Source organism: Plantactinospora sp. WMMC1484 (assembly GCF_049315195.1).
In the GTDB taxonomy this organism is placed as follows: Bacteria; Actinomycetota; Actinomycetes; order Mycobacteriales; family Micromonosporaceae; genus Plantactinospora.
Genome location: NZ_CP186055.1, coordinates 3,727,543 through 3,842,003 on the forward strand (window position 1 = coordinate 3,727,543; position 114,461 = coordinate 3,842,003).

At 73.4% G+C, this 114,461-nt stretch carries 95 protein-coding genes and 2 pseudogenes (2 of these 97 only partly in view); 56 read left to right on the plus strand and 41 right to left on the minus strand.

The genetic code is table 11. From position 1 onward, the window contains the following. Positions 1–535, minus strand: partial view of an N-acetylglucosamine kinase gene (locus ACN28C_RS16385; RefSeq protein ID WP_422774701.1) — the 5' portion only. 458 nt of this gene lie to the left of the window's left edge; 535 of the gene's 993 nt are visible here — the first part of the coding sequence; the start codon lies at positions 533–535; its stop codon lies off the left edge, out of view. Between the two features lie 204 nt (positions 536–739). Between ACN28C_RS16385 and ACN28C_RS16390 the strand changes: the two genes are divergently transcribed. The 4 genes from ACN28C_RS16390 (at position 740) to ACN28C_RS16405 (ending at position 5,221) form a co-directional block, all read left to right on the plus strand. Beyond that, a complete protein-coding gene (locus ACN28C_RS16390; RefSeq protein WP_422774300.1) occupies positions 740–1,702 on the plus strand; it encodes a MurR/RpiR family transcriptional regulator in 963 nt (320 codons plus the stop codon). A 156-nt stretch (positions 1,703–1,858) separates the two neighbouring features. Next, complete coding sequence (gene ngcE, locus ACN28C_RS16395; RefSeq protein WP_422774301.1) at positions 1,859–3,358, plus strand: N-acetylglucosamine/diacetylchitobiose ABC transporter substrate-binding protein; 1,500 nt, start codon at positions 1,859–1,861, stop codon at positions 3,356–3,358. 18 nt (positions 3,359–3,376) lie between these two features. After that, positions 3,377–4,285, plus strand: coding sequence for a carbohydrate ABC transporter permease (locus ACN28C_RS16400; RefSeq protein ID WP_422774302.1), 909 nt, complete (start codon positions 3,377–3,379; stop codon positions 4,283–4,285). A gap of 15 nt (positions 4,286–4,300) precedes the next feature. Further along, positions 4,301–5,221, plus strand: coding sequence for a carbohydrate ABC transporter permease (locus tag ACN28C_RS16405; protein ID WP_422774303.1), 921 nt, complete (start codon positions 4,301–4,303; stop codon positions 5,219–5,221). Between the two features lie 129 nt (positions 5,222–5,350). Here ACN28C_RS16405 and ACN28C_RS16410 read toward each other — a convergent pair. Then, positions 5,351–6,593 (minus strand): annotated as a pseudogene (locus ACN28C_RS16410) (RCC1 domain-containing protein). A gap of 164 nt (positions 6,594–6,757) precedes the next feature. Between ACN28C_RS16410 and ACN28C_RS16415 the strand changes: the two are divergent. The 6 genes from ACN28C_RS16415 (at position 6,758) to fxsT (ending at position 16,099) form a co-directional block, all read left to right on the plus strand. Next, entirely contained in the window at positions 6,758–7,363 is a 606-nt protein-coding gene (locus ACN28C_RS16415) for a GNAT family N-acetyltransferase (protein ID WP_422774304.1), read from the plus strand. 97 nt (positions 7,364–7,460) lie between these two features. Next, positions 7,461–7,646 (plus strand): hypothetical protein, encoded by a 186-nt coding sequence (locus ACN28C_RS16420; protein ID WP_422774305.1) that lies wholly within the window; start codon positions 7,461–7,463, stop codon positions 7,644–7,646. A 4-nt stretch (positions 7,647–7,650) separates the two neighbouring features. Next, entirely contained in the window at positions 7,651–10,077 is a 2,427-nt protein-coding gene (locus ACN28C_RS16425) for an FxsB family cyclophane-forming radical SAM/SPASM peptide maturase (protein ID WP_422774306.1), read from the plus strand. Between the two features lie 183 nt (positions 10,078–10,260). Next, complete coding sequence (locus tag ACN28C_RS16430) at positions 10,261–10,917, plus strand: TIR-like protein FxsC (RefSeq protein WP_422774307.1); 657 nt, start codon at positions 10,261–10,263, stop codon at positions 10,915–10,917. Continuing rightward, positions 10,914–12,212 (plus strand): TIR-like protein FxsC, encoded by a 1,299-nt coding sequence (locus tag ACN28C_RS16435; protein WP_422774308.1) that lies wholly within the window; start codon positions 10,914–10,916, stop codon positions 12,210–12,212. Before ACN28C_RS16430 ends, ACN28C_RS16435 begins: the two co-directional genes overlap by 4 nt. Then, positions 12,209–16,099, plus strand: a complete 3,891-nt coding sequence (gene fxsT / locus ACN28C_RS16440) for an FxSxx-COOH system tetratricopeptide repeat protein (protein WP_422774309.1) — start codon at positions 12,209–12,211, stop codon at positions 16,097–16,099. Before ACN28C_RS16435 ends, fxsT begins: the two co-directional genes overlap by 4 nt. Before the next feature lie 94 nt (positions 16,100–16,193). Here the strand turns inward: fxsT and ACN28C_RS16445 are convergent, their stop codons facing one another. Beyond that, positions 16,194–17,120 (minus strand): alpha/beta fold hydrolase, encoded by a 927-nt coding sequence (locus ACN28C_RS16445; RefSeq protein WP_422774310.1) that lies wholly within the window; start codon positions 17,118–17,120, stop codon positions 16,194–16,196. 193 nt (positions 17,121–17,313) lie between these two features. Between ACN28C_RS16445 and ACN28C_RS16450 the strand changes: the two genes are divergently transcribed. Continuing rightward, positions 17,314–19,077, plus strand: a complete 1,764-nt coding sequence (locus tag ACN28C_RS16450) for a bifunctional 3'-5' exonuclease/DNA polymerase (RefSeq protein WP_422774702.1) — start codon at positions 17,314–17,316, stop codon at positions 19,075–19,077. A gap of 120 nt (positions 19,078–19,197) precedes the next feature. After that, entirely contained in the window at positions 19,198–19,794 is a 597-nt protein-coding gene (locus ACN28C_RS16455) for a nucleotidyltransferase family protein (protein ID WP_421494019.1), read from the plus strand. Positions 19,795–19,876: 82 nt separating this feature from the next. Here the strand turns inward: ACN28C_RS16455 and ACN28C_RS16460 are convergent, their stop codons facing one another. From ACN28C_RS16460 to ACN28C_RS16470, 3 genes are all read right to left on the minus strand, one after another. Beyond that, on the minus strand, positions 19,877–20,686 hold the full coding sequence (locus tag ACN28C_RS16460; protein ID WP_422774311.1) for a metal-dependent hydrolase: 810 nt from the start codon (positions 20,684–20,686) through the stop codon (positions 19,877–19,879). A 234-nt stretch (positions 20,687–20,920) separates the two neighbouring features. Continuing rightward, entirely contained in the window at positions 20,921–22,237 is a 1,317-nt protein-coding gene (locus ACN28C_RS16465; RefSeq protein WP_422774312.1) for a glycosyltransferase family 4 protein, read from the minus strand. A gap of 147 nt (positions 22,238–22,384) precedes the next feature. Beyond that, positions 22,385–24,319, minus strand: coding sequence for an amylo-alpha-1,6-glucosidase (locus tag ACN28C_RS16470; RefSeq protein ID WP_422774313.1), 1,935 nt, complete (start codon positions 24,317–24,319; stop codon positions 22,385–22,387). A 228-nt stretch (positions 24,320–24,547) separates the two neighbouring features. On the opposite strand from ACN28C_RS16470, the gene ACN28C_RS16475 reads away from it, so the two are divergent. After that, a complete protein-coding gene (locus ACN28C_RS16475) occupies positions 24,548–27,463 on the plus strand; it encodes an MGH1-like glycoside hydrolase domain-containing protein (RefSeq protein WP_422774314.1) in 2,916 nt (971 codons plus the stop codon). Positions 27,464–27,683: 220 nt separating this feature from the next. After that, positions 27,684–29,969: a proprotein convertase P-domain-containing protein gene (locus ACN28C_RS16480; RefSeq protein ID WP_422774315.1), complete on the plus strand. Its 2,286-nt coding sequence runs from the start codon at positions 27,684–27,686 to the stop codon at positions 29,967–29,969. Positions 29,970–30,059: 90 nt separating this feature from the next. On the opposite strand, the gene ACN28C_RS16485 is transcribed toward ACN28C_RS16480, so the two are convergent. From ACN28C_RS16485 to trmB, 5 genes are all read right to left on the minus strand, one after another. After that, positions 30,060–30,863, minus strand: a complete 804-nt coding sequence (locus ACN28C_RS16485; RefSeq protein ID WP_422774316.1) for an alpha/beta fold hydrolase — start codon at positions 30,861–30,863, stop codon at positions 30,060–30,062. A 1,083-nt stretch (positions 30,864–31,946) separates the two neighbouring features. Next, a complete protein-coding gene (locus ACN28C_RS16490; RefSeq protein ID WP_422774317.1) occupies positions 31,947–32,603 on the minus strand; it encodes a hypothetical protein in 657 nt (218 codons plus the stop codon). A gap of 253 nt (positions 32,604–32,856) precedes the next feature. Continuing rightward, complete coding sequence (locus ACN28C_RS16495) at positions 32,857–34,272, minus strand: xylulokinase (protein WP_422774318.1); 1,416 nt, start codon at positions 34,270–34,272, stop codon at positions 32,857–32,859. 390 nt (positions 34,273–34,662) lie between these two features. Continuing rightward, a complete protein-coding gene (locus ACN28C_RS16500) occupies positions 34,663–37,173 on the minus strand; it encodes a DEAD/DEAH box helicase (RefSeq protein ID WP_422774319.1) in 2,511 nt (836 codons plus the stop codon). A 115-nt stretch (positions 37,174–37,288) separates the two neighbouring features. Continuing rightward, complete coding sequence (gene trmB, locus ACN28C_RS16505; RefSeq protein ID WP_422774703.1) at positions 37,289–37,957, minus strand: tRNA (guanosine(46)-N7)-methyltransferase TrmB; 669 nt, start codon at positions 37,955–37,957, stop codon at positions 37,289–37,291. A 280-nt stretch (positions 37,958–38,237) separates the two neighbouring features. On the opposite strand from trmB, the gene ACN28C_RS16510 reads away from it, so the two are divergent. Continuing rightward, complete coding sequence (locus ACN28C_RS16510) at positions 38,238–38,747, plus strand: hypothetical protein (RefSeq protein ID WP_422774320.1); 510 nt, start codon at positions 38,238–38,240, stop codon at positions 38,745–38,747. A 123-nt stretch (positions 38,748–38,870) separates the two neighbouring features. Next, a complete protein-coding gene (locus ACN28C_RS16515) occupies positions 38,871–39,473 on the plus strand; it encodes a class F sortase (protein WP_422774704.1) in 603 nt (200 codons plus the stop codon). Positions 39,474–39,647: 174 nt separating this feature from the next. Here the strand turns inward: ACN28C_RS16515 and ACN28C_RS16520 are convergent, their stop codons facing one another. The 5 genes from ACN28C_RS16520 to add all read right to left on the minus strand — a co-directional run bounded on the left by ACN28C_RS16520 (position 39,648) and on the right by add (position 44,316). Then, positions 39,648–39,986: an antibiotic biosynthesis monooxygenase family protein gene (locus ACN28C_RS16520; protein WP_422774321.1), complete on the minus strand. Its 339-nt coding sequence runs from the start codon at positions 39,984–39,986 to the stop codon at positions 39,648–39,650. 102 nt (positions 39,987–40,088) lie between these two features. After that, on the minus strand, positions 40,089–41,480 hold the full coding sequence (locus ACN28C_RS16525) for a PQQ-binding-like beta-propeller repeat protein (RefSeq protein WP_422774322.1): 1,392 nt from the start codon (positions 41,478–41,480) through the stop codon (positions 40,089–40,091). A 9-nt stretch (positions 41,481–41,489) separates the two neighbouring features. After that, positions 41,490–42,281 carry an exodeoxyribonuclease III gene (locus tag ACN28C_RS16530; protein ID WP_422774323.1) on the minus strand — a complete coding sequence of 264 codons (792 nt, stop codon included), beginning with the start codon at positions 42,279–42,281 and terminating at the stop codon, positions 41,490–41,492. A 17-nt stretch (positions 42,282–42,298) separates the two neighbouring features. Further along, entirely contained in the window at positions 42,299–43,219 is a 921-nt protein-coding gene (locus ACN28C_RS16535) for a proteasome assembly chaperone family protein (protein ID WP_422774324.1), read from the minus strand. Between the two features lie 14 nt (positions 43,220–43,233). After that, complete coding sequence (add, locus tag ACN28C_RS16540; protein WP_422774325.1) at positions 43,234–44,316, minus strand: adenosine deaminase; 1,083 nt, start codon at positions 44,314–44,316, stop codon at positions 43,234–43,236. Between the two features lie 278 nt (positions 44,317–44,594). Here add and ACN28C_RS16545 point away from each other — a divergent pair, with 278 nt between their 5' ends. The 3 genes from ACN28C_RS16545 (at position 44,595) to ACN28C_RS16555 (ending at position 47,065) form a co-directional block, all read left to right on the plus strand. Next, positions 44,595–45,842, plus strand: coding sequence for a hypothetical protein (locus tag ACN28C_RS16545; protein WP_422774326.1), 1,248 nt, complete (start codon positions 44,595–44,597; stop codon positions 45,840–45,842). A gap of 121 nt (positions 45,843–45,963) precedes the next feature. Next, the gene (locus tag ACN28C_RS16550) at positions 45,964–46,110 is read left to right on the plus strand and encodes a hypothetical protein (RefSeq protein ID WP_422774327.1); all 147 of its coding nucleotides are present in this window, start codon (positions 45,964–45,966) and stop codon (positions 46,108–46,110) included. A 256-nt stretch (positions 46,111–46,366) separates the two neighbouring features. Continuing rightward, positions 46,367–47,065, plus strand: a complete 699-nt coding sequence (locus tag ACN28C_RS16555) for an EcsC family protein (RefSeq protein ID WP_422774705.1) — start codon at positions 46,367–46,369, stop codon at positions 47,063–47,065. A 107-nt stretch (positions 47,066–47,172) separates the two neighbouring features. Here ACN28C_RS16555 and ACN28C_RS16560 read toward each other — a convergent pair whose 3' ends face one another. Together ACN28C_RS16560 and ACN28C_RS16565 are read right to left on the minus strand one after the other, a co-directional pair. Beyond that, entirely contained in the window at positions 47,173–48,045 is an 873-nt protein-coding gene (locus ACN28C_RS16560) for a GDSL-type esterase/lipase family protein (protein WP_422774328.1), read from the minus strand. Positions 48,046–48,188: 143 nt separating this feature from the next. Next, entirely contained in the window at positions 48,189–48,611 is a 423-nt protein-coding gene (locus ACN28C_RS16565; protein WP_422774329.1) for a PPOX class F420-dependent oxidoreductase, read from the minus strand. Between the two features lie 153 nt (positions 48,612–48,764). Here ACN28C_RS16565 and ACN28C_RS16570 point away from each other — a divergent pair, with 153 nt between their 5' ends. The 3 genes from ACN28C_RS16570 to ACN28C_RS16580 all read left to right on the plus strand — a co-directional run bounded on the left by ACN28C_RS16570 (position 48,765) and on the right by ACN28C_RS16580 (position 51,619). Further along, complete coding sequence (locus tag ACN28C_RS16570; protein ID WP_422774330.1) at positions 48,765–49,034, plus strand: DUF6343 family protein; 270 nt, start codon at positions 48,765–48,767, stop codon at positions 49,032–49,034. A 117-nt stretch (positions 49,035–49,151) separates the two neighbouring features. After that, positions 49,152–50,567: an NADP-dependent succinic semialdehyde dehydrogenase gene (locus ACN28C_RS16575; protein WP_422774331.1), complete on the plus strand. Its 1,416-nt coding sequence runs from the start codon at positions 49,152–49,154 to the stop codon at positions 50,565–50,567. Positions 50,568–50,641: 74 nt separating this feature from the next. After that, a complete protein-coding gene (locus tag ACN28C_RS16580) occupies positions 50,642–51,619 on the plus strand; it encodes a TIGR03885 family FMN-dependent LLM class oxidoreductase (RefSeq protein WP_422774332.1) in 978 nt (325 codons plus the stop codon). An 11-nt stretch (positions 51,620–51,630) separates the two neighbouring features. Here the strand turns inward: ACN28C_RS16580 and ACN28C_RS16585 are convergent, their stop codons facing one another. Then, complete coding sequence (locus ACN28C_RS16585) at positions 51,631–52,179, minus strand: GNAT family N-acetyltransferase (RefSeq protein ID WP_422774333.1); 549 nt, start codon at positions 52,177–52,179, stop codon at positions 51,631–51,633. Between the two features lie 161 nt (positions 52,180–52,340). Between ACN28C_RS16585 and ACN28C_RS16590 the strand changes: the two genes are divergently transcribed. Further along, positions 52,341–53,765, plus strand: coding sequence for an Nramp family divalent metal transporter (locus ACN28C_RS16590; RefSeq protein WP_422774334.1), 1,425 nt, complete (start codon positions 52,341–52,343; stop codon positions 53,763–53,765). A gap of 36 nt (positions 53,766–53,801) precedes the next feature. On the opposite strand, the gene ACN28C_RS16595 is transcribed toward ACN28C_RS16590, so the two are convergent. From ACN28C_RS16595 to ACN28C_RS16605, 3 genes are all read right to left on the minus strand, one after another. Further along, entirely contained in the window at positions 53,802–54,152 is a 351-nt protein-coding gene (locus tag ACN28C_RS16595) for a hypothetical protein (RefSeq protein WP_422774335.1), read from the minus strand. Continuing rightward, the gene (locus tag ACN28C_RS16600) at positions 54,149–56,143 is read right to left on the minus strand and encodes a hypothetical protein (protein ID WP_422774336.1); all 1,995 of its coding nucleotides are present in this window, start codon (positions 56,141–56,143) and stop codon (positions 54,149–54,151) included. The genes ACN28C_RS16595 and ACN28C_RS16600 overlap by 4 nt, the downstream gene beginning before the upstream one ends. A 322-nt stretch (positions 56,144–56,465) precedes the next feature. Then, entirely contained in the window at positions 56,466–59,519 is a 3,054-nt protein-coding gene (locus ACN28C_RS16605; RefSeq protein ID WP_422774706.1) for a glycoside hydrolase family 9 protein, read from the minus strand. Between the two features lie 332 nt (positions 59,520–59,851). On the opposite strand from ACN28C_RS16605, the gene ACN28C_RS16610 reads away from it, so the two are divergent. Next, positions 59,852–60,580: a PP2C family protein-serine/threonine phosphatase gene (locus ACN28C_RS16610; RefSeq protein WP_422774337.1), complete on the plus strand. Its 729-nt coding sequence runs from the start codon at positions 59,852–59,854 to the stop codon at positions 60,578–60,580. Positions 60,581–60,695: 115 nt separating this feature from the next. Here ACN28C_RS16610 and hrpB read toward each other — a convergent pair whose 3' ends face one another. Then, positions 60,696–63,281, minus strand: a complete 2,586-nt coding sequence (hrpB, locus tag ACN28C_RS16615; RefSeq protein WP_422774338.1) for an ATP-dependent helicase HrpB — start codon at positions 63,279–63,281, stop codon at positions 60,696–60,698. Positions 63,282–63,488: 207 nt separating this feature from the next. Continuing rightward, positions 63,489–64,286: a SigB/SigF/SigG family RNA polymerase sigma factor gene (locus ACN28C_RS16620; RefSeq protein ID WP_422774339.1), complete on the minus strand. Its 798-nt coding sequence runs from the start codon at positions 64,284–64,286 to the stop codon at positions 63,489–63,491. A 235-nt stretch (positions 64,287–64,521) separates the two neighbouring features. Here ACN28C_RS16620 and ACN28C_RS16625 point away from each other — a divergent pair, with 235 nt between their 5' ends. After that, the gene (locus tag ACN28C_RS16625) at positions 64,522–65,088 is read left to right on the plus strand and encodes a nucleotidyltransferase family protein (protein WP_422774340.1); all 567 of its coding nucleotides are present in this window, start codon (positions 64,522–64,524) and stop codon (positions 65,086–65,088) included. Positions 65,089–65,144: 56 nt separating this feature from the next. On the opposite strand, the gene ACN28C_RS16630 is transcribed toward ACN28C_RS16625, so the two are convergent. Then, entirely contained in the window at positions 65,145–66,710 is a 1,566-nt protein-coding gene (locus ACN28C_RS16630; RefSeq protein ID WP_422774341.1) for a PucR family transcriptional regulator, read from the minus strand. A gap of 144 nt (positions 66,711–66,854) precedes the next feature. On the opposite strand from ACN28C_RS16630, the gene uraD reads away from it, so the two are divergent. The 14 genes from uraD (at position 66,855) to ACN28C_RS16700 (ending at position 79,725) form a co-directional block, all read left to right on the plus strand. Continuing rightward, positions 66,855–67,364 carry a 2-oxo-4-hydroxy-4-carboxy-5-ureidoimidazoline decarboxylase gene (uraD, locus tag ACN28C_RS16635; protein WP_422774342.1) on the plus strand — a complete coding sequence of 170 codons (510 nt, stop codon included), beginning with the start codon at positions 66,855–66,857 and terminating at the stop codon, positions 67,362–67,364. Next, entirely contained in the window at positions 67,361–67,744 is a 384-nt protein-coding gene (uraH, locus tag ACN28C_RS16640) for a hydroxyisourate hydrolase (RefSeq protein ID WP_422774343.1), read from the plus strand. Before uraD ends, uraH begins: the two co-directional genes overlap by 4 nt. 17 nt (positions 67,745–67,761) lie before the next feature. Beyond that, a complete protein-coding gene (pucL, locus tag ACN28C_RS16645) occupies positions 67,762–68,613 on the plus strand; it encodes a factor-independent urate hydroxylase (protein WP_422774344.1) in 852 nt (283 codons plus the stop codon). Beyond that, positions 68,613–69,479, plus strand: a complete 867-nt coding sequence (locus ACN28C_RS16650; RefSeq protein WP_422774345.1) for an FAD binding domain-containing protein — start codon at positions 68,613–68,615, stop codon at positions 69,477–69,479. Before pucL ends, ACN28C_RS16650 begins: the two co-directional genes overlap by 1 nt. Then, positions 69,476–69,949 carry a (2Fe-2S)-binding protein gene (locus ACN28C_RS16655; protein WP_422774346.1) on the plus strand — a complete coding sequence of 158 codons (474 nt, stop codon included), beginning with the start codon at positions 69,476–69,478 and terminating at the stop codon, positions 69,947–69,949. Before ACN28C_RS16650 ends, ACN28C_RS16655 begins: the two co-directional genes overlap by 4 nt. Continuing rightward, on the plus strand, positions 69,946–71,301 hold the full coding sequence (locus ACN28C_RS16660) for an 8-oxoguanine deaminase (RefSeq protein WP_422774347.1): 1,356 nt from the start codon (positions 69,946–69,948) through the stop codon (positions 71,299–71,301). Before ACN28C_RS16655 ends, ACN28C_RS16660 begins: the two co-directional genes overlap by 4 nt. Beyond that, on the plus strand, positions 71,298–73,715 hold the full coding sequence (gene pucD, locus ACN28C_RS16665) for a xanthine dehydrogenase subunit D (protein ID WP_422774348.1): 2,418 nt from the start codon (positions 71,298–71,300) through the stop codon (positions 73,713–73,715). Before ACN28C_RS16660 ends, pucD begins: the two co-directional genes overlap by 4 nt. Further along, on the plus strand, positions 73,715–74,902 hold the full coding sequence (locus tag ACN28C_RS16670; protein WP_422774349.1) for a DUF6986 family protein: 1,188 nt from the start codon (positions 73,715–73,717) through the stop codon (positions 74,900–74,902). Before pucD ends, ACN28C_RS16670 begins: the two co-directional genes overlap by 1 nt. Before the next feature lie 69 nt (positions 74,903–74,971). After that, positions 74,972–76,312, plus strand: coding sequence for an allantoinase AllB (gene allB, locus ACN28C_RS16675; RefSeq protein WP_422774350.1), 1,341 nt, complete (start codon positions 74,972–74,974; stop codon positions 76,310–76,312). Next, positions 76,309–77,385 carry an allantoicase gene (alc, locus tag ACN28C_RS16680; RefSeq protein WP_422774351.1) on the plus strand — a complete coding sequence of 359 codons (1,077 nt, stop codon included), beginning with the start codon at positions 76,309–76,311 and terminating at the stop codon, positions 77,383–77,385. Before allB ends, alc begins: the two co-directional genes overlap by 4 nt. Before the next feature lie 128 nt (positions 77,386–77,513). Then, positions 77,514–78,176, plus strand: coding sequence for a hypothetical protein (locus ACN28C_RS16685; RefSeq protein WP_422774352.1), 663 nt, complete (start codon positions 77,514–77,516; stop codon positions 78,174–78,176). 61 nt (positions 78,177–78,237) lie between these two features. Continuing rightward, complete coding sequence (locus ACN28C_RS16690) at positions 78,238–78,444, plus strand: hypothetical protein (RefSeq protein WP_422774353.1); 207 nt, start codon at positions 78,238–78,240, stop codon at positions 78,442–78,444. A 370-nt stretch (positions 78,445–78,814) separates the two neighbouring features. After that, a complete protein-coding gene (locus ACN28C_RS16695) occupies positions 78,815–78,949 on the plus strand; it encodes a hypothetical protein (RefSeq protein WP_422774954.1) in 135 nt (44 codons plus the stop codon). A 191-nt stretch (positions 78,950–79,140) separates the two neighbouring features. Beyond that, positions 79,141–79,725: a DUF1684 domain-containing protein gene (locus ACN28C_RS16700; protein WP_422774354.1), complete on the plus strand. Its 585-nt coding sequence runs from the start codon at positions 79,141–79,143 to the stop codon at positions 79,723–79,725. Positions 79,726–79,782: 57 nt separating this feature from the next. Here the strand turns inward: ACN28C_RS16700 and ACN28C_RS16705 are convergent, their stop codons facing one another. The 3 genes from ACN28C_RS16705 to ACN28C_RS16715 all read right to left on the minus strand — a co-directional run bounded on the left by ACN28C_RS16705 (position 79,783) and on the right by ACN28C_RS16715 (position 82,984). Further along, on the minus strand, positions 79,783–80,352 hold the full coding sequence (locus ACN28C_RS16705; protein ID WP_422774355.1) for a general stress protein: 570 nt from the start codon (positions 80,350–80,352) through the stop codon (positions 79,783–79,785). A gap of 243 nt (positions 80,353–80,595) precedes the next feature. Continuing rightward, positions 80,596–81,429: a helix-turn-helix domain-containing protein gene (locus ACN28C_RS16710; protein ID WP_422774356.1), complete on the minus strand. Its 834-nt coding sequence runs from the start codon at positions 81,427–81,429 to the stop codon at positions 80,596–80,598. 139 nt (positions 81,430–81,568) lie between these two features. Beyond that, positions 81,569–82,984, minus strand: coding sequence for a glycoside hydrolase family 6 protein (locus ACN28C_RS16715; protein ID WP_422774357.1), 1,416 nt, complete (start codon positions 82,982–82,984; stop codon positions 81,569–81,571). A gap of 336 nt (positions 82,985–83,320) precedes the next feature. Between ACN28C_RS16715 and ACN28C_RS16720 the strand changes: the two genes are divergently transcribed. Continuing rightward, positions 83,321–84,310: an anti-sigma factor RsbA family regulatory protein gene (locus ACN28C_RS16720; RefSeq protein ID WP_422774358.1), complete on the plus strand. Its 990-nt coding sequence runs from the start codon at positions 83,321–83,323 to the stop codon at positions 84,308–84,310. A 16-nt stretch (positions 84,311–84,326) separates the two neighbouring features. Here the strand turns inward: ACN28C_RS16720 and ACN28C_RS16725 are convergent, their stop codons facing one another. The 3 genes from ACN28C_RS16725 to ACN28C_RS16735 form a co-directional block, all read right to left on the minus strand. Then, positions 84,327–85,700 (minus strand): cation:proton antiporter, encoded by a 1,374-nt coding sequence (locus ACN28C_RS16725; protein WP_422774359.1) that lies wholly within the window; start codon positions 85,698–85,700, stop codon positions 84,327–84,329. Positions 85,701–85,750: 50 nt separating this feature from the next. Continuing rightward, a complete protein-coding gene (locus tag ACN28C_RS16730) occupies positions 85,751–87,907 on the minus strand; it encodes a SpoIIE family protein phosphatase (protein ID WP_422774360.1) in 2,157 nt (718 codons plus the stop codon). A 184-nt stretch (positions 87,908–88,091) separates the two neighbouring features. Then, positions 88,092–88,304, minus strand: a complete 213-nt coding sequence (locus ACN28C_RS16735) for a hypothetical protein (protein WP_422774361.1) — start codon at positions 88,302–88,304, stop codon at positions 88,092–88,094. Between the two features lie 133 nt (positions 88,305–88,437). On the opposite strand from ACN28C_RS16735, the gene ACN28C_RS16740 reads away from it, so the two are divergent. After that, entirely contained in the window at positions 88,438–89,655 is a 1,218-nt protein-coding gene (locus ACN28C_RS16740) for an MFS transporter (RefSeq protein ID WP_422774362.1), read from the plus strand. Between the two features lie 138 nt (positions 89,656–89,793). Here ACN28C_RS16740 and ACN28C_RS16745 read toward each other — a convergent pair whose 3' ends face one another. From ACN28C_RS16745 to ACN28C_RS16760, 4 genes are all read right to left on the minus strand, one after another. Continuing rightward, on the minus strand, positions 89,794–90,057 hold the full coding sequence (locus tag ACN28C_RS16745; protein WP_422774363.1) for a hypothetical protein: 264 nt from the start codon (positions 90,055–90,057) through the stop codon (positions 89,794–89,796). A 155-nt stretch (positions 90,058–90,212) separates the two neighbouring features. Then, on the minus strand, positions 90,213–90,674 hold the full coding sequence (locus tag ACN28C_RS16750; RefSeq protein ID WP_422774364.1) for an SRPBCC family protein: 462 nt from the start codon (positions 90,672–90,674) through the stop codon (positions 90,213–90,215). A gap of 63 nt (positions 90,675–90,737) precedes the next feature. Continuing rightward, a complete protein-coding gene (locus tag ACN28C_RS16755; RefSeq protein WP_422774365.1) occupies positions 90,738–91,148 on the minus strand; it encodes a DUF2795 domain-containing protein in 411 nt (136 codons plus the stop codon). Positions 91,149–91,192: 44 nt separating this feature from the next. Further along, positions 91,193–92,176: a YihY/virulence factor BrkB family protein gene (locus tag ACN28C_RS16760; protein WP_422774366.1), complete on the minus strand. Its 984-nt coding sequence runs from the start codon at positions 92,174–92,176 to the stop codon at positions 91,193–91,195. Between the two features lie 173 nt (positions 92,177–92,349). Between ACN28C_RS16760 and ACN28C_RS16765 the strand changes: the two genes are divergently transcribed. After that, positions 92,350–92,799: a ChaB family protein gene (locus ACN28C_RS16765; protein WP_422774367.1), complete on the plus strand. Its 450-nt coding sequence runs from the start codon at positions 92,350–92,352 to the stop codon at positions 92,797–92,799. 111 nt (positions 92,800–92,910) lie between these two features. Here the strand turns inward: ACN28C_RS16765 and ACN28C_RS16770 are convergent, their stop codons facing one another. Further along, positions 92,911–94,350: an aldehyde dehydrogenase family protein gene (locus tag ACN28C_RS16770; RefSeq protein ID WP_422774368.1), complete on the minus strand. Its 1,440-nt coding sequence runs from the start codon at positions 94,348–94,350 to the stop codon at positions 92,911–92,913. Positions 94,351–94,477: 127 nt separating this feature from the next. Here ACN28C_RS16770 and ACN28C_RS16775 point away from each other — a divergent pair, with 127 nt between their 5' ends. After that, on the plus strand, positions 94,478–96,070 hold the full coding sequence (locus ACN28C_RS16775) for a phytoene desaturase family protein (RefSeq protein WP_422774369.1): 1,593 nt from the start codon (positions 94,478–94,480) through the stop codon (positions 96,068–96,070). A gap of 123 nt (positions 96,071–96,193) precedes the next feature. Here the strand turns inward: ACN28C_RS16775 and ACN28C_RS16780 are convergent. Next, positions 96,194–96,958, minus strand: a pseudogene (locus ACN28C_RS16780) (polyprenol monophosphomannose synthase); the annotation flags it as partial. Between the two features lie 250 nt (positions 96,959–97,208). On the opposite strand from ACN28C_RS16780, the gene ACN28C_RS16785 reads away from it, so the two are divergent. From ACN28C_RS16785 to ACN28C_RS16820, 8 genes are all read left to right on the plus strand, one after another. Continuing rightward, the gene (locus ACN28C_RS16785; protein WP_422774370.1) at positions 97,209–99,029 is read left to right on the plus strand and encodes an HAD-IIIA family hydrolase; all 1,821 of its coding nucleotides are present in this window, start codon (positions 97,209–97,211) and stop codon (positions 99,027–99,029) included. Beyond that, the gene (locus ACN28C_RS16790) at positions 99,026–100,003 is read left to right on the plus strand and encodes a glycosyltransferase (protein ID WP_422774371.1); all 978 of its coding nucleotides are present in this window, start codon (positions 99,026–99,028) and stop codon (positions 100,001–100,003) included. The genes ACN28C_RS16785 and ACN28C_RS16790 overlap by 4 nt, the downstream gene beginning before the upstream one ends. Beyond that, positions 99,988–101,208 carry a glycosyltransferase gene (locus ACN28C_RS16795; RefSeq protein ID WP_422774372.1) on the plus strand — a complete coding sequence of 407 codons (1,221 nt, stop codon included), beginning with the start codon at positions 99,988–99,990 and terminating at the stop codon, positions 101,206–101,208. Before ACN28C_RS16790 ends, ACN28C_RS16795 begins: the two co-directional genes overlap by 16 nt. After that, a complete protein-coding gene (locus ACN28C_RS16800) occupies positions 101,205–102,029 on the plus strand; it encodes a D-sedoheptulose-7-phosphate isomerase (RefSeq protein ID WP_422774373.1) in 825 nt (274 codons plus the stop codon). Before ACN28C_RS16795 ends, ACN28C_RS16800 begins: the two co-directional genes overlap by 4 nt. Beyond that, positions 102,026–103,540, plus strand: a complete 1,515-nt coding sequence (locus ACN28C_RS16805; protein WP_422774374.1) for a PfkB family carbohydrate kinase — start codon at positions 102,026–102,028, stop codon at positions 103,538–103,540. The genes ACN28C_RS16800 and ACN28C_RS16805 overlap by 4 nt, the downstream gene beginning before the upstream one ends. 95 nt (positions 103,541–103,635) lie before the next feature. Further along, a complete protein-coding gene (locus ACN28C_RS16810; RefSeq protein ID WP_422774707.1) occupies positions 103,636–104,304 on the plus strand; it encodes an SDR family oxidoreductase in 669 nt (222 codons plus the stop codon). Next, the gene (locus ACN28C_RS16815; RefSeq protein WP_422774375.1) at positions 104,301–105,413 is read left to right on the plus strand and encodes a glycosyltransferase family 9 protein; all 1,113 of its coding nucleotides are present in this window, start codon (positions 104,301–104,303) and stop codon (positions 105,411–105,413) included. The genes ACN28C_RS16810 and ACN28C_RS16815 overlap by 4 nt, the downstream gene beginning before the upstream one ends. After that, positions 105,397–106,377 (plus strand): DNA topoisomerase IB, encoded by a 981-nt coding sequence (locus ACN28C_RS16820; protein WP_422774376.1) that lies wholly within the window; start codon positions 105,397–105,399, stop codon positions 106,375–106,377. Before ACN28C_RS16815 ends, ACN28C_RS16820 begins: the two co-directional genes overlap by 17 nt. A gap of 16 nt (positions 106,378–106,393) precedes the next feature. Here ACN28C_RS16820 and ACN28C_RS16825 read toward each other — a convergent pair whose 3' ends face one another. Continuing rightward, complete coding sequence (locus tag ACN28C_RS16825) at positions 106,394–106,900, minus strand: hypothetical protein (protein ID WP_422774377.1); 507 nt, start codon at positions 106,898–106,900, stop codon at positions 106,394–106,396. 121 nt (positions 106,901–107,021) lie between these two features. After that, complete coding sequence (locus ACN28C_RS16830) at positions 107,022–108,704, minus strand: RecQ family ATP-dependent DNA helicase (RefSeq protein WP_422774378.1); 1,683 nt, start codon at positions 108,702–108,704, stop codon at positions 107,022–107,024. A 271-nt stretch (positions 108,705–108,975) separates the two neighbouring features. On the opposite strand from ACN28C_RS16830, the gene ACN28C_RS16835 reads away from it, so the two are divergent. The 3 genes from ACN28C_RS16835 to ACN28C_RS16845 all read left to right on the plus strand — a co-directional run bounded on the left by ACN28C_RS16835 (position 108,976) and on the right by ACN28C_RS16845 (position 111,027). Continuing rightward, positions 108,976–109,389, plus strand: coding sequence for a DUF6069 family protein (locus tag ACN28C_RS16835; RefSeq protein WP_422774379.1), 414 nt, complete (start codon positions 108,976–108,978; stop codon positions 109,387–109,389). A gap of 70 nt (positions 109,390–109,459) precedes the next feature. Beyond that, on the plus strand, positions 109,460–109,813 hold the full coding sequence (locus tag ACN28C_RS16840; RefSeq protein ID WP_422774380.1) for a YciI family protein: 354 nt from the start codon (positions 109,460–109,462) through the stop codon (positions 109,811–109,813). Positions 109,814–109,833: 20 nt separating this feature from the next. Continuing rightward, entirely contained in the window at positions 109,834–111,027 is a 1,194-nt protein-coding gene (locus ACN28C_RS16845; RefSeq protein ID WP_422774381.1) for an RNA polymerase sigma factor, read from the plus strand. A gap of 272 nt (positions 111,028–111,299) precedes the next feature. Here the strand turns inward: ACN28C_RS16845 and ACN28C_RS16850 are convergent, their stop codons facing one another. Next, positions 111,300–111,473, minus strand: coding sequence for a hypothetical protein (locus ACN28C_RS16850; protein WP_422774382.1), 174 nt, complete (start codon positions 111,471–111,473; stop codon positions 111,300–111,302). Positions 111,474–111,678: 205 nt separating this feature from the next. On the opposite strand from ACN28C_RS16850, the gene ACN28C_RS16855 reads away from it, so the two are divergent. Beyond that, on the plus strand, positions 111,679–113,193 hold the full coding sequence (locus tag ACN28C_RS16855; RefSeq protein WP_422774383.1) for a glycoside hydrolase family 3 protein: 1,515 nt from the start codon (positions 111,679–111,681) through the stop codon (positions 113,191–113,193). 89 nt (positions 113,194–113,282) lie between these two features. Continuing rightward, on the plus strand, positions 113,283–114,062 hold the full coding sequence (locus ACN28C_RS16860) for a DUF6042 family protein (RefSeq protein WP_422774384.1): 780 nt from the start codon (positions 113,283–113,285) through the stop codon (positions 114,060–114,062). 106 nt (positions 114,063–114,168) lie between these two features. Here ACN28C_RS16860 and ACN28C_RS16865 read toward each other — a convergent pair whose 3' ends face one another. After that, positions 114,169–114,461: the final stretch of a PQQ-dependent sugar dehydrogenase gene (locus ACN28C_RS16865; RefSeq protein ID WP_422774708.1), read on the minus strand. It continues 751 nt past the right edge of the window; the window shows 293 of its 1,044 coding nt (coding positions 752–1,044); its start codon lies beyond the right edge, outside the window; the stop codon is at positions 114,169–114,171.

The window sequence follows — 114,461 nt, forward strand, 5'->3', positions numbered from 1 at the left end:
CGGGTGGCTGGTGCCGGTCGAGGTCGGCCAGTGCCTGCCGGACGGCCTCCCGGCCGAGCCAGAAGCCGCTGCCGGCGTCGCCGAGCAGCCAGCCGTGGCCGTCGGCGACCCGGTCCAGCGCCATGTCGCGTACCTCGGCGGCGATCGCGCCGGTGCCGGCGATCAGGATCGTGCCGTCCGGTTCGGCGGCGCCGGAGGCGTACGCGACGAGGGCGTCGCCGAAGACCTCGTACGGGCAGCGCAGTCCGACGTCCTGCCAGGTCCGGTCGAAGGCGGCCCGGCCGGCGGGATCGGCGAGCAGTCGACCCGCTCCGGCCAGCCCGATGGTGCCGGCCCGGACGAGTTCCGGGTCGAGCCCGGCGAGGGCGTCGGTCAGCGCCACCCGGAGCTGTTCGGCGGCCTGCTCGGCGCCGTGGCTGGTCGGGTTGCCGCCGCCGGCCCGCCCGGTGCCGAGCCGTTCCCCGGACAGTGCGACCACCGTGGCCCGGGTCGAGGTGCCGCCGACGTCGAGTCCCACCACCATGCCGTCCGACATCACCGGCAGCCACCTCTCGTACCCGAGTCGATCGACATACATGCTGGTCGTTCCGGCTGTCCGGGGCAAGCGTCGCCGGTCCGCCACCAGTCCCGTCCAGGTAACAGTTTGAAAACTTCACCCATCGTCTTGACAAGGAGGGGGGGTTAGTAAGAACTTTTACCACTAACAGTTAACTTCCTTTTCCGAAAGGTGGGACGGCCCATGGTCGAGCCGGAGGCGGAGACCATCGCGGGCACCGCGGTGGTCGATGCCGAGCCCGACCGCCGGGCCGCCGCCGGGCTCTCACCGGCGGACAGCGTGCTGGTCCGGGTCCGGTCCCGGCTCCCGGAGTTCACCGGCGCGCTGCAACGGGTGGCCGAGCACGTGCTCAGCGACCCGGCCGCCGCCGCCCGGGCCACCATCGTCGAGCTGGCGGAACGCAGCGGTACGTCCCCGGCCACGGTCACCCGGTTCTGCCGGGCGCTCGGGTTCGAGGGCTACGCCGACCTCCGGCTCGGCATCGCCGCCGAGACCGGCCGGGCACACAGCGCCGGCTGGACGGTCGACATCGGCCGGGAGATCCAGCCGACCGATCCGCTGGAACGGGTCCTCGGCCAGATCATCGCGGCGGACACCCGGGCGATGCACGACACCGCCGACCTGCTCGACCTGACCGAGGTCGGGCGGGCTGCCGAGGCGATCGCCGGAGCGGCCCGGGTGAACATCTTCGGCGCCAGCGGCAGCGCGCTGGTCGGCGAGGAGATGCAGTTCAGCCTGCACCGCATCGGGGTGGCGGCGTGGGCCTGGAACGACGTACACGAGGGATTGGCCAGCGCCGCGCTGCTCCGCCCCGGCGACGTGGCGCTGGGCATCTCGCACGGTGGCCAGACCCGCGAGACGATCGAGACCCTGGCCGAGGCGGGCAGCCACGGCGCGACCACGGTGGCGCTGACCGGCTTTCCCCGGTCGCCGCTGGCCGAGCTGGCCGACATCGTGCTACTCACCGCCAGCCAGGCGACCAGCTTCCGGCCGGACGCGCTCTCCGCCCGGCACCCGCAGCTCGTCGTGCTCGACCTGCTCTACATCGCCGTCGCCCAGCGGACCCACGACCGGGCCCACGCCGCGTTCCAGCGGACGGCCCGGGCGGTGGGCGGGCACAAGGCGAACAGGGAGGCGCGGCCGTGACACGCATTCCGACACCGACACCTCGGGGTGGAGGCATTCCCTTCCGCCTCCGACCCGACCGTCCCCCACCGGGGACGGTAACCGCACCGCTGGCAGGTCTCGGTCATCCGGCGCCGTCCGGCTGGCCCGACCCGATTCTCAACTGAGGAGATGAAGATGTCCGCAACCCCCGACCACACGTCGGACCGCGTTGATCCGTCGGCCACCACCGGGCCGGACCTGCCGGCCGCGGTGGGCGCCAGCCGCCGTACGGTGCTGCGCCGGGCCGCCGCCGCCGGTCTGCTCGTCACCCCGGCCGTCGGGCTGCTCAACGCCTGTGCCACCGGCGGTGGCGACGACGAGACCGAGCAGGAGACCGGCGAGAAGAGTGCCACCAACCCGCTCGGCGTCAAGGAGGACGCCGCGCTGGAGGTGATCATCTTCAACGGTGGCTACGGCGAGAAGTACGCCACCGACGTGCACGAGAAGCTCTACAAGACGGCGTTCCCGAACGCGGAGATCAAGCACCAGGCCACCCAGGCGGTCTCCACGGTGCTCCAGCCGCGCTTCACCGCCGGCGACCCGCCGGAGTTCGTCAACAACTCCGGCGAGAAGTTCCTCGACTTCGGCGCCCTGGTCAACGACAACCAGCTTCAGGACCTGACCGAACTCTGGGACGCGCCGTCGGTCGACGACCCGAACACCAAGGTCCGGGACACCGTCATCCCCGGCGTGATCGAGCAGGGCATGTTCAACACCCCCGACGGCGGGCGCAAGCCCTTCGTCCTCTACTACGTCTCGACCGTCTACGGCATCTGGTACTCGGGCAAGCTCTTCAAGGACAACGGCTGGACCGTCCCCACCACGTGGGAGCAGTTCACCGCGCTCTGCGACCAGATCAAGGCCAAGGGCATCACCCCGTTCGGCTACGCCGGGGCGAACGCGGCCTACTACATGTGGAACGTGATCCTGACCCAGGCGGCCAAGGTCGGTGGGCCGGACGTGCTGAAGAACATCGACAACCTGGAGCCGGACGCCTGGAAGGCCGAGCCGGTGATCGCCTCCGCCCGCGCCTGGGCCGAGATCGGCGCCAAGTACGGCGACAAGAGCTTCGAGGGGCTCAAGCACACCGACGTGCAGCTGCGGCAGAACCAGTACAAGCTCGCCTTCTACCCCAGCGGCGACTGGCTGGAGAACGAGCAGAAGAAGGACACGCCGGCCGGCTTCGAGTACCAGCTCATGCCGGTGCCGAGCCTGACGGCCGGGGACAAGCTGCCGGCGGGGGCGCTGCGGGCGGCGGCCGGTGAGGGCTACTTCGTCTCGGCCAAGAGCAAGAACCCGCGCGGCGGCATGGAGTACATGCGGCAGATGCTCTCCAAGGCGGGCGCCCGGGGCTTCACCGAGACCGTCGGTGCGGCCACCGTGGTGCCGGCCGGCAGCGAGGGCTACCAGTTCCCGCCGGGGGTGGCCAGCTCGCAGGCCGCGCTCAAGGCGGCCGGGCAGAACGTCTTCAACATGATGTTCGACAACTGGTACAAGGAGCTGGACACCGAGGCCCGGACGGCGACCAACGAGCTGATGTTCGGTCGCGCCTCGGCCGAGCAGTGGGCCGACCGCATCCAGAAGCGCGCGGACGCGATCAAGGGCGACAGCAGCGTCGCCAAGTTCACGCGCTGAGGCGGGGGAGACTGATCGATGCGGCAGGGCAAGTACCCGTTCGTGATCGGCTTCCTGGCGTTGCCGGTCACGCTCTACTCGGTCTTCGTGATCGCGCCGTACGCCCAGGCGTTCCAGCTCGCGATGACGAACTGGCGGGGGATCGGCACGCCGGAGTGGATCGGCTTCGACAACTTCCGGCGGCTGCTGAACGACGACGCCTTCTGGAAGGCCGTCCAGCACCACGGGATATTGCTGCTTGCCCTGCCGCTGATCACCATCGCGATCGCGCTCTTCTTCGCGTTCCTGCTCAACGTCGGTGGCGGTAGCCGGGGCGGGCAGCGCGTCGGTGTCCGGGGCTCGGCCTTCTACCGGGTGGTCTTCTTCTTCCCGCAGGTACTGGCGGTGGCGATCATCGCCGTGCTGTTCCAGATGGTCTACCGGCCGGACGAGTCCGGCCTGATCAACGGCGTGCTGACCAAGATCGGGCTCGAACCGGTCTTCTTCCTGATCAACCCGAACCTCGCCCTCTGGTCGATCATCGGGGTGCTGGTCTGGCAGGCGGTCGGCTTCTACGTGGTGCTCTTCTCTGCCGGCATGGCGTCGATCCCGACCGAGATCTACGAGGCGGCCGAGCTCGACGGCGCCACCAAGGTCACGCTCTTCTTCCGGGTCACCCTGCCGCTGCTCTGGGACACCCTCCAGGTGGCCTGGGTCTATCTCGGCATCGCGGCGTTCGACGCCTTCGCCATCGTCGCGGTGCTCTCCGTCGACAGCGGCGGCCCGGACGGCGCCACCACGGTGCTGGCGATGGAGATCTACCGCAACGCCTTCGTGTACGGCCGGGCCGGCTACGCCTCGGCGATGGGAGTGGCGCTGTTCTTCCTGACCATCACGTTCGCGGCGCTCGCGCTGCGGGTGTCCAAGCGGGAGAGCGTCGAGTACTGAGATGGGACCCCAGAGATGACGACACAGACCGAGCGCCCGGTGCCCGCCGGGCCGGTGCAACGCAAGGTGGCCGGCGGGGTCGGCAGGGGCCGCGACCGTCGGGCCGGGGAGGTACGGCTGCTCTCCAGCCTGGGCCACGTGGCCCTGGTGGTCTGGGCGGTGATCGTCATCGTCCCGATCCTCTGGACCTTCCTCGCCTCGTTCAAGAACACCACCGAGATCTTCAGTAGTCCGTGGACGCTCCCGGGCGAGCTGCGCTGGGAGAACTGGGGCCGGGCCTGGACACAGGCGCGGGTCGGCAGGTTCTTCGTCAACAGCGTGATCGTGGTCACCTGCGGGGTCTTCGGCACCATGCTGCTCGGCTCGATGGCCGCGTACGTGCTGGCCCGCTACAGGTTCGTCGGCAACCGGCTGATCTACTACCTCTTCGTCTCCGGTCTCGCCTTCCCGGTCTTCCTCGCCCTGGTGCCGCTCTTCTTCGTGGTGGACAACCTCGGCCTGCTCAACTCGCACACCGGGCTGGTCCTGGTCTACATCGCCTACTCGCTGCCGTTCACGGTCTTCTTCCTGGCGGCGTTCTTCAAGACGCTGCCGACCTCGGTCGCGGAGGCGGGCATGATCGACGGCTGCTCGCACACCCGGCTCTTCTTCCAGGTGATGCTGCCGATGGCCAAGCCGGGCCTGATCAGCGTCGGGATCTTCAACATCATCGGGCAGTGGTCGCAGTACCAGCTTCCACTGGTGCTGCTCTCCAACGCCGAGGACAAGTGGGTGCTCACCCAGGGCATCGCCGACATCTCGGTCAACGCCGGCTACGAGGCGGACTGGTCCGGCCTCTTCGCCGCGCTGACCATGGCGATCCTGCCGATGATCCTGGTCTACGCGATCTTCCAGCGGCAGATCCAGTCCGGCCTCACGGCCGGAGCGCTCAAGTAGCCCCGACGGTCCACCGGACCGCTGCGGCACCCCGGGAACCGGCCACCGGCCGGCCGCCCTACCGGATCGGGCCCCGGTTTCTCACGAGGAGACCGGGGCCCGGATCTGCGCAGAGCCGGTGCAGGAGGGTCAGCCCGGCAGGGTCACCTGCGCCGGGGTCGACCGGCCGGCGGTGGTGCCGTCGCCGAGCTGCCCCGCCGTGTTGTTGCCCCAGCACCAGAGGGCGCCGTCGGTGCGTACTCCGCAGGTGTGATAGCTCACCGCGAAGCCGCCGGTCCAGGTGGTGGCGGTGCCGACCCGGGTCGGGGCGTACCGGTGGGTGGTGCTGCCGTCGCCTAGCTGGCCTGCCGCGTTGTTGCCCCAACACCAGAGACTGCCGTCGGTGCGGGCCGCGCAGGCCGAGTCCTCGGCCGCGTTGACCCTGGCCCAGGTGGTGCCGGCGACCTGGACCGGTGCGGTCCGGTGGGCGCCGGTGACACCGAGCTGCCCGTACCCGTTCTCGCCCCAGCACCACAGGGAGCCCTCGGGTGCGGACCCCGCAGGTGGAGGCGTAACCGGCCGCCACGCCGGTCCAGGTGGTGGCGGTGCCGACCTGAGCCGGAGTGGTCCGGTAGCTCAGGATGCCGAGACCGAGCTGGCCGTTAGAACTGTCGCCCCAACACCAGAGGGTGCCGTTGGTCCGGGTGGCACAGGTGTGTGCGAAGCCGGTGGTGACGCTCGCCCAGTCCGTCGCCGTGTCGACCCGGACCGGGCTGGTCGCGCCGGAGACCGAGGAACCGACCCCGAGCTGACCGTTGCGGTTGGTGCCCCAGCACCACAGGCTGCCGTCGGTCCGGACGGCGCAGGTGTGGCCGTTGCCGGCGCTGACACCGGCCCAGGTGGTGGCGTCGCCGACCCGGATCGGAGTGTGCCGGACCGTGGTGGTGCCGTCACCGAGCTGGCCACTGGAGTTGCGGCCCCAGCACCAGAGCGTGCCGTCCGTCCGGACCGCGCAGGTGTAGCTGCTCCCGGCGTCGAGGGCGGCCCAGGTGGTGGCGTCGCCGATCCGCGCCGGGGTGTTGCGGTTGGTGGTGGTGCCGTCGCCGAGCTGGCCGCTGGAGTTGCTGCCCCAGCACCAGAGCGTCGCGTCGGTAGGGATCGCGCAGGTGTGCGCGTAGCCCGCGGTGACCCGGGAAACCGTCGCGGCGGCGACCGAGGCGCCCGGTGCGCCTCGCTCGGCCGCGCCAGCGCCTGCGGCAGCCGCGCCAGCCGGGCCTGCCGTGAGGCCGATGGCGAGCGCGGCGATTCCGGTGGACGCCACCGCCGTGACGACGACGCCCCTCGTCGCGCGCCGCCATCGAGCCCGTGGCCGACCGTCCTGATCTTCGTACATGTGCTGTTTCTCCCCAAGAGACGTCGATGCCGAAACGGTGGAGGCGGCATTGCCCGGTAGGCCGCGAACGGCCCGCCAATTCTTGTCATGGATCCTAGGCATTGATTAAGGACAATGGAAATCGCGACTTCTCGCTACTGGACGAGGCCGGCAATCATGGAGGGATGCCTCTGCTCGTGCCACCGGTCCTGCCGGCCGACTCACTGCGAACGATCCGGCAACCCCGGCTCGACGCCGCCGGCGGGCTGGAGCTGCGGCCCTGGCGGGCGACCGACGCCGCCACGGTGCGGGAAGCGTTCGGGTGCCCGCAGATCCAGCGGTGGCATCTGCGCCGGATGGACAGCGACGCCGAGGCGTGCGACTGGACGGCGCAGTGGCCGGAGCGCTGGGTGGCCGGGACGGATGCGAGCTGGGCCGTGGTCGAGGAGCGGTCGGACCGGCCGCTCGGCCAGGTGGGGCTGCGCGAGATCCGGCTGGAGCAGGCGTCGGCCGAGCTGTCGTACTGGGTGCTGCCGGTCGCCCGTGGTCAGGGCCTCGCCGGCCGGGCCGTACGGGCACTCCAGGCCTGGGCCTTCGACCGCCTCGGACTGCACCGGCTGGACCTGCGGCACTCGACGGCGAACCACGCCTCCTGTCGGGTGGCCGGCAAGCTCGGGTTCCCGGTCGAGGGCACGCTACGCGGGGCGTGGCGGCACGCGGACGGCTGGCACGACGTACACCTGCATGCCCGGCTGCGCGACGAGCGGCCGCACGCTGGCTGCGGCCGGTGACATGACGGCGGGTGCCCCCTATGCTACTGAATGGAGTGTGGTTGCCATCCGGATGGCCACACCGCCCCGCGTCACCGGCATTGAGGGGGAAACCACCGTGGCCCACGCCGCCCACGCCGCACCCGTCGAGGCCCAGCAGACGTCCACCAACCTGACCGCGATCCGGCGCACCCCGCTGCGCCAGCTCTCCACCGAACAGGTCCGGCCCGTGGTCCGGCGGATCGTCGATGACCGTGACCGCGCCGAGGCGGTCGACGTGGCAGCGTTCAACTCGTCGATCTGATCGCGTGACCACCACCGCGGCTGGCCGCTCCGAGCTGCGGCCGCGCGCGCTCAACCAGTACGTCCTCAAGGTACACAGCCGTTGTGACCTGGCCTGCGACCACTGCTACGTCTACGAGCACGCGGACCAGAGCTGGCGGGTACGGCCCCGGGAGATCGCCCCGGAGACCGTGGACGCCGCCGCCACCCGGATCGCCGAGCACGCCCACCGGCACGGACTGGCCCGGGTCCATCTGGTGCTGCACGGGGGTGAGCCGCTGCTGCTCGGGCCGGTCAGGCTGGCAGCGGTGCTGACCCGGCTGCGCGCCGTCATCGAGCCGGTGGCGGAACTCGACCTGCGGATGCAGTCCAACGGGGTGCTGCTGACTCCGCGCCTCTGCGAGCTCCTCGTGGCACACGGCGTACAGGTCGGCATCTCGCTCGACGGCGACGCCACCGCCAACGACCGGCACCGACGATTCGCCGGCGGCGCGAGCAGCCATGCGGCGGTACGCCGGGCGTTGGCCCTGCTCCGCCGCCCGGAGTACCGGCACAGCTATGCGGGCATCCTCTGCACGATCGACGTGCGCAACGATCCGATCCGGGTCTACGAGGCGCTGCTGGCCGAGGCGCCGCCCCGGATCGACCTCCTGCTTCCGCACGCCACCTGGAACGCGCCGCCGCCCCGGCCCGGCGGCGCGGCGACCCCGTACGCCGACTGGCTGCTGCGGATCTACCGCCGCTGGGTCCGGGACGGCAGGCCGGTCGGGATCCGGCTCTTCGACTCGCTGCTGGCAAGCGGGGCGGGTGGGCGCAGCGGCGCCGAGTCGGTCGGGCTCGACCCGTCGGACCTCGCGGTGGTCGAGACGGACGGCGCCTGGGAACTTGCCGACTCGATGAAGACGGCGTACGACGGCGCCGCCGGGATCGGGTTGGACGTCTTCCGGCACCCGGCGGACGCGGTGGTCTCCCATCCGGAGTTCATTGGCAGCCAGCGGGGTCTGGCCCGACTCTGCCCGACCTGCCGGCGGTGCCCGGTCGTCGCACAGTGCGGCGGCGGGCTGCGGGCGCACCGCTACTCCGACACCGGCGGGTTCGACAACCCCTCCGTCTACTGCGCCGACCTCAAGGAGCTGATCATCTCGATCAACCGGGAGACGCCGCCGCCCGGGGCGGCACGGGCCCGGCCGCCGGCCACCCCGGCCGACCACGACCCGGATCTGCCGCTCGACGGGGTGCCCGCCGAGGGCCTGCTCGACGACATCGGCGCCGGCCACGGCTCGGCGGCCAGCCTGCGGCGGCTCGCCGACGCCCAGCTCGGATACGTCCGGGGACTGGTGGTCGAGCTGGCCGGCCGGGTCGCCGGCACCCCGACCGCGGCGGCCTGGGAGCTGCTCGCCCGGCTGGACGAGGAGGCGGCGGACGCGCTCTCGGCCACCTTCGCCCACCCCTACCTGCGGCGCTGGGCGCGGCTCTGCCTCGCCCCGCCCGCCGGCGAGACTGCCGACCCGGCGCAGCTGGCCGGGCTGGCGGCGAGCGCCGCGGTCCGGGCCGGCATCGAGGCCGAGCTCGAGGTGCCGCTCCGGGCCGGCCTGGTCCACCTGCCGGGACTCGGCGCGGTCGAGCTCGACGAGCCGGGCGAGCGCCACGCGCTGCTCGCCCTCGCCGGTGGCGGGCTCACCGCCCGCGCCGGACGATCGGCGGTCTCCGTGCCGTCGACGGCCGTCATGGCGCCGCCGGCCGGGGGGCAGGGGCTGCCGGCCGGGCATGCGTCGACGGCCGGCTGGCGGCCGGTACGCCGGGTCGAGCTGGACGGTTCGCCGATCCTGGTCGAGGATCTCGATCCCTACCGGGACTGCTACGAGTGGCCCGCGACACCCCGGCTCGCCCCGGCGGCGCTGGCGTCCTGGCAACGGTCGCTGGCCGCCGCGTGGCAGCGGATCCGCCGGGACGCTCCCGGACAGGTGCCGGGACTGCGGGCCGGTCTGCGTGCCGTCACTCCGCTGCGGGCCGACCCCACCGGCCGGCTGCGGAGCGCCACCTCCCGGGACGCCTTCGGCGTGGTCGGCACCGTCGAGGCCCGTCCCGACGCCCTCGCCGTGCTGCTGGTGCACGAGTTCCAGCACGTGAAGCTCGGCGCCGTGCTGGACCTGACCCTCCTGTTCGACCCGGCGTACCCGGATCGGCTGCGCGTGCCGTGGCGGGACACGCCGCGACCGCTGGAGGGAGCGCTCCAGGGCACCTACGCCCATCTGGCCGTCGCCGACGTCTGGCGGGCCCGGCCGGGCCCGGAGGCCGGGGAGCACTACCGCCGGTACCGAGACTGGACGGCGGGAGCGATCGACGCGCTCGTCGCTACCGGAGCCCTCACCGGGCACGGGACGCGGTTCGTCCGGCGGATGGGTGAGACCCTGCACTCCTGGCCGGCCGCGCGCCGGGGCGATGAGCGCTGAGCCGGCCACCCGTACCGGTCGGGCCGGGGCGACTTCTCGATCCTCGCGCCACGGTCGATTTCGCGACAACCCGGATGGTCGAACACCGCCGGCCGTAAAGCGGGATGGACCGACTGGTGCCCATGTGCTTACCTTGGGCGACGGCTGTGGGGTGACGCGTGGTCGACGGCGGGAGAGCGGCAGTTGGACGACGGCAGGGTGGTGGACGATCCACTCGCTCCACTCTTCTTTGTCAGTTACGCCGTCATCAAACCGCCCCAGCGCACCCCCGGTGGCCGGCGTGAAGCCAACATCAACGCTCTGCGGCTCTTCTCCGAACTGTCGATCCACGTGAACGCCCTGGTGAGCCGGCAGCCCGGCGCGGACCCCGGCTTCATCGACCGCAACATGCGCGGCGGCGAGCGGTGGACCCCGGACCTGCTGGAGGCCGCGGGGACCTGCCAGGTCTTCGTCGCGCTCCTCTCACCGGCCTATCTGGACAGTGAGTGGTGCGCGATGGAGTGGAACCTCTTCGCCAGCCGCACGGTCGTACGGCGCGACGGCCGGCCCAGCAACGAGACCTGCATCCTGCCGGTGAGCTGGACCCCGGCGGACTCCTGCGAGCCGCCCGGCTACGTCCAGCGGTTCTCCCCGGACGGCACCCTGGACGAGGACCTGGTCCCGACCTATCACCAGGAGGGCCTCTACGGCCTGCTGTCGATGAAGGATCCCGCCAGTGATGTGGTGCTCTGGAAGCTCGCGCAGCGCATCGTCGAACTGTCCCGATCGCACTGGGTGGAGCCCCGGGTCCTGACCGAACCCGGCGGACTCGACCGGACGTTCTCCAGGAGGGGCGGATGACCGGGATCGGCGCGGCGGCACCGGTGGCGACCGAGAGCAGCACCTACTTCTTCCTCAGCTACGCCCACTCCGCCCCGATGCTGGAGGATCCACGGCTGGATCCCGACAAGTGGGTCAAGGTCTTCTTCGACGACCTCTCGGCGGAGATCCGCCGCCGGATCTCCGCCCCGGACGACCGGCGGGTCGGCTTCCTCGACGCGCAACTGCACTCCGGTGCGGACTGGGCGGAGGCGCTGACCGAGGCGCTCGGCAACACCCAGGTCTTCGTACCCCTCTACTCGCCCGGCTACCTCAGCAACTCCTGGCCGCTCGGCGAACTGGAGTCGTTCCGGCGCCGGTTGAAGGCGGCCCCGGTCGCGGAGAAGTACCGGCACATCGTTCCGGTGCTCTGGATACCGCTGCCGTCCTGGGCACAGAGCGCCGAGACCCGCGAGGCGTTCGAACTCGCCGGGGATGTCCCCGGCTACGCCGAGAACGGCCTCCGGGCGCTCTGCATGCTCGCCAGCTACCGCACCGCGTACGACGAGGTCCTGCGCCGGCTAGCGACGGAGGTGACCCAGATCGCGCAGCGCCACCCGCTGCCGCCCTCCGTGGTGCCCAGGGTCGCCGAGGCGCAGCACGCCTCGCTGGCCGATGCGCAGTTCGTGGTCGTCGTCGCCGCGCCGACCCTGGCCGAGGCGCCGGCCGACCGGGACCCGGAGGTCTACACCGAGCGGAGCGAGCAGTGGCGTCCCTTCGGTCGGGCGCAGGCGCTGCCGGCCGCGAACTACGTCGCGAGCACGGCCGAGCGGCTGGGTCTGGCCACCTACATCACCAGCTTCGCGGACGCCGGTGACGCGATGGTCCGCTGCCCCTCGGTCCTGCTCATCGACCCGTGGGTGGTCAGGGACAGCGCCGGTGAGCACGACCTGGCGCTCGTCCTCAAACGCCTGCCCCGGTGGGTGATTCCGCTGGTGGTGCTGGACGACAGCGACCCGCACACCGCGGCCGTGGGTGCCCGGTACGCCGACCGGGTCGCCCGGATGCTCGGTGTGGCGAATCGGCCTCCGGCGAAGCGGGTCGGTCAGTTGTCGGAGTTCGTGCAGATCATGCCCGAGCTGGTGACCGAGGCGCGCCGGCAGTACCTCAAGAACGCCCCCGTCCTTCCGCCGGGCCGGCCCCGGGTCCGGCGGCCGCAACTCGGCCGGCCCGAACCGTCGGGCAACCTCACCGCAGGCACCGAACCCGCAGGCACCGATCCCGCAGGCACCGAACCCGCAGGCACCGAACCCGCAGGCACAGAAGAGGAACGATGACTGACGAACGCGATGGCCAGGTGGTCACGTTCTACTCGTTCAAGGGCGGCACCGGTCGGACCATGGCACTGGCCAACGTGGCCTGGATCCTCGCCGCGAACGGCAGGAAGGTGCTGGTCGCGGACTGGGACCTGGAGTCGCCCGGGCTGCACCGGTTCTTCCACCCCTTCATCGACCTGAGTGTGCTGGCCGGCACCGGCGGGGTCATCGACATGATCCGCGGCTTCGAGACCCAGGCCTCGGCGAAGGACGCCGACGGCGTGCCGACGGTCGGTTCCCTGCCCGCCGGCTGGGAGGCGGAGTTCGCCCGGGTACGGCACTTCGCCTTCTCGCTGAACTACAGCTTCCCCGGCGGTGGCAGCCTGGACTTCCTCTCCGCCGGCCGGCAGAACCAGGACTACGTTGCCGGGATCAGCGGGCTGGACTGGGACGTCTTCTACGACGTGCTCGGCGGGGCGGCCTTCATCGACGCGCTCCGCGAGGACATGCGGCGCAACTACGACTACACGCTCATCGACAGCCGGACCGGGCTGAGCGACGTGGCGAGCATCTGCACCATCCACCTGCCGGACGTGCTGGTCGACTGTTTCACCCTGAGCGACCAGGGCATCGAGGGCGCGGCGCGAGTGGCCCGCGACGTCACCAGACGGTACGGCAACCGGCGGATTCGGGTGCTGCCGGCGCCGATGCGGGTCGACCCGGCCGAACAGGACAAGGCCAACGCCGGCCGGGCGCTCGCCATGCACCGCTTCGCGGGCCTGCCGGCGGGGCTGAGCGAGGGGGACCGGCGGGACTACTGGGCCGAGGTCGAGGTGCCGTACGTGGCCTACTACGCGTACGAGGAGACGTTGGCGACCTTCGGCACCGACCGGGTGATGCTCTCGGCGTACGAGCGGCTGACCTCGGCGATCACCGAAGGCCAGGTCCGCTCGCTGCCCCGGATGGAGGAGGTGCTGCGGGACCAGTTGCGTTCCCAGTTCGAGCGCAAGCGGTTCCTGCCGCAGGGCGAGATCCTGCTGCGGTACTCGCCGAAGGACAAGGTCTGGGCGGAGTGGATCGAGCGGATCCTCGGGCCGGCCGGGATCCGGGTCGTCGACGTCTGGCCGGGGGAGGCGGGCGCGGGCCGGGAGATCGTGCCGATCCGGACCCTGACCATCGTTTCGACCGGCTACGCGGAGAGCCCGCTGGACTCCCTGTCACCGGCCGAGACCCCCGGTTCGGGCACCCCGCTCGCGGTCTACGTCGACGATGTCAGACCGCTGCCCGAGTTCCTGCCGGAGACGTCGGTCTTCCTGACCGGGGTGACCCGGGCGAGCGACGCCGTGGCGGCCCTGCTCCGGCTGGTCGGCCGGGTGGCGCCCGCCCCCGACGACGCCGGTGCGGCACCCGGGGCCCGCTATCCGGGCACCGGACCCGAGTTGCAGAAGACCCCGGTCGCCAACGTGCAGTTCACCGGGCGGGAGGAGAACCTGCGCAGGCTGCGGAACCTGCTCACCTCCGGCGTCAGTCGGGGATATTCACTGGTCGCGCTGCACGGGATGGGCGGCGTCGGCAAGAGCCAGATCGCCCTGGAGTACGCCCACCGGTTCCGGACCGCATACGACCTGGTGTTCTGGATCGAGGCCGATCCACGGATCTTCATCGACACCCAGCTGATCGAGCTCGGCGAGCGGATGAGCCTGCCGGACCAGGCGAACGTCCCGGCCGCCATCCGCCAGGTGCTCGACACACTGGTCCGTGGCGACCGCTACCCGCGCTGGCTGCTGGTCTTCGACAACGTCGCCGACTACCAGGAGATCGAGGAATTCCTGCCGCAGGGCGGTCGGGGTCACATCATCATCACCGCCCGGGAGAAGACCTGGGAGGAGGGTGCGGAGACGATCGAGATCAGCCCGTTCAGCCGGGCCGAGAGCATCGAGCAGCTCCAGCGCCGGGCGCCCGGCATCTCCTCCGGGGACGCCGACCGGGTCGCCGAGGCGCTCGGCGACCTGCCGATCGCGCTGGCCCCGGCCGGCGCCTACCTGGCCGACAGCGGCATCCCGGTGGACGAGTACCTCGTGCAGCTGGCCGAGCAGGGGCCCGGGCTGGACACCTGGGGACCGTCCCTGGACCGGCTCAGGCAGGACTCGCCGGGCGCCTACCGACTGCTGGAGATCTGTTCGGTGCTCTCGGTGAAGGTCTCCATCGAACTACTCAACAGCAAGGGCATCGGTGAGCTGCTGCGCGAGGCCGACCCGTCGGTGCCGACCCGTTCCGGCGCGGCGAAGCTGATCCAGCGGACCAACCGGCTGGCCCTGCTGCGGCTCGACACCCGTGCCCAGCAGATCGAACTGCACCGCCTGCTGCGCGACGCCGTCCAGCGGCGGATGACCGGCGAGGAGCAGCAGGCGATCCGGCAGCAGGTGGTGAGCGCCCTGGCGGCGGCCCGGCCGGACAGCGACGTGGACGTGGCCGAGAACTGGGACCGCTTCCAGCTGCTCTGGCCGCACCTGGAGGAGTCCGAGGAGGCCATGCGGGCGGCGCTCGACTCCCACGACCCGGCCGTACTGGACCTGCTTGTCGAACGGGTCCGCTACATCTGGCTGCGCGGCGTGCTCGACCAGGCCCGCGAGCTGGCCGAGCGGATCCTGGAGAGGTGGACGGACCGGCTCGGTGCCAGCACGGATCCGGCCGAGCGGGAGATGTTGCGCCCGCCGCTGCTGCGGCTGCGCTTCAACTACGCCAACGTGCTGCGCTCGCAGGGCCACTTCGGTCGGGCGTACACCACTGACGAGGCGACCCTCGCCGAGCAGCGGGAACTGCTCGGCGAAACCCACGCCGACGCGCTGATGACCGCCGGCAGCCTCGCCGCCGACCTGCGCGGTCTCGGCCGGTACGGCGAGGCACTGGCCCGGGACCAGCAGACCTACCGGATGTGGTCGCGGGACTTCGGCGAGGACTTCCCGCGTACGCTCGCGGCGCTGAACAACCTGGCCGCCTCGATGCGGCTGGCCGGCAACATCCGGGAGGCGCAGCGCCTCGACGACCAGGTGTTCCAGCGGCGTCGGGTGATGCTGGGCCGCAACAACCACTGGACCCTCGCCTCCGCCGTCAGCCTCGCCCGGGACCTGCGGGAGTCCGGTGACTACCAGCGGTCGCTGACCGAGTCCCAGGAGGCGCTGGCGGGCTACCAGGCCCTCTCCGGACCGAACGCGGTGGCCACGCTGAACGCCCAGGTGAACCTGGCGGTGGCGCTGCGGACCGTCGGCCAGGCGGTCGAGGCGGGCCGGCTGCTCGACGCCGCGTACGACATGTTGCGGATGACGTTGGGCGACGACAGTCCCGACACTCTCGCGGCCCGGCTGAGCCGGGCGACGAACCGGCTCACGTTGCGGCAGGTCGCCGAGGCCGAGGCGGAGCTGCGCGCGGTGCAGGCGGGCTACCAGGAACTCTTCGAGGGCCCGCATCCGCACATACTGGTCTGCGAGAACAACCTCGCGGTGGCGGCCCGGGCGAGGGGCGACCGGGAGGCCGCCCGCGGCTCGGCACAGGCGGCCGCGAGCGGACTCGCCGGGATGCTGCACCCGGAGCACCCGTTCCTGCTCGCCGCCCAGATGAACCTGGCGGTCGGCAGGGCCGAGACCGGTGATCTCACCGGGGCGATCGAGCTGATGGAGGAGCTGCACAAGCGCATGCGTACGGCGCTCGTGCAGGGTCACCCGGACACGCTGCGCGCCGCCGCCAACCTGGCCCTGGTGCGGAACCTGCGCGAGCCGGACTCCGGTGCCAGGGAGTTCGACGCGGCCCTGGCGGAGCTGACCGGGCGGCTGGGCAACAGCCACCCGGACCTGCGCCTGCTGGAGGGGCGGACGCTGCTCGACCGGGTCGTGGAGCCGCACCCGTTCTGATCGGCGACGCGGCCGGCCAGCCCGCCGGACCACTCCGGCGAGGCGTGGGTCGGCGGGGACGGTGGGCCGGGCGGGGACGCTGGGCCGGGCAGGGTCAGGCCGGAGCGGTCGGGCGGAGGTCGACCAGCTCCGGCCGGGGGAGGGCGAGCCAGGCGAGGATGTCCGGCAGGATCTGCACGGCGGCGAAGTGCCCCACCCCGGGCTGCACGTCGACCTCCGCATGCCGGATCTGGGACTGGAGCCACCGGGTGTGCGCGACCGGTGAGAAGTTGTCCTCGGCGCCGTGCCAGAGCCGGACCGGCACCTTGATCGAGGAGAGGTCGAAGCCCCAGTCGCGGCTGAGCGCCAACGCGTCGTCGATCCAGCCGTCGGCACCGAACCGCACCGCCTCGGCGTAGCTCTTGGTCAGCAGCCGGCGCAGCGCGACGTCCTCGACCACGTTGCGGTCGGCGGCGCTCAACTCGCCGTCGATGAAGCTGACCACACTAGACGGGTCCCGCCGGGTGCGGTCGGCCCGGATGGTCAGCGACTCGATCAGCCTGCGCCGGTCGGACGTCGCCTCCTGGTACGCCTGGACGTTGGAGGGGGCCATCCCGTCGTACCAGTCCAGGCCGGCGGCGTCGGAGGGAGCCGGGGAGACCAGCACCGCAGCCCGGGTCAGCCGACCGGTGAACAGGTCGCTGGCGGCACAGGCGAGGGCGTGCGGTCCTCCGCCGGACCGGCCCACGACGGCGAACTCGTCCAGCTCGAGATGATCGGCGATCGCCTGCACGTCCAGGACCGCGTCGACGACCCGGCGGCCCGGATGGCGGGTGGACCTGCCGTAGCCGGGCCGGTCGTAACAGATCAACCGGATGCCGAGCAGGTGGAGGATCATGCCCCGGGGCTTCGGGCCGCTGCGGCTGCCGGGCATGCCGTGCATCAGGAAGACGGGAAACCCGTTCATGTCTCCGGAGGTCTCGACCGCGAGCGTTCGGCCGCCCACCTGGACGTCCCACTCAGTCGGCCGCTCCTGTGCCACCCTGCGCCCTCCTGTCGAGCCTCCTGGAGGGCGACGTCGAGGAGCACCAGCACGCACCGCCTCGGCTTCGGCTGAGGCTCCCTCGCCCAATCACGATGGGGCTGATTTCTGGAGGATTCAGCGTATCGCTTTATGACTTGGCTCACCAGCAGCGGCCGGCGGGCCGGTGGAAGTTCTCGCCGAGCCGCCGGGGATGTCGGTCGGGGCGGGCAGAATCGTCGGCGTGCAGGTGGCGGTGGCTCGTGACGAGGACGGCGACGGAGGCCAGCTCGTGCCGCTGCAGCCGGACGGCCGGCCCGCCGGCCCCGCCGAGCGGGTTTCCGACCTTGCCACGGCGGTCGCGGCCCGGGAGCGGGCCGACCGACCACGTTGGGTCTGGGCCTCCACCGGCGCGATCTATCCCGGCCTGCTGCGCCGGGGCTGCCGGGTGGAGCGCTGCCACGATGTCGAGCTGACCGAGGCGCTGCTGCTCGGTCAGGACGGGCGCTGGGGCGAGCCGCGCGGGCTGGGCGCCGCGTGGGCCCGGCTGACCGGCGCACCCGTGCCGGCCGACCCGCCGCCCCGGGCCGCCGCACCGCCCGGCGACGGCCAGACCGCGCTCTTCGACGTCGCGCCGGGGCCGCACCCACTCGGCCTCCACGCGCTGGTCCGGGTCTACGCCGACCAGCAGCGCCGGACCGCGGCGACCGCGCAGCCCGGACGGTTCCGGCTGCTGGTCGCGGCCGAATCGGCGGGTGCGCTGATCGCCGCCGAGATGACCGCGACCGGGCTGCCCTGGCGGGCCGACGTGCACGACGCGCTCCTGGTCGAGCTGCTCGGCGAGCCCTCCCCGGTGGGCGGTCCGCCGCGGCGGCTGGCGGAGCTCTCCGCGCGGATCGCGGCCGCTTTCGGAGTACGCCACCTGCACGCCGAGTCTCCGGCCGAGTTGCTCCGCGCCTTTGCCCGGGCCGGACACGACCTGCCGAGCACCCGTGCCTGGGTGCTGCGCGGCATCGACCACCCGGCGGTTCCGCTGGTGCTCGAATTCAAAGAGCTCTACCGGATCTGGACGGCGCACGGCTGGACCTGGCGGGACGCCTGGGTGCGGGACGGCCGGTTCCGCCCGGAGTACGTCCCGGGTGGCGTCGTCTCCGGACGGTGGGCGACCCGGGGCGGCGGCGCGTTGCAGATTCCCAAGGTGGTCCGGCGGGCCGTGCTGGCCGACCCGGGCTGGCGGTTCGTGGTCGCCGACGCCGGCCAGTTGGAGCCGAGGGTGCTGGCGGCGGTCTCCGGGGACGCCCGGCTCGCCGCCGCCGGTGGTGCCGGTGACCTCTACGCCGCACTCGCCCGGGAGAGCTTCGGTGGTGACCGGGCGCGGGCCAAGCTGGCCCTGCTCGGCGCGATGTACGGCCAGACGGGCGGTTCCGCGATTCCTGCCCTGGCGGTGCTGCGCCGCAGTTACCCGACCGCCTTCGAATACGTCGAGGCGGCCGCCCGGACAGGTGAGGGCGGTGGGCTGGTCCGGTCCTGGCTGGGGCGTACCTGCCCGCCGGCCTCGGTCGCGCTCCGGGAGTCCGAGGAGGGGGAGGGGACGGTGGTCGAGGCCGGCGGTCTCGACCCCTTCGGGCCGCGTGCCCGGGCCGCCGCCCGGGCCCGGGGCCGATTCACCCGCAACTTCGTCATCCAGGCCACGGCGGCGGAGTGGGCACTGACCCTCCTCGCCGGGCTGCGCAACGGGCTGGCCCGTCTCGGCGACGATTCCGCCGCAGGGGCGGGTTCCGGGCAGGAGGGCCGCGCGGAGCTGGTCTTCTTCCAGCACGACGAGGTGCTCGTGCACTGCCCGGCGGGGCAGGCCGACCGGGTGACCGCCCTGGTTCAGGAGGCGGCGGCGCAGGCCGGTCGGCTGCTCTTCGGCGCGACTCCGGTCCGGTTTCCCCTCGACATCTCCGTGGTGACCTGTTACGCCGACGCGGCTTAGCTCCCGAATTAGTCCGTTTAGTGCCGATACCTCGCCCGCGCCGGCTCGTTGGGTCCGTTGTGCGCGCGGCCGGGACCGCGCGCCCGGCGGAAGGTGACGCAACTGAACCGGATCGCAGGAATGATCATCGCCGCGGGCGGGGGACGCCGGATCGGCGGCCCGGAGGCGTTGCTGCACCAGGGCGGGAGACCCCTGGTGAACCAGGTGCTCGACACGATGCGTGCGGCGGGCTGTGGGTCGCTGGTCGTGGTCCTCGGCGCCGCGGCCGAGCAGGTCCGGTCGACCGCCGACCTCTCCGGGGCGACGGTGGTGGTCAACCGCTCCTGGGGCACCGGGATCGGGTCGTCCATCCGGCTCGGCCTGGACGCCGTGCCGGCCGGGGTCGAGGCGGTGGTGGTGGTCCCGGTGGACATGCCGGGCCTGACCGAGGCGGCGGTACGCCGGGTGGCGGCCCTGCCCTATCCGGAGGCCCTGGTCTGCGCCACCTACGACGGGTTGCGCGGCTATCCCATGCTCTTCGGCCGCCGGCACTGGCCCGGCATCGCCGCGCTGGCCAACGCCGACGTCGGGGCACGCCCCTACCTGATGGCGCACAAGGACGAGATCGTCGACATCGCCTGCGACACCGTGGCGGACGGCAGCCGGGCGAACACTCCGGAGCTGCTCGCCGCCTGGAACCTGACCGTCCCGGTCCCCGCCCAGCGGGTCGCCGTCTGAGGGGTAAGGAAGGGCCCCTGCTTATCGTTTTCTGTAGTAGAAGGGCCCCCTATTAACGCCTGGGCGCCGCTAGCCGGGCGGGTCACACCTCGATGTCGAAGCGGCGCAGCACCGACGGGGCGAGTAGGCCGAGCGCGGAGAGAATGGAGATCACCGTGAAGGCGCCGCGGAGCACCACCGTCTCCACCTTGCCGCCGACCTTCACCGCGATCTTGTTCGGGATGCCGATCATCATCCACATGCGACGCTTGATCGGCACCGGCCAGAGGATCGGTACACCGTTGCTGGTGATGATGTCACCCATGATGTGCACGAAACAGCCGACGCCGACCGCCACCCCGAGCATCGGGTAGCCCCGGTCACCCGGAAGGTGCAGAAAGGTGAAGTAGGCCGCCGCCGCCGACACCAGGGTGACGATGACCCAGCCGGCCCGCTTCGCCCACTCGTCGAAGAGGCCGCGCAGCGCCAGACCGATCATGAAGAAGAGGATGCCGATCACGGCCCACTTGCCGTACGCGGTGCAGAGGGCGGTGGTGCCCCAGCCGACCAGTGCGGTGAACGGCAGCGTGTGGGTGAGCGTACGGTGGCCGTTGTTCCGATGTGGATCCTTGCTCAGCTTGGTGGCGTGGTAGACGCCGAGGGAGATCTTCTCCATCACCTCGGCGAAGAAGAGCGAGACCACGCCGAAGGTGCGGGCCACGGTCGCGCCGCCCTGGTTGCGGGTGACCTTGCCGGACATGTCGAGGTCGGGGAAGAGCGCCCCACCGGCGCAGACCGCCGTGCCGACCGCGATCGCCAGCGGTGACTGCTCGTAGCCGGCAAAGTAGTTCAGTCCCCAGGACCCGGCCAGCCAGACCGCGGCACCGGACAGCGCATGGGATGGCCCCATCATCGTTCTGCATCCTCCCCAGGAACATCCCGTACGGCTGGCGACACTGTGCCAAACCGCCGATCCCGAGGCAATCACCACGTGATCCACTGTGGGTTGCCGGCGTGTCGCGCGTCCGGACCGGCCGCGCCGGAAGCCGATCCACCGGCGCCGCCGGCCCCACGGCCCGGCGGCGCCGGTCGACCTCGGACCCGGCGCGCCGACGGTGCCGGGGGGCGTTGCCCGGGGGGTGTCGGGTCAGCAGGCGGCGCCGCCGAGGGCCAGCAGGTTCCCCTCGGGTACGACGATCCGCGCCGCCCCGCTTCCGGCCCGGACGCGCGGGGCAGGGCCGGCGTTCGCCGCGCTGGCGTAGACCGCGGCCGTACGGGCGGCGATGCTCGCCCAGCCGTAGCGCTCGGTGACCATGGTGCGGGCCCGGCGGGCGACCCGGCGGGCGAAGACCTCGTCGCCGAGGAGCGAGTCGACGGCACCGGCCAGCGCATCTGGGTCGCTGTGCGGGAAGGTCACACCGGTGACCCCGGGCTCCACGATCTCGGCGAGTCCGCCGGTGGCGGCGACGGCCAGCGGCGCCCCGGCCGCGGCCGCCTCCAGGGCGACCATCCCGAACGGCTCGTAGAGGCTCGGCACCACCGTCGCGTCGGTGGCGGCGAGCACCGCCGGCAACTGCCGCTCGGTCATGAACCCGGCGAAGCGTACGCTCTCCGCCAGCCCGAGCCGCTGCGCCTGCTCCTGCAACTCCTGCCGGTACGGACCGTCGCCGGCGATCACCACCCGGAGTTCCGGATGCCGCTCCCGCAGCCTCGGCACCGCGTGCACCAGGTGTTGCACGCCCTTCTCGTAGACGAGCCGGCCGGCGAACCCGACCAGTGGGCCGGCACCGGCGTAGCGCTTGCGGGCGGCGGCGACGGCCCGGGGCTGGGCCGACCAGGCCCGGTCGTCGACACCGTTCGGCACCACCTCGACGTGCCCGTCCGGGAGCCCGAAGAGCCCGTTCACCTGGTCCCGCATGTAGCCGGAGCAGGTGATGACCCGGTGCGACTCGGCGCTGAGCCAGTGCTCGACCGAGTGGATGGTCCGGTTCATCTCGTCCGGTAGCCAGCCCTGGTGCCGGCCCGCCTCGGTGGCGTGGATCGTCGTGACCAGCGGGATGTCCAGGTGGTCGGCGAGGGTGATCGCGGTGTGCGCGACGAGCCAGTCGTGGGCGTGGATCACGTCGTAGTCACCCGTCCGGGCGGCCCGCAGGGCGGTCCGGGTCAGGGTGTGGTTGAACGCCATGGTCCAGGCGAGCAGGCTCGGGGTGGCCAGCGGGAACCCGACCGGATCCTCGGGGGCGCGCACCACGTGCACCCCGTCGGCGTACGCCTCCATCGGGGCGCCCTCGCCGTGCCGGGTGACCACGGTGACCTGGTGCCCGGCGGCGGCCAGCGCGGTGGCCAGGGCGTGCACGTGCCGGCCGAGCCCGCCGACCAGCACCGGCGGGTACTCCCAGGAGAGGATGAGTATCTTCAGCGGGCGGGCTACCGGGAAGGTGATGACGTCGGCAGTCGGTGACATGGCCCAGCCCCCTTTGAGTTGATTCCCGCGCACACGCGTATTAGCACCTGTTACGGGTGCCTACGCGTCATTGGGTTGGCGCCAATACTGCCGGCGGCGGGAAAACCGGTGAAGACGCGGCCGTTGCGGGGATGTAACGGCGCTCGGTCAGCTTCGGCGTACGCGTAGAAGTTCCGCCACCGACCAGGCCTGGAACGGCGCCCCGGTGGCGCCGTGCGGTGGCACGCCGTCTGCGGTCTCGCTGACCGAGCCGAGTCCGTACTCGGACAGGTGCGCGACCAGTCCGGCGAAGAGGTCGTCGACGGGGAGGCCGGCGTGGCGGCACGCGTCCGCGTACGGGCCGATCAGCCACGGCCAGACGGTGCCCTGGTGGTAGCCGGAGTCGCGGTCCGCCGGGCCGCCCCGGTGCCGCTCGACGTAGCCGGGACTCTCCGGGGCGAGGCTGCGCGGGCCGAGCGGGGTCAGCAGGGCCTCGCCGATCCGGCGCAGCACCGCCGGATCCGGGTCCAGCGGCGGGTACGGCAGCGACCAGGCGAGCAACTGGTTCGGCCGGAGCAGGTCGTCGTCGTGGCCGTCGCCGGCACCACGCGGATAGGCCGGCGGCGGGGCGTCGACCACGTCGTAGAGCCAGCCGGCCGGGGCCGGGAAGCGGCGCCGGAACGCCGCGCGGGCCCGCTGGTGCGCGGCCGGTGCCGGGCCGGGCTCCTGCCCGAGCAGCCGGGCCAGGTCGGTGACCGCGGCCAGCCCGTTGATCCAGAGCGCGTTCACCTCGACCGGCTTGCCGGCCCGCTGGGTCACCGGCTCGCCGTCGACCCGGGCGTCCATCCAGGTCAGCGCCTCCCCGGCCGCGCCCTGGGTGAGCAGCCCGTCGGCCGGGTCGGCGACGATGCCGTACCTGGTGCCCCGCAGGTGGTGCTCGATCACCGTCCCCAGTGCCGGCAGCAGCTCGGTGCCGAGGTCGGTGTCGCCGGTGACCGCCACGTGCCGGGCCACCGCGTGCAGGAACCAGAGCGTCCCGTCGACGGTGTTGTACTCCACCCGCCCGGTGTCGGCGGTGTTCGCCAGCATCCCCTCCGAGAGGGTCTCCGCGTACGCCCGGAGCAGTTCCCGCCCCTCGTCGGCCCGGCCGGTGGTGAGGAACAACCCCTCGTACGCGATCATCGTGTCCCGGGACCAGGCGCCGAACCACGGATAGCCGGCCACCACGTCCGGCCCGGTGCCGGTGCGGATCACGAACGCGTCGGCGGCCAGGGTCAGCGTCGCCGCCGCCGCGTCGGCCGGCTTCCCGGCCGCCACCACCCGGCGGTTGCGCCGCCGGGCCGCCTCGATCACCTCGTCGGCCGGCGGCGGCTCCTCGGCCAGGTCGCCGGCCCAGGCCAGGACCGAGACGCTGTCGCCGGGACGGTCCAGCGCGCCGGTGAAGCGGCCCGCATACCAGAGATCCTCCTCCGGGGCGAGCCCTCGGGCCGCCTCCTCCCGGTGGTGCACCCCGTGCCACCACTGCCCCTCGGGCACCCACTCCGGCCCGGCGAGCCGGAACGCGTCCTCGACCACCGCGCCGCCGGCCACCGGCTCGATCTTCGGCGCCGGGCCGTCGGCCCGCCGCTCACCGTGCCCGTCCCGCCAGGTCACCACGGCGGCGAGGCCGAGCCGGGCCGGGCCGCCGGCCACCAGCCGGTGCCGCACCGCCAGGCAGGACCGGCCGTACGCCATGGCCAGCTCCCGCTCCAGCACCAGGTCGCCGATCCGCCACCGCCACCGGGGCAGCCCGTCGACCAGCTCGAAGCGCTCCAGCAGCTCGTAACCGCGCGGGTCGACGTCGCCGGAGCGCCACTCGTGCGCACCGAGCCGGACCGCCGCGCCGGAGGGGAGGACCAGCTCCGGGTCCAGGCTGACCAGCCCGAGCCGGCGGGCCGCCGGAGTCTCTCCGGCAATCACGAGCAGGCCGTGGTAGCGCCGGGTACGCAGCCCGCTCACCGTGCCCGTCGCGTACCCACCCAGGCCGTCCGGGACCAGCCATTCCCGGTCGACGCCGGCCTCCAGGTGACCGCAGACCCGCGGCCCGAACTCGATCGGCAGCATGGCGCCCATGATGCCCTCTCCGGTGACGGAGCGCACACGGGTGATGGCGAGCGTCACTACCTCCCGCGGCCGTGCCGGCCGGCCCCTTCCGCGCCCGCGCGTTGGCCGGCGCCTTCCCTGGCCGGTCGGGCCGCCCTTCCGTGGCCGTGTCGGCCCGACCCCTTCCTTGGCCGGTCGGGCCGGGACCGATCACAATGATCGGAAGGATGACCGCAGGGGATCGGACGGATGACGGGCGGAGGCCGGATGGGCGACGGGCGGGACGCGCAGCGTAGCTGGCGGGAGACGGTGCGTACCTGGTCGACCGGGCGACGGCGCGCTGCGGCGCAGGCGGCCCCGGACGACCCGGCGCACGCGGTGCCCGACGACGCACCACGCGCGGTGCCCGACGACGCACCACGGGCGGTGCCCGACGACGCACCACGGGCGGTGCCCGACGATCGGGCGCAGGCTCGCGCGGACCGTCCGCCGGGCGGCGACGACGCGGGCGGGAGCGGGGCGGCGGCGCACGGCGGGACCGATCCCGAGCGGCGCCGGCTGGCCCAGGCCGACGCCGGGGAGGAGCCGTGGCGGAGCTGGGGTCCCTACGTCGCCGAGCGGGCCTGGGGAACGGTGCGGGAGGACTACAGCGAGCACGGCACCGCCTGGGACTACTTCCCGCACGACCACGCCCGCTCCCGGACCTACCGCTGGAACGAGGACGGGATGGCCGGGGTCTGCGACGAATGGCAGACCTTCTGCTTCGGGCTGGCGCTCTGGAACGGCGCCGACCCCATCCTCAAGGAGCGGATGTTCGGCCTCGGCGGGGACGGTGGCAACCACGGCGAGGACGCCAAGGACTACTGGTGGTATCTGGACTCCACCCCCACGCACTCCTGGATGCGCTGGCGCTACCACTACCCGCAGGCCGCCTTCCCCTACGACGAGCTGGTCGCGGTCAACGGCGGCCGGGGCCGGGACGAGGTCGAGTACGAACTCGTCGACACCGGCATCTTCGACGACGACCGGTACTGGGCGGTCGTCGTCGACTACGCCAAGGCGTCCCCGACCGACATGTGCATCTCGATCACCGTCGCCAACCGGGGCGACGAGGCGGCGCGGCTGCACGTGCTGCCCACGCTCTGGTTCCGCAACACCTGGTCCTGGGGGCTGCCCGGCCGCGACCAGGTGCCGAAGCTGGTCGGCACCCCCGGCCGGCTGGTGGGGGAGCACTGGGTGCTCGGCCAGATCGTGCTGGAGGGCGAGGGCGAGCCGACCGCGCTGGTCTGCGACAACGAGACCAACACCGAGCGGCTCTGGGGACTGCCGGGGCGCAGCGCGTACCCGAAGGACGGGATCAACGACCACGTGGTCGACGGCGCGGACACGGTGAACCCGGCGGGCGAGGGGACCAAGGGCGCGCTGCACTACGTGCTGGACGTGCCGGCCCGGGGCGAGGCGCGGATCAGGCTGCGGCTCACCCTGACCTCCCCGCCGCCGGCGGGCGACCCGCCGCCCCGGCTCGATCTCGGGGCGGACCTCGACGCCGTGCTCGCGGCCCGGTCCGCCGAGGCGGACGAGTTCTTCGCCCGGCTGATCCCGGCCAGCGCCACCCGGCACGAGGCGGAGGTGGCCCGGCAGGCGATCGCCGGGCTGATGTGGGGCAAGCAGTTCTACCACTTCGACGTGGAGCAGTGGCTGAGCGGCGACCCGGCTGCCACGCCGCCGCCGGACGGCCACCGGTACGGCCGCAACAGCTCCTGGCGGCACATGAACAGCTTCGACGTCATCTCGATGCCGGACCCCTGGGAATATCCCTGGTACGCCGCCTGGGACCTTGCCTTCCACTGCGTGACCATCGCCCGGGTGGATCCCGGGTTCGCCAAGGCGCAGCTGCTGTTGCTGCTCCGGGAGTGGTACCTGCACCCCAACGGGCAGATCCCGGCGTACGAGTGGGCCTTCGGCGACGTGAACCCGCCGGTGCACGCCTGGGCGGCGCTGAAGGTCTTCGAGATCGACGGTGGCCGGGACTTCGACTTCCTGGCCCGGATGATGCACAAGCTGCTGCTCAACTTCACCTGGTGGGTCAACCGGAAGGACACCGGCGGCAACAACGTCTTCGAGGGCGGCTTCCTCGGGCTGGACAACGTCGGCCCCTTCGACCGTTCCGCCGCGCTGCCGGTGGCCGGCGTGCTGGAGCAGTCCGACGGCACCGGCTGGATGGCCATGTACGCGCTCAACCTGCTCGACATGGCGCTGATCCTGGCGGTGCACGACCCGACCTACTCCGACATCGCGACGAAGTTCTTCGAGCACTTCGCCTACATCGCGGCGGCAGCATATGACCAGGGGCTCTGGGACGAGGAGGACTGCTTCTTCTACGACGTGCTCCGGCTGCCGGACGGGACGAGCCGGCCGCTCAAGGTGCGTTCGGTGGTGGGGCTGCTGCCGCTGGCCGCGATCACCCGGCTGACCACTGTCACGCTCAACCGGCTGCCCGAGCTGACCGCGCGGCTGCGCTGGTTCCTCGCCAACAAGCCGGAGTACTCCGGGGTGATCGGCGCCCGCCGGCTCGGCGGCGACGGGCGGCAGCAGCGGCTGCTCTCGATGGTCGGCCCGGACCAGTTCGTCCGGCTGCTCGCCCAGATGCTCGACGAGGAGGAGTTCCTCTCCCCGTACGGGCTGCGTACCCTCTCCCGGCGGCACCTGGAGCGGCCGTTCACGGTGGAGCTGGGCGGGCAGGAGTTCACCGTCGGCTACGAGCCGGCGGAGTCGGCGTCGGGGCTCTTCGGCGGCAACTCCAACTGGCGCGGCCCGATCTGGATGCCGACCAACTTCCTGCTGATCTCGGCGCTCCGGGACCACGCCGCGTTCTTCGGTGACGACCTGCTTGTGGAGTATCCGACCCGCTCCGGCAGCAAGCACACGCTCACCGAGATCGCCGACGACCTCTCCGCCCGCCTCATCGCGCTCTTCGTGCCGGACGCCTGGGGCCGCCGCCCGATCTACGGTGTCGCCGAGCTCTTCCAGACCCATCCCGACTGGAAGGACCTGATCGCATTCCCCGAGTACTTCCACGGCGACAACGGCGCCGGGCTGGGCGCCTGGCACCAGACCGGCTGGACCGCCCTGGTCGTCGACCTCATCCTCACCCTCCGCCGTTGAGGTGTAAGGAAGGGCCCCCGCATATCGTTTTCTGTTGTAGCGGGGGCCCTTCCTTACACCTCAGGCGGGATATGGACCGGATGCCGACTGTGCTGCTGTCGGTTACCTTTCGCATGCGGCTAGTCACTGCTCGTAGTCTCCCGTGTGCCGATCCTCCGGATTGACGTCGCGGCACCGTCGCGTGCGGCCGGGGGATCGGCCGGAGGGGAGAAGGATGGGCATGAGGATTCCCGGTACGTCCCGGCACGCCCGGACGCACAGACCACTCGTACTCGTGTCGGCGGTCGCCCTGCTCGCTCTGGCGGTCGTGCTGACCGCCGCGCCGGCGCCCGCTGTGTCGGCGGTGCCCGCTGTGTCGGCGGTGCCCGCCGAAGGTGCCATCCGGCACGAGGGCGGAGCCACCGCGGTCGACCGGAGCTACCTGGTGGTCTTCAAGGACGCCTCGGTGGCGGCGGCCTCGGTGGCAGGCCGGGCGGGGCAGCTCGCCGGCCGGGCCGGTGGCGCCGTGGCCCGCAGCTACCGGCACGCGCTGCGCGGCTTCGAGTTCACCGGCACGGCCGAGGCGGCCCGGCGGCTCGCGGCAGATCCGTCGGTGGCGTACGTCGAACAGAATCATCGGGTCCGGCTCGTCGACACCCAGACCCCGACCCCCTCCTGGGGCCTGGACCGGATCGACCAGCGCCCGCTGGCCCTGGACGACAGCTACACCTACCCGAGCACCGGCAGCGGAATCCGGGTCTACGTCATCGACACCGGCATCCGCCTCACCCACCGCACCTTCGGCGGCCGGGCGGTCTCCGGTTTCGACGCGATCGACGGCGGGCCCGCCACCGACTGCCAGGGCCACGGCACGCACGTCGCCGGCACGGTCGGCGGTGCCGAGTACGGCGTCGCCAAGGGAGTGACGCTGGTGGCCGTACGGGTACTGGACTGCACCGGCAGCGGTACCTACGCCCAGGTGATCGCCGGAGTCGACTGGGTCACCGGCGACCACGACCCGGGCGAGCGGGCGGTGGCGAACATGAGCCTCGGCGGCCCGGCGAACAGCGCCGCCAACACGGCGGTGGCGAACTCGATCGCGGACGGGGTCGGCTACGCCGTCGCGGCCGGCAACTCGAACACCGACGCCTGCGCCAGTTCACCGGCGAGCGTGCCCGCCGCGATCACCGTGGCGGCGACCGGTGGGCTGGCGGGCGGTCCTGGCCGTAGCGACGCCCGGGCCAGTTTCTCCAGCTACGGCACGTGTGTCGACATCTTCGCACCCGGGGTCGCGATCGTCTCCGCCACGATCGGCGGCGACACGTCGAGCGGTCCGTCGGACGGCACCTCGATGGCCTCCCCGCACGTGGCCGGAGCCGCGGCGCTCGTGCTGGCGCAGAACCCGTCGTACTCGCCGCAGCAGGTCCGCGACCACCTGGTCGGCACCGGAACCACCGGAGTGGTCACCAACCCCGGGCCGGGCTCGCCGAACGTGCTGCTCCACGTGGCCCCGGCGGCGCCGCCGGCGCACGACTTCGCGGTCGCGGTCTCGCCGGCCGCCGGCTCGGTGGTGCCGGGCGGCTCGGTGACGGCGACGGTACAGACCCGGGTCACCGCCGGTAGCGCACAGACCGTCGCGCTGACCGCCACCGGCCTGCCGGCCGGCGCCGCCGCCGTGTTCAGCCCGGCCTCCGTGCCGGCGGGCCGGCCGTCGACACTGACGATCCGGACCACCACGGTCACCCCGCCGGGCAGCTACCCGGTGACGGTCGTCGGCACCAGCCGGTACGCCACCCGCACCGCCCGGTACACGCTGACCGTGGCGAACCCGCCGGGCTGCGTGGCGACGAACGGCAGCGACCTCGCCATCCCGGACTCCTCGACGGTGGAGAGTGCGGTGACGATCTCCGGCTGCGCCGGCCGGGCGTCGGCGACGAGCCTGGTCCGGGTACGGATCGTGCATCCCTTCCGGGGCGACCTGGTGGTCCGGCTGGTGGCGCCGGACGGCAGCTCGTACCTGCTGCACAACCGGACCGGCGGCGCCGAGGACAACATCGACCGGACGTTCCGGGTGAACCTGTCGGGCGAGGCGGCGAACGGCCGGTGGCGGCTGCGGGTGCAGGACGCGGCGGCCGGGGACGTCGGCCACCTCGATTCCTGGACGTTGAACCTGGCTCCCGGCCACGTCTGCTCCGGCAGCAACGGGACGGACCTGGCCATTCCCGATCTCGGCGCGGTGCAGAGCCCGATCACCCTGGCCGGCTGTTCCGGTGCCGCGTCGGCGACCAGCGAGGTCGAGGTGGTCATCGCGCACACCTACGTCGGCGACCTGGTGCTCCGGCTGATCGCTCCGGACGGTAGCTCCTACCTGCTCCGGGACCGGCTCGGCGGCAGCAGCGACATGATCGACGAGGTCTACCGGGTGAACCTCTCCCGGGAACTGCGCAACGGCACCTGGCGGCTGCGAGTGCAGGACGCGGCCGGCGCGGACGTCGGCCGGCTCGACACCTGGTCGCTGTTGCTCTGACGGTGAGGCCGGCCGGGGCGCACCCGGCCGGTACGCCCCTCCCGGTGTTCCCTCGCACCGGGAGGGGCGTACCGGGCACCCGTCGTCCGCTCAGCGCTCCCGCCCCTCGGTGGCCAGAATTCCGGCCACCTCGGCGGGCTGGACCAGGTGCGGAAAGTGCCCGGTGCCAGGCAAAACCGTGATCGTGATCTCGGGCAGCACCGACTCCAGCCACCGCCGGTACGCCGGGTCCGGCTCGCGCTGGGTGACATAGCGGTACGAGATCCTCTCGGAGCGAATCTTCGTCAGCTCTCGCGACCGCTGTTCGCCCAGCTCCTCCAGCGGAACGCGCAGGACCTCGTCCCAGTAGCCGAGCAGCAGGTCCTGCCGGGGCGTGGTGGCGGTCCGGACCAACTCCCGCGCGGCCGGTGGCAACTGGTGGATCTCCATCCGGGCGAGCATGCTCGCCCAGACCTGTCCGTGCTCGCTGCTGCGCAGCACCGGCTCGACCTGTCGGAGCACCTGGGCGAAGTCTCCCACCAGCAGCGGCTGGTCGAGGTTGACAACGGCACGGGCCGGATGGATCCCGGCGTACGCCGTTGCCAGCATGCCGCCGAGCGAGTGGCCGACCATTACCGGTGTGTCGAGGCCGGCCTCGACGACCGCCTCGTGCAGAAGCCTGACGACGTCGTGCACGTAGTAGGAGTCCCGCCGGGCCGACTCACCGTGCCCGGGCAGGTCGAGCGCCAACACCTGACGGCCCGGGTCGATGATCGCCAGCTCCCGCAGCAGCGGCTCCCACTGGCGCCGGTCGTAGGTGAGGCCGTGCAGCAACACCAGCGGTGGCCGGTCGTCGGCCGTGCCGTAGCTCTCTGCGACCAGGCCGCCGAGGTGCTGTCGTACGGCGTCGTGCATCGTCGTCTCCCGTCGTCGGGTTCCACCCGGAAGGGCGTAACTTCGGGGTGCACCGCCTGTACGTGGGGGCGATCACAGTCGCCACCGGTTCGGGCCGCCCGGCGCCGGCTGGTAGCGGAAGAGCCGGTTGGTGCGCGGGGGTGTCCGCAGGTGGGCGTCGGCCAGCGGGGCCGCCGACTCCGCCCGCCCGACGGTGCCCGAGAGCGCCCGGGTGGCGTTGACCCGGACACGCTCGGACTCGCCGGACTGGGTGCGGCCCGGCTACCCAGCCCGGTGGCCCGGCGCAGCTCGGCCACCGGGGCGACCCGCTCCGCCTCAACGGCTGCCGCCTGCTCGACGTCGCCCGCCCGGTCCGCGGCCTCGAACTCCGCGTCGACGGCCGCCAACCGCCGCCGGTACGCCGACGGCCGCCAACCGCCGCCGGTACGCCGACGGCCGCCAACCGCCGCCGGTACGCCGACCGCTGCCGGTACGCCGACCCGGGCGGTCTCGTCCCGCATCGGGGCACCCGCCGGCACCCGCAGCCCGGCACCGCCCGCGACGAGACAACGCCGGGACCTCCTGACCAGGTGCGGCGAGGAGAGTACGCAGATACCGTACCCCTCGGCCGTCGGGTAGCCGGACCGTTTCGCTCCCTGCGTCGAGCCGCCAGTCGTCGCCCTCCCGGCTCAGCCGCCACTCGCCGCCGTTCCGGTCCCCGCCCGGCGCGTCGCCGTCGCGCTCCGGTTGCCGGTTGCCGGCGGGCGGGGCGCTGCAACACCTCGACCTCAGGGCCTGTCCCCGGCGCCGGCCACGGCTGGGTCGAGCAACTGCGCCACCTCGGCGAGTTCGCGGCGACGTCCGACCAGGCCCATCTGACCGGGTTAGTAGCCGTGGTCGGCCCCCCGGCGGCGGTCACGATCAACGAAGGCCCGCCACCTCCGGGTCGTCGATCAGCGCTGCCGTTCATCTCCCAGGGCGTCAGGACGGTCGTCGATCAGGCGAGCCCGATGGCGGCAGTGCGGTCGTTGATCAGGCGAGCGGGATCGGTGGTCGTGGACCAAGGGCGGTGGATCGGGTGGTCGTGGATCGGGTGGTCGTGGATCAGGCGGCCGTCGACCAGGTGGCGGTGAAGGCGGCCGCCTCGCCGGCCAGCCAGCGTTCGACCTGGTCGGGCCGGGCGGCGGGATCGCGGTGGTGCGCCATACCCCGGCGTATGTCGACGAGCACCGGCTCGGCCCCGGGCAGCACCTGCTCCATCTGCCGGCCCATCAGGTGCAGGGTCGCCAGGAGTGCCTCCGGGCTCGGGGGCTGCTCGTCGAAGTGCAGCCGAACGGCCTCCCGCCGGCCATCGTCGTAGCGAAGCCCGAGATGCGGGTTGATCTTCACCGGCAGGTCGCCGACCATCCCCACTGCGTCCCGGGTCTGGGCGAGATCGACCGTCGACAGGTCGCCGAGCGAGTGCAGGTAGTTCACCGCTCCGGGAACCAGCGTCTCGTAGAGCGGGCGCCAGCGGGGCTTGACCAGGCCGGCGATCTCCGCCAGGTGGCGGCCGCCGGTCCGGAAGGCGATGTCGGCCTTGAGCGCCTTGACGAGTTGGCCGTGTGGATTGAACCCGGAGCGGCTGGCGCGCTGTTTGCGCAGCCCGCCGACGAAGGTCGCCTTGGCCGGGCCGGTGCGGTCGACGTAGCGGGTGAAGGCGAGCAGGGTGGCGTAGGGCAGTGGGGTGGGAGCGGGCGCAGTGGAGGCGGGCTCTGGCACGGCTGTCCTCCCAGTTCAAGAGCCGTTTTAGTACACACATTCTAATTGATTTTCGCCGCTGCGCCCAGTCCGGACCGCTCTCGTCATGTCGCGTCCGCGCGAATCCTGCGAGTGTCCGGGAAAGTCTGCGAGTGATCTTGCGAGCCGTCCGGAACAGGTTGCGAGTCACCCGTACGCGCCGATGGGGTACGTGGTGAGTCGCCGACCTCGGTGGAGTCGGGCCTGCCCCGGGTGGGTTGTGACGAGGACGCCGTCAGTCAGCGCGGTCGGTGACGTTCGTGCGGGCCACGGCGTACCGTTCGCGGATCGCCGGGACGGCGTCGGCCTCGTACGTCTCGACCTGGCCGACCGTCCACGACGGCGGCCGCTTGTCACCCGACAACACCCAGGCCGCCTGCCGGGCGGCGCCGTCGGCGACGTACTCCCCCAGCGGTGGGACGAGCACGGGGCGGCCGAAGACCGTGGGGGCGATGCGGCGTACCGCCGCCGAGCGGGCGCCGCCGCCGACCAGGATGACCCGGTCGGCCGTCGAGCCCTGCGCGACAAGCGCGTCCAGCCCGTCGGCGAGGGCGCAGAGCATGCCCTCCACCGCCGCGCGGGCCAGGTGCGCGGGAGTCGAGGTCCGCAGGGTCAGACCGTGCACGGCTCCGGTGGCGTGCGGGCGGTTCGGGGTGCGCTCGCCCTCCAGATAGGGCACCAGGACCAACCCGTCGGCACCCGCCGGGGCGGACAGCGCCAACGCGGACAGCCCCGCGTGGTCGACCCGCAGTATGGTCGCGGCCGCGTCCAGCACCCGGGCGGCGTTGAGCGTGCACACCAGCGGCAGGAAACGGCCGGTGGTGTCGGCGAACCCGGCCACGATCCCGCTCGGGTCGGCGGCCGGCACGTCGGTCACGGTGAAGACGGTGCCGGAGGTGCCGATCGACACGATCACGTCGCCCGGCTCGGCACCGACGCCCAACGCCGCCCCGGCACTGTCGCCGGCACCGGGACCCAGCGGTGCGCCCGTACGCAGGTGCCCGGCGCGACCGGTCGGCCCGAGCACCTGCGGCAGCAGCACGTCATCCCGACCGAACGCCAACCGGATCAGGTCCGGACGGTACTCACCGGTCGCGGCCGACCAGTACCCGGTCCCGCTGGCGTCGCTGCGGTCGGTGCGCAGCGCGTCCAGCCCCGGCGCGCCGGCCAGTCGCCAGGTCAACCAGTCGTGCGGCAGACACACCGCAGCGGTACGGGCGGCGTTCTCCGGCTCCGCCGAGGCCAGCCAGCGCAGCTTGGTGACGGTGAAGCTGGCCACCGGCACCAGCCCGACCGCCTCCGCCCAGGCCCGCTGCCCGGCCTCGCCGCCGCCGAGGTCCGAGATCAGGTCGGCGGCGGCGCCGGCCGAGCGGGTGTCGTTCCACAGCACGGCGTCCCGGACCACCACACCGTCGGCGTCCAGGCACACCATGCCCTGCTGTTGCCCGGCGATCGAGGCAGCGGCCACGTCGTCCAGCCCACCGGCCTCCGCGACCGCGTCGGAGAGCGCGGCCTCCCACACGGCCGGCGGTACGGCGGTCCCGACAGGGTGCGGTGCCCGACCCTCGCGCACCAGCTCCCCGGTCTCGGCGTCGCGGACGACGACCTTGCACGACTGGGTCGACGAGTCGACCCCGGCGACGAGCGGCACCGGTCCTCCCGGGGGTTGTCGGGCACGGGTCATGGGGCGAGGTCGGCAGCGGCACGCGGACCTGCTCTTCGGCAAACTCTTCTGCGGAGAGCTGGTTGGGTCGAACGAACCTGGGCTCCTCGGCACCGGCCATGTCAGGACCGACATCCCGGACCCGGCGACGATTTGTTCAATGGCTGAATTATTTGGTCGCACTCATGGCGTTGTCAAGGCTGCCGCGTTGCCCCGATCATGACAGCCGCCCTCAGAGTGGCCACGATGTACCTGCGGCGCGGCCGGCGCTAGCGACGCGGGAGGCTCGGGCAGGCTCTGTCGGCAGATCGGGCGGTTGTCCGCGGGCGCGCCCGACGACCTCCTGCGCGCCTGCCGCCGACCGGCGCGGGGTCCCGGCTAAACGGTGGGCGCTAGCTGCCCGACCTCGGTGACCCGGAGTACCGCCGTGCCGGCCGCGTCCGAGGCGGCGAGGTCGACCTCGGCGCTGATCCCCCAGTCGTGGTCGCCATCCGGGTCGTCGAAGATCTGCCGGACCGTCCAGCGGTCGCGGCCCTGCTCGATCATCAGCAGCGCGGGGCCGCGCGCCGCCGGCCCGGTGCCGATCTCGTCGTACGCCTCGAAGTACGGCTCCAGCGCGTCCGCCCAGGCGTCGGCGTCCCAACCCTCCTCGGCGTCGAGGGTGCCCAGCTCGTCGAAGCGGCGCAGGGCGGCCAGCTCGACCCGGCGGAACAGCGCGTTGCGGACGAGCACCCGGAACGCCCGCACGTTGCCGGTGACCGCCGGCGGCTTCTCGTCGACGACCACCGTCGCCTCCTCGGCGGGGTTGCGCAGCCGCTCCCACTCGTCGATCAGACTGGAGTCGACCTGCCGGACCAACTCGCCGAGCCACTCGATAAGATCGATCAGCTCCTCGGTCTTGGCGTCCTCGGGCACGCTCTGCCGCAGCGCCCTGTACGCGTCAGCGAGGTAGCGCAGCACCAGCCCCTCGGAGCGGGAGAGCCCGTAGAAGCCGACGTACTCGACGAAGGTCATCGCCCGCTCGTACATGTCCCGGACCACGGACTTCGGCCGCAGCTCGTAGTCGGCGACCCAGGGGTGCCCGCGCCGGTACATCTCGTAGGCGGCGTCCAGCAGCTCGGCGAGCGGCTTCGGGTGGGTCACCTCGTCCAGCAGTTCGAGGCGGGCCTCGTACTCGATTCCGTCGGCCTTCATCGCCGCGACCGCCTCGCCGCGCGCCTTGAACTGCTGCGCCGCGAGGACCTGGCGCGGGTTGTCCAGGGTGGACTCGATCACCGAGAGCACGTCGAGGGCGTAGGTCGGGGAGGCGGTGTCCAGCAGCTCGATAGCGGCCAGTGCGAACGGCGACAGCGGCTGGTTGAGCGCGAAGTCGAGCTGGAGGTCGACGGTGAGGCGTACCCGCCGGCCCTGCTCGTCAGGCTCGGCGAGCTGCTCGACGACGCCGCCGGCCAGTAGCGCGCGGTAGATCGCGATGGCCCGGCGGATGTGCCGGCGCCGCGCCGTCGGCTCCTCGTGGTTGTCGGTCAGCAGGTGCCGCATCGCGGCGAACGCGTCGCCGGGCCGGCTGATCACGTTGAGCAGCATCGCGTGGCTGACCTGGAAGCTCGAGGTCAGCGGCTCCGGTTCGGCCTCGACCAGCCGCTCGAAGGTGGGCCGGCCCCAGCCGATCGAACCCTCCGGTGGCTTCTTCCGGACCACCTTGCGGCGCTTCTTCGGGTCGTCGCCCGCCTTCGCCAGGGCCTTCTCGTTCTCGATCACGTGCTCGGGCGCCTGCACCACCACCGTGCCGATGGTGTCGAATCCGGCCCGGCCGGCCCGGCCGGCGATCTGGTGGAACTCCCGCGCCTTGAGCAGCCGGGTCTTCACCCCGTCGTACTTCGACAGGCCGGTGAATGCGACGGTGCGGATCGGCACGTTGATCCCGACCCCGAGGGTGTCGGTGCCGCAGATGACCTTGAGTAGTCCGGCCTGCGCGAGGGTCTCCACCAGCCGCCGGTACTTCGGCAGCATCCCCGCGTGGTGCACTCCGATGCCGTGCCGCACCAGCCGGGACAGCGTACGCCCGAAACCGGCGGTGAACCGGAAGTTGCCGATCGCCTCGGCGATCATGTCCTTTTCGGCCCGGGTGGCGACGTTGACGCTCATCAGCGCCTGGGCGCGTTCCAGCGCCGCGGCCTGGGTGAAGTGCACCACGTAGATCGGCGCCTGCCGGGTGGAGAGCAGCTCCTCCAGCGTCTCGTGCAGCGGAGTCATCGCGTACGAGAACATCAGCGGCACCGGCCGCTCGGCGTTGCGGACCAGTGCGGTCGACCGCCCGGTACGCCGGGTCAGGTCGTCCCGGAACCGGGTGACGTCGCCCAGCGTGGCGGACATCAGCACGAACTGCGCCTGTGGCAGCTCGATCAGCGGCACCTGCCAGGCCCAACCCCGGTCCGGCTCGGCGTAGAAGTGGAACTCGTCCATGATCACCATGCCGACGTCGGCCCGCTCGCCCTCGCGCAGCGCGATGTTGGCCAGGATCTCCGCCGTACAGCAGATGATCGGCGCGTCCTCGTTGACGCTCGCGTCACCGGTGAGCATCCCGACGTTCTCGGCGCCGAAGATCTCGCAGAGCGCGAAGAACTTCTCCGAGACGAGGGCCTTGATCGGCGCCGTGTAGAAACTGACCCGGTTCTCGGCGAGCGCGGCGAAGTGGGCGCCGGTGGCGACCAGGCTCTTGCCGGAGCCGGTCGGGGTGCTCAGGATCAGGTTGGCCCCGGAGACGATCTCGATCAGCGCCTCCTCCTGGTGCGGATAGAGGCTGAGACCACGCTCCTGCGCCCAACCGGCGAACGCGTCGAAGAGGGTGTCCGGATCGGCGCTGCCCGGCAGCTGGTCGGTGAGCGTCATAACCGCTCCATCGTGCCCCGCCCGGCCCCGGCAACGCCAATCGGCTTCCTCCGGCGGCCCGGGGTGTAAGGCGGGGGCCCTTCTACAACAGAAAACGATAAGCGGGGGCCCTTCCTTACCCCCGGTGGAAGATGAGGTCGAAGATCGGGCGGCCGGCGGCCGCGCCGCGCCGCTCGAACTTCGTCACCGGCCGGTGCGCCGGGCGGGGGGCGTAGCCGGGGAAGGCGTTCAGCAGCTCCGGGTCGGCGGTGAGGGTGTCGAGCATGCTTTCGGCGTACTCGGGCCAGTCCGTGGCGCAGTGCAGGGTGCCGCCGGCGACCAGGCGGGTGCGGAGCAGCGCGACGTGTGCCGGCTGGATCAGCCGCCGCTGGTGGTGGCGGGGCTTCGGCCACGGGTCGGGAAAGAAGGCGTGCACGGCGTCGAGGCGCTCCGGCGGCAGCAGGTGCCGGGCAAGGTCCAGCGCGTCGCCCCGGGCGATCCGGAGGTTGGTCAGGCCGTGCCGCTCGGTGAGCGCGAGCAGGTTGGCGATGCCGGGCGTGTGCACCTCGACCGCCAGGTAGTCCCGACCCGGGTCGGCGGCGGCCATCGCCACGGTGGCGTCACCCATCCCGGAACCGATCTCCAGCACCACCGGCGCCCCGCGCCCGAACAGCTCGGTCAGGTCGAGCCGCGTGCCCACGGGAAAATGGGGTGGGAGGGACAGCCCGTAGCGGGGCCAGAGCTGGTCCAGTGCCTCCACGTGCCGCCCGCTGAGCCGGCCGCGGCGGGGATGGAAGGTGCGGATCTGTGCCGGCCGCCGGGTGGTGGCCCCACCCGACGCACGGGCGGGTGCCGGGTGTGCCGCACTCGTGGGCCCCGGCGGGGCAGGCGGGACCGCGGCGGTCTGGTTCTGGCTGGTGAGGGTCACAGGAATATCAGCCTACGCGACTGGCTCGACCGGGCGAGAAGCCGTCCGAGTACGCCCGACCGCGTGTGCTCGGCCTCGACAGATGAGAGGATTTCTGCGTACGGCAGGCCCCGGCCCCACGTGCCCGGCCCTGCCCGAGGCGCCGGAAGGGGGAACAGTGGCCACGCGTCGACGCACCGCGATGCTCTGTGGTGTTCCGCTCGTCCTGGCCACGATCCTGTTCCCGGCCGCTCCGGCGCACGCCGCCGACATCTTCGTGCAGGTCAATCCGAGCACCGTCGAGGCCGGCTACATGGTCGGCATCAAGGCCAGTTGCCGCACCAACACCCAGCCGGCCACGGTCGAGTCGGAGGCGTTCGGCAGCGTGACGGTGCAGCCGCAGGCGGGCTTCCTCACTGCGGTTGCCCAGGTGCCGGAGAGCACCCGGGCGGACACCTACCGGGTCCGGCTGAGCTGTCCCGACGGTGCGAGCGGCTCCACCCGGCTGATGGTGGTCGGCGCCACCCGGCCGCACCGGGGGCCGGCGACCGGGTTCGGGGGCAGCGCCGGGGACGACCCGGCCGGGCTACTCGTGGCCGGCGGGGTGGCGAGCACCACGCTCGGTGCCGTGCTGGGGCTGGTCGTGCTCCGCCGCCGGAACCGGCCGACCTCGCCGCGCCGGACCTGACCCGGGAGGCATCCGGTGGCCCGTACCCCCACCGGCCGGCGGCCCTGGATCGGCAGCCGGCAGCCGGCGCCGCACCTGCGGCATCCGGCGGCCCGGTCGAGTGCCGGCCGCCCCCGCCGGAGCATGGTCGGACCGCTGGCGGTCATCCTGGTGCTGGTCGGCGTCTTCGCCACCGGAGCCGGGCTCGGCCAGTCGGCAGGCGGGCCGTGGCATTGGTTGAGCGGCGGCACCAAGGAGCCGCCCCGGGAGTTTCCGGTGCTGGCGCCGAGCCGGCCGACGAAACTGGCGGTCCCGTCGATCGGGGTACGCGCCCCGGTGCACCGGGTCGGGCTCGCCGACGACGGGTCGATCGCCGTACCCGAGTTGGCGAAGCACCACGAGGTCGGCTGGTACGAGGACGGACCCACCCCCGGCCAGTTTGGTCCGGCGATCATCGTCGGGCACGCCGACACCCGGACCGGCCCGTCGGTCTTCCACGATCTGGTCAAGCTGCGGGCGGGGGACCGGATCGAGGTGACCCGGCAGGACCGGTCGGTGGCGGTCTTCGAGGTCAACTCGGTGGAGCACTTCGACAAGGACAAGCTCCCCGCCGAGCGGGTCTACGGGGACTTCCGGCGCCCCTGGCTCCGCCTGATCACCTGCGGCGGGCGGTGGATCGGCGGCGGCACCGGCTACTCCGACAACATCGTCGCCTTCGCGTCCCTGGTCGAATCCCGGAAGACCTGACCAGGCCCGGGGCGCCGCCACTCCGGCGCGGCTGTCGGCTGCGTGGCCCTTGGCGCCGCCGGCTGTCCGCTGCGTGGCCCGTGGGGCCGCCGGCTGTCGGCTGCGCAGCCCGCGGCGCCGTCGGCTGCGCGGCCCGCGGCGCCTTCGGCTGCGCGGCCCCCGGTCTGCCGGTGGTTACGGGGCAGTGGGGGCGGCCTGCTGGACCACCTCGAACTCCAGCAGCGTGGCCCCGGTGGCGACCGGTCGGGGCTGCTCGCCGCTCGACCCAGCGTCGGCGGGGCCCCGCGCGTGGGCCTCCCGGGCGGGTCCGGAGGCCCACGCCTGGTACGCCTCCTCGCTCTCCCACCTCGTGTAGACGAAGTAGCGGCTCTCGCCGGCCACCGGGCGGAGCAGTTCGAAGCCGAGGAAGCCGGGGGAGTTCTCGACGGCGCCCTGCCGGGCGGCGAACCGGCGCTCCAACTCCGCCCCGGAACCCGCCGGAACCTCGATCGCGTTGATCTTCACTACTGCCATGGCTCCAGCCTAGGCGAAGGGCTCCGGACGCCAGCGGAAGCGATGAGCCGCCGGGCCGGTCCGGAGCGATGAGCCGCCGGGCCGGTCCGGAGCGACGAATCGTCAGTTCGGCTCGTAGCGCCAGGCCCGGAGCTGCCCGTCGCCGGACCGGCAGGCCATGAACCGGTCTGCTGCCACGCACCCGTGCAGGCTGTGTGGCAGCACCTCGAGCAGGCGGACCGACGGCCCGGCCGGATCGAAGACGCCGAACCAGGTGTGCTGCTTGACGAGGTTCGGCTGGAGCACCAGCGGTGGCGGGTCCGCGGGGAGCGTGCCCGCACCGGACCAGCCGGGGTCGCCGGCCAGCCACCAGCCTCCGAGGTCGGTGACGGGTCGGCCGGTCCGGGCGTCGAGGACCCGCCGAAGCGGGCCGTTGTCGAGTTCGACCAGCCACGGACCGATCGAGAGCAGGTTCCGCGGCCCCGGACGCTCCCACCGGGCCTCGCCGGTGGCCGGGTCGAGCGCGCTGGTCCGAAAGGCCGCCCACTGGCAGAGCAGCGGACCGCAGCGTTCGACGGACTGATCCGGGCCGGGCAGGGAGCGGCTCCACCGCCGCCGCCGCAGGTCCGCCGAGTACGCCGTCACGACCAGGTCGGTCCCGGACTGCGCCGTCGCCACCACGACATCCCCGATCCGTTGCCCGTGGACCAGTTCGCCGCCGGTCCAGTCGAGCCGGTGGGTGACCGCGCCGGAGACCACGTCCCGCACCTCGACGCCACCGTCCACGGAAGAAGTCAGCAGGATCGTCGGATGCTCACCGGCCGCCTCGACCACGCGGGCGCTGTCGAGCCGGGGCAGTTCCCAGCGCAGCCGGCCGGTGCCGAGGTCGAGCCCTCGGACGGTCATCCCGGTCGGCGGCTCCGTGTAGGCGTGGCCGTCCGACGCGATGTAGACCTTGCCGCCGACCGTCCGCTGGCCCGGCCAGACCCGTGCCTCCGGTCGGAAGACGTTGTCGAAGACCAGCGCGATCGGCCCGTCCGGCAGCGGCAGCGGCCGGTACGGTGCCGACCAGCGTCGCCGCCCGGTCCGCGGGTCCAGCGCCGTCGTCCGGGTCGGTGCGCCGTCGGCCAGCCGTTCGGAGATCAGCAGCAGCCCGTCGGAGAAGATCGGCCCGTCGCCGTCCCGGTCGACGACGAAGTCGCCGGACCACAGCCGGCGCCCGTCGGTGAGGTCGTAGCAGGTGATCCGACGTCCCGGTCGGTCGGCGCCGTCCAGCACCGAGGCGGTGACGAGCAGGCCGCCGGCCATGGTGAAGGTGTCGACCGGACCGATCGGCGCGGCGTACACCTGCCGCAGCGGCGGCGTCGGTGCCGGGGCGGCGCCACCGGTGTTGAGCACCAGGATTCCGGCGAGCGCCGCGGCCGCGATCCGCCACTGGCGTACGACCACCGCGCGGGGTGGCCCGGCGGTGTCGACGGGCGGCTCGTACCGCTCGGTGCCGAGGTCGATCACCATGTCGTCGGCTCAGCCGGCCTCGGGCCCGGTCTGCACCACGATCGGGGCGTGGTCGGACGGGCCCTTGCCCTTGCGGGCCTCCCGGTCCACATACGCCGAGGTGACGCTCTCGGCGAACGTGGTCGTCGCGTACACCAGGTCGATCCGCATGCCCTTGTTCTGGTGGAACATGCCGGCCCGGTAGTCCCAGTACGTGAAGGGGTGCGGCCCCTTCATCGGCGTCGGCACCACGTCGGTCAGACCGAGGGCGCGCAGCTCGGCCAGGGCCTGGCGCTCCGGCGGCGTCACGTGGGTGGAGCCGACGAAGAGCGCCGGGTCCCAGACGTCGGCGTCGGTCGGCGCCACGTTGTAGTCGCCGCAGACCACCAGCGGACGGCCGGGCCCGGCCCGCAACTCGGCGGCGAGGGCATCCCGGAGCACCGCCAGCCAGGCGAGTTTGTACTCGTAGTGCGGTGAGTCGGGGACGCGCCCGTTCGGCACGTAGATCGACCAGATCCGCAGCCCGGCACAGGTTGCCGAGATCGCCCGCGCCTCCGGTGCCGGGAACCCGGGTTCGTCGGCGAACCCGACCGCCACGTCGGCCAGGCCGACCCGGGAGAGGATCGCCACCCCGTTCCACCGGCCGTCGCTGTGGCTGGCCACCTCGTAGCCCAGCTCGCCGACCTCCGCCGCCGGGAACATGCCGTCCGGGCACTTCGTCTCCTGCAGGCAGACGACGTCCGGCCCGGTGGCGGCGAGCCACTCCAGCAGCCGGGGCAGGCGGGCCTTCACCGAGTTGACGTTCCAGGTCGCCAGGCGCATCTGGTCAGCCTGCCCGATCACGTACCCGGGTTTTCCCCGGGCCGACCCTGTTCGGCGAGGAAACGCTCGAGTTCCGCGCCGAGTTCGTCGGCGGTGGGCAGCGGTCCGGTCTGGTCGGCGAGCAGGTTCGGCCCGCCCCGGCCCCGGGTGAAGGCGTCGTACTGTTCCTCCAGCGCGTGTACCAGCGAGGTCGCCTCGTCGGTCTGGGCGACCTGCCGGTCGATGTCCTCGCGCACGGCCTCGGCGGCGCTGCGCAGCGGCTCGGTCGGCAGCAGCAGGCCGGTGGCCCGGGAGACCGAGGTCAGCAGGAGCTCGGCCGCGCCGGGATATTCGGTCTGGGCCACGTAGTGTGGCACGTGCACCGCGAAGCCCACCGCGTCCCGGCCCTGCTCGCCGAGGCGGAACTCGAGCAGGTTGCCGGCGCTCCCGGGGACCTGGATGCGCTGCAGCCAGGACTCGTAGCCGGTGATCAGGTCGCGCCGGGTGGCGTGCGCGGTCACCCCGATCGGGCGGGTGTGCGGCACGGCCATCGGGATGGCGTTCAGCCCGATCGTCAGCCGTACGCCGAGCCGGCGGATCAGGCTGGTCAGCGCGGCGATGAACCGTTCCCACTGGAAGTCCGGCTCCGGGCCGGAGAGCATCAGGAAAGCGGTGCCCTCGTCGTCGCGGAGCAGGTGCAGCTCGAGCTTCGGCTGCTCGTAGTGCTCCCAGTGGTCCTCGACAAAGATCATCGTGGGTCGCCGGGACCGGTAGTCGAGCAACTGGTCGACGTCGAAGGTGGCGATCGTCCGGGACTTGAGGGTCGACACGAGATGTTCCCGGGCGAGCCGGGTCGCGTTTCCGGCGTCGACGAAACCGGAAAGCGCCTGGATCAGCACTGGCTGACCCAGCTCGGGCAGATCGTCGGTGAGCTGGTAGAGCTCGTTCGGATCGAGCACCGGTCAGGACCTCCTCAGGGGGTACGCCGGGACGCGGCCGCGACGGACGGCGCCCCGATGTAGCAAACGCTGCCGCTATCTTGATGCATTCCACCGAGCCAGCCGGCGACGCCCGCCAGCATCGCCGCCCTGACCTCCGGCGGAGCGGCGGAGGCCTCGACGGAGGACCGGGCCAGCGTGGCCAGTTCGGCGTCGCTGCAGCCGAGCACGTCCCGGGCCAGCACGTACTGGTCGAGCAGGCCCGTGCCGAACAGCAGCGGGTCGTCCGTACCGAGCGCCACCGGCACCCCGGCGGCCAGCAGGGCGCGCAGCGGGGTGGCCGCCAGGCCGGTGGTGACGCCGAACGGCGGGTATGAACTGGGACACACCTCCATCGCCACGGCCCGCTCGGCCAGCAGGTCGAGGACGGCCGGGTCGGCCACGGCGGTGAGCCCGTGCCCGACCCGGTGCGCGCCGAGCAGGGTGACGCAGTCCCGGACGTGCCACGCGGCCTCGTAGAAGCCGCTGTGCGGCACGGCCAGCAAGCCCGCCTCGGTCGCCGTGCGCAGCGCCGGGACAAAGTCCGCGATCCGGCCCCGGCGCTCGTCGTTGGAGAGGCCGAAGCCGACCACGCCCGCGCCGGCGTGCCGGGCGGCGAGCCGGGCGATCCGTTCCGCCCGGTCCGGTGGTCCGGCCCAACTGGCCGCCAGGACCACTCCGGCACGGCCGCCGGCAGCTCCGGCGAGCACCGCCTCGACCACCGGCTCCCACCCGCCCAGCCGGTCGGCGTACGTCGTCGGGTCGACCTGGATCTCCAGCCAGCCGGCGCCGTCCGCGACGTTGTCGGCGGTGGCCTCCGCGACCACCCGGCTCAGGTCGTCGGCGGTACGCAGCGCGGCCCGAGCCAGTTCGTAGCGCTCCTGGAACGCCGACCAGCCGGAGAGGGTGCCGGCGGGCAGCGGCTCGGGCAGCGGCAGGCCGTCCCGGTCGGCCAGCTCGGCCAGGGTCTGCGGGCGCATGGAACCGGTGAGGTGCAGATGCAGGTTGGTCTTGGGCAGCCGACGGAGGTCGCGGCGCGAAAGCGGATCGGTGACCGGTGCCATAGTCCACGGTCTCACGGCACGGGCCGATCCGGGGAGCGGGAGGGTGGCCGGGCGGCCGGACCGGCTGGGCCGATCGGGGGAGGCGCGCCGGCAGCGCGAGGAGTGCAGACTGATTCGAAGGTATCTGCCTGCATAGCGACGATAGTCCGCAGTCCCTGAGATGCCAGGGTTGCCGGGGCTGGCCCCGGTTGTCCGCGCCCGTGCCCCGCCGACCGGTTGCCCGGTGGAAAGATGTGGTGCAGCCCACCCGGTGACTCCGCGTAGTTGGCGTATCGCCTGCCTAGCCTCGTCGGATGCCTGACGACGACCGTTCTGTGACCGGGTTCCCCGCCGTGCCGAGCACTGTCCGATCGGATGATGTCTCCTCCGCCGACTCGGCGTCCGACCGTTCCGGACCGCAGCCGGGGCTGCCGGCCGGACCGGACCCGGCGGCCCGGCCGCGTGGGCCGGTACCGGCCCGCCGGCTCGCACTGACCCGGGCCGTCCTGTTCGGCTGGGCGGTGCTGCTCGGCCGGGCCGTGGCGCACCGGATCGGCTGGGTGGTGCCGGTCGGCCGGGCTGGGACCGCCCGCATCGTCCGGGCCGTGCCGCTCGTCCGGGCCGTGCCGCTCGTCCGGGCCGTCGCCCACCGGATCGTCCGGGCGGCGGCAGTGGTGTCCCGCCGGGTGCCCGCCGTCCGGGCCGCCGAGCGAAACCTGCGCCGGGTCGTCCACCGGCTCGTACCCCCGGCTCGCCGGCTCGCCGACCGGGCCGGCGCCCTGGCGGCCCGGACCGGGTTGCCGGCGCGGCTCGGCCCGCGCCGCTCCCGCCGGGTCGCGGTGACCGCCGGAGTACTCTGCTGCCTCGGCGTGCTGGCCGCCGTCCAGGCGGTCGGTCCGGCGGGCGACCCGGCCGGCACCGCTCCGGAGAACCCGGAGGGGGTGGCACTGGCCCGGCCGGGCGACGACACCGGCGAGGCGGCCGGCGTCGACCGCTCCGCGGACCGGGCGAGCCGGTCCGGCTCCGGCCGGCCCGACGAATCCGACCGGTCCGGAGACTCCGACGGGGCGGACGCGACAGAGGCCGACCCGGACGCCTCGCCGGCACTGGCCGACTCGGCACCGGTGGCCGGTCTCACCCCGGTTCAGATGGACAATGCCCGGGCCATCGTGCGGACCGGACGGGACATGGGGATGCCACGTCGAGGGCTGGTCATCGGGGTGGCCACCGCTATGCAGGAGAGCAACCTGCTCAACCGGGCCAGCGAGGTGCTGCCGGAGTCGAAGCGGTACCGACACCAGGGCACCGGCTGGGACCACGACTCGGTCGGTCTGTTCCAGCAGCGGACCAGCACCGGCTGGGGCCCGGTGGACCGCCTGATGGATCCGGCGTACGCGAGCGCACGGTTCTTCGATGCGTTGCGCCAGGTGCCCGGCTGGGAACGGATGCGGCTGACCGAGGCGGCACAGGCGGTGCAGTACTCGGCCTATCCGGAGCACTACGCCAAGCACGAGTACTCGGCGACGGAGGTCGTCGACGCGTTGCTGCCGTCCGGGAGCTGACCCGGGCTTGAACCGCCCGGCCACGATGGAGTGACGGACCCGGCCGGTTGACGGCGACCGGTGTGGCCGGGCGGGCGACCGGGTAATCCTGATGATTCAGGACGACGTGAGGAGGACCGAGATGGCGTCACTGGTGCAACGGATCCGGATGTTCCTCAGCTCGCCGCAGGGGCGGCGGCTCGTCGAGCGAGGTCGGCGCGAGCTGGCCAAGCCCGCCAACCAGCATCGGATGCGTCAGGTCGTGTCCCGGCTGCGCGGCCGCCGCTGACCTGGCCCCGCCGCCGACCGTCGCTCCCTCCTTCCTCCTTGACCCTCGACCCCGGAGTGTTCCAGTGACCGACTCCCCGCCGGTCGGCGGCGCGCCCGCCACCCCGGCAACGACGCCGGCCGACATCGACCTGCCGTCGACCGACCGGCCGCCGGCCGACAACGCGCTGCCGACCGGCGCCGATCTCCCGCCGGCCGCCGCGAGCCCGCACCCGCCCCCGCCCCCGCGTCCAGCGGTCTCCGGTGGGCCGGAGGACGTGACGGGCGAGGACGTGACGGAGGAGGACGAGCCGGAGTCGTCGACGGCCGTCCCGCCGGGTGGGCTCTGGGCGCGGATGAAAGCCGACCCGCAGTACGCCCCGGAGCACCTTGCCCTGGAGGCGGTCCGGCGGATCGGGCCGCAGGCCCGGACCTGGGCGGAGCGGACCCGCACGAGGCATCCGCGGATGTCGCCGGAGGCGATGGCCGAGACGGCGATCCGCAGGTTCGTCAACCACGCCAGGGTCTCCGGTGCGGTCTCCGGTGCCGCCGGCCTGCCGGGCGCGGTGATCGACATGGGGGTGCTGGCCTGGACCCAGGCCCGGATGGTGCTCTACGTCGCCGCCGCCTACGGTGCCGACCCGGAGCATCCCGACCGCGCCACCGACCTGCTCGTCCTGCAGCGGGTTCACAAGATCGCCGAGACGGCACGGCTCGCGCTCGGCGTGGCCGCCGGACGGGAACGGATCGACGCCCTGAGCCGGTCGGATACGCCGCTGGCGCGGGTGATGCTGCGACTCGGGTTCAAGCTGGCGCAGATGGCCGGCGTCCGGGCCGCGAAGCGGCTGGTTGCCAAGGCGGTGCCGGGCGCGGCGGTGGTGCTGGGCACCTGGGCGAACTCGTCGGCCACCAGGAGCCTGGCCGTCCGCTCACAGGAGCTGTACCGGCCACGGGCGACCGTGCCGGCGCCCCGGTAGCCCGGCTCCCGGTCTGGTCCGGTTGTCGGCCGGGCCGGTCGGGTGCCTCATGCGGCTCGCCGGGCCGGTCGGGTGCCTCATGCGGCTCGCCGGGCCGGTCAGGTGCCTCATGCGGCTCGCCGGGCCTGGCTGGCCAGGCCGGATGCCCGCCAGGTCACCTCGGCCAGCTCCTTCTGGCCGGCCGCGTTCGGGTGGAAGTAGTCCAGCCGGTTGAGCAGGTCCATCCCGAACCGGACCCGGTGCGCGGCGCCGCCGTCGTACCGGCAGCGGGAACCGTACGCCTTGCAGGCGGCGGCGAGCTGTTCGTTGTACGCATCGACCCGGGCCCGGAACGACGACCGGCGGGTACGGTCGGCCGGCTCCGTCGAGGTGGGGTTGGCCAGCAGCGCCGGGCAGATGCGGCCCCGCCAGGCGCGCACCGCCCGGGTGTCCTCGTGGCCGATCTCCCAGATCCGGTGCAGGTTCGGGATGCTGACCACCAGGACCCGGGCCTTGGGAAGCCCCTTCTTCAGCGCCGCGAGTCCACGGTCGACATCCGCGCGGAAGACGCTGACGCTTGTCATGTCCTCGATACCGCCCCGGCAGGCGTCGTTGGCTCCGACGAGCACGGTGACATAGTCGACCCGGGCCCGCACGGCGCCACCGGCCTGGGTGGCCAACGCCGAGGCGCGAGCCCCGTTCACGGCCTGGTTGTGTGCCTTACCGCGGATCGCCGGGTTCACCTCCCGGAGTCGCCGGTAGAGGCTCTCCACCCGACTGCTGTCGCCGGTGGACCACGAGTTGCGCTGACAGGCGGCCAGGACAAGGCAGGAACCGAAGCCGGCGGTGATCGAGTCGCCGAGGGCCGCGATCGAGTCGGGTATGCCGGGCGGTGCCGCCGGGGGATCCGGCTGGGCGCCCCCGCCCCCGTCGGACCCCTCGCAGGCCAGGGCGAAGGCCGCCAGGAGGGCGGTGACGGCGGCGGTCCAACGTCTGGACATGTTTCTCCCCGGACAGAACGGACAGCAATCGCTCCGTAACTGTACGCGGCGCACTGGCCGGCCCGGAACCCTCGCCGCCGTCGGCCGGCCCACGGATCACCGACATCCGGCGCGCCGGGTGCGGAGGTGACCGGAATGGACGGTCAGCCGGCCGGCTGCGGCTGGCCGTTGGTGACCGCGACGAAGCTCTCCGGCCGGATGGTGACGATCACCCGGTACGCCGCATCGTTGATCTCGTAGACGTTGTCGTACCGCTCCTGGAGCGAACGGTAGAAGGAGGCGACCTCGTCGTCGTTCTCGACCTTCTCCACCACGCCGCGCACCTCCAGGAACCGGTACGGGTCGTCGGGGTCTGCGATCGAGAGCGCGACCCGGGGATCCCGCTCGAGGTTACGGAACTTCTGTCGCCGCTTGGTGTGTGTCATCCTGATCCGTCCGCCGTCCCAGACGAACCACATCACGTTGCTCTGCGGCCCGCCGTCCGGGCGGGTGGTGGCCAGGTGGGCGAAGAGCGGGCGACTCAGCAGATCCGCGTGGCTGGCCGGGGGAGTGGGACCGGTCGTCATCTCACCGTTATACCCACTCGTCCGGCGGAATCCCCAGCGCCGCGCCCGGGGGCACCGGCCGCGGGTGTGTCTGCCGGGCCGGGTGTCTGCCGGGCCGGGTGTCTGCCGGGCCGGGCAGGTTAGCCGCCGCCCATTACCGGGTAGTTCGGCGAAATGGCCGCGAGATCGCAGCCCCGAGGGGCGAAAGGGACGGTAGGTCACGCCTACAGCGCACTCAACCTGCGCCTGGCGCTCGCCGCGTTCGGCCTGGTGGTCTCCGTGGCGCTCGGCGTGCTGGCGCTGCGGGCCGACCTGCTGGTGCTCGCGGTGATCCTCGGCATACTCGCCGTGGTCGCCGTGCTGGACCTGGTGGTGGTGCAGCGCCGTCGGATCGCGCGGCGCCGCGAAGAGCCACCGGGCACGAAGCACTCGCTCTTCGAGTGACGCCCGCGAACAATCGCGCGTCGAGTGACGCCCACGGGCGAACTCGTCGAGCAACGGGCCGACGGAGCCGCCGATTCGGGGAGCGAGATCCAGGGAGCGAGATCCAGGGAGTACGACATGTCGATCGCCACCATCGACCCGACCACGGGCCAGACCCTCAAGACCTTCGACGAGATGACGGACGACCAACTGGCTGCGGCGCTCGGCCGGGCGGCGGCCGGTTTCGACGCGCTGCGCGGCACCACCTTCGCCGAGCGGGCCGGCTGGATGTCGGGCGTGGCGGACCTGCTCGAGGTCGAACGCGACCAGGTGGCCCGGATGATGACGATGGAGATGGCCAAGACGTACGCGTCGGCACAGGCCGAGGTGGCCAAGTGCGCCGCCGCCTGCCGCTACTACGCCGCGCACGCCGAGCGCTTCCTCGCCGACGAGCCGGCCGACGCGGGCTCGATCGGGGCGACCTCGGCTTACGGCCGCTACGTCCCCATGGGGCCGGTGCTGGCGGTGATGCCGTGGAACTTTCCGCTCTGGCAGGTCATGCGCTTCGCGGCGCCGGCCCTGATGGCCGGCAACACGGGGCTGCTCAAGCACGCCTCCAATGTGCCGCAGACCGCCCTCTACCTGGACGAGCTGTTCCGCCGGGCCGGCTTCCCGGCTGGTGCGTTCCAGACCCTGATGATCGGCTCCGACCGGATCGAGCAGGTGCTGGCCGACCCCCGGGTCCGGGCTGCGACGCTGACCGGCAGCGAGGGCGCCGGTCGCTCGGTGGGGGCGATCGCCGGCCGGTACCTCAAGAAGACCGTGCTGGAACTCGGCGGCAGCGACCCGTTCGTGGTGATGCCCTCGGCCGACGTGGCCCGGGCCGCCGAGGTGGCGACCGTGGCGCGCTGCCAGAACAACGGGCAGTCCTGCATCGCGGCGAAGCGGTTCATCGTGCACACCGAGGTCTTCGACGAATTCGCCGACGCCTTCGTGGCCCGGATGTCGGCGCTGCGGGTCGGCGATCCGATGAGCGGGGAGACCGACGTCGGGCCGCTCGCCACCGAGCGCGGCCGTGACGAGGTCGCCGAGCAGGTCCGCGACGCCGTGGACCGGGGCGCCCGGGTGCTCTGCGGCGGGGAACAGCCCGACCGGCCCGGCTGGTGGTATCCGCCGACCGTGGTCGCCGAGGTGACCCCGCAGATGCGGATGTACGCGGAGGAGGTCTTCGGGCCGGTCGCCGCCCTGCACCGGGTCTCCTCCTACGAGGAGGCGATCGCGCTCGCCAACGGCACCGACTACGGCCTCGGTTCCAACGCCTGGACCCGGGATCCGGCCGAGCAGGAGCGGTTCGTCACCGACCTCGACGCCGGGATGGTCTTCGTCAACGGCATGACCACCTCCTATCCGGAACTGCCCTTCGGCGGGGTGGGCAACTCCGGCTACGGCCGCGAGCTGTCGGCGCAGGGCATCCGGGAATTCTGCAACCTCAAGGCCGTCTGGATCGGCGAGGGCGGGACAGCCGGCGCAGGTGCGGGCGGGCACAGCGAGTAGCCGCCGGCTCCCGGCGGGACATTCATCACCGTACCGGGTATCGGGCGCGGTACGGCGGGGTACGGGAGACCGCCATGACGGTCTTCGGGCTTCACGCCTCGCACGAGCAGATCCACCCGGCCGAATTGCTCCGGACGGTCGTCCGGGCCCAGGACGCGGGCTTCGACGCGGCCATGTCCTCCGACCACTTCTCGCCGTGGAGCTCCCGGCAGGGGCAGGCCGGCTTCGCCTGGTCGTGGCTGGGTGCCGCACTCCAGGCCACGACGCTGCCGTTCGGCATCGTCAACGCGCCGGGACAGCGCTACCACCCGGCGATCATCGCGCAGGCGATCGGCACCCTCGCCGCGATGTACCCGGGGCGCTTCTGGGCGGCGCTCGGCACCGGTGAGGCGAGCAACGAGCACATCACCGGGGAACGCTGGCCGCGCAAGGAGGTCCGGACCGCGCGCCTTCGGGAGTGCGTCGACGTGATCCGGGCGCTGCTGGCCGGCGAGGAGGTCAGCCACGACGGGCTGGTCACGGTGGACCGGGCCCGGCTCTGGACCCGACCCGACGAGCCGCCGGCACTTGTCGGTGCGGCGGTGACCGAGGCGACCGCCCGGTGGTGTGCCGAGTGGGCCGACGGACTGATCACGGTCAACGCGCCCGTGGAGCGGCTGCGCCGGATGGTGGACGCCTACCGGGACGCGGGTGGCCGGGGCAGGTTGCACCTCCAGGTGCACCTGAGCTGGGCGCCCGACCAGGCGGAGGCGACCCGGATCGCGTACGAGCAGTGGCGCAGCAACGTCTTCGAACCGCCGGTCTGCTGGGATCTGGAGCTGACCGACCACTTCGACGTCGTCTCGGCCAGCGTGCCGGCGGAACGTGTCGCCGAGGTGGTCAACGTCTCCGCCGACCTCGGCTGGCATGCCGCCCGGCTGCGGGAGTACGCCGAGCTCGGCTTCGACGAGATCTACCTGCACCACGTCGGGCAGCGGCAGGAGGCCTTCGTCGACACCTTCGGGGCGAAAGTGCTCCCCGAGATGCGGACGAGCATCTCGGGACAGGATTGACCGTGCCGGATTCACGCCGTCCCGTCGTCGCCACGCGGGCCCAGCCGGCGTTCGAGGAGCTGGCCCGGCCAGCGCCGGTCGGCCAGCGGCACGCTGAACGGCTCCGTGGCGGTGAAACCCTGGCCCTCGTAGTAGCGGATCAGCGCGCCGTCGTCGCCGGCGTAGCAGTCCACCCGGAGCAGGTCGACACCCCGGGCCCGGGCGAGTTCCTCGGCGAACCCCAGCAGCCGCGCGCCGATCCGGTGCCCGGCGTGTGCCCGGTCGCTGACCAGGAGGTTGACGTAGAGCTCGGGTTCGGTGGCTGGCGGGACGTGTGGCACGGCCCGGCCGACGACGATCGCGCCGACCGGCCGGCCGGCGAGTTCGGCCAGGTAGAGCTCGCCCTCGGCGGCCCAGCGGCGGACCTGGGCGATCCGGCGCGGGTTGCCGGAGTGGGACGCGCGGCCCCACTGGCCGGTGCGCCCGCGTTCCACGAGCCAGCGGGTGGCGCCGTCGAGCAGGGCGAGCACCGCGGCGACGTCGTCGGGACCGCCGGGCCGGACGGCGAGATCGGTTGCCACACCGTCCATCGTGGCAGAAGATCCATTTATAACCGCCACTGCGCAGACTACCGCGAATCGATCTCGCATCCGGCTCCGGCGACCAACGACGCCACGGGGGTTGTGCGACGCCCCGGCGCAGTCCAGGTCACCCGGCCGGTGCCCGTCCCCTGGAGGTCACGATGACGCCGACCGCCGCCGACCGCTTCCCCACCAGACACCTGCCCGGAGTGACCGTCCGAGAGCTACCGCCACCACCCCGCTCCGCCTGGTCCATCATCGGGCCAGGGGTGATCGCGGCGGGTGTCGGCCTGGCGTCCGGCGAGTTCATCCTCTACCCGTACATCGCCTCGCAGGTGGGGCTGGTCTTCCTCTGGGCCGCCGCGATCGGGATCGTCACCCAGTGGTTCATCAACATGGAGATCGAGCGCTACACCCTGGCCACCGGGGAGACGGCACTGACCGGCTTTTCGCGGTTCTGGCGCCACTGGGGTCTGGTCTTCGCGATCATGGTCTACTTCGCCAACCTCTGGCCGGGCTGGGCGACCAGTTCTGCCACGATGCTGACGTACCTCTTCGGCGGTGACGCCACCTGGATCGCCGTCGGCCTGTTGCTGCTGATCGGCGCCACCCTCACCCTGGCCCCGGTGGTCTACACCGCGCTGGAGCGGGTCGAGTTCGTCAAGGTCGGCCTGGTGCTGCTCTTCATCGTGGTCGCGGTCCTCTTCGCCATCTCTGCCGAGGCCTGGGGTGACCTGCCGACCGCGGTGACCGCACCCGAGTTCCCCACCGAGCTCGGCTTCGCGCTGATGCTCTCCGCGCTGGTCTTCGCCGGTGCCGGCGGCGGGCAGAACCTGGTGCAGTCCAACTGGATCCGGGACAAGGGCTACGGCATGGGCCGGTACGTGCCCCGGCTGGTCAGCCCGGTCACCGGCCGCGAGGAGGCGGCCCCGGACAGCCGGGGCTTCGTCTTCGAGCCGACCGAGGAGAACCTGACCCGCTGGCGGCGCTGGTGGCGGCTGGCCAACCGGGAGCAGGCGGTCACCTTCGCCCTGATCTCGTTCGTCACCATCGTGCTGACCTCGCTGCTCGCCTACTCCACCGTCTACGGGGTGCCCGGACTGGCGAACAGCGTGGACTTCCTCCGGGTCGAGGGGGAGCGGCTGAACGAGACCGTCGGCTCGTGGTTCGGCACCCTCTTCTGGGTGATCGGGGCGCTCTCGCTCTTCGCCGCCGCGATGGGCATCGTCGACTACACCAGCCGACTCGCCGCCGACGTGCTCAAGACGGCGTATCTGCCGCGGTTCTCCGAGAGCCGGATCTACTTCGCGCTGGTCTGGGGGCTGGTCGGCCTCGGCTGCGCCATCCTGCTGGCCGGCTTCGACCAGCCGCTGATCCTGCTGGTCATCTCCGCCTGCGTCGGCGGGCTGATGATGTTCTTCTACTCCATCCTGCTGCTGGTGCTCAACCGTCGCGTGCTGCCCGACCAGATTCGTCCGCGCTCCTACCGGGTGGTCGCGCTGGTCTGGGCGGTGCTGCTCTTCGGTGTCTTCTCGGCGCTCACCCTCTGGCAGCAGGGTGACCGGCTGCTCGACTGGCTGCGGTAGCCCGGCCGACGGTGCTCAGGGCGCGGACGGGTGGGATCACGGCACCCGCCCGTCCGGCTGCTCCTCGGGCGGCGGCAGCGTGTTCAGGCCGAGCCGTTCGGTCTCCTCCGCGAGCTCGTCGAGGAACCGTCCGATGTGCTCCTCGCCCATGGTCCTCAGCTGGTTGCTGACCCACTCGATACCGGCGCCGAACGACTGCCGCTGATCGGCAGTCATCGGCCAGAGCAGCATCGCCCGCTCCGAGGCCCGCGGCTCACCCCGGTAGGCGACCACCGCGTCCGCCGGAAGTGAGTCGAGCAGATCGGACCCGACTCCGGGATCGGCGGTGCGGTCCATCACCAGCTCCGCCGGGTCGGGCGCCGACCCGGCCGGTTCCGGCCGGGTCATCCCGGCTCACCCCGCCGGTCGGGGCTCGGATACTCCACGTCCCGGAGGAGGCCGACGTAGTGGTGGAGTTCATCGCGGAGCCGGAAGAAGAGGTACGTGGCGACCAGCCCGCCGATCAGCCCGACCGCGAAGACGCCGAGGTTCACCCTGACTTCCCCGAGCAGCGGCACCGTCGGATGGGCGAGCAGCCACCCCGGCGAAGGCTGCACGTAGAGCAGCGCCGCGACGAGTGAGGTGGCACCGGTGGTCACCAGCCCGGCGAAGGTGGTCAGCGAGGAGCGGCGCAGCTTCTCCATCGAGTAGCCGACGAAGGTCGCCGCGACCGGCGAGATGGCGAGCAGGAACGTGAGTACGTCGCCGGAGATCCGGTCGCCGTTGTTGTCGGGTACGAGCAGGGCGAGAAGGGTGATCACCGCTGCGGAGAGAGCGGCCAACCAGGAGGTGAGGCCCAGCGCACCCGGTGGGACCTCGTCGAAGACCACCTCCATCACCAGGTCCGCCGGATCGCGACAGGTGTCGAAGCGTCGCGCGTAGAGATGGGCGTACGGCAGTGCCTGGCGACGCCGTACCCGTAGGTAGGCGTGTTTGCTCATGGCCCGGATGGCGTTCTGGTCCACGCTGGCCCCTGACCTGGCCGACTGCACCGAATGCACCTTGACGTAGGTGTTCGGGCCGGCCCGCATCCGGAAGTGGTAGCTGGTGGTGGTGAACGGCAGGTTCAGCGGTACGACGAAGGTGTTCGGTGCGAGGCCGAGCCGGACGCGCCGCCGGCCGTGCGACGAGGCCGCCCGGCCGTAGACCGGCATGGTTTTGGTGTAGCGCAGGATCCAGGCGTACCCGTCCGGCGGCGGTACCTCGGCGATGACCACGTAGTTGCGGACCAGGAACGAGCAGACACCGCGCAGCCGGCGCAGATCCGTCGCGTCGGCACTGTCCCGGATCGGCGCGACGTTGCGGTCGAAGTACGCGTCGGCATCGGCCACCGAGATCCGATCGGCCTGGAAGACCAGTCGGAGCAGGGCAAAGAGTACGGCGTCCCGTCGCCGCTCGTCCGCCGCATGTACCGCCTCGCCGAAGGTCTCCCAGAAGAGTTGCCGCAGCACGTGTGCGACGACACCCCGGGCGTTCTCCTGGGACAGGAACGGCACCGGATCCCCAGCCCGGTCGAAGGTCTCGATGTTGTCCAGCATGGCGCCCTTGGTGCTCAGGATCATCGGTATCAGCATCACCCGGGACTGGTCGGAGGCCGGACCGGCGGCCCCCCGGTCCCCGGCGCCGTCGTCACCGGGCGGGCCCGACGGACCCTCGGCGTCCTCCGGTTCGGTCCGCCGGTCGTGCCGTCGTGACTGCCTGGTGAGCAGCGCGGAGGCTCGGCCGGACAGGCTGGTGCGTCGGCCGCCGCCGTTGTTCTCAGCGGTCGCTCCCGTACGCGGCAGCGGGGCGGGATGCTCCGGGTCGCTCGCCGAGGACCTCCCGAGCAGGGTCTCCTCGCGAAGCCCGAGCAGGTCCTCCGGCCCGGCGCTGAACATGGTGGAGACCGCCACCCGCAGGCACTCCTCCACCTGTTGGACCTCGTCGGTGATCCGGACCTGGTACCTCGCCGGGTCGAGCAGAATCTGGCCGAACAGCCGGATGGCGGGCGCCGGGTAGGTGCGGCTCACCCGGATCATCGACCGGAGAATCTCCCGGTCGGCGTCGTGCTGGTCGAGCCTGACCGGGGGCGGCGGGCCGGGGACGCGTTCCAGGTGTTGCCGTCGCCGCCAGTGTTGCCGGGCCGTCTCCCGGGCTCCCACCACCAGATGGGCCGCCACCAACAGTCCCATCAGCCGGAGGACCCCCTCGGCCGTCCAGACCGGGATGCCGAGCCAGCCAGCCGTCCGGAGCAGCAGGTCGACCGGTCCATCCACTATCGACGCCAGCGTGACGACCGCGGCCGCGGCGAGCTGGCCCAGACAGGCGGCGACCGAGCGGAACGTCTCTGCTCTGCCCACGAGCCCTCCCGGGTCGGTTCTTCGCCCGGCGATCTCCGCATCCGATGTCGCGCCCTCGGTGGCTGGTTCGCGAGGCAAGATGATGTCTCTTCGTGACTACAGCCTCGCGGAAAGCTAAGATCGGCTACCTCCCCCGGACGGGCGCGACCGAGCCGAAAGCGCGGGCCCGAACCGGTCGGGCGAGTCGGCGGGCCGTCCAGAGCGGGCTCACTGGAAGTACGGGGTCGCCGGCCCGAAGCGCCGACCGCCGATCGGCCCACAGACGCTGGTGAGCCCGGTCCGACGCAGGTCGGGTCCGGGCTCACCAGCGGTGGTGGGTACGTCAGGTGCAGGACACCCCGTTGACGGTGAACAGTGCCGGGCTCGGATTCGGGCCACCGGCGGTGGTGGCGTTGAAGCCGAACATCTGGCTGGCACCCGGCATGATCCGCGAGTTGTACGACTCGTTCCGCGCGGTGACCCGGGCACCCGCCTGGGTCACCTTCGCCATCCACGCCTCCCGGACCTTCTGGTCGCCGTGGAACGCGAAGCTCAGGGTCCAGCCGTTGATCGGGGCGGTGCCGGTGTTGGTGATGGTCGCCTGCGCGGTGAATCCGCCGCCCTCGGCCCAGGCACCGTGGTTGACGTAGCTCACCCGGCAGCCGGAGCCGGCCGGCACGGTCGGGGCGCTGCCCTGGTCGGCGAGGAACGAGGCGATCCAGGCCAGCGCCGAGTTCCAGTTGATCGCGACCTCGTTGGTGGCGTACGAGGCGATGTCGTCGACGTAGCAGAACATCGGGGCACAGCCCTCCAGCAACTGCTCCGCGAACGGGTCGTCGAGACTGGCGTTCGCGCCACCGGCGATCGAGCCGGCCGGCGGGTTCGGCAGCGACTCGTCGTACTGGTTGCCGAAGATCCGGCTGTGCTGGTTCTCCGACGCCTTCTCGCCCCAGCCGGTCACGTACGACTGGTTGAGCGCGTTGCGGCCGAAGATGTAGTCCATCCCCTGCACCGCGCCGTCCCGGTATGTGGCCTCTCCGGTCAGGTCGAAGGCGGTGGCCAGCACGACCGCGTTGTTGATGATGTTGCTGTTGGCGCCCCAGAAGTAGCTGCCCGGGGTGCCCGGCATCGGCAGTCCGTACGCCTGCCCCCGCGCCGTCGCCAGGTAGCCGTCGGCGGCGGCCACCACCGAGGCGCGGATCCGGTCCCGCTCGGCCGCGGGCAGGCCGCTCGGCACGGTGGCCAGGTCGAGCCGGCCGAGCGCGGCGGTGCTGCCCCAGCCGAAGCCGTGCGCCGCGAAGACCTCGTCGTCGGTGTGGTGCGGCGACGCGGTCAGGTCGGCCAGGTAGGACGACTCGCCGGTGCTCAGGTAGAGCTCGGCGGCGGCCCAGTAGAACTCGTCGGTCACGTCGCCGTCGCTGTACGCGCCGCCGCCGTTGCCGTCCTGCGGCGAGGCGTACCGGGTCGGGTTCGCCTTCGCCGCCGCGTACGCCGTGGTGGCGGCGGTCCGGCAGCGCTGCGCGAACGCCGCGTCGTACGGGGCGTAGAGCCGGGCGCACTGTGCGGCCGTGGCGGCGAGGTTGAGCGTGGCGGCGGTGGACGGCGGGTGCAGTTCGCGCAGCTCCGGATCGTCCTCGGGTTGCAGCGGCAGCCCGGTCCAGTTCCGGTCGTGCATCTTGTGGTGCGCCATCCCGGCCAGCGGCTCACCGGCCGGCACCTGCATCCGCAGCAGGAACTCGAGCTCCCAGCGCGCCTCGTCGAGGATGTCCGGCACGCCGTTGTCGCGCTCGGGCAGCCGGAGGGTGCCGTCGCCGAGCGCCGCGCCGCCACCGGCGGTGGGGGCGGTCTTGGTCCGCTCGAAGGCGTTCAGCAGCTGGTAGGTGGCGATACCGCCGTTGACGACGTACTTGCCGTGGTCGCCCGCGTCGTACCAGCCGCCCCGGACGTCGAGGCGGTAGTCGCAGACCCCGGGCTGGCAGGGCACGTCGGTGTCGCCCCGGTTCGGCGCGACGCCGAGGTGCCCGGCCGGCCGGGCGTACTCCTCGCCGACCAGGTCACCGTCGATGGCGATGCCGCTGCGCTGGATGTAGAAGAACTGCAGCGAGTCGGAGCGGAGCTGCTTCCAGACGTCGGTGGAGATGTCGAACGGGTGGCTGGTCTCACCGTCGGCCCGCAGCGTGTAGCCGGTGCCGGCGGTCCGGTAGCCGGAGAAGTCGATGCTGTGCACGTTCTGCGCCGAGGCCTGGTCCACGCCGCGCGGCGTGGACCGCCCGCTGGCCACCACGGCACCGGCGGCCGACGTCAGCTCCCAGCCGAGCGCCTCGGTGGCCTCGGTGACCAGGGTGGCGTTCTTCGGCCCGGTCGGCAGGTAGCCGACCTGGTTGACCCGGATCCGCGGCCCGGTGTCCGGGATGTACGGCGGCTCCTCCTCGCCGCCGAGCAGCGAGGCGTTGTCCAGGCAGAAGGTGAACGCCTCGGCGTTGCCGCCGACCTGGAAGGCCACCTGTGCGACCTCGGTGTCGGCGGTGGCGGTGAAGGTCCGCTCGATCCGCTGCGCCTCGGCGCCGAAGGTGATGTCCTCGGCGAAGTACGACGTGTACGGGTCGACGCCGAGCTGCACCGCCACCCGGACGGTCGCGCCGGGATCGGCGGAGGCGTCGAAGGAGAGCGTGTACGACTCGCCGTTGATCAGCGTCACGTCGTTCTGCCCGACGCCGCCGTCCCAGGGGTTGGCCAGGCCGCCCGGCACCGCCGAGCAGAGCCGGCCGTCGGTGACCTGGGTGGAGGTGGTGCCGTAGGAGTACCAGCCGGAGGTGCCGTCGGCGAAGTCGCCGTTCTGGAGCTGCTCCGCGCCGCCGGGCGGCGGCTCGGTCGGGGCGTCGCTGCGCAGCGAGACGTCGTCCAGGCAGAACGTGTATGCCTCGGCCGCGCCGCCGAGCTGGAAGGTGAGGGTGCCATTGTCGGAGTCGAGGGTGCCGGTGAACTCGTACCCGAACTCCTCGGCCGTGGCGTCGAGCGCGACGTCCCGGGAGAGGACCGTGGTGTACGGGTCCTCGTTGAGCTGGACGTTCGCCTTGACGGTGACCGGCGCGCTGGTCGAGGCGCGGAAGCTCAGCGCGTAGCTGGCGCCGTCGGCGAGCGGGATGGTGTTGTGCCCGAGGCTGGCGTCCCAGGGGTTGGTCAGGCCGCCGGGGACCTCGGTGCAGAGCTGGCCGTCGACGGCGGCGAGGCTCAGGTTGGCGCTGCCCCACCAGGGGGCGGTGCCGTCGGTGAAGGTGCCGTTCACGATGTGTTCGGTGAGTGCCAGCGGCGCGACCGAGCCGCCGGGCCGGGCGGGTGCGCCGTCGGGCCGGGCGTGTGCGCCGGTGGCGGTCCCGGCGAGAGTGCCGGTGAGCATCAGGGCGGCCGTGGCGAGCAGGGTCACCGCGCGGGAGGGCGGCCGGGGACGGTGGCGGGGTCGGAGCACGGGGGATCCCTTCCGGTGGGGCGGGCAGCGTTGCTGGGAGCGCTCCCAATGGAAGCCGATGTTGCCAGCCCGTTTCTGGCATGTCAATCGATCGACCTGGATCAGATTTCCGCTGGTCGGCCGCGCCGGGCCTGGACAGCGGCACCGGAGCTACTCGCCGTTGGTGGTCCGGATGGCCACGGACGGTAAATTTCGATCGCCACTCCGGCCCGATGGTGATCTACTGCAAGCATTTCGGCCGTCTTTTTGGCAGGCTGCCTGCCATGAGCCTGAAGCTGCGATCCGTGGCGGTGAGCGACCGCGGCCTGATCCGGGGTGCGAACCAGGATTCCGTGCACGCCGGCCCCTGGCTGCTCGCCGTGGCCGACGGCATGGGAGGGATGGCGGCCGGCGACCTGGCCAGCACCCTCGCCATCGAGGCGATCCGCCCGCTCGACGTGGAGACCCCGGAGGAGGGGCTCGTCGCGGCGCTGCAGGGCGCGGTGGACACGGCGAGCGCCGGCATCCGCGCGGCGGTCGCCGAGGACGCGGAACGACAGGGCATGGGGACCACCCTCACCGCGCTGCTACTCGCCCGCACCGGCACCTGCCTCGCCCTGGCCCACGTCGGCGACTCCCGGGCGTACCTGCTGCGTGGCGGCACGATGACGCAGCTCACCAGGGACGACACCTTCGTGCAGATGCTTGTCGACGAGGGGGTGATCAGCCCGGAGGAGGCGCAGAACCATCCCCGGCGGGCGGTGGTCACCCGGGCGTTGCAGGGCGAGCCCGTCACACCCACGTACACCACCGTGGTGCCGGAGGCGGGCGACCGCTGGCTGCTCTGCAGCGACGGGCTCTCCAATGTGGTCCGCCCGGAGAGCCTGGCCGAGGCGTTGCTCGGCCATCCGGAGCCGGCGGACTGCGCACAGCGCCTGGTCGACCTGGCCCTGCGGGCGGGCGGGCCGGACAACATCACCGTCGTGGTCGCGGACATCGTCGACGCCCCCTGAGCGTCCCGGCCGCCGCTCCCGCCACCGGCACGTCGGCCAGCGCCGCTCCCGCCACCGGCACGTCGGCCAGCGCCGCTCCCGCCACCGGCACGTCGGCCAGCGCCGCTCCGCCCGGCTACCGACGGCGGGGTTGCGGTCCCCGGCTCGGGAGTGCCTCCGCCGGATCGGCCGGCCAGGGGTGCCGGGGATAGCGGCCGCGCAGCTCGGCGCGGACCTGGGGATAGCCGGTCCGCCAGAACGAGGCGAGGTCCCGGGTCACCGCGACCGGCCGGCCGGCCGGGGAGAGCAGGTGCAGCAGCACCGGCACCCGCCCGCCGGCGATCCGGGGCACGTCCTGCCAGCCGAAGGTCTCCTGCAACTTCACGGCCAGCACCGGTGCGGCCGGGTCGGCGTAGTCGACCTGGTAGCGGGAGCCGCTCGGCACGGCCAGCCGTTCCGGGGCCAGCTCGTCCAGCCGGGCCGCCTCCCGCCAGGACAGTAGCCGGCGCAACGCGGTCGCGACGTCGATCCGGGAAAGGTCGGCGCGGCGCCGGGCGGCGGCCAACTCGGGGCCCAGCCAATCCTCGATCCGGTCGAGCAGCGCTGCGTCGGTCACCTCCGGCCAGTTGCCCGCGAGGGCGTGTCGGCAGAAGGCGAGCCGGGCCCGCAACTCCCGCGCGCGTGGTGTCCAGGTCAGCAACTCGAGCCCGGCCTGGCGCACCCCGTCGCGGAGCGCTGTGGCGACCCGGGCGGGATCCGGCCGGGGCAGCGGACGGTCCAGCAGGACGATCGCGCCCAGCCGTTCCACCTCCCGGGCCACCACGTCCCCACCGGACCAGGCGATCTCCTCCTCCCGGCGCAGCAGCGCGGCGCCGGCCTCCCGGGCGGTGGCCTCGTCGACCACCGCCGCCTGCCGGATCGCCGCGCCCGGCCGTCCCGGTGCGCGGTCGGCCACCGCGATCGCCAGCCACTCCGCTCCGGCCAGCGGCGAGCCCGGCGCGAGTTCCGCCGCGGTGCCGCCGGCCATCAGGTACGTCTCACCGCCGGCCTGCCGGACCCGGGCCAGCCGTTCCGGGTACGCCAACCCGACCAGCAGCCCCGCGGCCAGATCGTCCGGCAACGCCTGCCCCGGCCGACCGGTGCCGTCCTGCCTGGCCGCGGTCGGCGTGTCACCGCCACCGCTGTCGGTGCTCGGTGTGCCGTCTCTCGGCTGGGCGGGCGGCGGCTCGTCCAGGGCGCTGCGCAACCTGCGCGCCTCTGCCCGCCACCGCGAGCCGGCGGCGTCGGTGCCGGAGCGGAGCCGGCGCCACACGGCGGCCAGGTCGTCGCCGGGAACCGCCTCGGCGAGTACCGCGACAACCTCGGCGGCCCGGCGCGGCCCCACCACCCCGGCGCCGTCCAGCAGGGCGCGGGCCAGCCGTGGCTGGGCGCCGAGCGCCGCCATCGCCCGGCCCCGACCGGTCACCCGGCCGTCCGGTCCGGTGGCGCCGAGCGCGTGGAGGGTTGCCCGGGCCACCTGCATGGCCACTGCCGGAGGCGGGTCCGGCAACGCCAGGCCGGTGCCGTCCGGGCTTCCCCAGCAGGTGAGCTGGAGCGCGAACGCGGTCAAATCGGCGACGGCGATCTCCGGCTCGGGCTGCGCCGGCAGCCGCTCGTGCTCCGCCGCCGACCAGCAGCGATAGACCCGGCCCGGCGCCTCCCGACCGGCGCGACCGGCCCGCTGGGCCGCCGCCGCCCGGGAGACCGGCACCGTGACCAGCGCGCCGAGCCCTCGGGCCAGGTCGGTCCGGGCCATCCGGCTCAGCCCGGCGTCGACCACCACGCGGACACCGGGCACGGTGAGGCTGGTCTCCGCGACCGCGGTGGCCAGTACGATCCGGCGTCGAGCGGCGGCCGGACGCAGCGCGGCGTCCTGTTCGGCGCTGGACTGCCGGCCGTGCAGGCGTATCAGGTCGGTGCTGGGCAGTCCGGTGAGCCGGCCGGCGACGCCGTCGATCTCACCGGCGCCGGGGAGGAAGACGAGCAGGTCACCGCCGTGCTCGGCCAGTGCCCGGCGTACGGTGGCGGCCACGTGGTCGAGCAGCCGGGGATCGACGCGCAGCCCGTGCGGCGGGTCGACCGGCCGGGGCGGCGGAGCCCAGAGCACCTCGACCGGATGCGCCCGACCCTCGGCGCGCACCACCGGGGCCGGCTCCGCCGCCGTGCCGAGCAGCGCGCCGAGCCGCTCCTCCGGCGCGGTCGCCGACATGGCCAGCAGTCGCAGCTCGGGCCGGAGCGCCGCCCGGACCTCGATGGCGAACGCCAGGGCCAGGTCCGCATCGAGCTGCCGCTCGTGCGCCTCGTCGAGGAGTACGGCACCGACGCCGGGAAGTTCCGGGTCGTGTTGCAGCCGCTGCACCAGCAAGCCGGTGGTGACCACCTCGATCCGGGTCCGGGCGCTGCTCCGGCGCTCGCCGCGTACGGCGTAGCCGACGGTGCCGCCGACCCGTTCGCCGAGCAGCTCCGCCATCCGGCGGGCGGCGGCCCGGGCCGCGACCCGGCGCGGCTGGGCGACGACGATCCGCCCGTCGACCCGCTCGGCCAGGGCCAGCGGCACCAGGGTCGTCTTGCCGGCTCCGGGCGGAGCCACCAGGACGGCGGCACCGGGCTGCCGCATCGCCTCGAGCAGGGGCGGCAGGACGTGCCGGACCGGCAGATCGGGTTCGGCATCCGGCGGTGGCATCCGGCCAGTCTCGCACCGGTGCCACCCGGAACGGCGCCGGTACCGGTACCGCACCGGAACCGCTCACCCAGGGAGGCGCGGCAGGGCTCATCCGGGGATGCGTGGGACGGCGTCGCCGGAGGACATCGGGACGGCTCGCCCGGCGGCAGCCGGACAGGGCGCGGCCGATCCGCCCCACACGGCGGATCGGCCGCGTTTCAGCGAGCCTCAGTAGGTGTCGGCGAGTTGGCCGCGGAGTTTGGTGAGGGCGCGGGTGAGGAGGCGGCTGATGTGCATTTGGGAGACGCCGATCTGTTCGGCGATCTGGGATTGGGTGAGGTTGCCGTAGAAGCGGAGGGTGAGGATTTTCTGTTCGCGTTCGTCGAGGGTGGCGAGGGCGGGGCCGAGGGCGACGCGGAGTTCGGCGAGTTCGTATTGGTTGTCGTCGCTGCCGAGGAGGTCGCCGAGTTCGGTGGTGCGTTCGCCGTCGCCGGTGGGGGTGGAGAGGGAGACGGCGTTGTAGGCGCGGGCGCCTTCGAGTCCTTCGAGGATTTCTTCTTCGGTGAGGTTGAGGTGGGTGGCGATGTCGGTGATGGTGGGTGAGCGGCCGAGGGTTTGCAGGAGGGTGCTGTTGGCTTCGCTGATGGCGAGGCGGAGTTCTTGGAGGCGGCGGGGGACGCGGATGTCCCAGGTGCGGTCGCGGAAGTGTCGTTTGAGTTCGCCGATGATGGTGGGGATGGCGTAGCCGGCGAAGTCGACGCCGCGGGTGGGGTCGTATTTGTCGATGGCTTTGATGAGGCCGACGGCGGCGGTTTGGGTGAGGTCGTCGGTGGGTTCGCCGCGTCCGCTGTAGCGGTGGGCGAGGTGGTGGGCGAGGGGGAGCCAGGCTTCGATGGCTTTGTCGCGGAGGGTGGGTCGGTCGGGGTGGTGGGTGGGTAGGGCGGTCATGGCGAGGAGGAGGTCGGTGGCGGTGTCGGTGAGTGCCGGGGTGGTGCGGGTGGTGGTGTGGATGGTGTCGGTTGTCATGGTGGTTCTCCCTGCGCTGTGGGTGGGCGGGGGATGGGTGTCTCGGGTTCGTGTTCGTCGTGTGGTGGTGCGGTGGCGGTGGTGTGGTGGTGATGGTGTGGTGGTTGCCTGTTCAGGCATCACCTTAGCCCGTTGGTATTGGCTTAGGCTAGCCGAACGGCTGATGTATAAAAGGGATAAACTCGGGCACAGGTGGCAACATGCATAGTTTGCCGGCTCGATTAGGCTCGCGATGATGAGCTACGTCGCCGGATTGGTGCTCGCGGCCGGTGCCGGTCGGCGTTACGGCGGGCCCAAGGCGCTGGTGCGGCTCCGCGGCCGGCTGCTGATCGAACGGGCGGTCCAGGTGGCCCGGGACGGTGGCTGTGCGCCGGTGGTCGCCGTGCTCGGCGCCGCCGCCGGGACGGTCCGGTCCCGGGCGGAACTCGGCAATGCGGTGCCGGTGGAGAATCCCGACTGGGCGACCGGGATGGGCTCGTCGCTCCGGGTCGGCCTGGCCGCGCTGCACGACTCCGCCGCCGTCGCGGCGGTCGTCCTGCTGGTCGACATGCCGGGGATCACCGCCGAGGCGGTCCGCCGGATGGTCGACCTCGCCGCGCCGGACGCGCTCGGCACGGCCGGCTACGGGACCCGGCGCGGCCATCCGGTGCTGCTCGGCCGGTCCCACTGGCCAGGGGTGGCCGAACTCGCCGTCGGCGACGTGGGAGCCCGGCCCTACCTGCGCCGGCATGGGGCGCGGCTGCGGGTCGTACCCTGCGACGACGTGGCGGACGACGCTGACCTGGACCGCCCACCCCCGTGAGAAATCTGGACCGCCCACCCCCGTGAGGGATGGGGAGCGGGCCCTTCCGCGCAGAATCAGTGCGGCAGCCGCAGGGCGAGGTAGAGGTCGACCCGGTCGGGAAACCGGGACAGGTCCCGCCCGGTGAGCTGCTCGACCCGGCCGATCCGGTAGCGCAGGGTGTTGACGTGCAGGTGCAACCGGGCGGCGGCCCGGCTCCACGAGCCGGCGCAGGCCAGAAACTCGTCAAGCGTCGCCACCAGGTCGGTGTCGTGCTCCCGGTCGTAGGCCAGCACCGGGCCGAGTACCCGGTCCCGGAACGCCCGCCGTGCCTCGGGCGGTACGCCGGAGAGCAGCAGCAGGTGCGAGGCGAGATCGCCGGCCGAGACCACGATGCCGGTGCCGGAGGCGGCGAGCGCCGTCGTCAGGGCATGCCCCGCCTGCTCCACCGCACCCGGCAGGGCCTCCGGCCCGGCGGCCGGACCGCTGATCCCCACCCCGACACGACCGGTGCCGAGCCCGGGAACCAGCCCGGCCACCACGCCCCGGACCGCGTCGGGAAACCCGGCCAGCTCGGCCGGCCCGCCGCCCAGGACGGCGAGCACCGTCCCGGGCCGGGCGGCACCGGTGACCATGGCCGGCACCGCCATGACGCGGACGAGTTCCTCGGTGACCGCGACCGCCAGCTCCGGGGGCGTGGTCAGGCCGGTGAGCCGGAGGGCCAGCACCAGCAGGGTCCCGTGCGGGGCCAGCCCGCCGGGCAGCAGCGCGGCCCGCAGCTCCGCCGGGGACGCGCCGCCGGCCAGGGCGGCACCGAGCTGGTCGGCGAGCCGCCGCTCGACCCGGTCCGCCTCGTCGGCGTGCGCCCGTTCCAGCGCGACCAGACTGACCAGCTCGGCCGCCACCTCGGGAAGCCCCGGTGCCGACCCGGTACCGCCGGAGGCGTCCCGGATCGCGCAGGCCAACAGCCAGGAGGCGAGCCGGTGCTCGGGGCGGCCGGGCACGGCAACGAGCCAGTACCGCCGGCCCTCCGCCTCGGCCAGCGCCGGCAGTCGGCCGGCGGTCAGGAACGACGTCGCCAGCCGGCGTCGGGTGCCGGACGGGATCGGCCCGGTGCCGGCGACGGTCCGCCCGGTCGCGCTCAACACCCAGCACTCCACCCCGAGGTCCGCGGCGACCGGCGGAAGCAGGTCGGCCAGGCGGGCGCCGCCGGCCATCGCCGTGACCAGACCCCGGTACCTGCCGAGCACCGTCGCCAGCCCATTGGCCCGGCGCGCCCAGACCGTCGGGGTGACCTCGTCGATGATGTCCCGGAAGGAGATCTCGACCGGTACCTCGAACAGTGGTACGCCGTGCCGCCGGCACGCCGCCACCAGGTCCAGCGGCACGGACCCGTACGCCGCGTCGCCGGCTCCGATCGCGGCGACTCCGGCCGAGGCGCAGGCGGCCACGAACCCCTCCGAGTCGTCGGCGTGCCGGCGCCACATCAGCCCGGTCAGCACGATCTCGCCGCCGGAGAGGTAACGGCGCGGGTCGGGCAGGTCGGTGACGTACACCCGGCTGACCGGACGGTCCAGGTCCGCCTCGCCGGTGAGCAGGGTCAGCCGCAACTGGGGCCGGTCCAGTGCCTCGCGCAGCAGCATCGCGTACCACTCCGATCACGGCGGCGGGCCGGTTGGAGGAATCTACGAAAACCATACGGTGGGCGGCGGTGGTTTCGGTGCTTGCGCCGCTTACCCCCGACCACAACCGGCTGCTGTACTGCTGGCTACCGGGAGAGGTGATCGATGGCCAGCGTCAGCGCGGTGCTCGGCGAGTTCAACCGGCGCCCCGCCGCCGAGGTCGAGGCGGAACTGCTCGCCTGCTGCGCCGTACCGGACTTCGCCCGGACCGTGGCGACGGGGCGGCCGTACCCGGACGTCGAGGCGGCGGTGGCGGTGGCCGACGCCGCGCTGCGACGGCTGGACTGGCCGGGCGTGGCGCTGGCGCTGGCCGCGCACCCCCGGATCGGCGAGCGGCCGGCCGGCACCGGCCGGGAGGCCGCCTGGTCCCGCCGGGAACAGTCCGGAGTGGACCGTGCCGACCCGGAGGTCCGGGCCGCGCTCGTCCGGGCCAACCGGGAGTACGAGGAACGGTTCGGGCACATCTTCCTGATCGCCGCCAACGGCCGGACCGACGCCGAACTGCTCGCCGCCGCCTGGCGCCGGCTCGGCAACGACCCCGGTACCGAGCGCGAGGTGGTCCGGGAGGAACTACGGCAGATCGCGCTGCTCCGGCTGAGGAGGCTGCTCTCATGACCGACGACCGGGCGGACGCGCCGGACGGACTCGTCCGGATCTCGACCCACGTGCTGGACACCGTACGCGGCGAACCCGCTGGCGACATCCCGGTCCGGCTGGACCGCCGGGACAGCGGCGGCTGGACGGCGGTGGCGCAGGGCCGGACCGGCCCGGACGGTCGGCTGACCGACTGGACGCCACTGCTCGACCGGCTGCCGCTGCGGGGCTTCCAGGCCGGCGGCTATCGGCTGGTGTTCCAGGTGGAGCGCCACTACCCGCCCGGGGAGGCGTTCTTCCCCGAGATCATGGTCGCCTTCCAGGTCACCGAGCCGGACCGGCACCACCACGTGCCGCTGCTGCTCAGTCCGTACGGCTACACCACCTATCGCGGAAGCTGACGAGGGGAGTCGAGGCGGTGGCGATCGTGCTCGGAGCCAACCAGTACGGCAAGGCCGAGGTGCGGCTGGTCCGGGTGCGCCGGGACGGCCCCCGACACGAGCTGCGCGACCTGACCGTGAGCATCGCGCTCGCCGGTGACCTGGTCGAGGTGCACCGCAGCGGCGACAACGCGCACGTGCTGCCCACCGACTCGCAGAAGAACACCGTCTACGCCTTCGCCCGGGAGCACGGTGTCGACCAGGTCGAGGAGTTCGGGCTGCTGCTCGCCCGGCACTTCGTCGGGAGCGTCCCGGCGATCACCCGGGCCACGGTCCGGCTCGTCGAGCACGGCTGGCAGCGGCTCGGCCCGCACTCCTTCCAGGCCGACGGCGGTCAGTGCCGCACCGCCACGGTGACCGTGGACGGTGCGGGCACGACCGTCGAGTCCGGGCTGACCGGGCTGACGCTGCTGAACACCACCGACTCCGAGTTCAGGGGTTACCTGAGGGACACGTACACGACGCTGCCGGAGACCGACGACCGGATCCTGGCCACCGCCGTCGAGGCGCGGTGGCGGCACGGCGACACAGCGGCCGGGCCGCGTGACGGCCGGGACTGGGCGGCGTCGTACGCCGGGGTCCGGGCCGCACTGGTGGGTGCCTTCGTCGACACCTACAGCCGCTCCCTGCAACAGACCCTGTACGCGATGGGGCACCGGGTGCTGGCGGAGCGGCCGGAGATCGCCGAGATCCGACTGGCGCTGCCCAACCGGCACCACCTGCTGGTCGACCTGGGGCCGTTCGGGCTGGAGAACCCGGGCGAGGTCTTCGTGGCCACCGACCGGCCGTACGGGCTGATCGAGGCGACCGTGACCCGGGCGGAGCCGTGATGGAGTTCCTGCAACCGGAAAGCTGGGCGGAGGCGCTGGCCGCCCGGGCGGCGCATCCGGAGGCGCTGCCGGTGGCCGGCGGCACCGACGTGATGGTGGAGCTGAACTTCGCCCGCCGCCGTCCGCCGGCCCTGCTCGACCTGGGCCGGGTCGCCGGGCTTGCCGAGTGGGGCACCGAGGACGGCCGGCTGCGGCTCGGCGCCGGGGTGCCGTACCGGCGGATCGTCACCGAGCTGGCCGGCCGGGCGCCGGGGCTGGCGATGGCGGCCCGCACCGTCGGCTCGGCGCAGATCCGCAACCGGGGCACCGTCGGCGGCAACCTCGGCTCGGCCTCGCCGGCCGGGGACGCGCTGCCGCCGCTGCTCGCCGCCGGGGCGCTGGTGGAGCTGGCCTCGGTCCGGGGCGTCCGGCGGGTGCCGGCCGCCGGCTTCTGCACCGGGCCGAAGCGCAGCATCCTCGCCCCGGACGAGCTGATCGCGGCGGTGCTGCTGCCGCCGGCCGGCGGGCCGGAGCAGTTCGCCAAGGTCGGCACCAGGAACGCGATGGTGATCGCGGTCTGCTCCTTCGCGCTGGCGCTGCGCCCGGCGGACCGGACGGTCGGCACCGGGATCGGCTCGGCGGCCCCGACGCCGCTGCGGGCGAAGGCGGCCGAGGAACTGCTCGGCGCCGAGCTGCCCTGGGCGGACCGGACCGCCCTGCCGGAGTCGCTGGCCCGGCGCTTCGGCGAGCTGGTCGCGGCGGCGGCCAGCCCGATCGACGACGTACGCGGCAGCGCCGCCTACCGCCGGCACGCGCTCGGCGTCCTGGCGCGGCGGGCGGTGCAGCGGGCGTGGGCGGCACACCGGCGAGAAGGGGGCGAGGGGTGAGGATCGAGTGCGTGGTCAACGGCGAGCCGCGTCGGGCCGACGACGTGTGGGCCGGGGAGAGCCTGCTGCACATGCTGCGGGAGCGGCTCGGCCTGCCGGGCGCCAAGAATGCCTGCGAGCAGGGCGAGTGCGGCTCCTGCACGGTCTATCTCGACGGCGAGCCGGTCTGCGCCTGCCTGGTGCCGGCCGGGCAGGCGCGGGGCCGCGAGGTGGTCACCGTGGAGGGGCTCGCCGCCGGGTCGGGCGACCTGCACCCGGTGCAGCGGGCGTTCGTCGCCGCCGGCGCCGTGCAGTGCGGATTCTGTACGCCGGGACTCGTCGTCGCCGTACACGACCTGCTGGCCCGGACACCGTCACCGGCCGACGCGGAGATCCGGGAGGCGCTCGCCGGAAACCTCTGCCGGTGCACCGGCTACGAGAAGATCCTGACGGCGGTACGGCTCGCCGCCGGTCGGCAGGACGAATCGTGATCGTCATCGAGAACTGCGCGGTCGCCACGGTCGACCCGGCCGGGACGGAGTACTCCGACGGGCACCTGGTGTTGGACGGCGGCCGGATCGTGGCGGTCGGCCCCGGCCACGCCCCCCGCTACCACCGCTCGGTACGCCGGATCGACGGCACCGGCTGCCTCGCCACGCCCGGCCTGGTCAACACGCACCACCACCTCTACCAGTGGGCGACCCGGGGCATGGCGCAGCAGTCCGACCTCTTCGGCTGGCTCACCGAACTCTATCCGGTCTGGGCCGGGCTGGAGGCCGAGGTGGTGGCCGCGACCACCGCCGCCGGGCTCGGCTGGCTGGCGCTGTCCGGCTGCACCACCAGCACCGACCACCACTACGTCTATCCGGCCGGCGCCGGTGACCTGATGGCGGCGCAGGTCGAGGCGGCCCGGGAGGTCGGACTGCGCTTCCACCCGTGCCGGGGGTCGATGGACCTCGGGGCGTCGTCGGGCGGGCTGCCGCCGGACACCATCGTCGAGGAGACCGAGGCGGCGCTCGCGGCCACCGAGGAGGCGATCGACCGCTACCACGATCCGGCGGACGAGGCGATGCTGCGGGTGGCGGTGGCGCCCTGCTCGCCGTTCAGCGTGACCGCCAAGCTGATGGCCGAGGCCGCCGCCCTGGCCCGGCGCCGGGGCGTACGGCTGCACACCCATCTCGCCGAGACCGTCGACGAGGAGGAGTACTGCCGGCAGACCCACGGCTGCACCCCGGTCGAGTACGCCGAACGGCTCGGTTGGCTCGGCCCGGACGTCTGGCTGGCGCACGGCGTACACCTGGACGACGCCGCGCTGGACGCGCTGGCCCGCAGCGGCACGGCGGTTGCGCACTGTCCCAGCTCGAACGGCCGGCTCGGTGCCGGCACGGCCCGGGTCCGGGAGCTGCTGGACCGGGGCGTGCCGGTGGGGCTCGGTGTGGACGGGCCGGCCTCGCAGGAGGCCGGCCAGCTCGGCGCGGAGCTGCGGCAGGCGCTCTACGCGGCCCGGCTGCGCGGCGGGGCGACGGCGCTGAGCGCGCGGGAGGCGCTGGCGCTCGGCACCATCGGCGGGGCCCGCTGCCTGGGCCGGGCCGACCAGCTCGGATCGCTGGAGGTCGGGAAGCTCGCCGACGTGGTGCTGTGGCGGCTCGACGGGCTCGGGCATGTCGGGATCGACGACCCGGTGGCCGCGCTGGTGTTCGGGCCGGTGGCGCCGGTGGATCTGTTGCTGGTCGGAGGTGAGGTCGTGGTGGACGACGGGGAGCTGCGGACCGTGGACTCGCGGGCGCTGGCGCGGGGGGTGCGGCGGGCGCACCGGACCCTGACCCGGAAGGCACGTCGGTGACCGGGCTGCCGGCCGGAGGTTCCGGCCGGCCGACGGGACAGCCACCGGTGGTCGCCCCCGAGCGGGAGCGCGAGGCCGGGGCTTCCGGGGGCGTGGTCGCGGCGGCCGTGGTCTCGGAGGGGATCGGGGCCAGTCCGGTGCGGCCGGACGCGGGGCTGAAGGTGCGCGGGGAGTTCGCGTTCTCGTCGGATCTGTGGGCCGAGGACATGCTCTGGGGAGTGACGCTGCGCAGTCCGCATCCGTCGGCGACGATCGAGCGGATCGACGTGGCCGCCGCCCTCGCCGTGCCGGGCGTGCACGCGGTGCTGACGGCGGAGGACGTGCCGGGTGACCCGCACTACGGGTTGGAGGTGGCGGATCAGCCGGTCCTCGCCGTCGACGAGATCTGCTACCGGGGGGAGCCGGTGGCTGTCGTGGCCGCCGATCATCCGGAGACAGCGCGGCGGGCGGCGGAGCGGATCGTGGTCGACTACGCGGTGCGGGAGCCGGTGACGGATCCGGAGACGGCGCTGGCGGAGGGGCGGCTGGTGCGGCACGTGCCGGTCCGGCGGGGTGATCCGGACGCGGTTGCCGAGGTGGTGGTGACCGGGGAGTACCGGGTGGGCATGCAGGACCAGGCGTTTCTCGGACCGGAGTCCGGGCTCGCGGTGCCGGCGCCGGACGGCGGTGTCGAGTTGTATGTCGCCACCCAGTGGCTGCACGCCGACCAGCGGCAGGTGGCCGCGGCGTTGGGATTGCCGGCCGAGTTGGTCCGGCTCAGCCTGGCCGGCGTGGGCGGGGCGTTCGGCGCCCGGGAGGACCTGTCGATGCAGGTGCACGCCAGCCTGCTGGCGCTGCGCACGGGGCGGCCGGTCAAGATGGTCTACGGCCGGGAGGAGTCGTTCGTCGGGCACGTGCACCGGCATCCGGCGATCCTCCGGTACGAACACGGCGCGACCCGGGACGGGAAGCTGGTCTACGTGCGGGCCCGGATCCTGCTGGACGGCGGGGCGTACACGTCGACGACTCCGGCGGTGGTGGCGAACGCGGCCACGCTGGGGATCGGGCCGTACCGGGTGCCGAACGTGACCGTGGACGCGTACGGAGTGCGCACCAACAACCCACCGTGCGGGGCGATGCGCGGGTTCGGGGCGGTGCAGGCCTGCTTCGGCTACGAGTCCCAGATGGACCGGCTGGCGGCGGCGGTCGGGCTGGACCCGGTGGAGCTGCGGGTCCGCAACGCCCTGGCCGAGGGCGGGACGATGCCGACCGGGCAGCTGGTGGAGGGGCCGGCGCCGGTGGCCCGGCTGCTGGAACTGGTCCGGGACCGGCCGGCGCCGCCACCGGCCGAGGACGACCTGCGGCAGCTTCCGGGCGGGGTGGCGAACACGACCACGGCCGAGCAGGTGGTGCGGGGGGTCGGGTACGCGATCGGGATCAAGAACGTCTGCTTCTCGGAGGGGTTCGACGACTACGCGACCGCCCGGGTCCGGCTGGAGCTGATCGGCGGCGAGCCGACCGCGCTGGTGCACACCGCCGCCGCCGAGGTGGGTCAGGGGCTGGTCACGGTGCAGGCGCAGATCGCCCGCAGCGAGCTGGGGGTCGAGCGGGTGGTGGTGGCGACCGCCGACACGAGCGTGGGGAGCGCGGGGTCGTCGTCGGCGTCCCGGCAGACGTACATGACCGGGGGTGCGGTGCGCGCGGCCTGCCGGGCGGTCCGGGACGCGCTGCTGCACCGGCTGCCCGGTGGTGGTCTTGCCGACGGGGGCGGGGGAGTCGCCGGAGTCGACGGGGTCGGCGTTGCCGGTGGGGTCGACGGAGGTGGGCTGGAGCTGGTCGGCGGGGTGGTGCGGGACGGTGCGGGGCAGGTGCTCGGGTCGCTGGTCGAGCTGTTGGCGGGCGGAGCGGTGGAGGAGACGGTGCGGTGGCGGCACCGGCCGACCCGGCCGCTGGATCCGGTGACCGGGCAGGGCGACGCGCACGTCCAGTACGCCTTCGCCGCGCACCGGGCCACCGTCGACGTCGACCCGGAACTCGGGCTGGTCCGGGTGGTGGAGATCGCCACCGCCCAGGACGTGGGCCGGGCGATCAACCCGCAGGCGGTGGTCGGCCAGATCCAGGGCGGCACCGCGCAGGGGCTCGGGCTGGCGCTGATGGAGGAGATCCAGGTCGTTGACGGGGTGATCCGGAACCCGTCCTTCACCGACTACCTGATCCCGACGATCCTGGACGTGCCGCCGATGGCGGTGGACGTGCTGGAGCTCGCCGACCCGCACGCGCCGTACGGGCTGCGCGGGGTGGGTGAGCCGCCGACCATCTCGGCCACCCCGGCGATCGTCGCGGCGATCCGGGCGGCGACCGGGATCCCGCTGACCCGGGTGCCGGTCCGGCCCGAGCACCTGACCGGGACCGAACAGCCGAGCGGGACCGGCTGATGGGGCGCCTGCCGGAGGCGGTGCAGGCGGAGCTGGCCGAGCGGCTCGACCCGGTCGACGCCGAGCTGGGCCGCCGCTATCCGGGCCGACGGCCGGGCCGGCAGCCGGTGCACACCGTCTACGTGCCGGCGGACCGCTGCCATGCCGGGCTGGTGCCGGAGTGGGGCGCGCTGGCCCTGGCCGCGATCGTCGACCATCCGCCCCGGCCGTACCCGGGCGAGCTGCACGACCTGGTGACCGGGAAGCTGCGCCGGGAGCCGATCGAGGACCTGCGGATCGACTTCGAGGACGGCTACGGGGTACGCGACGATTCGACCGAGGACGCGGCGGCGCGGGCGGCGGCGCGGGCGCTGCGGGCCGGGCTGGAGACACCGTTCGCCGGAGTGCGGATCAAGAGCCTGACCGGGCCGGTACGGCGGCGGGCCGTCCGCACCCTGGACGTCTTCCTCGACGCGCTGCTGGACGGCGCCGCCGCGCCGCCCCGGAGCGGCCGGTTCGTGGTCACCCTGCCGAAGGTGAGCGTGCCGGCGCAGGTCGAGGCGATGGTGCTGCTCTGCGAGCGGCTGGAGACCGCGTACGGGCTGCCGGCGGGTTGGCTGCGCTTCGAGGTGCAGGTCGAGACGCCGGCCGCGATCCTCGGCCCGGAGGGGCTGGCCACCCCGGGACGGCTGATCGGGGCGGCGGCCGGACGCTGCGCCGGGCTGCACTACGGCACCTACGACTACAGCGCCGCCTGCGGGATCGCTGCCGCGCAGCAGAGCCTGGCGCATCCGGCCGCCGACTTCGCCAAGGCGGTGCTGCAGGTGGCCGCCGCCGAGACCGGGGTCTGGCTCTCCGACGGTTCGACGAACGTGCTGCCGGTCGGCGACACCGCCGCCGTCCAGGCCGGCTGGACGGAGCACGCCCGGCTGGTCCGGCGGTCCCTGGAACGCGGCTACTACCAGGGCTGGGACCTGCATCCGGCGCAGTTGCCGACCCGGTTCGCCACCACCTACGCCTTCTTCCGGGACGGGCGGGTGGCGGCGGTGGGGCGGCTGCGGGCGTACCTGGAGCGGCGGTCGGCGGGGATCCTGGACGAGCCGGCCACGGCGCGGGCGCTCGCCGGGTACCTGCTGCGCGGGCTGGACTGCGGCGCGCTGACCGAGGCGGAGACCGGCTTCGACCGGGCCGCCCTGGCGGCGCTCTGACCGTGCCGGCCGGAAGCGGTGGTCCGGACCGGGCCGGCCGGTGACGGCCGTGCGGAGAGGGAGAGCGGAATGAGCGGGTACGACCTGGTGCTGCGGTCCCGGCGGGCGGTGCTGCCCGACGGGGAGCGGCCGGCCGCGGTCTGCGTACGCGACGGCCGGATCGCCGCCGTGGTCGGCTACGACGAGGTCCCCGGCACCGACCTCGGCGAGCTGGCCCTGCTGCCGGGGCTGGTGGACACGCACGTGCACGTCAACGAGCCGGGCCGGACCGAGTGGGAGGGCTTCGCCTCCGCCACCCGGGCGGCGCTGGCCGGCGGGGTCACCACGATCGTCGACATGCCGCTCAACTCGGTGCCGCCGACCGTCAGCGTGCCGGCGCTGCACCGCAAGCAGGACGCGGCGCGCGGGCGGTGCCGCGTCGACGTCGGCTTCTGGGGCGGTGCCGTGCCGGAGCATCTGGACGACCTGCCGGCGCTGCACGCCGCCGGAGTCTTCGGGTTCAAGGCCTTCCTGGTCGACTCGGGTGTGCCGGAGTTCCCGCCGCTGGATCCGGCCGGGCTGGAGCGGGCGCTGGCGGCCGTCGACGCGCTCTTCCTGGTGCACGCCGAGGACCCGGCCGGGATCGGCGCCGCCCCGCCGTCGGTCCGGTACGCCGACTTCCTCGACTCCCGGCCGCCGGTCGCCGAGCGGCGGGCGGTCGAGACCGTACTGGCGGCGGCCCGCCGGACCGACCGGCGGGTGCACATACTGCACCTGTCGGCCGCCGGGGCGCTGCCGGCGATCGCCGCCGCCCGCGCCGACGGCGTACGGGTGACCGTGGAGACCTGCCCGCACTACCTGACCCTGGACGCCGCCGAGGTACCGGACGGGGCGACCGAGTTCAAGTGCTGCCCGCCGATCCGGGACGCGGAGAACCGGGCGGCGCTCTGGGCCGGCCTGACGGACGGGTTGATCGACTGCGTGGTCTCGGACCACTCGCCGTGCCTGCCGGAGCTGAAGCGGCGCGACAGCGGAGACTTCGGTGCGGCCTGGGGCGGGATCGCCTCGGTGCAGCTCGGGCTGCCGGCGGTCTGGACCGAGGCCCGGCGGCGCGGCCACGGCCTCGCCGAGCTGGTGCGCTGGATGGCGCGGCGGCCGGCCGAGATCGCCGGCCTGGCCGGCAAGGGCGGGCTCCGGGTCGGTGCCGACGCCGACCTGGTGGCGTTCGATCCCGACGCGGAGTTCACCGTCGAGCCGGACCGGCTGCTGCACCGGCACCCGGTCACCCCGTACGCCGGCCGTCGGCTGGCCGGGGTGGTCCGGGCGACGTGGCTGCGGGGGGAGCCGGTCGGCCCGGCGGATCCACCCCGGGGCCGGCTGCTGCGGCGGCACGACCAGTGGCCCGCCGTCCCGGGAAAGGAAGGGGAATGACGACCTTCATCGACCTGCCCGATCTGGCGTCCCGGTTGCTCGGCGGCGGGGTGGTGGCGGCCAACGACGAGTTCTTCGCCGCCCGGGACAACCTGGTCACCCCCGAACCGCCGACCTTCGTCGCCGGCACCTTCGGCGCCAAGGGCCAGGTGTACGACGGCTGGGAGACGCGCCGGCGCCGGGAGCCCGGGCACGACTACGCGATCGTCCGGCTGGGTGCGCCGGGCACCGTGGCGGGGGTGGTGGTGGACACGTCGTTCTTCGTCGGCAACTATCCGCCGTACGCCTCGGTGGAGGCGTGCGGGCTGCCGGGTTACCCCGGTCCGGTGGAGCTGCTGGCGGCGGACTGGGTCACCCTGGTGCCCCGGGCACCGCTGCTCGGCGACAGCCGCAACCTCTTCGAGGTGCACGACGAGCAGCGCTACACGCACGTACGGCTGCGGATCTACCCCGACGGCGGGGTGGCCCGGCTGCGGGTGCACGGTGTGGTCGTACCCGATCCGATGCTCTTTCCGGACGGGCAGCTCGATCTCGCGGCACTGGAGCACGGCGGCCTGGTCGTCGGGTGCAGCGACATGTTCTACGGCGCGCCGCAGCAGCTCATCGCGCCCGGACTGGCCCGCAGCATGGGGGAGGGCTGGGAGACCGCCCGGCGCCGCGACGATGGCAACGACTGGGTCCGGGTCCGGCTCGCCGCCCCGGGGCAGATCCGGCAGGTGGAGCTGGACACCAGCCACTTCAAGGGCAACGCACCTGGTGCGGCGGCGCTACGCGGGATCGACGCCCGGGCGGCCGACCCGGCGGACCAGGCCGCCTGGTTCGAGATCCTGCCGCGTACCCGGGTGCAGCCGGACACCCGGCACCGCTTTCCGGTCGACGCGGTGCCGACCGCTACCGAGGTCCGGTTGGACATCTTCCCGGACGGCGGCATGGCCCGGCTCCGGCTGCCCGGCCGGATCGCCCCGACCGACCTGGGCCGGCTGCGGCGGCGCTGGTCGGAGTCGCTGCCGGCGGCGCACGCCCGGCAGGTGGGCCCCGCCGGGACCCGGCCGGCGGGCGCCTGGTGGCCGTGATCCGGGTACGGCCGGACCGGTGCAGGTGACTGTCGACTTTCCGTCTTGGCTGCCGCCAGGGCCGTCTTGTCTGGACCCGGGGCCGGTCGTAGCGTCGCGGCTATCCCGCCGATGCGACAGGAGCCCTGTTGAGCCAGCCTGTTCCGCCTCAGTTGGTCGTGCACTGCCGGATGCTCCACTTCGGCTGGCTACCGGCGGATCCGGAGGCGGTCGCGGCGACGGTGCCGCCGGGGCTGCGGCTGCGGGACGACCGGCGGGTCTTCCTCCAGCAGTACGTCGTGGACGACGCGGTCCAGACCTCCGGGCTCGACAGCTACTCGGCGACCGGACTCGGCCCCGAACTCGACCTGCCCGACTCGGGTGCGGCCCGCTGGTACACCCAGCACCTCAGTTCGAGCCCGCTCGCCCAGGCCCAGGCTGCGGTACGCGGTGTGCCGGCCGGCGCCGGCCGGACCACCATCGAGATCACCGGTCAGGCGCTGGTGGCGGTGGCCGAGGTCGACGGGGCCGCCCTGATTCGCACCACGGCCCGGATCGGCCGGCAGGTCACCCGGGTCTACCGGGGCCACACCCGCTACGTCAGCCGGCTCGGCGACCGGCTCACCGGCGCCTGCTGCCCGTACGTCTTCGAACCGGTGACCCCGTTCGAGATCGAGTCGGTGGAGTTCCTCGCCCCGGACCACCCCGTCTTCGCGCTCCGTCCGGCCAATCCGTTGGAGTTGCTGTGGGGTTTCTACTCGCCACGCTCGTCGTTCGCGCTGCCGGGCAGCGAGGGCTGGAGCCGGTACTGAGGCGCCGGAGCGGACCCGGCGGTGAGCCGAGGTCCGGGCCCGCCGCCCGCCCGGACCGGCGATGACCCCGGCGGAGGAGCTGCGGGCCAGGTACGTCGACGGCCTGCGCCGCGACGGCCTGCTCGGCGACAACCTGGTGCGGGCGTTCGTCACCGGACGTGGTGGAGCGGGACCGGCGGGCCACCTTCTCAGCCGGTCCGCCCGGCTGGTCCCGGCCGGCGAGCCCGACCAGCCGATCCTGGTACCGACCGCCTGGATCCGACGCTGAGGCCCGTTCGGCTCAGCGGTCCGACCGGCCTCTCTTGCCACGGCGGCCCCACCGGGCACCGTCGGCTCACCGGTCCCGGAGGTCGGGGCGGGGCAGGCTACCTGGCAATCGGGTCGCCCCGGCGGGTTTCCGATGGGCCAGAGCGGCAACTCCGATGTCGGGTTGCCCCGGACCGCGCGCCGGTGGGGGCGGTGCCACCACACGGCTCCCGGCAGCCCTGGCGGGTGCCCCCCGGGTTTCCCGCCGTGCGGGCGACCGGCGGCCGTTACCTGTCTGCGAGCCGGAGCTGGTGTACGCGCCACAGGCGCCGAAGCCGGTACGCCGACGGTCGTCCCGCCGTTCGTAGAGGCGACGACCAGGGGAGGGCAGCATGTCCGGCGAGCTCATGGATGCGGAGCGGGAACAACCGGCGAAGGTGGCGGTCGAGAGTGAGCGCGGCGCGCTGGTCGCGGTGCTGGTGATGGTCGTGCTCGGCGTGGTCGGCATCTTCGCGGTATCCACCTGAGCAGTCCGTACGGGCCGGTCCCCGCTCGCCCCGGCCAGCAGGTCCACGCCGGGACGACGCCTCCGGCGTCCGGGTCAGTCCGGAGCGGGGATGCGGGCCGCGGGGGCGGAGCGGGCGGGTCGCCGGACGTGACGAGTGATGGCGGGGCGGTCCGGCGACCGGGAAAACGCTGCCGCACTAGGCTGGTCCGAATGGAGGAACTGGAGCTGGCGGACTGGCGCGAGCAGGTGACCCGGCTCTACCTGTCCGACCTTGACCTGCTGGGATTCCGCGCGGCCCGGGACGCGCTCTTCGCCGGCCATCCCCAGTCACCGGTCCCGGTGGCGGAGCGGGGCCGCTTCACCGGCCTGCGGTACTTCCCGCCGAACCCGGCGGCAGTGCTCGACGTGCCGGTACGCCCGGCGTCCGGCACGTCGACGATCGACACCGGCGCGCCGGACGGTGTGGTGCGCTACCGTCGCTCGGGCATCGCGGAGACCCCGTGGGGGCCGCTGACCCTCTGGTGGATCGAGGCGTACGGCGGCGGGCTCTTCCTCCCGTTCCGGGACGGCACCGCCGGCCGGGAGACCTACGGCGGCGGGCGCTATCTGACCGACACGGTCAAGGGCACCTACGGCCGGGGTCTGACCGTGTTGCCCGGTGGCCGGCTCCGGCTGGACTTCAACTACGCCTACAACGCGTCCTGCGCCTACGACGACCGGTGGGCCTGCCCACTGGCGCCCGAGGAGAACCGGATCACCGCGCCGATCCGGGCCGGCGAGCGCGTCTACCACTGAACTCGCCGGCCCCGCAGATCGTCGCCGAGTCCGGACCGGGCGTGTTGCCGGTGCCCGTCAGCCGGTGGCCCCGGCGGGCCGCTGGCCCGGCCAGTTCATCCGGCTGATCACCTGCCGCGCCTGGTCGGCGAAGGTCGCGTCGACGGTCACCGCGTACTGGTTGGCCCGCAGACTGCTGGCCGAGGTGAAGTCGCGTCGGCCTCCGCTCATGGCGTGGGCGATGGCCCCGAAGATCGCACCCCAGACCGCACCGATGGCCAGGCCGACGAGGATCACCGCCCACCAGTTGCCGACCGTGAAGATGCCGAAGAGCAGGCCGATGAAGAGCCCGAACCAGGCACCGGTGGCGGCACCGGCCAGGGCGGCCCGGCCGGTCGTCATCCGGCCGAGGACGGTTTCGACGAGGGTCAGGTCGGTGCCGACGATAGCGGCGCGTTCGACCGGAAACTGGTTGTCGGAGAGGAAATCCACTGTGTACTGCGCCGATGGGTAGTCCGGGTACGAGGCGATGGTCACCGTGGCCCGGCCGGGCTCGGTGCCGTCGCCACTGCTCGGCGCTCTGGACTGGTCGCCGGACGGACCGGCGGGCAGGTTGTTCCCGCCGCTGACACCCGGCACACCGGACATACCAGATCGCCATGTCGTCGTCGGGTTTCTGGACATCAGAAATCAGCCTCCTTCGTCACGGCTCGAATCCCCGCCTGCTGACTCGGGTAACCCGGACCGGGGACCACTAAACTGCGGGGCGGTATCTAGCCCGATGTCCGATTCTCGGCCGCTCTGCGGTGCTGGCTGCCGCCGGCCCCTGGTCGGCCGGGCGTCAGGGGGCGCACGAACGCGACCAAGGCGGGTGCGGTGGCCGGCCCCGGCTCAGCGGGCGCTGGCGCTTCCCACCCGCCACTCCCGCTCCGCGGTCGCGGCGACCTCCGCCGCCGTGGCCTCGTCGAGCGGGAAGAAGGACTCTACGGAGAGTTCCGCCACTGTTACGTCGCGTGGGGTGCCGAAGGTCAGCACCGTACCGAAGAAGGCGAGTTCCCGGCCGTCGTCCCGGATCCGCAACGGCACCACCACCTCGCCCGTCCCCGGGATCTCCACCTCCGGCTCCGGCTGGTCACAGGGGTACGCCCGAAGCTCGTCGTAGAGGTCGGCCAGCTCGGAGTCCCCACTCTGTGCCACCTGCCGGCGGAGCCGGCCGAGTAGATGGGCGCGCCACTCGCCGAGGTTGACGATCCGGGCGGCCATCCCGGCCGGATGCAGGGCCAGCCGGAGGGCATTGATCGGCGGGGTGAGCAGGGGCGCGGCCACGCCCGCGGTGAACAGGCCGATGCTGGCGTTCGCCTCGACCACACACCAGGCCCGGTCGACGGCGACGGCCGGGTAGGGCTGGTGGGCGGCGAGAACCTGCCGGACCGCCGTGCGGACCGGGGCGAGCCCGGGGGAGTCCAGCGGCGTGCGGGGATAGATCGGAGCATATCCGGCGGCCAGCAGTAGCTGGTTGCGCTCGCGCAGCGGTACGTCGAGCTGCTCGGCGAGCCGGAGCACCATGTCACGGCTCGGCATCGCCCGGCCGGTCTCCACGAAACTGAGATGGCGGGTGGAGATCTCCGCCAGGATCGCGAGTTCGAGCTGGCTGAGCCGCCGCCGCTCCCGCCACCCGCGTAGTAGTTGGCCAACCGGTCGCTGCCGCTGTCCGGCGACCATCATCTCGTCACCACCATTCCGATCGTGCGGCCGGGTCGCTGGCGGGGAGCGGTCTGCCCGGCCGGGGCAGGGGCGATCCGTCCGGATGGCCGGGCCGCCGCCCGCGCGAGGCGGGACGGCGACCCGGCCGGAGGACGAGGCGTCAGCTCGTGGTGCAGGCGTTGCCGTTCAGGGTGTAGCCGGTCGGCGCGGAGAGCGTGCCGCTGTAGGTGCCCTGGAAGCCGACGCTGGTGGTGCCGCCGGTGGGCAACGACCCGTTCCAGGCCGCGTTGCCGACGGTTATCTGGGTGCCGGACTGGCTCCACACGCCGCTCCAGCCGTTGCTGAGCCGCACGTTGGAGCCGACGGTGAAGGTGAGGGTCCAGCCGTTGACGGCCGGACCGTTGTTCGTCACCCGGATGTCGGCGGTGAAGCCGCCGCTCCAGGAGTTGGCGCTGTAGCTCACCCGGCAGCTACCACTGGTCGGCGGGGTCGTGGGCGGTGGGGTGGTCGGCGGCACGGTGGTCGGCGGTGGGGTGGTCGGCGGCACGGTGGGTGGTGCCGTCGTCGGCGGCCTGGTGGTCGGCGGAACCGTGGGCGGGTTGGGAGCGGCGATCGCCAGGTCGTACGCCCGCTGCGGGACGAACTGGCCGGCGCCGGCGATGCAGCCGTCGGCCTCGCCCGGCAGCTTGATCCAGAGGAATGCGTCCACCGCCGGGTCGCCGGTCTCGGTGGTGCTGGCGGTGCCGATCGCCCGCCCAGCCGGGTCGCACCACTCGCCCCGGGGATCGGGGCCGTTGCCGTTCCGGCTGGTGTCGACCACGATCTTCAGGTTGGGTGCGCCGGTGGCCGCGACGACCGCCTTCGCATAGGTGACGGACTCGGCCGTGGTGCGGTAGTTGGAGACGTTGACCGAGATTCCGTCGGCGCTGTTCGCGATGTCCGCCGCGACCAGCCGGGAGGCCATGGCCGACGGGCTCAGCCAGGCGGAGTGCGCCGCGTCGAAATAGACCCGGGCCTGGCTGGATGCCGCCTTGAAGGCCCTGCCGGCGTACGCCATCGAGGCCTGCGTCTCGGCCTGCTGTGCTGAGCTCATGCAGTCCGACATCAGCGCCAGCACGTCGGGTTCGAGGATGATGCTGGCTGGCCGCCCGTTCAGGCCGCCGGCCACCTGGTCGACCCACTGCCGGTAAGCGGTGTGGTTGGGCAGGCCGCCGCTGCTGGCGCCGCTACAGTCCCGGTTGGGAATGTTGTAGACCACCAGGATCGGGATCTTTCCGGCTGCCGCGGCGGCACCGACGAAGGCGTCGACCTGGCCACGCACGGTGCCGGGGTTGTTCTGGGTGAACCACCGGCCCTGTGGGACACTGGCGATCCGGTCCCGGATGACAGCCGTCCGGGAGTCGTTGGGGTTGGCGGCCACCCAACGCGCGGCGCTGGTGTCCGGGTCGACGTAGAATGCCGAGTCGGCCGCCATGGCCGGAGTGGGATTCAACAGGCCGACACCGACCGCTGTCGTCGCGGCGAGTGCCGTGACGGCGACGGCACCGGCCGCGGCGAGCGCGGGTCTGAGGTGCATGCGGTACTCCCTTCGGGACGGTGGGAGATCGAGGGGCATCGCTGGAAGCGCTCCCATAGACATCGACCACGGTAAGGCCATGTTGCGTCCGTGTGAAGCCCCGGTTTCCGTTGCCGGCTATCGCCGCAGGTCACCGAGGTAGCTCTCCGGCCCGGTCCGGCGCGTCGCGGTCCGGCGCGTCGCGGTCTCCGCCGGATCCGAGTCGCGCCGACCGACCGACCGGCGGCGCGACCGACCGGCCGGCCAGCGTTGACTCTCCGTGGCGGCATGTTGCCAGCGCCACGTAGGCTGCCGGTCGGAGGTGCGGGTGGACGCGTCAGGGGTGGCCGGCGGGCTATGACATGGGAATCAGCCGCCTGGCCGGAGGCTGGATCGCTGCGGCACGACGCGCTCTTCTACCGGAGCGACGACGACTACGTCACCGGCATCAGGTCCTTTGTGGAGGCCGGTCTCGCTGCCGGCGAACCGGTCCTGATCGCGGTACCCGGAACCCGGCTCGACCTGCTGCGGGCGGCCCTCGGCGGCGGTGGCGAGCTGCGTTTCGTCGACATGGCCCGGGAGGGCCGCAACCCGGGGTGGATCATCCCGGGTGTACTGCACGCCTTCGCCGACGAGCACACCCCCGCCCGGGTACGCGTCGTGGGCGAGCCGGTCTGGCCCGGCCGGTCGGCGTTGGCCTACCCCGGGTGCGTACAACACGAGGCGCTGACCAACATCGCCCTCGCCGACCGGGCGATCAGCATCCTCTGCCCGTACGACTCCGTGCGGCTGGACGTCGATGTCATCGCCGACGCGGCAAGCACCCACCCGTACCTGATCCGCTGCGGCGACCGGCAGCCCAGCGTCGGGTACGGCCGGCCGGAGACCGTGGTCGACGCCTTCAACCAGCCCTTCCCGGCGCCGCCGCCGTCGGTCTCGACGCTCTTCTTCGAGGCCGACGGGCTCTCCGGGATGCGCGCGATGGTCGCCGCGCTGGCCCACGAGGCCGGCCTCGAGCGAGACCGGATCGAAGACCTGCGGGTCGCCGCGAACGAGATAGCCACCAACGCGGTGGTGCATTCCGGCGGGCCGGCGGCGGCCCGGGTCTGGGCAGACGAGGAGGGCCTGGTCTGCGAGATCATCGGCTCCAGCGTGCTCACCGACCGGCTCGCCGGCCGTCTCCCACCGTCGCCGGTCAGCGACACCGGGCGCGGTCTGTTGCTCGTCAACTACCTCTGCGACCTGGTCCAGGTGCACACCGACGCCACCTCGACCACGGTCCGGCTGCACATGCACCGGCGCGCGGGGCCGGCAGCGGGCCCCGTCGCCCCCACTGCCGGGACATGATCCGGCCCGGATGAGGTCAGACCCGGGCCGGCCCGTCCGGCGCTGCCGCCCCCCGACTCTCCGGCCCTGGGGAAGCGTCGTCGCTCGCCGAACCGTTGTCCTCTGCCGAACCGTGATCCCCTGCGGACTCGTCGTCCGGATCCGGAGCACCGGTGCGGTCCAGCCGCCGGTCCAGGAACTGCATCACCGGCGTGGCCGCCACACCGTGCACCACCACCGACACCACCACCGCCAGCCCGGCCGTGGCCCAGAGCAGGTCGGTCTGCGGAAAGTAGGCGTGCGTCGTGGCGTACCCGAGGTAGTAGAACGTGCCGACGCCCCGGATGCCGAAGAGCGCGATGACCCAGTGTTCGGCCGGCCTGCCCGGCGCCCCGATCAGGGCGAGGCGGCCGGTCAGCGGCCGGATGACGAAGATCAGCGCCAGCGCCACCACCACCGCCGGCCAGGTCAGCGGGGCCAGCAGCCCGGTGACCACGGCGCCGCCGAGCAGCAGCAACAGCAGCACCGTGAGTAGCCGCTCCACCTGCTCGGCGAAGTTGTGCAGCACCTGGTGGTACTCGTGCGACCGTTCCGCCGCCCGGATCGCCCGGGCGGTGGCGAAGACCGCGAGGAAGCCGTACCCGCCGACGAGCTCCACCAGGCCGTACGAGAGGAAGGTGGCGGCGAGCGCGAGAAAGCCCTCCGAGTGCCGGGCCAGCCGCAGGTGTTCCGAGCGGACCCGGAAGAAGAGCTTGCCCAGCAGCCAGCCCACCAGCACCCCGCCGGCCACGCCGAGCACGATCCGGTAGCCGACGTCGACGGTCAGCCACTCCGCCAGCCAGTCCCCGGGCGCCAGCCCGACGCCGGCGATGGCGATGGCGGCGTAGACGAACGGAAACGCGAGGCCGTCGTTCAGCCCCGCCTCCGAGGTCAGCGCGAACCGTACCTCGTCCTCGGAATCCTCGACATCGGTCGGCTCGCCGACCTGCACGTCCGAGGCGAGCACCGGATCGGTCGGTGCCAGCACGGCGGCGAGCAGCAACGCGGCGGCCGGCGCCAATCCCAGCCACCACCCGCCGAGTACGGCCACCGCCGCGATGCAGAGCGGCATCGCGACGGCGAGCAGCCGCCACGTCGACGACCAGCGCCGCCGCCCGAAGGGGCGGTCGATCTTCAGACCGGCGCCCATCAGGGCCACGATCACCCCGATCTCGGTGAGCTGGGTGGTGATCCCGGCGTACGTCAACGGACTCGGCTCGGGCAGCCCGAGCGGGAGGAGGAAGACGACCATACCGAGGCCGAGGAAGGCGATCGGCATGGAGAGCGGCCGGCGCTCCAGGACCCGGGGAAGGATGCCGGCGAGCAGGGCGCCTATGCCGATCAACGCGTACGCGGTGTCTGAGAGATCCACCCCGGCACCCTTTCCCCGCCGGGAGGATCCGCACGCCTGTCAGGATGCGGTCAGGTGCCCGGGTGCTCGTCGCCGCCGGCGTTGGCCGGGATCATCATCTCGAACCAGACCGTCGAGCCGCGTACCGTCGGGTCGGTCCCCCAGGCGTCGCTGAGCTGCTCGATCAGCCCGAGGCCCCGGCCCCGGCTGCTGAGTTTCTCGGTCCGGGCCGGAGCCACCGCGCCCCGGGTGCCGCTGTCGGCGACCGATACCAGCAACCGCTCCGGACTGAGGTCGATCTCCACCCGAGCGGCGGTGCCGGCGTGCAGCAGCGCGTTGGTGGTCAACTCGCTGGTGCAGAGCACCGCTGCGCCGACCACCTGCTCGGGCACGCCCCAGAGGTTCAGTTGTGCGGTCATCCAGTGCCGTACCCGCCCCGGAGCGGTCGGCTCCGCCGGGACCTCCATGCCGGCCGAGCGGCTCGGCGTACTCGCGTGTTCGACCGCGAGCACGGCGACGTCGTCCTCGGTGCTCCCCGGCACCGCGCCGGTGGCGAGCGCGCAGAGCGTGCGCGGGTCGCCGGTGGCCGACCCCGCCACCGCGCCGGCGAGCGCCGCGAAGCCGTCCGTCAGGCTCCGCTGCCGGCGCTCCACCACACCGTCGCTGAAGAGCAGCAGGGTGTCGCCCGGCGGCAGCTCCACGCTGACCGCCGACCGCCGGCCGGAGAGCCCGAGCGGCACCCCGGGCGGCACGTCGACATATCGGGCGGTGCCCGGCTGGCCGGGCGAGCCGCGCCGGATCAGCGGCGGGGGATGCCCGGCACTGGCCAGGGTCAACCGTTCCGCCTCCGGCTCGATCAGCCCGTAGACCACGGTGACGAAGAGTTCTTCGCTGCGCGCCTCCGCGCTCAGACTCGCCACCAACCGGTCCAGGCCGGCGAGCACCGGCACCGGATCGGGGTCGCTCAGCGCCAGCGCCCGCAGTGCGGCCCGGACCTGCCCCATCAGCGCGGCGGCCTGCACGTCGTGCCCGGCCACGTCGCCCAGGACCACCGCCAGCCGGCCGTCCGGCAGCGCGAAGGCGTCGTAGAAGTCACCACCGGCAGCGTTTCCGTCGACTCCGGCGTCGTAGCGGGCGGCGATCCGCAGCAGCGGCAGGTCCGGCAGGTGCTCCGGCAGCATGCTGCGTTGCAGCAGTTGCGCCGTGCCATGCTGGGTCTCGAACCGGCGGGCCCGCTCGGCGGCCTGTGCCACCAGCTCCGCCGAGGCGGCCAGCAGGGCGCGCTCGGCCGGTGGCCAGAAGTGCGGCTGTCGGTGGCCGACCGTCAGCCCGCCCCGCAGCGTCGCCGTACGCAGCGGCAGGGCTGCCAGGGCCCTGATCTTTTCGTCGTGCCGGTCGACGGCGCTGCGTAGCAGCGGCTGGCCGTCGCTGGCGAAGCTCGGCGTACCGCTGCCGGCGGTCACCACCAGCGGCGCCGGGGAGTCGGCCGGGTGCCGGCGCCACAGCGGCGGCAGCCGCTCGTCGGCCTCGTCCAGCATGTCGCCGCGGACCCGCCGGACCAGCCGCCACCCCGCCCCGTCGTCCACCCCGAACTCGACCTGGTCGGCGCCGAACGTCGAGACGGCGCTGCGCAGCGTCACCCGGGCGACGTCGTCGAGGGTCAGCGTCCCGGCCAGGGCCGAAGCCAACTCGCTGAGATTCTGCAGGCGCCGGGTCACCTGGGACGCCTCGGCGGCCACCGCGAGCACTCCGATAACGGTCCCGGCGGAGTCCCGGACCGGGGAGTAGCCGCGGATGAAGACCGAGTGGTCGGCCCGTCCGGGCTCGTCGCCGACCAACGGCAGCGTGCCCTCCTGTTCCAGGAACGGCTCGCCGGTCCGGTAGACCCGCTCGATCACGTCGCCGACGCCGGGGACGTCCCACACCTCGGCGAAGACCTCGGCGGCCGGCCGGCCGAACGCCTCGGGATGCCGGGCCGCGATCAGCTCGGCGAAGTCGTCGTTGTAGATCAGCGCGAGCTGCGCGCCGTAGGCCAGGGCCATCGGCATCGGGGCGGAGAAGACCAGATCCACCACCGCCCGCAGCGCCGGGTCCCAGTGGTCGGGCGGGCCCAGCGGGGTCTCCGGCCAGCCACGGTCGGCCGGTGGGCCGAGGGTGGGGCCTGGAGTCGGCAGCGCACCGGCCACGGTGGAGGGGGGAGCGGGTACCCGCCCGACCGTGCCTGGCATGTCAGCAGCCTATCCGGAGCCGACCAGTCCGCTCGCTCGGCCAGGCCACGAATGCCCAGCATGCCGGGGCTGGGCGGGTTTGGATGGTCACCGGATCCGCCGGGGCGCGGACTCCCGGCAGCGGGCTCCCGCCGCCTCGTCTACGGGGGCCCGGCGTCGCGCGGGCGCGCCGGTGGAGGTGGGGTTACTCGATCGAGCCGGCGTCCACCGGACGGCGCCGCATCGCGTCGTCGGCGAGGATCACGGTGGCGACCATCAGCGACACGGAGAGGCTGAACAACCACGAGCCGTCGTCGACCAGGCGGGCGGAGACCGGCGCCTGCACCGCGGTGAGCAGGAACGCCAGCCATGCGAGCCGACGCTGACGGATGGAGAGGAAACCAGGAGCCTGACGCATCCCGAAATTCTGCCCTGGCGGACGCCGATCGCCGTCCCCCGTTCGGACGAATTCGAGGCACCTGCCCGCTTGATCCGGCTCTGTGGCACCTCTGGTGGCCAGCCGTCGGTCCCGTCCGGCATGATCGACGGTCGTGTCCACTCCCTCGCGGGTCAGGACCGGGGCCACCGTCCTCGTCCTGGCCTACCTGGCCTTCGTCAGTCTCGGCCTGCCCGACGGACTGCTCGGCGTCGGCTGGCCGTTCATCAGCGCTGACCTGACGGTACCCACCGAGGCGGTCGGCCTGCTGCTCACCTCGGGTACGGCCGGCTACCTCGTGTCGAGCGTGCTGGCCGGATTCAGCATCGCCCGGCTGGGCGTCGGCTGGCTGCTGGCCGGAAGCACCGCGCTGGCCAGCCTGGCATTGACCGGTTACGCCAGCTCGCCGGGGCTGCCGATGCTGATCGGCTGCGCGCTGCTGCTGGGACTCGGCTCAGGCGCGATCGACGCGGGGTTGAACGCGTACGCCGCGGGTGTGTTCGGGCCGCGGCAGATGAACTGGATGCACGCCTGCTTCGGGCTCGGGGTCGCCATCGGGCCGCTGGTGATGACGACGGCACTCGGCGTCGGGCTGGGCTGGCGCTGGGGGTACGGCGTCGTGGCGGCCGCCGAGGCCGTGCTGGCGCTGGCCTTCGTCCTCACCGTCCGGGCCTGGCAGCGGGGAGCGAACGCCGGCCGACCCGATCCGGGAGGCGGGCCGCAGGCACCGGCCGGACCGGTGCGGATCGGCGCCACCCTGGCCCTGCCGGCGGTCTGGTTCGGCGCCCTGACCTTCGCGGTCTACGTGGGGATCGAGGTCGCCGCCGGGCTCTGGGCCTTCCTACTGCTCACCGAGGACCGCGGACTGAGCGCCACCCTTGCCGGCCTCTGCGTGTCGATCTACTGGGGCAGCCTCTTCGCCGGCCGGGTGGTGCAGGGTCTGGTCGCCGAGCGGCTGGGCAGCCGGACGGTGCTGCTCGGCAGCATGTACGGGATGGCGGCCGGCTCCGCGCTCGTCGCGCTGCCCGGTCCGGGCTGGCTGGCCGTGCTCGGCCTCGCGGTCATCGGGTTCGGCGCGGCGGCGGTCTTCCCGCTGTTGACCCTCAGTACGGCCGACCGGGTCGGCCGGCGCCATGCGGATCGGACGATCGGGCTACAGATCGGTGCCTCCGGGCTGGGTGGCGCGCTCATCCCCGCCGCACTGGGACTGCTGATCGGCCGCGTCTCGGTCGCCGTGCTCGGACCCGCGCTCCTGCTGCTCTCCCTGACCATGCTCGGCCTCTACTGGGCCTCCAACCGGCGGGCCGCCCGCCGTCCCGTGCAGGACGGCTGACCGCGGCCGGCTCACCCCTCCGGATCGGTGCGGCCCGCCCCTCCGGATCGGTGCGGCCCGCCCCTCCGGATCGGTGCACCCCGCCGCTCCGGAGCGCTGCGGCACGGGAGGCCGCCTCGCCACGGGCGGCCGCCTCGCTCAGTGCGGTCCGGTGCGGCCGGTGGTCGACGGCCGGAAGCGGCGCTGGTCGTCGCTCATCTGCTCGGCCCGCTCCTCGTCGTACGGCACCACGTCCGGGTCGTCCGGCTCCGCGCCATGGCCGAACGCCGACTCCGCGCCTGCCTCGTTGCCGGTCACGTCGTCGACCTGCCCGTCGGGCGTCGAGGCGCCCATCGCCCTCTCCAGCTCGGTGAGGGGTAGCCGTTCCTCGTCCCGCCAGACGTGCTCTTCGCTGTCGGTCATGCCGTCGCCCTACCCGGCACACCCGAGCGGCAAACGCCGCCGATCCCACCCGTAGCCGGTCCACCGCCGCCGATCCACCCGTAGCCGAATGGCGGTGGCCGCCGGGCGGGTTTCCCACCCGGCGGCCACCGCCGACTCGGTCGGATCCGAGAGCGTTACGGCTGCGGCCGGGAGACCGCGCCGCGCCAGGCCCCGGTCTCGGCGCCGCGCCGCTCGATGAACTGCTTGAACCGGTCCAGGTCACCGGCGACCCGCCGGTCCACCATGCCGAGCTTGTCGCCGGCCTTCTCCGTCATTCCCTGCGGCTCGAACTCCATCTGCGCGGTGACCCGCGTGTGGTTCTCGTCGAGCCGGTGGAAGGTCACCACGCCGGCCTGCCGGGTGCCATCGGTCGACGTCCAGGCGACCCGTTCGTCGGGCAGCTGTTCGGTGATCCTGGCGTCGAACTCGCGGTTCACCCCGCCGATCTCGACCTTCCAGTGCGTCATCGTGTCCGACACCTGCCGGACCTCCTGGACGCCCTCCATGAACTCCGGAAACTCCTCGAACTGGGTCCACTGGTCGTAGGCGGTCCGGATCGGCACCGCAACGTCGACGGACTTGGTCACGCCACTCATCTGGCATCCTCCTTGTCGGTCGGTCTGGGTCTGTGGGTTGCTGTGCTGGTGATTCGGGGGCCGTTACCAGCGCTGGGTCTCGTTGGCGTGGCCGAGCGCGGCCCACACCTCGGAGACGGTCTGGAACCGGCTTCCAGGCGGTAGGCGGTCCAGTTGGGCGAGGATGTCGTCCGGCGCCTCGTTCTCCTCCGCGCTGCGGCGGAGGCTGTCCCGGTCACCGGGCAGGGCGGAGAGCGGGATGAATCGACCCAGTCGGCTTCGCTGCTCGACCTCTTCCGAGGTCATGCCCTGCGGCGCACCGGACCGGGTGTCGTTGCTCGGCGCGCGGGTGAGACCGGGCTGGTCCTCGCCGGCCGGCTCCGGGTCACGCCACTCCTCCGCGCGGCCGCCGGCGGCGCCCTGCACCGTGCCCTTCACCTCCCGGCCCATCTCCTCGTCCAGCCGGGGGCCGTGCTTGCTGTTCCCACGTTCCATACCCAATCCGCTACCCGAGGGGGCCCAGGCTAAACGACATCGGGTCAGTCCGCCGGCCTCTTGGGCGGCAGGGCCGGCTCCACCGGAGGTTCGGCGCCGCCCTGGAGGGCCCGGCCGCGCTGCACCTCGGAGTTGATCTCCACGCCAAGCATCACCGCGCAGTTGGAGAGGTAGAGCCAGATCAGGGCGGCGATGGCGGCGCCGAGGCTTCCGTACGTCACGTTGTAGGAATCCAGCCCGAACCGGGCGACGTAGAAGCCGAAGGCGGCCGAGACGACGGCCCAGGAGGCGAGGGTGACCGCACCGCCGACGGTCAGCCAGCGGAACCGGGGCTGCCGGACGTTCGGCGCGATCCAGAAGAGCAGCGAGAGCAGCAGCATCATGATCGCCACCAGGACCGGCCACTTGGCGATCGACCAGGCGGTCCGGGGCGCGTCACCGATGGAGAGCGCATTGCCCACCGCGTCGGTGACCGGACCGCTCACGATCAGTCCGGTGGCCACCACCGCGAGCAGGACCAGCGCGATGGCCGTCAGCCCGAGCTGCAGCGGACGCAGCAGATAGAACGGCCGGCCCTCGGCGACGCCGTATATCGCGTTGGAGGCCCGGGTGAACGCTCCGACATAGCCTGAGGCCGACCAGAGCGCGGCCACCAGACCGAAGCTCAGCAGCACCTTCGCCGACCCCTGGTTGTCGACCACGTCCCGCAGCACGTTCAGCACGCCCTCGTTCGCCACGACCGAGCCGGCACCGACGTCCCTGGCCAGGCCGGCGATCGTGTCGATGGTCTCCTGACCGTTCGAGACCAGGCCGACCAGCGCGACGATCACGATCGCCGACGGAAACAGTGCCAGCACGCCGTAGTAGGTCAACGCCGCGGCCCAGTCGGCGCAGTTGTCCTTCATGAAGTTCTGCCCGCTGCGGACGAGTACGCCCCGCCAGGTCGTCCAGCTCAACTGACGCAGCCGGCCGGGGAGGTCGCCGTGCCGGTCACGTACCGCCGGGGCCGGTTCCGTGGTTGACGCCATGCTCTGGCCCCCTCGTCGTGCTGGCTTCCGAGCCGCGCTCGCCCGTGGTCGGCCCGGTACCCAGCGCCGGATCAGGACAAACACCAGGTCGGGTTTGCCGGCGGCGGCGCGTTTGCCGGCGGCGGCGCGGGAAATCGGACCGGTGGGAGACGACGATCCGGAGGAGGGAAGTCATGCCCGGACGCGAGGTTCTGCCGAGCACCCTGCAACGCTCGCCGCAGAAGGCGCAGGACACCTGGGCGAAGACCCACGATTCGGCGGTCGAGACGTACGGCGAGGGCCAGCGGTCGCACCGGACCGCGTTCGCCGCACTGAAGCACTCGTTCGAGAAGATCGGCGACCACTGGGAGCCGAAGGGGCGCAAGGGTCCGAGTGACGAGCAGGCGGCCGGCGGCGGACCGGCGCGGCGCGCACCCACCGCCGGTGGCGTGGACGCCAACGCCCCGAAGGGACACCTGATGGAGGTGGCGAAGCGGCTGGAGGTGCCGGGACGGTCCCGGATGACCAAGGCCGAGTTGGTCAACGCCATCCAGAAGGTGAACAACAGGAAGACCGGCACGGCTCGCGGGCGTGAGAAGGAGACTCGCGGGCGTGAGAAGGAGAAGAGCCGCAGGCGCGGCTGACCGGGCGTCGAGCGACGTGCGGGGCGGTGCCGTGCGGGGCGGTGCCGTGCGGGGCGGCTACGTGCGGGGCGGCTACGTGCGGGGCGCTGCCGTGCGGGCCGGGGCGCCGGCTCACCATCGGCTGCCCTCCCCGCCCGGCCCTTCGATGTGCACCGCCTTGGTGACGGTCAGCTCGTCCAGCAGCTCCGGTCCGTACCCGAAACCCTGGCCGCTGCCGGCACGGGGCTCGGCGGCACCGCCCGGTGCGCCACCGAAGACGGCGTTGATCTTCACGGTCCCGACCGGCAGCTCCCGCCAGGCCCGCTGCGCGTGGCTCATGGACGCGGTGAGTACCGTCGCCGCCAACCCGTAGGGCGATTCCGACGCCCTCGACAACGCCTCGTCGAAGGACTCCACCACCATCACCGGGGCCACCGGCCCGAAGGTCTCCTCCCGCATCGCCGCCATCTGGTCGGTGCACTCGGCGAGCACGGTCGGCGGGTAGAAGGCACCTGGCCCCTCCGGCACCTTACCGCCGGTGAGCAGGGTGGCGCCGTCCGCGACCGCCGCCTCGACCTGGCCATGCACGTGATCCCGGTGCCGCCGGTCGACCAGCGGCCCGAGTTCGCTGCGCGGGTCCCGCCCCGGCCCCGACCGCAGCGCCTCCGCGCGCTGCACCAGCGCGCCGAGGAACCGGGTCGCGATGGAACGGAGAACGTAGATCCGCTCGACCGCCACGCAGAGCTGCCCCGCGTTGGCGAACGCGCCGATCGCGGCCTGCCCGGCGGCCCAGCGCGGATCGACGTCGTCGTCGACGATCAGCGGGTCACTGCCGCCGTTCTCCAGCAGGGCCTTGGCGCCGGAGCGGGTGCAGGCGGCGGCGATCGACCGGCCGGTGGCGGTCGAACCGACGTGCGCGACCACGTCGACCTCCTGGCCGGCCAGGGCCGCGCCGACCCGCCCGTCGCCGGTGAGTAGCGACAGCACACCCGAGGGCAGGTGTTCGTCGAGGAGGCGGGCGAGCAGGAAGCCGCTGGCGGTGCTCCGCTCGCTCGGCTTGTAGACGACGGTGTTACCGGTGGCCAGGGCCGCGCCCAGCAGGCCACAGGAGACCGCGACCGGGTCGTTCCACGGTGTGATGACCGCGACCACGCCGCGCGGCTGCGGCACCATCAGGTCGATCGCGTCGGCGTCGCCGCCGAGGGTGCGGCCGCCGCGGACCGGCGCGAGTTCGGCGTACTGGCGCAGCGTCGACACGCCCGCCTGCACGCCGCTGCGGGCGGCGTCGAGCGGCCGGCCCATCTCGGCGGTCTCCGCCTCGGCCAACCGGTCGGCGACCGCCTCGATCGCGTCCGCCGCCCGGCGCAGCGCCGCCGCCCGTTCGGCCGGTGCGGTACGCGCCCACTGCGGTGCCGTCGCGCGGGCCGCCTTGACCGCCGCGTCCACCTCCGCCTCGGCCGCCACCGGGACCCGGCTGACCGGGCTACCGTCGGCCGGATCCACCACGCTGAGCCACCCGGCGCCGGCGCCACCGTCCCACACCCCGGCGATAAGCTGCTGGATCTGATACATGGAGCGCAGTTTGCCCCGGTCCGGGCGGTCCAAACTCTCCGTCCGCAGAGGTGTTAGGAAGGGCCCCCGCTACAACAGAAAACGATAAGCGGGGGCCCTTCCTTGCTAGCGTGCTCGGGTGATGGGCGTGGCGGAAACCGCGGACGCGGTCGTGGTCGGTGCGGGGCACAACGGCCTGGTCGCCGCGAACCTGCTCGCCGACGCCGGCTGGGACGTCCTGGTGCTCGAGGCGACCGGCGAGCCGGGCGGAGCGGTCAGGTCGGCCGAGGTGACCGCCCCGGGCTACCTGAGCGATCTCTACAGCGCCTTCTACCCGCTCGGTTACGCCTCGCCGGTGCTGCGTCGGCTGCGGCTGGACGGCTACGGGTTGTCCTGGCGGCACGCGCCGGACGTGCTGGCGCACCTGTTCCCGGACGATCGGGCCGTGCTGCTCAACCGCGATCCCGAGGTCACCGCGGCCTCGGTGGAGCGGTTCGGCGCCGGGGACGGCGAGCGCTGGCTCGACGCGTACGCGCAGTGGCGGCAGATCTCGGAGCCCCTGCTCGACGCGCTCTTCAGCCCCTTCCCACCGGTACGCGGCGGGCTGACGCTCGCCCGCCGGCTGCGTACCGCCGGACTGCTGCGGCTGGCCCGTCGCCTGGTGCTGCCCAGCGCCCGGCTCGGCGCCGAACTCTTCACCGGCACGGGCGCCCCGGCGCTGCTCACCGGCTGTGCGCTGCACACCGACCTCGCCCCGGACGAGCCGGGTTCCGGCGTCTACGGCTGGCTGCTGGCGATGCTGGGTCAGCAGGTGGGCTGGCCGGTGCCGGTCGGCGGGGCGCAGCGGATCACCGACGCCCTGGTGGCCCGGCTACGGGACCGGGGTGGCCGGCTGCACCGGCACACCCCGGTCGAGCGGGTACTGGTGGCCCGCAACCGGGCCGTGGGGGTGCGCTCGGCCGATGGCCGGCTGTGGCGGGCCCGTCGTGCGGTGCTGGCGGACGTGCCGGCACCGGCGCTCTTCCTCGACCTGGTCGGTACCGACCGGCTGCCACCCCGGCTGGTCGCCGACCTGGCGCATTTCCGCTGGGACGGCTCCACAGTCAAAGTGGACTGGGCGCTGGCCGGGCCGGTGCCCTGGCGGGAGCCCGCGGTGGCCGGTGCCGGCACCGTCCACCTCGGCGGCGACCTCGCCGGCCTCGCGCGGTACGCGGCGGCGCTGCAGCGGGGCGAGTTGCCGACCGAGCCGTTCCTGCTGGCCGGGCAGTTGACGGTGGCGGATCCGGGCCGCTCACCGGCCGGCACCGAATCGTTCTGGGCCTACACCCATCTTCCGTTCCGCCGGGACTGGCGGGCCGAGCAGGTCGGTACGCAGGTCGAGCGGATGGAGGCGGTGCTGGAGCGGGCCGCGCCCGGCTTCGGTGGCCTGGTCCGGGCCCGGTACGTCGCCGGGCCGGCCGAGTTGGCGGCGGGGAATCCGAGCCTGGTGGGCGGTGCGGTCGGTGGTGGCAGCTCCGCCGCGTACCAGCAGCTCTTCCTGCGCCCGGTGCCCGGGCTCGGCCGGGCGGACACCCCGGTCGACCGGCTCTTCCTGGCGGGCGCCTCCGCGCACCCGGGGGGCGGGGTGCACGGCGGGCCGGGCGCGAACGCCGCCCGGGCCGCGCTGGCCCGGGACCGCGCAGTGACCGGCCGGGCGTACGCCGCCGTCGTGGCCGGCGCCCACCGAGCCATCTACGCCTGACCGCCGATCCTCGGCCAGCTACGCCCGACCGGCCTCCTCGGGCCGGTCGGTCTCGCCGGGCCGGTGGGTCTCGCCGGGCTGGTCGGTCTCGCCGGGCTGGTCGGGCTGGTCGGTCTCGCCGGAGCGGGCGATGTTGCGGTGCCGGCCGCGGAGCCTGAACGGCATCAGGGCACTCTCGATCTTCGTCCCCGTGGTCATCTTCGAGTCGCCGTCCAGGCGCTCCTGGAACCGGATCGGCACCTCCAGGATGGTGTGGCCGAGCTTGGTGGCCAGGTAGTGCATCTCGACCTGGAAGCTGTAACCGTTGGACTGCACCCGGTGCAGGCCGATGTCGTGCAACGCCTCGGCGCGCCAGATCTTGAACCCGGCGGTGAGGTCCCGGATCCGCACCTGGAGCAGGGTGTGCACGTAGAAGTTGGCCCAGCCGCTGAGCGCCCGGCGGTAGAGCGGCCAGGCCTCGTCAAGCTGGCCGCCGGGAACGTACCGGGAGCCGATCACCACACCGGCCCGGGTGGAGAGCAGCGAGCCGAGCATCCCGGGCAGCGCCTCCGGCGGGTGGGACAGGTCGGCGTCCATCTGTGCGACGTACTCCGCTCCGGCCGCCAGGGCCTGGCCGATCCCGTCGACGTACGCCCGCCCCAGGCCCTCCTTGCCCGCCCGGTGCACGACCTCGATCCGCTCCGGGTGCTCGATCGCCAGCTTGTCTGCCACCTCGCCGGTGCCGTCCGGCGAGTTGTCGTCGACGACGAGGATGCGCAGCCCGGGCAGTGGCAGGGCGAGCAGCCGCTCGACCAGCACCGGAAGATTTCCCGCCTCGTTGTAGGTGGGGACGACGACGGTCAGGTGCGCGTCCCGCCAGGGAGCAGGCAGCTGTACGGGTTCGATCATCGGGCATCCTCGGTTGGCCGACAGCGGTCAGGGGCAAAGCCTAACGTGACGCAGCGCGCGGGGCGTAACACGGGCTGGAGGTACCAAAACGGCCGGCACCTGGGCGAATGCGCTTCGTCGAGCGGAAGAACCGGCTTCGACGGCCGGGTAACGGTTCGGCTCTGGATAGCGGGGACGCGGCCGGGGTATGCGTACCGGCGACCGACGTCTTCGGACCGGTCCGGCGTGCCCGCCCGCCCGGGTCGAATTGATGTTTACTTCTCCTGCCCCCGGGAACCCGCCGGCCGTGCGCAACGACCGGGTCGACCCGCATCAGTGCAGGTCAGGGGCACCGCACGGTGGCCCGGACGGAGCGTGGGTGAGTCGCGGTCTCTTCGACGCGGTGCTCTTCGACCGGGACGGCACCCTGGTGCACGACGTGCCGTACAACGGGGACCCGGGCCTGGTCCGGCCGCTGCCGGGCGCCCGGAAGGCCCTCGACCGGCTCCGGGCCGCCGGTCTCCGGTTGGGGGTGGTGACGAACCAGTCCGGGGTGGCCCGAGGCCGGTTCAGTTCCGCCGACGTGGCCCGGGTCAACGCCCGGGTCGACGAGCTTCTGGGCCCCTTCGACACCTGGCAGGTCTGCCCGCACGCCGAACCCGCGCCGGGCCGGGCCGGCTGCCGATGCCGCAAGCCGGCTCCGGGCATGGTCTGGGATGCGGCCCGCGCGCTCGGCACCGAGCCCGGCCGCTGCGTGCTGGTCGGCGACATCGGCGCCGACATGACGGCGGCCGGCGCGGCGGGAGCGAGCGGCATCCTGGTGCCCACCGCGCAGACCCGGCCGGAGGAGGTCGCCGCCGCCCCCACGGTCGCCGGTGACCTGGCCGGTGCCGTCGACCTGATCCTGCGACGCCACCGCTCCGGCACACCGAACGGCTCGCCGTTCGACAGTCCCGGGCGCACGAGGGCCCGTTGCGTCCTGGTGGCCCGGCCGGACTCGGCCGGGGACGTCCTGGTGACCGGACCGGCGATCCGGGCCGTCGCGGCCGGCGCCGAACGGGTGGTGCTGCTCTGCGGGCCGCGCGGCCGGGCCGCCGCCGAGCTGCTGCCCGGCGTCGACGAACTCGTCGAGTGGCGGCTGCCCTGGATCGACCCCGAGCCCGGCCCGGTCGACCGGGCCGAGGTTGACCGGCTCACCGCCCGGCTCGCTGCCACCGGCGCCGAGGAGGCGGTTCTCTTCACCTCGTTCCACCAGTCGGCGTTGCCGCTCGCCCTGGTGCTGCGGATGGCCGGGGTAGCCCGAATCTCGGCGATCAGCCCGGACTATCCCGGTTCCCTCCTGGACGTGCGGCACCGGGTGTCGCCGGGGATCCCCGAGGCGGAGCGGGCGCTGTCGCTGGCGGCGGCCGCCGGATTCGCGCTGCCTTCCGGCGACGAGCCGGTGTTGCGGCTGCGGGCCGACCCGGACGCGACCTTCGCCGACGGCAGCCTGCCCGATCCCGGGTACGTCGTGCTACACCCCGGATCCTCCGTAGCGGCCCGTGCCTGCCCGCCCGAACTCTGTGCCGAGATCGTCAACGCGCTCACCGGGGCGGGGCACCGGGTGGTGGTGACCGGCGGTCCGGGGGAGCGGACGCTGACCGCGCGGGTCGCCGGCCGTACCGGAATCGACCTCGGCGGGCAGACCACGCTCACCGGCCTCGCCGCGATCATCGCCCGGGCCGGCTGCCTGGTCGTCGGCAACACCGGCCCGGCGCACCTGGCCGCCGCGCTCGGCGTTCCGGTGGTCAGCCTCTTCGCGCCGACGGTCCCCTTCGGACAGTGGGGCCCCTACCGCGTGCCCACCGTCCGGCTCGGCGACGCCGCCGCCGACTGCCGGCACAGCAGGGCCACCACGTGCCCGGTGCCGGGGCATCCGTGCCTCTCCGACATCGCACCGCACGAGGTCGTCGAGGCGGTACGCCTGCTCGGTCACTCGGCGGCGGCTGCGGCCGGTCCGGGTACGAGCGCGGCGGCTGCGGCCGGTTTGGGGACGACGAGCGGGGCCGCGCGGTCCGGCGTGCTCGCCGGTGCCCGGGAGGTCCGGCCGTGAACATCCTGCTCTGGCACGTGCACGGCTCCTGGACCACCGCCTTCGTGCACGGCAAGCACCGGTATCTCGTCCCGGTCACCCCGGACCGTGGCCCGTACGGCCTGGGACGGGCCCGCACCTACCGGTGGCCGGACACCGTGGACGAGGTGACCCCCGAGGAGTTGGCCGGCGCCGACGTCGACCTGGTGATCCTGCAACGTCCGGAGGAGATCGACCTGGTCACGGAGTGGCTGGGCCGGCGGGTCGGCCACGACCTTCCGGCGATCTTCGTCGAGCACAACACGCCGAAGCAGGGGGACGTGCCGAACAGCCGGCATCCGCTGGCCGACCGCGACGACCTGCTGATCGCGCACGTCACGCACTTCAACGCGCTCTTCTGGGACACCGGTGGTACCCGGACGGCCGTGGTCGAGCACGGCATCGTGGCGCCGACCGCCCGCTACAGCGGGGAACTCGACAGGCTGGCGGTGGTGGTCAACGAGCCGGTACGCCGCTGGCGGGTGACCGGAACCGACCTGCTGCCGCTCTTCGCCGAGATAGCTCCGCTGGACGTCTTCGGGATGGGGGTGGCCGGGCTGCCGGACCGGCTGGGGCTGCCCGCCGACCGGTTGACCGTGCACGACGACCTGCCGCAGGTCCGTATGCAGGCGGAGGTCGCCCGGCGGCGGGCGTACCTGCACCTGTGTCGGTGGACGTCGCTCGGGCTGAGCCTCGTCGAGGCGATGGCCATGGGCATGCCGGTGGTCGTGCTCGCCGCCACCGGGGCGGTGGAGGCGGTGCCACCGGGGGCGGGTGTGCTCTCCACCCGGATCGACACCCTGCTGGCGACCACCCGGCAGCTCGTCGAGGAGCCCGACACCGCCCGCCGGCTCGGGGGTCAGGCCCGGGATGCCGCGCGGGCCCGGTACGGCCTGGACCGGTTCCTGGCCGACTGGGACCGGTTGCTGGAGGAGGAACTATGCGCGTCGCGATGATCTCCGAGCACGCCAGCCCGCTCGCGGTGCTCGGCGGCGAGGACGCGGGCGGCCAGAACACCCACGTCGCCGAGCTCGCCGCCGCGCTCGCCGACGCCGGCCACGAGGTGCGGGTCTACACCCGGCGGGACAGCCCGGACACGCCGCAGACCGTGCAGCTGCGCGACGGCGTCGAGGTGGTGCACGTTCTCGCCGGGCCGCCGCAGCCGATCGCCAAGGACGACCTGCTGCCGTACATGAAGGACTTCAGCCGGTGGCTGGTGGCGCGCTGGCGGGAGGACGACTGGGTGCCCGACGTGGCCCACGCGCACTTCTGGATGAGCGGGCTGGCCGGGATCGCCGCCGGCCGGCAGACCGGTGTCCCGGTGGTGCTGACCTACCACGCGCTCGGCACGGTCAAGCGGCGCCACCAGGGCGCGGCGGACACCAGCCCGGCCCGCCGGGTCGGCTACGAACGGGCCCTCGGCCGGGCCGTCGACCGGGTCATCGCACAGAGCCGGGACGAGGTGCGGGAACTGGTCCGGATGGGCGTGCCGCAGGACCGGGTGACGGTGATCCCCTCCGGGGTCAACGACGCGACCTTCTCGCCCGACGGCCCGGCCGTGCCCCGGGTGCCGGGCCGGTTCCGAATCCTCACCGTCGGCCGGCTGGTGGAGCGCAAGGGCTACCAGGACCTCATCCGGGCGATGCCCACGATCCCGGACGCCGAGTGCGTCGTGGTGGGCGGGCCGCCGGCCGGCGAGGTGGACGACGACCCCCAGGTCCGCCGGCTGCGCGCGCTCGCCGAGGAGGTCGGGGTCGCCGACCGGGTACGCCTGATCGGCGCCGTCCCGCGCGACGAGATGCCGTACTGGTACCGCTCCGCCGACGTCCTCGTCGCCGCCCCCTGGTACGAGCCGTTCGGGCTCACCCCGCTGGAGGCGATGGCCTGCGGTGTGCCGGTCGTCGGCACCGCAGTCGGCGGGCTCACCGACACCGTGGCGCCGGGGCGCACCGGCGACCTGGTGCCACCCCGCGATCCCGAGGCGCTCGGCACCGCCATCCGCGAGCTGCTCGCCGACCGGGTGCGCCGGTTCGGCTACGCGGCGGCGGCGCTGGACCGGGCCCGCCGGTGGTACTCCTGGGCCCGCACGGCCGAGCAGATCGGGGCCGTCTACGCCGCCGTCAGCGAGGTACGCCGGCCGAGCCGGGTGGTCGCCGGATGACCGGGCCCCTGGAGGTGCTGGACAGCCACCTGGCCGGGCTCGCCTCGGCGCTGCTGCCGTACCGGGCCGAGGCCGGGCGGCTGGCCCGCTGGGGCGACGAGCTGGCCCGGCTGCTCGCCGGCGGTGGTCGGATCCTGGTCGCCGGCAACGGGGGCAGCGCCGCCGAGGCGCAGCACCTCGCCGCGGAGCTGGTCGGCAAGCTCCGCGACGACCGGGCCCCGCTCTCGGCGATCGCGCTCTGCGCCGAGACCTCCTCGCTGACCGCGATCGGCAACGACTACGGCTTCGACGAGGTCTTCGCCCGGCAGGTACGCGCGCACGGCCGCCCCGACGACGTGCTGCTGCTCCTCTCCACCAGCGGCCGCAGCGCCAACCTGGTCCGGGCGGCCCGGGCCGGTCGGGAGCTCGGCATGCGCTGCTGGGCGCTGACCGGACCGACGCCGAACCCGCTCGCCGACGCCTGCACCGACGTGCTCGCCGTGCCCTATCCGGACAGTCAGGTGGTGCAGGAACTCCACCTGGTGTCGGCGCACGTGCTCTGCGCCTACGTGGACGTGCACCTGCCGGCCCCGTTCGCCCCGACCGGTTACCTGACGACCGGACCGGCGGCGCCGGGCGCCGCGATGGCGGGCACGGCGATGGCGGGCGCGGGGCCGGCGGGTGCCACACCGCCCGCCACGCAGACCGTGCCCGCCGGGGCGGCAGCGCAGCCGGTGGGCGCAGGCGCCGCGACGGTGCGCCCCTCCGGGGTCGAGGACGAGCTGGTGCTGCGGGTGCCGGGAACCCTCCGTCCGGGCGGGAGCGAGGGGGAGGGGCGATGACCAGGAGGCTGGTGGTCGTCGGCGACACGCTGCTCGACCGGGACGTGGAGGGCGTGGTGAACCGACTCTGCCCGGACTCGCCCGTCCCGGTGCTGGACGAGAACAGCAGCATGGACCGGCCCGGCGGCGCCGGGCTCGCCGCACTCTTCGCCGCCGGGCGGGGCTTCGAGGTCGCCCTGGTCACGGCGCTCGCCGACGACGAGGGGGGCGCCCGGCTCAGCCGGCTGCTCACCGCAGCCGGGGTGCAGGTCTACGGGCTGCCGCTGCCGGGGGCGACCCCGGAGAAGATCCGGCTGCGGACCCGGGGGCGGGTGCTGCTCCGGCACGACCGGGGCGGGCCGGCCGGGCCACCCGGCGAGCCGAGCGAAGCCGTCCTGGAACTGCTGGCCGGGGCGGCCGGGATCCTGGTCAGTGACTACGGTCGGGGGGTGGCCCGGCTGCCCGCGCTGCGCGCTGCGCTCGCGGGCACCGCCGCGCCGATCGTCTGGGACCCGCACCCGCGCGGCCCGGCGGCGGTGCCGGGCGTCCGGCTGGCCACCCCGAACGAGGTGGAGGCTCGCGAACTTGCCGGGGTTGCCACCGGGGCCTCCCGGCTGGCCACGGCGGGGCGCTGCGCCCAGGCGCTGCGTCAGCGCTGGCAGGTCGGCGCGGTGGTGGTGACCCTGGGCGGCGACGGCGCACTCCTCAGCCATGCCGGCTCGACGCCGCTGGTGCTGCCGCCACCGACCCGCGCAGACGGCGACACCTGCGGGGCGGGGGACCGGTTCGCCGCGGCGGCCACGGTGGCCCTGGCGGACGGTGCGCTGGTCTCGGAGGCGGTGCAGCAGGGCGTGGCCGAGGCGTCCGGGTACGTGGCGGGGGGCGGGGTGGCGACCGCCGTACCGGCGGCTCCGGCCCGGTCCACGACGGCGCGGCAGCACGGCGAGCCCGGGCAGGGCGTGCGGCGCTCCGGTGACGCCGTGCCGGTCGCGGCGGTGGAGTGGAGCGACCGGATCGGCCACCGGGCCGCCGGAGAGGTGGTGGCCCGGGTCCGGGCCGCCGGCGGCACGGTGGTGGCCACCGGCGGCTGCTTCGACCTGCTGCACGCGGGGCACGTGGCGACGCTGGAGGCGGCCCGGCAGCTCGGCGACTGCCTGGTGGTCTGCGTCAACTCCGACGAGAGCGTGGCCGCTCTCAAGGGTCCGGACCGGCCGCTGGTCCGGCACGCCGACCGGGCCCGCCTGCTGGCCGCGCTCGGCTGCGTCGACGCGGTGGTCGTCTTCGACGAGTCGACGCCGCACGCGGCGCTGGCCTGGCTACGGCCGGACGTCTGGGTCAAGGGCGGCGACTACGGCACCGGCGCCGACGGACCGGAGCTGCCGGAGGCCGAGATCATGCAGCGCTGGGGCGGGCACACCGTGGTCGTGCCCTACCTGGACGGGCGCTCGACCACCGACATGATCACCGCGGCCCGGACCGGTCCCGGAGCCGCTGCCCGGACCGGTCCCGGGCCGGTGGGACGGGCCCGGTGAGCGGCGGCCTCGACGGCGCCGGTGGTGCGCTCGCGCCCCGGTCCGAGCCGGCGGCCGCCCCGGCGGGGGCGACCGGGCGGGACGGTGGCGGCGCGGTGCTGGTCAGCGGCGGCTCCAGCGGTCTCGGCGCGGCGGTGGTGGCCGCGATCGCCGACTCCGGCGGCCGGCCGTACGTGCTCGACCGGCAGCCGCCGGCCGCACCGGTGCCGTGGCTCGAATGCGACCTGGCCGACACCCGGGCCGCCGAGGTGGCCACCCGGGAACTCGCCGAGCGGGCCGGTGGACTCGCCGGTGTGGTCACCGCCGCCGGGGTCGACGTGCCGGGGCGGCTGGCCGACGTGCCGGGGCAGACCTGGGAGCGGATCGTCGCCGTCGACCTGCTGGCCACCGCCGCCGTGATCCGGGCGGCCCTGCCCTATCTGGAACGCGCGCGCGGCACGGTCGTCACCGTCGCCTCGACCCTCGGGGTGAAGGCGGTGGCCGACGCGACCGCCTACTGCGCGGCGAAGTTCGGCGTGGTGGGCTTCACCCGGGCGCTCGCCGCCGAACTGGCCGGCTCGGTCGGGGTGACGCTGCTGCTGCCGGGCGGCATGCGTACCAACTTCTTCGACGAGCGCGACCCGCAGTACCGGCCCGGTGCCGACGCCGCGCTCAACGATCCGGCCGACGTCGCGGCGGCCGTGCTCTTCGCGCTGCGTCAGCCACCCGGATGCGCGGTCCGGGAGATGGTGGTCTGTGCCGATCGGGAGACCTCCTATCCGTGATCCTGGTGCTGCGGGCGCTCGGGGTGGGTGATCTGGCGACGGCGGTGCCGGCGCTGCGCGGACTGCGTGCCGCGTTTCCGGAGCAGACCCTCACGGTCGCCGCGCCCGACTGGCTCAGCCCGCTGGTGGAACTGGTCGGCGACATCGACAACGTGCTGCCGATCGACGGGCTGCCAATTGACGGGCTGCCAATTGACGGGCTGCCAATTGACGGGCTGCCGATCGACGGGCTGCCGACCGACGGGCTGGCGCGGCGCGGCTGGGCCGGGCCGACACCGTACTGGGCGGTCAACCTGCACGGTCGGGGGCCGGAGTCGCACCGGCTGCTCGCCGCCGCCGGCCCGGAACGGCTCTGCGGCTACCACTGCGCCGAGGCCGGCCACGTCGACGGCCCGCCCTGGCGGGAGGAGGAGCACGAGGTACGCCGCTGGTGCCGGCTGCTGAGCTGGTACGGCGTCGAGTGCGACCCGGACGACCTGGACCTGCGCCTCCCGGCGCCCCGCCGGGTGCCGGTCGGAGCGACGGTCGTGCACCCGGGTGGCAAGGGTACGCGTCGGCGCTGGCCGCCGGACCGGTTCGCCGCGCTGGCCGGGGAGCTGTCCCGGGCCGGGCACCGGGTGGTGGTGACCGGTTCGCCGGCGGAGCGGGGTCTCGCCGAGCGGGTGTCGCGCGGGGCGGGGCTGGCCCCGACGGCGGTACTGGCCGGCCGACTCACCCTGGCCGAGCTGGCCGCCGTGGTCGGGCACGCCCGCCTGGTGCTGAGTACGGACACCGGAGTCGCGCACCTCGCCACCGCGTACCGGACGCCCTCCGTCGTGCTCTTCGGGCCGGTCCGGCCGCAGCTCTGGGGCCCGCCGCCGGACCGGCCCTGGCACCGGGCACTGCACCGGCCGGCCGGCGCCCCCGGCGACGGGACGCCGCAGGACGGCTCGGACGGCGGCTCCCTGCGGGACGGTTCGGGCAACGGGTCGGGGGGCCGGTGCGACGACCCGTCCGCCGAGCCGTCCCGGATCCATCCGGCGCTGGCCGCGATCGAGGTGGACGCGGTGCTGGCGGCCGCGGGCGAGGTCGACCGGGTGGGGCGGGACCGCCATGCGGCTGCGGCGTAGCGACCTCTCGGCCCCCGGCTACGGGCGGCGCCGGCACGGTCGCGGGGTGGTCTTCCTCGACACGCAGGGGCGGCCGATCCGGGACCCGGCGGAGCTGACCCGGCTCCGCGACCTGGTGATCCCGCCGGCCTGGAAGGAGGTCTGGATCTGCCCCCATCCCGACGGGCACGTCCAGGCGGTCGGCACCGACGCGGCCGGGCGGCGGCAGTACCTCTACCACCCGACCTGGCGGTCCCGGCGCGACCAGGCAAAGTTCGACCACGTGCTGGAGGTCGCCACCCGGCTGCCGGTGCTCCGGGAACGGGTCGGTGCCGACCTCGCCGGCCGGGGGCTGCGCCGGCCCCGGGTACTGGCGACGGTGGCCAGGCTGCTCGACATGGGCACCTTCCGGATCGGCAGCGACCAGTACGCGGCCGGCGACGACCCCACGTTCGGGGTGGCCACGCTCCGCCCCGAGCACGCCCGCTGTCGGGCCGGTGCGGTGGTCTTCGAGTTTCCGGCGAAGGGCGGCGTCGCGCAGGTGCTGCGGATCGACGACGCGCAGGCGTGCCGGGTGCTGCGTGAGCTGCGCCGCCGGCGGCGTGCCGCGCAGCGGCTCTTCGGCTACTGGGACGGCCGCTGCTGGCGGGACGTACGCAGCGACGAGGTCAACGACTACCTGCGGGCGGCGAGCGGCGGGGAGATGACCGCAAAGGACTTCCGCACCTGGCACGCGACCCTCTGGGCGTCGCGGGCGCTCGCCGAGGCCGGACCGCAGCGGTCGGTGAGCGCCCGGCGCCGGGTGATCGCCGAGGCCATGCGCCGGGTATCCGGCCGGCTCGGCAACACTCCGGCGGTGGCCCGGGCGTCCTACGTCGATCCCCGCCTGATCGACCTCTACCAGAGCGGCACGGTCGCCGAGGTGGGACCGCGGAGCACCGACGCAGAGGCCGAGCGCGCCGTCCTCGAGCTCCTCGCCCGCTGAGGAGCCCGAGGAGGAGTCAGTCGTTGAGCACGTGGGAGAGCTCGTCGCGGAAGCGGCGCTCGGACTCGGTCACCTCGTCGCCGCCGAGGCCGAGCACGCCACCGGTCGCCGCCGCTGTCACCACCTGCTCGGCGATGGTGAGCAGCCAGTGCCGGTACGCGCCCGCCTCGCCCTCGGAGACCTTGCCGGCGAGCAGCTTGGACGCCGCCTCGGCCCGGCTCAGCACGTCGGCGATCAACGCCTTCGGGTCCTCCGGTTCGACCACCGGCAGCTCCTCGCCCACCTCCGGATCGCCGACCCGGATGATCAGCTCTCCGGCGACGGCGGCGACCAGCGGGCTGGCCGACTCCCGGCCGGCGGCGATGCTCTCCAGTCCGGCGGCGTTCTCCGTCCGGGTCCGGCGACCGCCGTCCGACTCGGCGGCACTCGCCGCGGTCAGCACCGACTGCGGCAGGCCGACCAGCAGCCCCCACTCGTCGTCGGAAAATCCGAACTCGCTCGCATACAGCGGTTGCTCGGTCACGGCAACTTCCCTCCACTGAGTACAAACCATCACATCCCACGGCACGCGGCGGCCGAGGGCAAACCGAATCGCCGTACCCGCACGGGACATCCCCGGCGAGCGGGTCCGGCGATCCCGTGGCTCAGTCGTCGGCGGCCACGAGCAGGCCCTGTTCGCTGACCACCGGCACCGAGAGCGTCTTGTATCCCACCTCGTCGAAGAGCACGGTCATCCGGTCGTCCTCGTAGCCGAGTACCATTCCGGTGCCCCACTCGGTGTGCCGGACGGCGCTGTGCACCGGAAAGGGATGCCTGCCGGGCCGGTCGCGGCCGGCAGCGGTGTCGCGCCCGACGGGCGAGCCCGTGCCGGCGTCGGCCAGCCCCTCCCGGCAGTTGTCGCAGTGCCCGCAGGGTCGGGCGAGCCGTTCACCGAAGTACGCCAGCAGGGTCTGCCCCCGGCAGCTCCGGGTCTCGGCGAACGCCCGCATCATGTCGGTACGGGACCGCTGCACCGCCTGCCGGCGTTCCGCCTCGGCCAGTGCGGCGGTGGCCGCGTCGACGGGCTTTGGGGCGTACCGGGGGCTGCCGAGCCGGTTGTCCGGCAGGGTGTCGGCGGCGCCGACCTGCTCCAGCAGGGCGAGCAGTTGACCGAGCTTGCGAGCGCCGAGCCCGGTCCGCTCGCGCAGCGCCGTCCGGGTCGTCGGCCCATCCCGGAGCAGCGCGGCGAGGTCGCGCAGCTCGTCGGGATCCGGGGCGCCGCCGGTGAAGTAGCGACGCAGGCCGACGTCCTCAGCGCGCCAGAGCAGCAGTGCACGGGCCGGTTCACCGTCCCGGCCGGCCCGGCCGATCTCCTGGAGATAGCTGTCCGGTGCGTCGGGCAGGGCCATGTGCGCCACCCAGCGGATGTTGGGCTTGTCGATGCCCATCCCGAAGGCCGAGGTGGCGACCATGATCGGCACCCGGTCGGCGAGGAAGTCCTCGTGCAGTTCCTCGCGGGCGCCGCCCGGCATCCCGCCGTGGTAGTACTGCGCCGGGAAGCCGGCCGAGGTCAGCCGCTCGGCCAGTTCCTCGGCGGCCCGCCGGGTCGGCACGTAGACGATGCCGGGACGCTCGTCGGTGCGCAGCAGCGCGAGCAGCCGCCGCCAGCGGTAGTCCTCGGTGGCGCAGTTCGCCACCTCGAGAAAGAGGTTGGCGCGGTCCAGCCCGGCGACGACCAGCCGGGGTTTACGCAGGCCGAGCCGGTCGACGATGTCGTCCCGGACCGGTGGCGACGCCGTCGCGGTCAGCGCGACCACGGGTGGGCGGCCGAGCTCCCGGATCAGGTGCCCCAACGCCAGGTAGTCGGGGCGGAAGTCGTGTCCCCAGGCGGAGATGCAGTGCGCCTCGTCGACCGCGACCAGGGCCGGGCGCAGCCGGCGTACCTCGGCCAGCCGGTCGGGGTTGCTGAGCTGCTCCGGGGTGGTGAAGAGGAACCGGGCCCGCCCGGAGCGGATCTCCTCCAGTGCGGCGGCGTGCTGGCCGGCGCTCTCGGCCGAGCTGATCCGCACCGCGCGCAGTTCGGGGCGGTTCCGCTCGTTGAGGGCGCCGATCTGGTCCTGCTGGAGGGCGAGCAGGGGAGAGATCACCACCGTCGGTCCCGGCAGCAGCGTCGCCGGCACCTGGTAGACGGCGGATTTCCCGGCCCCGGTCGGGAGTACGACGAGAGCGTCCCGACGGCGCATCAGGGCGCGCATCGCGGTGAGCTGGTCGGGGCGCAGCGACCGCCAGCCGAAGTGGTGCCGGGCGGCACGGCGGAGCCGGGTGGCGTGCAGAGGTGGCAGCTTCATCGGTTGCCGCAGGTACCCAGGCGGTTCGCCCTCGAAACGGAGCAGCACCGCTTCGAACCGGGTCCGGCTGGCCGCACCGCTTCGAACCGGGTCCGGCTGGCGGCACCGGTGTGAACCGGAACTGGCCGACCTCGCCGACGACCTTCCGAGGGTGGGTCGAAAAAATTCCTGAGATGATCCGGGCGTCCGTGTCGATCGGGGTTGATCCTTTTCGTAGCCCTGGTGAGAGCCCGGCACCGAGCCGGCGCACACGACCTCGCTGGAGGGCACGATGAACACCACCGTGAACACGACCCGGGCCACCACTTCGACCCTCGGTGCGCTGGTCGGGATCGGTCTGGTCGCCACGGTCGTCGCGAGCGCCGCCACCATGGCCGTCGCCGCCGCCGGCCACGGGGCGGGGATCAGCCTCGACATTTCCGGCGCTCCGATCCCGGTCACGGGGTTCGGCACGCTGACGGCGATCTTCTCGCTGGTCGGTGTGATCATGGCGGCGCTGCTGTCCCGTTTCGCCCGGCGTCCGCGCCGTACCTTCGTCCGTACGACGGTGGTGCTGACCGTCCTGTCGCTGGTGCCGGACGTGATCGCCGACGCCGCACCGGCGACCAAGGCGCTACTGATGCTCACCCACCTGGTCGCGGCCGCGATCGTGATCCCCGCTGTCGCGCGCCGCCTGGCCGCCTGACCGCCTGACCTGTCGCCATCCACAACGAGCTGACCTGTCGCCATCCACAACGAGCTGTAGGAGGAACGTCATGAAGCAGTACCTGCTTTCCGTGCATTTCGTCGAGGGCGCACCGGCGCCGTCCGACGAGGAGATGCAGACCATGTTCAGGGAGACCGAGCGGATCAACGACGAACTGCAGGCCGCGGGCGCCTGGGTCTTCGCCGGAGGACTCACGTCGCCGGAGAGCGCCACCGTCGTCCGGACGGAGAACGGCACCGCCACCATGAGCGACGGGCCGTTCGCCGAGGCCAAGGAGCACATCGCCGGATTCTGGATCATCAAGTGCGACGACCTGGACCAGGCGCTGGCCTGGGCCGAGAAGTGCGCGGCGGCCTGCGGCCCGATCGAGGTGCGCCCCTTCGACGACCTGTCCCAGGCCTGACCGTCGGGCCGGTCACCGAGATGGACCTGGCGAGCATCTACCGCGCGGAGTACGGCCGCTGCGTCGCCACGCTGACCCGCCTCCTCGGCGACATCAACCTCGCCGAGGAGGCGGTTCAGGACGCGTTCACGACGGCGCTGCAGAAGTGGGAGACGGTCCCGCCCAACCCCGGCGCCTGGATCGTGACCACCGCACGCAACCGGGCTGTCGACCGGCTCCGCCGCGAGTCGACCCGCGAGGCCCGGCATGTCCAGGCCCTGCTGCTGCACCAGCAGAACGAGCCCCAGGAGGTGGGACCGGTGAAGGACGACCAACTGCGACTCATCTTCACCTGTTGCCACCCGGCGCTCGGCCCCGACGCGCGGACCGCCCTGACGCTCCGCCTGCTCGGCGGACTCGAAGTGCCGGAGATCGCCCGGGCCTACCTGGTGCCGGAGGCGACCGTCGCCCAGCGGATCGTGCGGGCCAAGAAGAAGATCCGAGACGCCGGCATCCCCTACCGGGTACCCGCCGAACACGAGCTGCCGGACCGGCTGCTGCCGGTGCTCACCGTCCTCTACCTGATGTTCAACGAGGGCTACGCGACCACCGCCGGACCGCTGATCAGGACCGACCTCTGCGCCGAGGCGATCCGCCTCGCCCGCGAGCTCGCCGCGCTGATGCCCGACGAGCCCGAAGTCCTCGGCCTGCTCGCCCTGCTGCTGCTGACCGAGGCGCGCCGCCCGGCCCGGCTCGGCCCGGCCGGCGAGTTGGTGCTACTGGCCGACCAGGACCGGTCGGCGTGGAACCGGACGCTCATCGCCGAGGGCCACGACCTGGTGCGCCGCTGCCTGCGGCGCAACCGGCCCGGCCCGTACCAGATCCAGGCCGCGATCAACGCGGTCCACACCGACGGCGCCGCCACGGACTGGACGCAGGTCCTGGCGCTATACGACCAGCTCCTCGCACTCGCGCCGACCCCGATCGTCGCGCTCAACCGTGCGGTCGCGGTCGCCGAGGTGCACGGACCGGCGCTGGCCCTGGCCGCGTTGGAGGAGGTCGAGCTGCCCGGCTACCACCGGCTTCCCGCTGTACGGGCCGAACTGCTGGTGCGGCTCGGACGCGATGCCGATGCCCGAGCCGCCTACGACCAGGCCATGGCACTGGCCACCAACGAGACCGAGCGCGCCTACCTGCAGAGCCGCCGCACCAGGCTGGACCCGGGCCCCCGCTGAACGTCCCGGCTACCCGGACCCTCGGCCGGGGCGGGGATCGGGGGCGGGGATCGGGGGCGGGGATCGGGGGCGGGGATCGGGGGCGGGGATCGGGGGCGGGGATCGGGGGCGGGGACCGGGGCGAGGGTGGGGCGCCGGCGGCCCCGTCTGTGCGCCCAGCCCGGGCGCCGGCGCACCCGTCTCTGCGCCCAGCTCGACAGCCTCCGGGACGGATGTTCCCGGACCCCGTCCGGATGCCCCCGGCCCCGCCGTCCGGGTGGCCGTGCGGGTGGCTAGCGGCGGCCACCGAACATCGACCGCAGCGCGGCGAGCAACAGCACCGTGCCGAGGACGGCGCCGACGATCCGGACGCCCGGGATGTCGAACCAGCTCGTCTCGTCGGCGGCGAAGAGGCGGTACGGCAGTTCGGCGAGGCGCGGCCCGCCGGCCGGGATGCTGGACTGCATCCCAGCACTGTCGCACGCCCCGGCGGCACTGTCGCCGCTGCCCTACGGCGTCCTGGCCGGCAGCGTTGCGCCGCCTGTCGGCCTTCCGACTCGTTCCGGCTAATAGGAAGGTTTATTGACTATTTTCCGAGCTGGTGTGACCATGGCAGCACCCGCCGCTACCAGGGCGGCGGCTGTCCACTGTAGATGCGGGGGAACCGGCGGGATGAGCGGAACGACGGACAACCTGTCCAGCCTGGCCGCGGCGGTGCTCCAGCCCGGCTTCGTCGGCACCACCCGGCCGCCGGACTGGTTGCGCCGCTGGCTCGGCGAAGGGCTCGGCGCGGTGGTGTTGTTCGCCCGCAACGTGGTCGACACCGAGCAGGTCACCGCGCTGACCGCCGCGCTGCGCGCCGAGCGTCCGGACGTGCTGGTGGCGATCGACGAGGAGGCCGGCGACGTCACCCGGCTGGAGTCCCGGCTGGGCAGCTCCCGTCCCGGCAACCTGGCGCTCGGCGCGGTCGACGACCCCGAGCTGACCGAGGCGATCGCCCGCGACCTCGGTGCCGAGTTGGCCGCCGCCGGGGTCACCCTGAACTACGCCCCGGACGCGGACGTCAACGCCAACCCCGACAACCCGGTGATCGGCGTACGCTCCTTCGGCTCCGACCCGGGGCTCGTCGCCCGGCACACCGCCGCCTGGGTACGCGGCCTCCAGTCGGCCGGGGTCGCCGCCTGCGCCAAGCACTTCCCGGGGCACGGGGACACCAGCGTCGACTCCCACCTCGACGTACCCCGGATCGAGGTGTCCCGGGCCCGCCTCGACGCCTGCGAGCTGCCGCCCTTCCGGGCCGCGATCGACGCCGGGGTGCAGGCGGTGATGACCGGCCACCTGCTGGTCCCGGCGATCGACCCGGAGTGGCCGGCGACGCTGAGTCGGCGGGTCCTGACCGACCTGCTCCGCGAGGAGCTGGGCTTCCAGGGGGTGGTGGTGACCGACGGCATCGAAATGCGCGCGGTCGCCGACCGGTACGGCTTCGCCGGTGCGACCGTCCGGGCCCTGGTCGCCGGTGCCGACGCGATCTGTGTCGGCGGCGAGCACGCCACCGAGGCGGATGTCCGGCGGCTGCGGGAGGCGATCGTCGACGCCGTGCTCGCCGGGGTGCTGCCGGAGGAGCGGCTGGTCGAGGCGGCCAAGCGGGTCGGCCTGCTCGCGGCCTGGAGCGGCGCCGCCCGGACCGGGACCGGTTGGCGCGACCCCGGCCCGGACGGCTCCCCGCTCGGGCTGGCCGCCGCCCGGCGCGCGGTTCGGACGACCGGTGGCGCCGGCCCGGCCGTGCTGCCGCTGACCGGCCCGGCGCACGTGCTGGAGTTCGAACCTCCCCGCAACATCGCCATCGGCGCCGAGACGCCGTGGGGCGTGGGCGCACCACTGGCCGCCCTGCTGCCCGGTACCACGACCGCACGGCTGGCTGCCGGGGACATCGGCGCCGACGGCGGACCGCCCGCCGGCACGCTCGATCCGGCCGCCGGCCGCCCGCTGGTGCTGGTGGTCCGGGACCTGCACCGGCACGACTGGATGACGGCGGCGGTGCGGCGGATCCTCGCCGAACGCCCGGACGCGGTGGTGGTGGAACTCGGCGTGCCGTCGGCGGTGGTCGGCCGGACGCACCTGGCCACCTACGGCGCCACCCGGGCCGCCGGTCGGGCCGCCGCCGAGGTGCTCACCGGGCGGTCCTGATCGGACGTTCGGCCCGCCGGCCGATCCGTACCATCGGTGTCACGAAGGGTACCTCCACGTTCACGGCGAGTCGCTGTATCGTTCGTCCGGTGACCCCTCGCTGGCAGCGGGCCGCCCTCACGCCGTCCTGGATCCGGTGGCTACCCTGCGCCTTTGCCCACCTCACCGTGGTACCCGCCCGGCCGCGGTTCCGCCGGTCGGCCTGGACGACGATGGTGCCCTGGGAGGGCTCGGCGTGGTGCGACCCGGGGAGCGTCGACGAGTGGGTGGAGCGGGCCCGGCGGCGCCGCGCCGGCCGGGACGCCGAGGACGTCGAACTGCACGCCCGGGAGCACTACGCCTGGATGGTCCGGGTCCGGGCCACCCGGATCGAACTCTTCGCCGAGATGTGCCGGCGACGGGGGATTCCGGTTCCGCACACGGTCGGCGAACTGCTGCTCTGTCTTGCCGAATTCGGTCTCTTCGACATCGCCGCCGACACCGGGGACGGTGACCCCTGGATCACGCCTCGGCTGGACCGCGATCCGCTGGAGGTGCTGCCGCTCTCGGCACAGGAGCGGGAGTTGGAGACCAGGGCACAGCGGGACGACCAGGCCGTACTGGTGGCGATCGCGATCCGCCGGCTGGCCCAGCGTACCCGGCGACGCTGGCGGCGCAGGCTGGTCAGCACCAGCCTGACCAGGCTCGCCGGCGCCGCCGGGGTCACCGAGGAGCAGGCCAGGCGCTCGCTCACCGACCTCGGTCAGATCGCGGAGTTGGGAGTCGACACCGGCCGTGGCGACGAGCGGCTGCGACTCAGCGTGCCCTGGCCCGACTTCCGGCTCCGCTTCCCCTTCACCGAGTTGCCCGCCCCGGAGCACGCCATCTGACACCGGCCGGCTCCGGGCTGCAGCGGCTCCGGGCTGCAGCGGCTCCGGGCTGCAGCGGCTCCGGGCTGCAGCGGCTCCGGACTGCTGTGGCTCGGGGCTGCTGTGGTTACGGGATCAGCCGGAGGATCCGGTCGTCGTCGGACTCCGGGGAGCCCCGGCCGTCGCGGTTGGAGGTGAGCACCCAGAGCGAGCCGTCCGGCGCCGGGGCGACGTGCCGGAGTCGGCCGTACTCCCGGGTCAGCAGCGCCTCGGCGTGCTGGCCGTCGGTGCCGATCCGGTAGAGCCGCTGCCCGCGCAGGCAGGCGAGCCAGACGCGGTCGCCGACCACCGCCAGCCCGCTCGGCGACGCCTCGGCGGTGCCCCAGGTGGCGAGCGGGGCGACGAAGCGGGGGTCGTCGG

Bases quoted from the DNA above. Each gene is read 5' to 3' on its own strand.
- ACN28C_RS16390 (WP_422774300.1), top strand. From the start codon at position 740: ATGGTCGAGCCGGAGGCGGAGACCATCGCGGGCACCGCGGTGGTCGAT.
- ngcE (WP_422774301.1), top strand. From the start codon at position 1,859: ATGTCCGCAACCCCCGACCACACGTCGGACCGCGTTGATCCGTCGGCC.
- ACN28C_RS16400 (WP_422774302.1), top strand. From the start codon at position 3,377: ATGCGGCAGGGCAAGTACCCGTTCGTGATCGGCTTCCTGGCGTTGCCG.
- ACN28C_RS16405 (WP_422774303.1), top strand. From the start codon at position 4,301: ATGACGACACAGACCGAGCGCCCGGTGCCCGCCGGGCCGGTGCAACGC.
- ACN28C_RS16415 (WP_422774304.1), top strand. From the start codon at position 6,758: ATGCCTCTGCTCGTGCCACCGGTCCTGCCGGCCGACTCACTGCGAACG.
- ACN28C_RS16435 (WP_422774308.1), top strand. From the start codon at position 10,914: ATGACCGGGATCGGCGCGGCGGCACCGGTGGCGACCGAGAGCAGCACC.
- fxsT (WP_422774309.1), top strand. From the start codon at position 12,209: ATGACTGACGAACGCGATGGCCAGGTGGTCACGTTCTACTCGTTCAAG.
- ACN28C_RS16450 (WP_422774702.1), top strand. From the start codon at position 17,314: ATGTCGGTCGGGGCGGGCAGAATCGTCGGCGTGCAGGTGGCGGTGGCT.
- ACN28C_RS16455 (WP_421494019.1), top strand. From the start codon at position 19,198: ATGATCATCGCCGCGGGCGGGGGACGCCGGATCGGCGGCCCGGAGGCG.
- ACN28C_RS16460 (WP_422774311.1), bottom strand. From the start codon at position 20,686: ATGATGGGGCCATCCCATGCGCTGTCCGGTGCCGCGGTCTGGCTGGCC.
- ACN28C_RS16465 (WP_422774312.1), bottom strand. From the start codon at position 22,237: ATGTCACCGACTGCCGACGTCATCACCTTCCCGGTAGCCCGCCCGCTG.
- ACN28C_RS16470 (WP_422774313.1), bottom strand. From the start codon at position 24,319: ATGCTGCCGATCGAGTTCGGGCCGCGGGTCTGCGGTCACCTGGAGGCC.
- ACN28C_RS16475 (WP_422774314.1), top strand. From the start codon at position 24,548: ATGACGGGCGGAGGCCGGATGGGCGACGGGCGGGACGCGCAGCGTAGC.
- ACN28C_RS16480 (WP_422774315.1), top strand. From the start codon at position 27,684: ATGAGGATTCCCGGTACGTCCCGGCACGCCCGGACGCACAGACCACTC.
- ACN28C_RS16485 (WP_422774316.1), bottom strand. From the start codon at position 30,863: ATGCACGACGCCGTACGACAGCACCTCGGCGGCCTGGTCGCAGAGAGC.
- ACN28C_RS16500 (WP_422774319.1), bottom strand. From the start codon at position 37,173: ATGACGCTCACCGACCAGCTGCCGGGCAGCGCCGATCCGGACACCCTC.
- ACN28C_RS16515 (WP_422774704.1), top strand. From the start codon at position 38,871: ATGGTCGGACCGCTGGCGGTCATCCTGGTGCTGGTCGGCGTCTTCGCC.
- ACN28C_RS16520 (WP_422774321.1), bottom strand. From the start codon at position 39,986: ATGGCAGTAGTGAAGATCAACGCGATCGAGGTTCCGGCGGGTTCCGGG.
- ACN28C_RS16525 (WP_422774322.1), bottom strand. From the start codon at position 41,480: ATGGTGATCGACCTCGGCACCGAGCGGTACGAGCCGCCCGTCGACACC.
- ACN28C_RS16530 (WP_422774323.1), bottom strand. From the start codon at position 42,281: ATGCGCCTGGCGACCTGGAACGTCAACTCGGTGAAGGCCCGCCTGCCC.
- ACN28C_RS16545 (WP_422774326.1), top strand. From the start codon at position 44,595: ATGCCTGACGACGACCGTTCTGTGACCGGGTTCCCCGCCGTGCCGAGC.
- ACN28C_RS16550 (WP_422774327.1), top strand. From the start codon at position 45,964: ATGGCGTCACTGGTGCAACGGATCCGGATGTTCCTCAGCTCGCCGCAG.
- ACN28C_RS16560 (WP_422774328.1), bottom strand. From the start codon at position 48,045: ATGTCCAGACGTTGGACCGCCGCCGTCACCGCCCTCCTGGCGGCCTTC.
- ACN28C_RS16565 (WP_422774329.1), bottom strand. From the start codon at position 48,611: ATGACGACCGGTCCCACTCCCCCGGCCAGCCACGCGGATCTGCTGAGT.
- ACN28C_RS16570 (WP_422774330.1), top strand. From the start codon at position 48,765: ATGGCCGCGAGATCGCAGCCCCGAGGGGCGAAAGGGACGGTAGGTCAC.
- ACN28C_RS16575 (WP_422774331.1), top strand. From the start codon at position 49,152: ATGTCGATCGCCACCATCGACCCGACCACGGGCCAGACCCTCAAGACC.
- ACN28C_RS16580 (WP_422774332.1), top strand. From the start codon at position 50,642: ATGACGGTCTTCGGGCTTCACGCCTCGCACGAGCAGATCCACCCGGCC.
- ACN28C_RS16590 (WP_422774334.1), top strand. From the start codon at position 52,341: ATGACGCCGACCGCCGCCGACCGCTTCCCCACCAGACACCTGCCCGGA.
- ACN28C_RS16595 (WP_422774335.1), bottom strand. From the start codon at position 54,152: ATGACCCGGCCGGAACCGGCCGGGTCGGCGCCCGACCCGGCGGAGCTG.
- ACN28C_RS16605 (WP_422774706.1), bottom strand. From the start codon at position 59,519: ATGCTCACCGGCACTCTCGCCGGGACCGCCACCGGCGCACACGCCCGG.
- ACN28C_RS16610 (WP_422774337.1), top strand. From the start codon at position 59,852: ATGAGCCTGAAGCTGCGATCCGTGGCGGTGAGCGACCGCGGCCTGATC.
- hrpB (WP_422774338.1), bottom strand. From the start codon at position 63,281: ATGCCACCGCCGGATGCCGAACCCGATCTGCCGGTCCGGCACGTCCTG.
- ACN28C_RS16620 (WP_422774339.1), bottom strand. From the start codon at position 64,286: ATGACAACCGACACCATCCACACCACCACCCGCACCACCCCGGCACTC.
- ACN28C_RS16625 (WP_422774340.1), top strand. From the start codon at position 64,522: ATGAGCTACGTCGCCGGATTGGTGCTCGCGGCCGGTGCCGGTCGGCGT.
- ACN28C_RS16630 (WP_422774341.1), bottom strand. From the start codon at position 66,710: ATGCTGCTGCGCGAGGCACTGGACCGGCCCCAGTTGCGGCTGACCCTG.
- uraD (WP_422774342.1), top strand. From the start codon at position 66,855: ATGGCCAGCGTCAGCGCGGTGCTCGGCGAGTTCAACCGGCGCCCCGCC.
- uraH (WP_422774343.1), top strand. From the start codon at position 67,361: ATGACCGACGACCGGGCGGACGCGCCGGACGGACTCGTCCGGATCTCG.
- ACN28C_RS16650 (WP_422774345.1), top strand. From the start codon at position 68,613: ATGGAGTTCCTGCAACCGGAAAGCTGGGCGGAGGCGCTGGCCGCCCGG.
- ACN28C_RS16670 (WP_422774349.1), top strand. From the start codon at position 73,715: ATGGGGCGCCTGCCGGAGGCGGTGCAGGCGGAGCTGGCCGAGCGGCTC.
- allB (WP_422774350.1), top strand. From the start codon at position 74,972: ATGAGCGGGTACGACCTGGTGCTGCGGTCCCGGCGGGCGGTGCTGCCC.
- alc (WP_422774351.1), top strand. From the start codon at position 76,309: ATGACGACCTTCATCGACCTGCCCGATCTGGCGTCCCGGTTGCTCGGC.
- ACN28C_RS16690 (WP_422774353.1), top strand. From the start codon at position 78,238: ATGACCCCGGCGGAGGAGCTGCGGGCCAGGTACGTCGACGGCCTGCGC.
- ACN28C_RS16695 (WP_422774954.1), top strand. From the start codon at position 78,815: ATGTCCGGCGAGCTCATGGATGCGGAGCGGGAACAACCGGCGAAGGTG.
- ACN28C_RS16700 (WP_422774354.1), top strand. From the start codon at position 79,141: ATGGAGGAACTGGAGCTGGCGGACTGGCGCGAGCAGGTGACCCGGCTC.
- ACN28C_RS16705 (WP_422774355.1), bottom strand. From the start codon at position 80,352: ATGTCCGGTGTGCCGGGTGTCAGCGGCGGGAACAACCTGCCCGCCGGT.
- ACN28C_RS16710 (WP_422774356.1), bottom strand. From the start codon at position 81,429: ATGATGGTCGCCGGACAGCGGCAGCGACCGGTTGGCCAACTACTACGC.
- ACN28C_RS16715 (WP_422774357.1), bottom strand. From the start codon at position 82,984: ATGCACCTCAGACCCGCGCTCGCCGCGGCCGGTGCCGTCGCCGTCACG.
- ACN28C_RS16720 (WP_422774358.1), top strand. From the start codon at position 83,321: ATGACATGGGAATCAGCCGCCTGGCCGGAGGCTGGATCGCTGCGGCAC.
- ACN28C_RS16730 (WP_422774360.1), bottom strand. From the start codon at position 87,907: ATGCCAGGCACGGTCGGGCGGGTACCCGCTCCCCCCTCCACCGTGGCC.
- ACN28C_RS16735 (WP_422774361.1), bottom strand. From the start codon at position 88,304: ATGCGTCAGGCTCCTGGTTTCCTCTCCATCCGTCAGCGTCGGCTCGCA.
- ACN28C_RS16745 (WP_422774363.1), bottom strand. From the start codon at position 90,057: ATGACCGACAGCGAAGAGCACGTCTGGCGGGACGAGGAACGGCTACCC.
- ACN28C_RS16750 (WP_422774364.1), bottom strand. From the start codon at position 90,674: ATGAGTGGCGTGACCAAGTCCGTCGACGTTGCGGTGCCGATCCGGACC.
- ACN28C_RS16755 (WP_422774365.1), bottom strand. From the start codon at position 91,148: ATGGAACGTGGGAACAGCAAGCACGGCCCCCGGCTGGACGAGGAGATG.
- ACN28C_RS16760 (WP_422774366.1), bottom strand. From the start codon at position 92,176: ATGGCGTCAACCACGGAACCGGCCCCGGCGGTACGTGACCGGCACGGC.
- ACN28C_RS16765 (WP_422774367.1), top strand. From the start codon at position 92,350: ATGCCCGGACGCGAGGTTCTGCCGAGCACCCTGCAACGCTCGCCGCAG.
- ACN28C_RS16770 (WP_422774368.1), bottom strand. From the start codon at position 94,350: ATGTATCAGATCCAGCAGCTTATCGCCGGGGTGTGGGACGGTGGCGCC.
- ACN28C_RS16785 (WP_422774370.1), top strand. From the start codon at position 97,209: ATGTTTACTTCTCCTGCCCCCGGGAACCCGCCGGCCGTGCGCAACGAC.
- ACN28C_RS16795 (WP_422774372.1), top strand. From the start codon at position 99,988: ATGCGCGTCGCGATGATCTCCGAGCACGCCAGCCCGCTCGCGGTGCTC.
- ACN28C_RS16800 (WP_422774373.1), top strand. From the start codon at position 101,205: ATGACCGGGCCCCTGGAGGTGCTGGACAGCCACCTGGCCGGGCTCGCC.
- ACN28C_RS16805 (WP_422774374.1), top strand. From the start codon at position 102,026: ATGACCAGGAGGCTGGTGGTCGTCGGCGACACGCTGCTCGACCGGGAC.
- ACN28C_RS16820 (WP_422774376.1), top strand. From the start codon at position 105,397: ATGCGGCTGCGGCGTAGCGACCTCTCGGCCCCCGGCTACGGGCGGCGC.
- ACN28C_RS16830 (WP_422774378.1), bottom strand. From the start codon at position 108,704: ATGAAGCTGCCACCTCTGCACGCCACCCGGCTCCGCCGTGCCGCCCGG.
- ACN28C_RS16835 (WP_422774379.1), top strand. From the start codon at position 108,976: ATGAACACCACCGTGAACACGACCCGGGCCACCACTTCGACCCTCGGT.
- ACN28C_RS16840 (WP_422774380.1), top strand. From the start codon at position 109,460: ATGAAGCAGTACCTGCTTTCCGTGCATTTCGTCGAGGGCGCACCGGCG.
- ACN28C_RS16845 (WP_422774381.1), top strand. From the start codon at position 109,834: ATGGACCTGGCGAGCATCTACCGCGCGGAGTACGGCCGCTGCGTCGCC.
- ACN28C_RS16850 (WP_422774382.1), bottom strand. From the start codon at position 111,473: ATGCAGTCCAGCATCCCGGCCGGCGGGCCGCGCCTCGCCGAACTGCCG.
- ACN28C_RS16855 (WP_422774383.1), top strand. From the start codon at position 111,679: ATGAGCGGAACGACGGACAACCTGTCCAGCCTGGCCGCGGCGGTGCTC.